At 39.2% G+C, this 115,343-nt stretch carries 102 protein-coding genes, 1 tRNA gene and 1 pseudogene (1 of these 104 only partly in view); 63 read left to right on the forward strand and 41 right to left on the reverse strand.

What is annotated here, in order from left to right; all coding sequences use genetic code 11:
• The first annotated feature begins 5 nt into the window (after positions 1-5).
• From BMY21_RS00300 to BMY21_RS00310, 3 genes are all read left to right on the forward strand, one after another.
• Positions 6-3,056, forward strand: a complete 3,051-nt coding sequence (locus BMY21_RS00300; protein WP_074639847.1) for an insulinase family protein — start codon at positions 6-8, stop codon at positions 3,054-3,056.
• A 42-nt stretch (positions 3,057-3,098) separates the two neighbouring features.
• Entirely contained in the window at positions 3,099-3,317 is a 219-nt protein-coding gene (locus BMY21_RS00305; protein ID WP_074639848.1) for a hypothetical protein, read from the forward strand.
• Positions 3,318-3,483: 166 nt separating this feature from the next.
• Positions 3,484-4,659, forward strand: a complete 1,176-nt coding sequence (locus tag BMY21_RS00310) for a hypothetical protein (protein ID WP_074639849.1) — start codon at positions 3,484-3,486, stop codon at positions 4,657-4,659.
• A 13-nt stretch (positions 4,660-4,672) separates the two neighbouring features.
• On the opposite strand, the gene clpB is transcribed toward BMY21_RS00310, so the two are convergent.
• Positions 4,673-7,261: an ATP-dependent chaperone ClpB gene (gene clpB, locus BMY21_RS00315; protein WP_074639850.1), complete on the reverse strand. Its 2,589-nt coding sequence runs from the start codon at positions 7,259-7,261 to the stop codon at positions 4,673-4,675.
• Positions 7,262-7,330: 69 nt separating this feature from the next.
• On the opposite strand from clpB, the gene BMY21_RS00320 reads away from it, so the two are divergent.
• Complete coding sequence (locus BMY21_RS00320; RefSeq protein WP_074639851.1) at positions 7,331-8,224, forward strand: 23S rRNA (adenine(2030)-N(6))-methyltransferase RlmJ; 894 nt, start codon at positions 7,331-7,333, stop codon at positions 8,222-8,224.
• On the opposite strand, the gene BMY21_RS00325 is transcribed toward BMY21_RS00320, so the two are convergent.
• From BMY21_RS00325 to fdxA, 6 genes are all read right to left on the reverse strand, one after another.
• A complete protein-coding gene (locus BMY21_RS00325; RefSeq protein ID WP_074639852.1) occupies positions 8,184-8,726 on the reverse strand; it encodes a hypothetical protein in 543 nt (180 codons plus the stop codon). The genes BMY21_RS00320 and BMY21_RS00325 overlap by 41 nt on opposite strands.
• 10 nt (positions 8,727-8,736) lie before the next feature.
• Positions 8,737-9,135: a ParB N-terminal domain-containing protein gene (locus tag BMY21_RS00330; protein ID WP_074639853.1), complete on the reverse strand. Its 399-nt coding sequence runs from the start codon at positions 9,133-9,135 to the stop codon at positions 8,737-8,739.
• Positions 9,136-9,155: 20 nt separating this feature from the next.
• Entirely contained in the window at positions 9,156-11,699 is a 2,544-nt protein-coding gene (locus tag BMY21_RS00335; RefSeq protein ID WP_074639854.1) for a penicillin-binding protein 1A, read from the reverse strand.
• A 657-nt stretch (positions 11,700-12,356) separates the two neighbouring features.
• Entirely contained in the window at positions 12,357-13,352 is a 996-nt protein-coding gene (locus BMY21_RS00345; protein WP_074639856.1) for a hypothetical protein, read from the reverse strand.
• On the reverse strand, positions 13,349-14,359 hold the full coding sequence (locus BMY21_RS00350; RefSeq protein ID WP_074639857.1) for a M23 family metallopeptidase: 1,011 nt from the start codon (positions 14,357-14,359) through the stop codon (positions 13,349-13,351). The genes BMY21_RS00345 and BMY21_RS00350 overlap by 4 nt, the downstream gene beginning before the upstream one ends.
• Position 14,360: 1 nt before the next feature.
• A complete protein-coding gene (gene fdxA / locus BMY21_RS00355) occupies positions 14,361-14,531 on the reverse strand; it encodes a 4Fe-4S ferredoxin (RefSeq protein WP_022931029.1) in 171 nt (56 codons plus the stop codon).
• Positions 14,532-14,652: 121 nt separating this feature from the next.
• Between fdxA and deoC the strand changes: the two genes are divergently transcribed.
• Complete coding sequence (gene deoC, locus BMY21_RS00360) at positions 14,653-15,390, forward strand: deoxyribose-phosphate aldolase (RefSeq protein WP_074639858.1); 738 nt, start codon at positions 14,653-14,655, stop codon at positions 15,388-15,390.
• Positions 15,391-15,487: 97 nt separating this feature from the next.
• On the opposite strand, the gene BMY21_RS00365 is transcribed toward deoC, so the two are convergent.
• The 3 genes from BMY21_RS00365 to BMY21_RS00375 are packed head-to-tail and all read right to left on the reverse strand — an operon-like array spanning position 15,488 to position 20,205.
• Positions 15,488-16,447 carry an MBL fold metallo-hydrolase gene (locus BMY21_RS00365; protein ID WP_074639859.1) on the reverse strand — a complete coding sequence of 320 codons (960 nt, stop codon included), beginning with the start codon at positions 16,445-16,447 and terminating at the stop codon, positions 15,488-15,490.
• Positions 16,448-16,492: 45 nt separating this feature from the next.
• Entirely contained in the window at positions 16,493-19,246 is a 2,754-nt protein-coding gene (gene greA, locus BMY21_RS00370) for a transcription elongation factor GreA (RefSeq protein ID WP_074639860.1), read from the reverse strand.
• Between the two features lie 26 nt (positions 19,247-19,272).
• Positions 19,273-20,205 (reverse strand): tetratricopeptide repeat protein, encoded by a 933-nt coding sequence (locus BMY21_RS00375; RefSeq protein WP_074639861.1) that lies wholly within the window; start codon positions 20,203-20,205, stop codon positions 19,273-19,275.
• A gap of 216 nt (positions 20,206-20,421) precedes the next feature.
• Here BMY21_RS00375 and rpe point away from each other — a divergent pair, with 216 nt between their 5' ends.
• The 14 genes and pseudogenes from rpe (at position 20,422) to BMY21_RS00450 (ending at position 33,844) form a co-directional block, all read left to right on the forward strand.
• Positions 20,422-21,051 (forward strand): ribulose-phosphate 3-epimerase, encoded by a 630-nt coding sequence (rpe, locus tag BMY21_RS00380; protein WP_074639862.1) that lies wholly within the window; start codon positions 20,422-20,424, stop codon positions 21,049-21,051.
• Between the two features lie 5 nt (positions 21,052-21,056).
• A complete protein-coding gene (locus tag BMY21_RS00385; protein WP_074639863.1) occupies positions 21,057-22,001 on the forward strand; it encodes a tetratricopeptide repeat protein in 945 nt (314 codons plus the stop codon).
• A complete protein-coding gene (locus BMY21_RS00390) occupies positions 21,998-23,374 on the forward strand; it encodes a hypothetical protein (protein ID WP_074639864.1) in 1,377 nt (458 codons plus the stop codon). Before BMY21_RS00385 ends, BMY21_RS00390 begins: the two co-directional genes overlap by 4 nt.
• A 6-nt stretch (positions 23,375-23,380) precedes the next feature.
• A complete protein-coding gene (locus BMY21_RS00395) occupies positions 23,381-24,472 on the forward strand; it encodes a DUF8514 domain-containing protein (RefSeq protein ID WP_074639865.1) in 1,092 nt (363 codons plus the stop codon).
• 109 nt (positions 24,473-24,581) lie between these two features.
• Complete coding sequence (recA, locus tag BMY21_RS00400) at positions 24,582-25,709, forward strand: recombinase RecA (protein WP_074639866.1); 1,128 nt, start codon at positions 24,582-24,584, stop codon at positions 25,707-25,709.
• Positions 25,710-25,727: 18 nt separating this feature from the next.
• Positions 25,728-26,282 carry a 2-amino-4-hydroxy-6-hydroxymethyldihydropteridine diphosphokinase gene (gene folK, locus BMY21_RS00405; RefSeq protein ID WP_074639868.1) on the forward strand — a complete coding sequence of 185 codons (555 nt, stop codon included), beginning with the start codon at positions 25,728-25,730 and terminating at the stop codon, positions 26,280-26,282.
• A complete protein-coding gene (locus BMY21_RS00410) occupies positions 26,260-27,081 on the forward strand; it encodes a segregation and condensation protein A (protein WP_083379613.1) in 822 nt (273 codons plus the stop codon). Before folK ends, BMY21_RS00410 begins: the two co-directional genes overlap by 23 nt.
• An 8-nt stretch (positions 27,082-27,089) precedes the next feature.
• Positions 27,090-27,629, forward strand: a complete 540-nt coding sequence (gene scpB, locus BMY21_RS00415; protein WP_074639870.1) for an SMC-Scp complex subunit ScpB — start codon at positions 27,090-27,092, stop codon at positions 27,627-27,629.
• Positions 27,619-28,365, forward strand: a complete 747-nt coding sequence (locus BMY21_RS00420) for a pseudouridine synthase (protein ID WP_074639871.1) — start codon at positions 27,619-27,621, stop codon at positions 28,363-28,365. The genes scpB and BMY21_RS00420 overlap by 11 nt, the downstream gene beginning before the upstream one ends.
• Position 28,366: 1 nt before the next feature.
• Positions 28,367-29,068, forward strand: a complete 702-nt coding sequence (locus tag BMY21_RS00425) for a phosphatase PAP2 family protein (RefSeq protein WP_074639873.1) — start codon at positions 28,367-28,369, stop codon at positions 29,066-29,068.
• 1 nt (position 29,069) lies between these two features.
• A pseudogene (rpsA, locus tag BMY21_RS00435) lies at positions 29,070-31,434 on the forward strand (30S ribosomal protein S1).
• Positions 31,435-31,464: 30 nt separating this feature from the next.
• Complete coding sequence (locus BMY21_RS00440; protein WP_074639878.1) at positions 31,465-32,367, forward strand: sigma 54-interacting transcriptional regulator; 903 nt, start codon at positions 31,465-31,467, stop codon at positions 32,365-32,367.
• A 28-nt stretch (positions 32,368-32,395) separates the two neighbouring features.
• Positions 32,396-33,070: a tetratricopeptide repeat protein gene (locus BMY21_RS00445; protein WP_074639879.1), complete on the forward strand. Its 675-nt coding sequence runs from the start codon at positions 32,396-32,398 to the stop codon at positions 33,068-33,070.
• Between the two features lie 24 nt (positions 33,071-33,094).
• Positions 33,095-33,844, forward strand: coding sequence for a hypothetical protein (locus BMY21_RS00450; protein ID WP_074639881.1), 750 nt, complete (start codon positions 33,095-33,097; stop codon positions 33,842-33,844).
• A gap of 39 nt (positions 33,845-33,883) precedes the next feature.
• Here BMY21_RS00450 and BMY21_RS00455 read toward each other — a convergent pair.
• The 3 genes from BMY21_RS00455 to BMY21_RS00465 form a co-directional block, all read right to left on the reverse strand.
• Positions 33,884-33,957: transfer RNA gene (locus BMY21_RS00455), tRNA-Arg, on the reverse strand.
• 27 nt (positions 33,958-33,984) lie between these two features.
• The gene (gene sufU, locus BMY21_RS00460; protein ID WP_143064131.1) at positions 33,985-34,425 is read right to left on the reverse strand and encodes a Fe-S cluster assembly sulfur transfer protein SufU; all 441 of its coding nucleotides are present in this window, start codon (positions 34,423-34,425) and stop codon (positions 33,985-33,987) included.
• Between the two features lie 19 nt (positions 34,426-34,444).
• Entirely contained in the window at positions 34,445-34,849 is a 405-nt protein-coding gene (locus BMY21_RS00465; protein ID WP_143064132.1) for a GNAT family N-acetyltransferase, read from the reverse strand.
• A gap of 130 nt (positions 34,850-34,979) precedes the next feature.
• On the opposite strand from BMY21_RS00465, the gene BMY21_RS00470 reads away from it, so the two are divergent.
• Positions 34,980-35,729 (forward strand): hypothetical protein, encoded by a 750-nt coding sequence (locus BMY21_RS00470; RefSeq protein ID WP_074639886.1) that lies wholly within the window; start codon positions 34,980-34,982, stop codon positions 35,727-35,729.
• 2 nt (positions 35,730-35,731) lie between these two features.
• Here BMY21_RS00470 and BMY21_RS00475 read toward each other — a convergent pair whose 3' ends face one another.
• Positions 35,732-36,973 (reverse strand): aminotransferase class V-fold PLP-dependent enzyme, encoded by a 1,242-nt coding sequence (locus BMY21_RS00475; protein ID WP_074639888.1) that lies wholly within the window; start codon positions 36,971-36,973, stop codon positions 35,732-35,734.
• Positions 36,974-36,991: 18 nt separating this feature from the next.
• Positions 36,992-38,077: a SufB/SufD family protein gene (locus tag BMY21_RS00480; RefSeq protein ID WP_074639890.1), complete on the reverse strand. Its 1,086-nt coding sequence runs from the start codon at positions 38,075-38,077 to the stop codon at positions 36,992-36,994.
• An 88-nt stretch (positions 38,078-38,165) separates the two neighbouring features.
• Between BMY21_RS00480 and BMY21_RS00485 the strand changes: the two genes are divergently transcribed.
• Positions 38,166-40,679 (forward strand): putative bifunctional diguanylate cyclase/phosphodiesterase, encoded by a 2,514-nt coding sequence (locus BMY21_RS00485; RefSeq protein ID WP_074639892.1) that lies wholly within the window; start codon positions 38,166-38,168, stop codon positions 40,677-40,679.
• Between the two features lie 53 nt (positions 40,680-40,732).
• On the opposite strand, the gene sufB is transcribed toward BMY21_RS00485, so the two are convergent.
• Both sufB and sufC read right to left on the reverse strand, forming a co-directional pair.
• Positions 40,733-42,145 (reverse strand): Fe-S cluster assembly protein SufB, encoded by a 1,413-nt coding sequence (gene sufB / locus BMY21_RS00490; RefSeq protein WP_177177689.1) that lies wholly within the window; start codon positions 42,143-42,145, stop codon positions 40,733-40,735.
• A gap of 86 nt (positions 42,146-42,231) precedes the next feature.
• The gene (gene sufC, locus BMY21_RS00495; protein ID WP_074640869.1) at positions 42,232-42,969 is read right to left on the reverse strand and encodes a Fe-S cluster assembly ATPase SufC; all 738 of its coding nucleotides are present in this window, start codon (positions 42,967-42,969) and stop codon (positions 42,232-42,234) included.
• A gap of 118 nt (positions 42,970-43,087) precedes the next feature.
• Here sufC and BMY21_RS00500 point away from each other — a divergent pair, with 118 nt between their 5' ends.
• From BMY21_RS00500 to BMY21_RS00510, 3 genes are read left to right on the forward strand one after another with little or no spacing between them, the layout of a single operon-like run.
• A complete protein-coding gene (locus BMY21_RS00500; RefSeq protein ID WP_074640870.1) occupies positions 43,088-43,507 on the forward strand; it encodes an acyl-CoA thioesterase in 420 nt (139 codons plus the stop codon).
• Between the two features lie 2 nt (positions 43,508-43,509).
• Positions 43,510-44,121, forward strand: coding sequence for a hypothetical protein (locus BMY21_RS00505; RefSeq protein WP_074639896.1), 612 nt, complete (start codon positions 43,510-43,512; stop codon positions 44,119-44,121).
• Between the two features lie 23 nt (positions 44,122-44,144).
• Positions 44,145-44,780: a thiamine diphosphokinase gene (locus BMY21_RS00510; protein ID WP_074639897.1), complete on the forward strand. Its 636-nt coding sequence runs from the start codon at positions 44,145-44,147 to the stop codon at positions 44,778-44,780.
• Here BMY21_RS00510 and BMY21_RS00515 read toward each other — a convergent pair.
• The 5 genes from BMY21_RS00515 to BMY21_RS00535 all read right to left on the reverse strand — a co-directional run bounded on the left by BMY21_RS00515 (position 44,777) and on the right by BMY21_RS00535 (position 50,306).
• The gene (locus BMY21_RS00515) at positions 44,777-45,598 is read right to left on the reverse strand and encodes a sugar phosphate isomerase/epimerase family protein (RefSeq protein WP_074639899.1); all 822 of its coding nucleotides are present in this window, start codon (positions 45,596-45,598) and stop codon (positions 44,777-44,779) included. The genes BMY21_RS00510 and BMY21_RS00515 overlap by 4 nt on opposite strands.
• 23 nt (positions 45,599-45,621) lie before the next feature.
• On the reverse strand, positions 45,622-46,506 hold the full coding sequence (locus tag BMY21_RS00520) for an alpha-hydroxy acid oxidase (protein ID WP_074639902.1): 885 nt from the start codon (positions 46,504-46,506) through the stop codon (positions 45,622-45,624).
• A gap of 41 nt (positions 46,507-46,547) precedes the next feature.
• Positions 46,548-48,074, reverse strand: a complete 1,527-nt coding sequence (locus tag BMY21_RS00525; RefSeq protein WP_074639904.1) for a GH39 family glycosyl hydrolase — start codon at positions 48,072-48,074, stop codon at positions 46,548-46,550.
• A gap of 11 nt (positions 48,075-48,085) precedes the next feature.
• The gene (locus BMY21_RS00530; RefSeq protein ID WP_074639906.1) at positions 48,086-49,132 is read right to left on the reverse strand and encodes a Gfo/Idh/MocA family protein; all 1,047 of its coding nucleotides are present in this window, start codon (positions 49,130-49,132) and stop codon (positions 48,086-48,088) included.
• Positions 49,133-49,286: 154 nt separating this feature from the next.
• Positions 49,287-50,306 carry a glycoside hydrolase family 130 protein gene (locus tag BMY21_RS00535; protein WP_074639908.1) on the reverse strand — a complete coding sequence of 340 codons (1,020 nt, stop codon included), beginning with the start codon at positions 50,304-50,306 and terminating at the stop codon, positions 49,287-49,289.
• A gap of 180 nt (positions 50,307-50,486) precedes the next feature.
• On the opposite strand from BMY21_RS00535, the gene BMY21_RS00540 reads away from it, so the two are divergent.
• Positions 50,487-51,578: an SGNH/GDSL hydrolase family protein gene (locus BMY21_RS00540; RefSeq protein ID WP_083379615.1), complete on the forward strand. Its 1,092-nt coding sequence runs from the start codon at positions 50,487-50,489 to the stop codon at positions 51,576-51,578.
• Here the strand turns inward: BMY21_RS00540 and BMY21_RS00545 are convergent.
• From BMY21_RS00545 to BMY21_RS00555, 3 genes are read right to left on the reverse strand one after another with little or no spacing between them, the layout of a single operon-like run.
• On the reverse strand, positions 51,559-52,590 hold the full coding sequence (locus BMY21_RS00545; protein WP_074639912.1) for a LacI family DNA-binding transcriptional regulator: 1,032 nt from the start codon (positions 52,588-52,590) through the stop codon (positions 51,559-51,561). The two genes, BMY21_RS00540 and BMY21_RS00545, sit on opposite strands and share 20 nt — an antisense overlap.
• A 38-nt stretch (positions 52,591-52,628) precedes the next feature.
• Positions 52,629-53,435 carry a histidine phosphatase family protein gene (locus BMY21_RS00550; protein ID WP_074640872.1) on the reverse strand — a complete coding sequence of 269 codons (807 nt, stop codon included), beginning with the start codon at positions 53,433-53,435 and terminating at the stop codon, positions 52,629-52,631.
• Positions 53,436-53,495: 60 nt separating this feature from the next.
• A complete protein-coding gene (locus BMY21_RS00555) occupies positions 53,496-55,346 on the reverse strand; it encodes a glycoside hydrolase family 35 protein (protein ID WP_074639914.1) in 1,851 nt (616 codons plus the stop codon).
• 257 nt (positions 55,347-55,603) lie between these two features.
• Here BMY21_RS00555 and hisIE point away from each other — a divergent pair, with 257 nt between their 5' ends.
• From hisIE to BMY21_RS00605, 9 genes are all read left to right on the forward strand, one after another.
• The gene (gene hisIE / locus BMY21_RS00565; protein ID WP_074639918.1) at positions 55,604-56,899 is read left to right on the forward strand and encodes a bifunctional phosphoribosyl-AMP cyclohydrolase/phosphoribosyl-ATP diphosphatase HisIE; all 1,296 of its coding nucleotides are present in this window, start codon (positions 55,604-55,606) and stop codon (positions 56,897-56,899) included.
• A gap of 116 nt (positions 56,900-57,015) precedes the next feature.
• Entirely contained in the window at positions 57,016-58,383 is a 1,368-nt protein-coding gene (gene hisD, locus BMY21_RS00570) for a histidinol dehydrogenase (RefSeq protein WP_074639920.1), read from the forward strand.
• Positions 58,380-58,955 (forward strand): peptide deformylase, encoded by a 576-nt coding sequence (gene def / locus BMY21_RS00575; RefSeq protein ID WP_074639922.1) that lies wholly within the window; start codon positions 58,380-58,382, stop codon positions 58,953-58,955. Before hisD ends, def begins: the two co-directional genes overlap by 4 nt.
• 19 nt (positions 58,956-58,974) lie before the next feature.
• On the forward strand, positions 58,975-59,922 hold the full coding sequence (fmt, locus tag BMY21_RS00580; RefSeq protein WP_177177690.1) for a methionyl-tRNA formyltransferase: 948 nt from the start codon (positions 58,975-58,977) through the stop codon (positions 59,920-59,922).
• Positions 59,923-59,937: 15 nt separating this feature from the next.
• Positions 59,938-61,017: a PASTA domain-containing protein gene (locus tag BMY21_RS00585; RefSeq protein WP_074639924.1), complete on the forward strand. Its 1,080-nt coding sequence runs from the start codon at positions 59,938-59,940 to the stop codon at positions 61,015-61,017.
• 9 nt (positions 61,018-61,026) lie between these two features.
• Entirely contained in the window at positions 61,027-62,532 is a 1,506-nt protein-coding gene (locus tag BMY21_RS00590; protein ID WP_074639926.1) for a type I 3-dehydroquinate dehydratase, read from the forward strand.
• A gap of 38 nt (positions 62,533-62,570) precedes the next feature.
• Positions 62,571-63,299 (forward strand): ribose-5-phosphate isomerase RpiA, encoded by a 729-nt coding sequence (gene rpiA / locus BMY21_RS00595; RefSeq protein ID WP_074639928.1) that lies wholly within the window; start codon positions 62,571-62,573, stop codon positions 63,297-63,299.
• Positions 63,300-63,314: 15 nt separating this feature from the next.
• Complete coding sequence (locus BMY21_RS00600; RefSeq protein WP_074639930.1) at positions 63,315-64,688, forward strand: RluA family pseudouridine synthase; 1,374 nt, start codon at positions 63,315-63,317, stop codon at positions 64,686-64,688.
• A gap of 115 nt (positions 64,689-64,803) precedes the next feature.
• Positions 64,804-65,232, forward strand: coding sequence for a hypothetical protein (locus BMY21_RS00605; protein ID WP_074639932.1), 429 nt, complete (start codon positions 64,804-64,806; stop codon positions 65,230-65,232).
• Between the two features lie 210 nt (positions 65,233-65,442).
• Here the strand turns inward: BMY21_RS00605 and BMY21_RS00610 are convergent, their stop codons facing one another.
• Both BMY21_RS00610 and BMY21_RS00615 read right to left on the reverse strand, forming a co-directional pair.
• The gene (locus BMY21_RS00610; RefSeq protein ID WP_026655762.1) at positions 65,443-66,762 is read right to left on the reverse strand and encodes an IS4 family transposase; all 1,320 of its coding nucleotides are present in this window, start codon (positions 66,760-66,762) and stop codon (positions 65,443-65,445) included.
• Between the two features lie 348 nt (positions 66,763-67,110).
• Positions 67,111-68,079 (reverse strand): alpha/beta fold hydrolase, encoded by a 969-nt coding sequence (locus BMY21_RS00615; protein WP_026512991.1) that lies wholly within the window; start codon positions 68,077-68,079, stop codon positions 67,111-67,113.
• 456 nt (positions 68,080-68,535) lie between these two features.
• Between BMY21_RS00615 and BMY21_RS15925 the strand changes: the two genes are divergently transcribed.
• Positions 68,536-69,048, forward strand: a complete 513-nt coding sequence (locus BMY21_RS15925) for a hypothetical protein (protein ID WP_051563075.1) — start codon at positions 68,536-68,538, stop codon at positions 69,046-69,048.
• A gap of 3 nt (positions 69,049-69,051) precedes the next feature.
• On the forward strand, positions 69,052-69,849 hold the full coding sequence (locus BMY21_RS15930; protein WP_218141017.1) for an IS4 family transposase: 798 nt from the start codon (positions 69,052-69,054) through the stop codon (positions 69,847-69,849).
• A 177-nt stretch (positions 69,850-70,026) separates the two neighbouring features.
• Here the strand turns inward: BMY21_RS15930 and BMY21_RS00625 are convergent, their stop codons facing one another.
• From BMY21_RS00625 to BMY21_RS00645, 5 genes are all read right to left on the reverse strand, one after another.
• Entirely contained in the window at positions 70,027-70,839 is an 813-nt protein-coding gene (locus BMY21_RS00625; protein ID WP_074639934.1) for a phosphatidylserine decarboxylase, read from the reverse strand.
• Between the two features lie 10 nt (positions 70,840-70,849).
• Positions 70,850-71,557 carry a CDP-alcohol phosphatidyltransferase family protein gene (locus BMY21_RS00630; protein ID WP_074639936.1) on the reverse strand — a complete coding sequence of 236 codons (708 nt, stop codon included), beginning with the start codon at positions 71,555-71,557 and terminating at the stop codon, positions 70,850-70,852.
• Complete coding sequence (locus tag BMY21_RS00635) at positions 71,554-72,600, reverse strand: lysylphosphatidylglycerol synthase transmembrane domain-containing protein (protein WP_074639938.1); 1,047 nt, start codon at positions 72,598-72,600, stop codon at positions 71,554-71,556. The genes BMY21_RS00630 and BMY21_RS00635 overlap by 4 nt, the downstream gene beginning before the upstream one ends.
• Before the next feature lie 135 nt (positions 72,601-72,735).
• Positions 72,736-74,235: a glycine hydroxymethyltransferase gene (locus BMY21_RS00640; protein WP_074639940.1), complete on the reverse strand. Its 1,500-nt coding sequence runs from the start codon at positions 74,233-74,235 to the stop codon at positions 72,736-72,738.
• A 96-nt stretch (positions 74,236-74,331) separates the two neighbouring features.
• Positions 74,332-75,150, reverse strand: a complete 819-nt coding sequence (locus tag BMY21_RS00645; RefSeq protein ID WP_074639942.1) for an AraC family transcriptional regulator — start codon at positions 75,148-75,150, stop codon at positions 74,332-74,334.
• Positions 75,151-75,265: 115 nt separating this feature from the next.
• On the opposite strand from BMY21_RS00645, the gene BMY21_RS00650 reads away from it, so the two are divergent.
• From BMY21_RS00650 to BMY21_RS00665, 4 genes are all read left to right on the forward strand, one after another.
• Positions 75,266-76,087: a sugar phosphate isomerase/epimerase family protein gene (locus BMY21_RS00650; RefSeq protein WP_074639944.1), complete on the forward strand. Its 822-nt coding sequence runs from the start codon at positions 75,266-75,268 to the stop codon at positions 76,085-76,087.
• Between the two features lie 10 nt (positions 76,088-76,097).
• Positions 76,098-77,207: a Gfo/Idh/MocA family protein gene (locus BMY21_RS00655; RefSeq protein ID WP_074639946.1), complete on the forward strand. Its 1,110-nt coding sequence runs from the start codon at positions 76,098-76,100 to the stop codon at positions 77,205-77,207.
• A 148-nt stretch (positions 77,208-77,355) separates the two neighbouring features.
• Positions 77,356-78,120, forward strand: a complete 765-nt coding sequence (locus tag BMY21_RS00660; protein ID WP_074639948.1) for a class I SAM-dependent methyltransferase — start codon at positions 77,356-77,358, stop codon at positions 78,118-78,120.
• 9 nt (positions 78,121-78,129) lie between these two features.
• The gene (locus tag BMY21_RS00665; protein WP_074639950.1) at positions 78,130-78,939 is read left to right on the forward strand and encodes a M28 family peptidase; all 810 of its coding nucleotides are present in this window, start codon (positions 78,130-78,132) and stop codon (positions 78,937-78,939) included.
• 51 nt (positions 78,940-78,990) lie between these two features.
• Here BMY21_RS00665 and BMY21_RS00670 read toward each other — a convergent pair whose 3' ends face one another.
• The 3 genes from BMY21_RS00670 to BMY21_RS00680 are packed head-to-tail and all read right to left on the reverse strand — an operon-like array spanning position 78,991 to position 80,748.
• On the reverse strand, positions 78,991-79,458 hold the full coding sequence (locus tag BMY21_RS00670; protein ID WP_074639952.1) for a hypothetical protein: 468 nt from the start codon (positions 79,456-79,458) through the stop codon (positions 78,991-78,993).
• 1 nt (position 79,459) lies between these two features.
• A complete protein-coding gene (locus BMY21_RS00675; RefSeq protein WP_074639954.1) occupies positions 79,460-79,900 on the reverse strand; it encodes a LytTR family DNA-binding domain-containing protein in 441 nt (146 codons plus the stop codon).
• A complete protein-coding gene (locus BMY21_RS00680; RefSeq protein ID WP_143064133.1) occupies positions 79,897-80,748 on the reverse strand; it encodes a hypothetical protein in 852 nt (283 codons plus the stop codon). The genes BMY21_RS00675 and BMY21_RS00680 overlap by 4 nt, the downstream gene beginning before the upstream one ends.
• 170 nt (positions 80,749-80,918) lie before the next feature.
• Between BMY21_RS00680 and mnmL the strand changes: the two genes are divergently transcribed.
• The 9 genes from mnmL (at position 80,919) to BMY21_RS00725 (ending at position 91,742) form a co-directional block, all read left to right on the forward strand.
• Entirely contained in the window at positions 80,919-81,848 is a 930-nt protein-coding gene (gene mnmL / locus BMY21_RS00685; protein ID WP_074639957.1) for a tRNA modification radical SAM protein MnmL/YtqA, read from the forward strand.
• Positions 81,849-81,898: 50 nt separating this feature from the next.
• Positions 81,899-83,626, forward strand: a complete 1,728-nt coding sequence (locus BMY21_RS00690) for a S1C family serine protease (protein WP_074639959.1) — start codon at positions 81,899-81,901, stop codon at positions 83,624-83,626.
• Positions 83,627-83,644: 18 nt separating this feature from the next.
• Entirely contained in the window at positions 83,645-84,193 is a 549-nt protein-coding gene (locus BMY21_RS00695) for a hypothetical protein (protein WP_074639961.1), read from the forward strand.
• Entirely contained in the window at positions 84,183-84,755 is a 573-nt protein-coding gene (locus BMY21_RS00700) for a hypothetical protein (RefSeq protein ID WP_074639963.1), read from the forward strand. The genes BMY21_RS00695 and BMY21_RS00700 overlap by 11 nt, the downstream gene beginning before the upstream one ends.
• 102 nt (positions 84,756-84,857) lie before the next feature.
• A complete protein-coding gene (locus BMY21_RS00705; RefSeq protein WP_256210220.1) occupies positions 84,858-87,119 on the forward strand; it encodes a toprim domain-containing protein in 2,262 nt (753 codons plus the stop codon).
• Between the two features lie 20 nt (positions 87,120-87,139).
• Positions 87,140-88,372, forward strand: a complete 1,233-nt coding sequence (locus BMY21_RS00710; protein WP_074639967.1) for a condensation domain-containing protein — start codon at positions 87,140-87,142, stop codon at positions 88,370-88,372.
• An 86-nt stretch (positions 88,373-88,458) separates the two neighbouring features.
• Positions 88,459-89,451, forward strand: coding sequence for an ornithine carbamoyltransferase (argF, locus tag BMY21_RS00715; RefSeq protein WP_074639969.1), 993 nt, complete (start codon positions 88,459-88,461; stop codon positions 89,449-89,451).
• Between the two features lie 22 nt (positions 89,452-89,473).
• Positions 89,474-89,743 carry an ACT domain-containing protein gene (locus tag BMY21_RS00720; RefSeq protein ID WP_074639971.1) on the forward strand — a complete coding sequence of 90 codons (270 nt, stop codon included), beginning with the start codon at positions 89,474-89,476 and terminating at the stop codon, positions 89,741-89,743.
• A 67-nt stretch (positions 89,744-89,810) separates the two neighbouring features.
• Positions 89,811-91,742: an EAL domain-containing protein gene (locus BMY21_RS00725; RefSeq protein WP_074639972.1), complete on the forward strand. Its 1,932-nt coding sequence runs from the start codon at positions 89,811-89,813 to the stop codon at positions 91,740-91,742.
• On the opposite strand, the gene BMY21_RS00730 is transcribed toward BMY21_RS00725, so the two are convergent.
• A complete protein-coding gene (locus BMY21_RS00730) occupies positions 91,739-93,025 on the reverse strand; it encodes a deoxyguanosinetriphosphate triphosphohydrolase family protein (RefSeq protein ID WP_074639974.1) in 1,287 nt (428 codons plus the stop codon). The genes BMY21_RS00725 and BMY21_RS00730 overlap by 4 nt on opposite strands.
• A 78-nt stretch (positions 93,026-93,103) precedes the next feature.
• Between BMY21_RS00730 and BMY21_RS00735 the strand changes: the two genes are divergently transcribed.
• The 3 genes from BMY21_RS00735 to BMY21_RS00745 are packed head-to-tail and all read left to right on the forward strand — an operon-like array spanning position 93,104 to position 99,421.
• Entirely contained in the window at positions 93,104-94,852 is a 1,749-nt protein-coding gene (locus BMY21_RS00735) for an ATP-binding response regulator (RefSeq protein WP_074639976.1), read from the forward strand.
• A gap of 14 nt (positions 94,853-94,866) precedes the next feature.
• Entirely contained in the window at positions 94,867-95,979 is a 1,113-nt protein-coding gene (locus tag BMY21_RS00740; RefSeq protein WP_074639978.1) for an FIST signal transduction protein, read from the forward strand.
• Between the two features lie 7 nt (positions 95,980-95,986).
• On the forward strand, positions 95,987-99,421 hold the full coding sequence (locus tag BMY21_RS00745; protein ID WP_074639979.1) for an EAL domain-containing protein: 3,435 nt from the start codon (positions 95,987-95,989) through the stop codon (positions 99,419-99,421).
• Positions 99,422-99,518: 97 nt separating this feature from the next.
• On the opposite strand, the gene BMY21_RS00750 is transcribed toward BMY21_RS00745, so the two are convergent.
• A complete protein-coding gene (locus BMY21_RS00750; RefSeq protein ID WP_074639981.1) occupies positions 99,519-100,814 on the reverse strand; it encodes an OFA family MFS transporter in 1,296 nt (431 codons plus the stop codon).
• A gap of 43 nt (positions 100,815-100,857) precedes the next feature.
• Positions 100,858-102,087: a hypothetical protein gene (locus BMY21_RS00755; protein ID WP_074639983.1), complete on the reverse strand. Its 1,230-nt coding sequence runs from the start codon at positions 102,085-102,087 to the stop codon at positions 100,858-100,860.
• Positions 102,088-102,256: 169 nt separating this feature from the next.
• Here BMY21_RS00755 and BMY21_RS00760 point away from each other — a divergent pair, with 169 nt between their 5' ends.
• Genes BMY21_RS00760 through BMY21_RS00775 form a run of 4 tightly spaced genes read left to right on the forward strand, consistent with a single transcriptional unit; the run spans position 102,257 to position 107,129 of the window.
• Positions 102,257-104,731, forward strand: a complete 2,475-nt coding sequence (locus tag BMY21_RS00760; protein ID WP_074639984.1) for a chemotaxis protein CheA — start codon at positions 102,257-102,259, stop codon at positions 104,729-104,731.
• Between the two features lie 14 nt (positions 104,732-104,745).
• Positions 104,746-106,164 (forward strand): CheR family methyltransferase, encoded by a 1,419-nt coding sequence (locus BMY21_RS00765; RefSeq protein ID WP_074639986.1) that lies wholly within the window; start codon positions 104,746-104,748, stop codon positions 106,162-106,164.
• Positions 106,165-106,189: 25 nt separating this feature from the next.
• Positions 106,190-106,672 (forward strand): chemotaxis protein CheX, encoded by a 483-nt coding sequence (locus tag BMY21_RS00770; protein WP_022930957.1) that lies wholly within the window; start codon positions 106,190-106,192, stop codon positions 106,670-106,672.
• A gap of 22 nt (positions 106,673-106,694) precedes the next feature.
• Positions 106,695-107,129 (forward strand): response regulator, encoded by a 435-nt coding sequence (locus tag BMY21_RS00775; protein ID WP_074639988.1) that lies wholly within the window; start codon positions 106,695-106,697, stop codon positions 107,127-107,129.
• Between the two features lie 85 nt (positions 107,130-107,214).
• Here the strand turns inward: BMY21_RS00775 and BMY21_RS00780 are convergent, their stop codons facing one another.
• Entirely contained in the window at positions 107,215-107,961 is a 747-nt protein-coding gene (locus BMY21_RS00780) for a hypothetical protein (RefSeq protein WP_074639990.1), read from the reverse strand.
• 18 nt (positions 107,962-107,979) lie between these two features.
• Positions 107,980-108,630: a response regulator transcription factor gene (locus tag BMY21_RS00785; protein WP_074639991.1), complete on the reverse strand. Its 651-nt coding sequence runs from the start codon at positions 108,628-108,630 to the stop codon at positions 107,980-107,982.
• A gap of 47 nt (positions 108,631-108,677) precedes the next feature.
• Between BMY21_RS00785 and BMY21_RS00790 the strand changes: the two genes are divergently transcribed.
• The 7 genes from BMY21_RS00790 (at position 108,678) to BMY21_RS00820 (ending at position 115,164) form a co-directional block, all read left to right on the forward strand.
• Entirely contained in the window at positions 108,678-110,771 is a 2,094-nt protein-coding gene (locus tag BMY21_RS00790) for a substrate-binding domain-containing protein (protein ID WP_074639993.1), read from the forward strand.
• Positions 110,761-111,345, forward strand: coding sequence for a chromate transporter (locus tag BMY21_RS00795; protein ID WP_074639995.1), 585 nt, complete (start codon positions 110,761-110,763; stop codon positions 111,343-111,345). The genes BMY21_RS00790 and BMY21_RS00795 overlap by 11 nt, the downstream gene beginning before the upstream one ends.
• Positions 111,345-111,917: a chromate transporter gene (locus BMY21_RS00800; RefSeq protein WP_074639997.1), complete on the forward strand. Its 573-nt coding sequence runs from the start codon at positions 111,345-111,347 to the stop codon at positions 111,915-111,917. Before BMY21_RS00795 ends, BMY21_RS00800 begins: the two co-directional genes overlap by 1 nt.
• Before the next feature lie 23 nt (positions 111,918-111,940).
• Positions 111,941-112,642, forward strand: a complete 702-nt coding sequence (deoD, locus tag BMY21_RS00805; protein ID WP_074639998.1) for a purine-nucleoside phosphorylase — start codon at positions 111,941-111,943, stop codon at positions 112,640-112,642.
• Between the two features lie 27 nt (positions 112,643-112,669).
• Positions 112,670-113,584, forward strand: a complete 915-nt coding sequence (locus tag BMY21_RS00810; protein WP_074640000.1) for a hypothetical protein — start codon at positions 112,670-112,672, stop codon at positions 113,582-113,584.
• Between the two features lie 80 nt (positions 113,585-113,664).
• A complete protein-coding gene (locus tag BMY21_RS00815) occupies positions 113,665-114,486 on the forward strand; it encodes a type I phosphomannose isomerase catalytic subunit (RefSeq protein WP_074640002.1) in 822 nt (273 codons plus the stop codon).
• Between the two features lie 99 nt (positions 114,487-114,585).
• Positions 114,586-115,164, forward strand: coding sequence for a hypothetical protein (locus BMY21_RS00820; RefSeq protein ID WP_074640003.1), 579 nt, complete (start codon positions 114,586-114,588; stop codon positions 115,162-115,164).
• Positions 115,165-115,245: 81 nt separating this feature from the next.
• Here BMY21_RS00820 and BMY21_RS00825 read toward each other — a convergent pair whose 3' ends face one another.
• Positions 115,246-115,343 carry the end of a class II fructose-bisphosphate aldolase gene (locus BMY21_RS00825; RefSeq protein WP_074640875.1) on the reverse strand. 901 nt of this gene lie beyond the right edge of the window, so only the last 98 of its 999 coding nucleotides appear in the window; its start codon lies beyond the right edge, outside the window; its stop codon occupies positions 115,246-115,248.

Below are 115,343 nucleotides of genomic sequence, written 5' to 3' on the forward strand. Positions count from 1 at the left end.
TATACATGTTTAATTTTACTGACCCAGCCAATATCGGCAAAGCTTACAAGGACTTTGTACTGCTTGCTATTGATGAACTTCCTGATTACAAGGCCCGCGCTGTATATCTGCGCCATAAGATTACCGGTCTGGAAGTTTATCATATAATCAAAGACGATAAAGAAAACCTTTTTGCTTATGCATTCCGTACACTCGACAAAACTTCCCGTGGTGTTGCACATATTATGGAACACTCAGTTTTGTGCGGAAGTGAAAAATATCCTTTAAAAGAGCCATTTATTACACTTGCTTCAACAAGCCTTAATACTTTCTTGAATGCCCTTACATATCCGGATAAAACTGTTTATCCGGGAGCTTCAGTAGTACGCGCTGATTATTTTAATATGATGGACGTTTACGGTGATGCAGTATTCTTTCCAAAACTGGATCACGCAACCTTTATTCAGGAAGGGCATCGTGTAGAAATGGATGAAGAGGGAAAACTCAGCATTCAGGGCGTTGTTTATAATGAAATGAAGGGAAATTACTCTTCGTTCCAGCCCATTGCTTTCAGCGATCTTATTTCTGCAATGTTCCCAAACAGTTATCCTGCATTTGATTCTGGTGGAGACCCGCTGCATATTCCTGAACTGACTTACCAGGAGTTTCTTGATTTTCATCAGAAGTTTTATAGTCCGGATAACTGTCTTTTATTTTTGTATGGTGATATTCCAACCTATCAGCAGCTGGATTTTATTGATGAACGTTTTATCGGTCGTCTCATAAAGAAATATGACTGCCGCGAGGGTGGGGCAATCTGCAATATTGATATTGATTCTAAAAAGCCTGTCATAAAGATGGATATAAAGAATCTTCAGACTTTGAATTTTCTGCAGGAATCATGCTCGCTAAAAACCTTAGCTCCAGAAACAGGTTCTACAGGAAGCTTTGTTTCTCTGAACTGGTATGCCGGTAAAGCTGATATTGAAAAACTTTTCCTATGTGAAGTGTTGTGTGGAAATGACAGTTCACCGCTTGCTCGCGCCTTAAAAGATTCAAAACTTGGTGATGATGTACAGTTTCAGAGTTTTGGCCAATTCCGTGAGGAGTTCTTCTGTGCAGGTCTATGGGGCGTAAAAAAGGGAAATGAAGAAAAGGTCTTTACCCTTGTAGAAAAAACGCTAAACGAAATTTACGAGAAAGGGGTTTTACAGGAAGATATCGATTCTGCTGTAATGGGTATTGATTTTACCTTGCGCGAAGTTAACAGATATTGGGGACCATTCTCTATTCAGCTTATGGAAAAAACTTTGAAGGGCTGGTGTAATGGAGATGTTTGTTCAAGACATCTCGCTCCAATTACAGATTTTGAAAGAGTAAAAACTGAACTTCATAAGGACCCGGATTATACAAAGAAACTTATCAAAAAATACTTTTTAGATCCGTCTGTTAAGGTACGATTTGTTTCAGAGCCTTCAGAGAACTATTTTAAGGAACGTGAGGCAGCAGAAAAACTGCTCATTGAACGCCTTGAACAGAATCTTGATAAGGTTCAGCTTAAGAAAGATCTCGATGAATTGCATGCTTACCAGCAGCATATTGAGACTTCTGAAGAAACTGCCTGCATCCCAACAACAAAAATCAGCGAACTTGAGCGTTCAATAGATATACCAGAAACAACACTGGAGTTTATTACCGGCGCAGATGATTCGGATATTCCTCTTTTTATCAGCCAGGAAGACACCAACGGTATTTTCTATGTTGATGTTCTCTTTCCGTTTGACAGGCTGCCTGCAGAATATCTTCAGCATATACCTTTCTTTGCAGATGTACTTACTAATCTCGGTTGGAATGGAAAAGGCTGGGATAAGTGTACAGCTCAATCTTCCTGCGTAATGGGAGATATCTGGGGGCGTACTCTTTCCGGTTCAATACCTGATGCTCCAGATTGTATTGCAGAAGCTGATAAATACAGAGCTTATAATTTCTGTGGCCGAAACTGGGTTGGATTAATCTGTAAAGCTTTGACAGAACGTGCAGAAGAAGCCCTGGATATGCTTGCAGAAATAATCACAAAGATGGATTTTGATGATAAAAAACATCTTGAAACTTTGATGACTGAGCTTAAAGCAGAAAAGAAAAACAGCATAATTTCTAATGGCCGTGATTACACTCAAAAACGTGCCCGTGCCGGCTGGAATGAAAATCTGGCATTGAATGAAATTATGTGGGGGGTGAGTCAGCTTCATACAGTAGAAGGCTATAAAAAGCATGATGCTAAAAAAATGCTGAAAATGTTCAGTTATATGTATAAAGAATGCTTAAAAGCAGGTGGTATAATACATATTACTTCAGATAGTGATTCACTCAAAAAACTTAAACCTTTGCTTTCTGATTTTGCTAAAAAGGCTCAGCTTACAAAACTGCTTCCAGGCCATCATTATACAATGGATGAGCTTTCTCCATATATTAGTGATTTTGAAGCTTGTAAAGAAGATAAAATACAATTCCTGAATGTTCCGGGACAAACAGGCTATGCTTCGGCAATTATACCTTCATCAAGTTATCTTACAAAAGAAGCTGCTGCAGAAAATGTTTTTGCGGCATGGCTTTCAAATCATACACTTTGGGATAAAATCCGTACAACTGGTGGTGCATACGGTGCTTCCTGCTGGGTAGACAGTATTGAAAAGCAGGTTATCATGACAACTTATCGTGATCCAACCCCGGAAAAATCAATTGAAGTTTATCTTCAGTCTTTGAAAGAATTGTGCAGTACACCAATTCCTAAGGAAGAAGTTGAAAAAACTATAGTATCTAATTATGGAAATGCTATAGTTCCTGCCAGTCCGAAGGATAGGGGAGCCAGAAGTTTTGAAGGTATGCTGTATGGTAATCCTCAGAGATTTAAGCAGGTTCGTGTTGATAATCTTCTTGAAGTTACGGAAGAGGATGTTGAAAAGGCTTGCGACAGATTTTACGAATCAGCTCAAAAACAATGTTCAAAAGCTGTATTCAGTAATAATTCTGCTAAAACAAAAAATTCTGCTGGAAATAATATAAAAATTCCTTTATAATATTTTTAAAGCATTCCATAATATGGAAAGGAGATACAGGTTATGGATAAAAAGACAAAACAATGCGTCAAAATGCTTAGAGATTTGGTTTCGGATGTTCAGGGAGCTCCTTTTCCAGGTGGAGAACTTAAGAGTGAGCTTTATGAAATCTGGTATGAGCATGCGCAGCGTGCAGCCGTAGAGTGCTTTGAGTACTTGAACGACAATTTCCCAGAAGAACAGAAGGAACTTAATAAGTCCATCGATAAACTCTTTAAGTAGTTTTGGGAAAAATCCTTCCTGATAGATAAAAGTATAATTATTTATAGAAAAAAAGCTGTCGTTGATTCCTTTTTTGGATTCAGACGGCTTTTTTTGTTTTTCAATCAAGTTCTATTTATAAATGTCGACAATATAAGAGAATAGGTTTCTTATAAAGGTTTTTAACATGAAGTCGAACACAAAACTTTCAAATGATTATAAATTCGGATTTACAGGCGCAAAGAAAAAGCTTGGGCTTAATTTCTGGCGTTTTGTTTTTAATGCCGTTAATACTTCTACTGGGGCAGAACAGATGTTCTATATTGAGTTTGAAATGCTCAATCCCTGGAATTCAAGCGATGCTGTTCAGTTAGGTTTTAAGCCACGGGTAAGTATTTCTGCAGAAGATTTGCAATATGCACTTGCCGGTACTGATTCTGCAAAAGATCTTTCAACAGAAGCTATAGTTCAGCCTTCTTACTGTGCTGTAAGAGTCGGTGCTTTTGGCAAAGAAGGAAAGCAATTCTGTTCTTATTATCCGGTTAAACAAGTTCATTTTAGTAATAAACCTTTTGAAATCATTGTAGATAACAAATACTTCAACGAAAATAAAATCGGCGGTTTTATAAATGTTCCCCAGGAAGAGCATGCAGCCCATCCAGAACTATTGTGTGATTATGGCTATGCTAAATGGGATATCAATTATACAATTACCAAAGATTATACCAACGGTTATAAATCTGATTTAATAAGATGGTTTCCTTTTGGACTTCAGACAGTATATACCGGTTCAATTCATTTTGATGGTGATGAATATGCGATTGATCCAAAGCGATGTAATGGTTATTCGGAACGTTTCTGGGGTAAGGGAATTCCTGAACCATTCTTCCATCTTTCTTCTGCAAATCTTACAAGTGTGATTTCTGGAAAAACTCTTTTTGAATCTTCATTTGCAGTAAAAGGTATTTTTGATGACCGAGTTTCATTTGTAGGAAAATTTGAAGATATTGATATTGAGCTTTGTGCTGATGGTTCTAAGCGTCAGTTCTCTGTTGTATGGGATTGTACCCAGATGCCAGAGAATGATAATCCGGAAGAAAATCTGCTTCACTGGAGTGCAAGCCTGAACAGCAAAGAATGGGTTATTGATATTGATGTTTTCTGCAAAATCCGTGAATTAAATAACCGTACTATTGAGCTGCCTGAAGGACAGAGAAAAATTCTGAACGTTCTTGAAGGTGGTTCTGGTACAGGCGAAATAAAACTCTATAAGCATATTGGCAGCACCCTCGAACAGATCGAACACGCTACACTTCAGAAAGTGTTCTGCGAGTTCGGTCATATCGAAGATGGCGAGTTCTAAGTTCTGCGGTTATTTATCTGCTGAATATCAGCTTTCCATCATCCGACTTAATCTTAATCACATCTCCGTCCCGTACATTACCTGCAAGTAATTCTCGAGCCAGAGTATTTTCAACATAAGTCTGAATTGCTCTCTTAACCGGACGTGCGCCCATTGTCGGGTCGTAGCCTTTTTCGCATAGGAAGTCCATTGCACTCTGGTCAAAGTCCAAAGTAATTTTGCGGTCTGCAAGACGGCTCTGTACTCGTTCAAGCTGCAGCTTAATGATAGAGGCAATATGCTCTTTACCTAGCTGCTGGAACATTACGATTTCGTCAATACGGTTCAGGAACTCTGGACGGAAGGTCTGGCGCAAAAGAACGTTTATTTTGTCTTTAACGCTGTCGCCTGTTTCACCTTTTTCTGCAGCTTCGAGAATAAGGTCACTTCCAAGGTTGCTTGTCATGATGATAATCGTATTCTTAAAGTCTACGACACGGCCCTGTCCGTCTGTAAGACGGCCGTCATCGAGTACCTGCAGCAATACATTGAATACATCCGGGTGAGCCTTTTCAACTTCATCAAAAAGAATAACGCTGTATGGTCGGCGGCGAACGGCTTCTGTGAGCTGACCACCTTCATCGTAGCCAACGTATCCCGGAGGTGCTCCAATAAGACGTGTCACACTGAACTTTTCCATGTACTCAGACATATCAATTCGGGTGAGAGCCTTTTCATCGTTGAACAGGAAGTCTGCAAGAGTTTTTGCAAGCTCAGTTTTGCCAACTCCTGTTGGTCCTATGAACATAAAACTTCCAAGCGGCTTGTTTGGATCATTAAGACCACTGCGGTTACGACGGATTGCGTCACTTACAACATTAACAGCCTCATCCTGTCCGACAACTCTCTTGTGGAGTACGTTTTCAAGTTCAAGATATTTCTGTTTTTCTCCTGTCATCATTTTTGCAACAGGAATACCAGTCCAGGTAGAAACAACCTTTGCAATATCTTCTTCTGTTACAGACTGGCGGAGAAGGGAATCTCTGCCGCCTTCTGCGCGTTCCTTTTCTGCAGCTAGGGCTGCATCGAGGTCCTTCTGAAGGGCTGGGATTGTACTGTATTTAAGTTCAGCCGCTTTTGCAAGATTTCCATTGCGGGTATACTTTTCTTCCTCAAAGCGGGCCTGCTCAAGTTGTTCTTTTATCTTACGTGACTTATCAATATTTTCCTTTTCATTCTGCCACTGAAGCTTCATGGTATCACGGCGGCCTGTAATTTCGGAAAGTTCCTTCTCAAGCTTTGAAAGTCTTTCTTTACTTGCTGCATCATCTTCCTTACTCAATGACTGCTTTTCAATCTGCAGCTGAAGCATCTTTCGTTCAACCTGATCGAGTTCTGTAGGCTGGCTTTCAATTTCCATCTTAAGACGGCTGGCTGCTTCATCAACAAGGTCAATTGCCTTATCCGGCATAAAGCGGGAAGTGATATAGCGGTTACTCAAGGTAGCAGCGGCAACCAGGGCTTCATCTTCAATTCTAACTCCATGATGGATTTCGTACTTTTCGCGAAGTCCACGGAGAATTGCAATTGTATCTTCTACGCTAGGTTCTGCACAGTAAACCTGCTGGAAACGGCGTTCAAGGGCTGCATCCTTTTCAATGTACTTGCGGTATTCGTCGAGGGTAGTAGCGCCTATGGCACGAAGTTCACCTCGGGCGAGGGCCGGCTTAAGAAGATTGCTGGCATCCATGCTTCCTTCTGTAGCTCCTGCTCCAACGAGGGTGTGAAGTTCATCAATAAAGAGTATAATCTGTCCTTCGCTCTTTGTTACTTCTGTTATAAGCGCTTTAAGACGCTCTTCAAACTCACCGCGGAACTTAGCACCGGCTACAAGCGCACCAAGATCGAGGGCGAGGAGTCGTTTATTTTTAAGACTTTCAGGAACATCGCCGCTTGCGATACGGCGGGCAAGACCCTCTACAATGGCTGTCTTACCAACACCCGGTTCACCGATAATTACCGGATTATTCTTTGTACGGCGGCAGAGTACCTGCATAACACGGCGGATTTCTTCATCACGGCCAATTACAGGATCAATCTTATCCTGACGGGCTGCGGCTGTAAGGTCGCGGCAGTATTTTTCAAGGCTGCGTGTTTTAGCTTCGGGATCGTTTGAGTCTACAGTCTGGTTTCCGCGTACAGATTTAAGTGCTTCAAAAACAGAATTGTGATTTATTCCGGAACGGCGGAGAAGATCTCCTGTACGGTCATCAGCTTCTGTCATGGCAAGCAGAATATGCTCTGTAGAAAGATACTGGTCGTGAAGGGCAGTCATTTCATTTTCTGCCTTTGCAAGTACTTTCTGCATTGAACCTGACAAATAAACCTGAGCGGCTCCAGACACTTTTGGATTTGAAGAAACAAGTTCCTTCACTTTTTTGATGAGTTCTATTGACGGAACTCCGACTCGTTCTACAACAGGCGCAATGAGCCCGTCCTGCTGTTCAAGCAGAGCCTGCAGAACATGTTCGGTTCCTATTTCTGAGTTATCGTTTTTGTTGGCAATTGAAGAAGCCTCCTGTAAGGCTTCCTGTGTTTTGATTGTAAAATTTTCGTAATTCATAATCATCACCTTCTTTTATAAAATAATAATGAAAGTGACTAAAGGCAAGTTTTATGTTATTATTCATCCATGCTTTCATATCAGCACATTTTTCATGCGGGAAACCATGCAGACCTTTTGAAACATACGGTTTTAATTCAGGTTTTAAAATCTCTAAATAAAAAAGAAAAGCCTTATACATTTTTTGATACTCATAGCGGAAGCGGGCTTTATGATCTTACCGATAGCCGCAGCCTGAAAACTGGAGAGGCGGAGAAGGGGATTTCTGTTTTTTCTAAAACTGATGGAGATGTTCCTTCTGCTTTTGCTGATTATCTTTCTTTTGTAAAGTCATATCTTTCTGATTCACGTTATCCGGGGTCGCCGGAGATAGAACGGCGCTATATGAGAAGGCAGGATGTTCTTATTCTTTCGGAGCTTCATCCTCAGGAAATTGAAAATCTTCGCGAAAATATGAAAAGACCGTGCGAGGGCAGTCCTACTGTTCAGGTGCATAACAGAAGTGGCTGGGAGATGCTGAAAGCGCTGACACCACCACAGACTAAGCGAGGTGCTGTCCTTATTGACCCGAGTTATGAAGAAAGTTCGGACTACGAGAATGCTGCAGATACAATATGTGCAGTTCATAAAAAATGGACTAACGGTATTATTATGCTGTGGTATCCGCTGCTTGCCCATCGCGAGGGCGAGATTGAAGCTATGCTTGACAGAATTATCGAAGGTGCGCGGGCTATAAATCAGAATATTGAAATCTGCGATTTGAGACTAGAGTTTTTTGATAAGTCAGAACATAAGGAAGTATCTCTTGAAGAATTCCGTGCTGAAAACGGAAAGAATCCACCACGCCTTTATGGCAGTGGAATGCTTGTTTTGAATTCTCCATGGAAACTCGAAGAAGATATTCAATCAGTAATTGAATATATTAAAAATGAAATCGGATTCCAGCATCAAACGGAAGGCTGAGAATAAATGCTCCCTTAAACTCTGAATCACTCAGATTTTTTACATAGCCGGGAACTACATTCTGCTGAACATAAAGTTCCATGAAATTATCCCAGAAAAGCCAGTTCATTCCGGCAAAGAATCTTGCCCCTGCTGTCATTCCCCAGTTTTTGAAATCTGTGGTAAGAAAACTTGCATCTGCACCAAAGCCTGAATAAAAGTTCCAGGTATTTTTAAGCTGAAGATCTATAGCATAATAATCTGCAAACCCATAAAATCCGTATGTAAAATCAGAATCTTCTTTTCCTGCTTCCAGACCAAAACCTGCTGCAACAGGAATACGGCTTAGTCTTATAGTGCCCGTAATACGTCCTGTAAAGTTTTCAAGTTTTGTGCGTTCTTCATTTATCAAAAGTCCTGGATTTCCGCTTATCTGAACACCGGAAGCTGTAGCAAAAATTTTTGCATGGAAAACGATTATTAGGAAAACAATTAAAAAGAGTGATTTTTTTGAGTTCTGCATTTTAGTGTCTTTATTTTTTATGGAAATAGTCTGCAATTTTCTGGAACAGATGTTTGAAGAAAAGATAAATCTTATAGAAAATATTAGGATTTCGTAATCTCTGAAGTCTCTTATAACCTTCCAGCAATTCAGCATCTGTAAATTCTTTTCGCTGATTATTTTCTTCAATCTCCATTTCAAGCTGATCTACTTCAGTGAGATTGTCGATTATATTTGCATTGATGCTTGTCCATCCGAGCTGGATAGCAGATTGAAGACGGCGTTCACCCGCAATCAGTTCATAACGACTGTTGAGGGTAATCGGATTCATAAGTCCGTAGATTCTCATACTGTCTTTCAGGTCTTCAAGATTTCCTAAATCTTTGCGAACCCTTTTTTTTATTTTGATGTCCTTAATCTGTACCAGCACTGTCTTCTCCGATAATTAGTCTAATCCATAAGATAGTTATAGTCAAATTTAGATGCAGAGTTTGAAGTATCCATTTCAGCTTCGTTCTCATCATCGTCATATGTATAATCTGAAGTAAGCGGTGCATTCAAATCAAAGGTAAGCGGAGAAGTATCAAAGTCAAAACTCATACGCTGACCAGATTTATACATTTCTTTTTCAAGACGAATAATTGAAAGAACTGAATTAGAAGTACTTGAATGAATGGGGCAGATTTCAGTAGGCTGAGTTCCTGCAAGATACCACTGTGTTGTTGAACGCTCACAGGAATCTGTAAGAATCATACCGCTGTCTGCACATACAGTACATTCGATAACTCCTTCCAGAGGCTTAATCCAGTCTTTATAAGGAAGATCTGCATGTACCTTATCAAAATATTCACCCCAGGCAAAACCGGCAAGAGTTGCACCTGTAATATTCAAACCAAGAGACTGTCCTGGTCTGTCAAAACCAAACCAGAATGCAGCTGCATAATAAGGAGTAATACCACAAGTCCATGCATCAGCCCAGTTCTGTGTTGTACCAGTTTTACCGCCGGCAGGCATTGTGTAGCGTCTTCCGTTAGCATCTTTATAATCAAAATGCCATTTCTGTGCGCCAAGGGTACCACCGTTATTTACAGTCTGTTCAAGGAGTTTAATCATAACAAACGAAGTTTGAGGTGAAATTACCTGAATCTTATCACCCTTTGCAGCCTGAGCCTTTCTTATGTCGAGTTCAGGATTTAATATTACATTTCCATTCTTGTCTTCAACAGTTCTGATTGCCATTGGTGTAATATCTTTACCACCATTAGCAAAGATTGCGTAAGCTCGTGCCATTTCAACAGGACGAACAGAACAAACACCAAGACCAAGAGGATATACAGGATCGAAACTTCTGCTTTCAAGTTCATTCTGAGGAATACCAAGAAGTTTTGATGCTCTGTCAATTGCTGCTTCAAATCCGATTCCATCAAGAATCTTAAGAGATGGAACGTTCATAGAATGGGTAAGTGCATACCAGAGAGAAACGTTACCTTCCCATTCACCACGGAAGTTTAATGGAATATATGGTTTTCCATCAGCAGTGTGGAATACAACCATACTGTCTGAAATCTGAGTTGTCGGTGTAAATTTGCGTGAGTCAATTGCTGCAGAGTAGTAAAGCGGCTTAAAGGTAGAACCCGGCTGAACAAGCCCCTGAGTTGCACGAATAAGCTGATTGTCAGAATCGAATTTACTTCCACCAACAAGAGCATCTATGTAGCCGTTAGAGTGATCAAGGGCAATCATAGTACCTTCAATTGTGGTCTTTTCTTCATTCTGCTTAGCGATTGCTGTAGCACGGTTTACGATATTAACCTTGAGCTTTTCAGAACCTGTCATAAGAGAGATTGCATCAAGCACAGGGTTAATCTTATTTACATAAGTATTATTAGCAACGATTTCTGTACGCTGCTCACTAACCTTAAGTTCAGGGATATCAAAAAGAAGGGCAAGCATTTCTGTCATTGGAACATAAACATTTGTTGCTACTCCTGTCTTAGAAGAATGCTCTTTCTTATAGCGGCGGTTAGCATCGGCAATATATTTTTCCATTACAGATTGCGCAATCTGCTGATGTGTAAGATTAAGAGTTGTATTAACTGTAAATCCTGAAGTGTAAATATCATCAGAACCGTAAATCATACCGGAAAGCTCACGGCGAACATATTCAGAGAACCATGGCGCTTTATCATCACGCATCATATAGGCTGAAGTAGAAGTTCTTGTGTAGTCAAAGTTAGCCCAGTAATTTTCAAAAGATTCATCTGCTTCTTCCTTAGAAAGGAATCCTGCATCAACCATAGATGACAGAACATATTTCTGACGATCCATTGCTCTGTTAGGATGATCAAAAGGATTATAGAAGGCAGGGTTTGAAAGCTGAATTACAAGAATAGCAGCTTCTGCAGGAGTAATTTCTGTTGCATCATGTCCAAAGTAGTATTTTGAAGCAGCGTTTACACCGTAGGTACCGCCACCAAAGTAAATTTTATTAAGATAGAGTTCAAGGATTTCGTTTTTAGAATAGCGGCGTTCCATCTGGATAGCCCACCAGAGTTCCTTAAGCTTACGGATTACAGATTTATCAGAACGGTCACAGTAAAGGGTTCCTGCAATCTGCTGGGTGAGGGTAGAACCACCACCAAGAGAACGGCCGGTAAGTATACCGGAAACACCACGCAAAATTGCTTTAAGATTAAAGCCGGCGTGAGAGAAAAATACGTTATCCTCACGAGTAATAAGTGCATCAATCATCTGCTGAGGAAGATTGTTGTAGGCGATGATTTCACGCTTTTCATCTGAAGCGAACTCGGTGATTACTTCACCATTTATATCAAGCAGCTTTGTAGGAAGAGCGGTATCAAAATCGGTTATATATTCAGAATTAATTATATTGCGGGTTTCAGAAACTGACCATCCAAGAAAAAGTCCCATGACAATAGAACCAAGAAAAAACAACGAGATGATCACAATTCCAGATTTCTTAATTTTCATCATATTTTACCTATTATAGTAGAAAATCTCAAAATAGTGAATAGTTACAACTTATAGGCTCATATCTTAAAAATACCAGATGTGCGGGTCCCAGCGACGGCAAAACCGAAAAAGTAATCCCCCAGGGTGCCCCAGACTCCTCGTTTTTGCTTCGCAAAAACTTGTCGTAACCCTGGGACCCCCTTTTTCGTTTTGCCTGCGTCCCACACATCTGGTATTTTTAAGAAATAATCCGAAATCTCATAAATAACTATTTCGAGATTTTCACTTTTTACCAATAGAGAGATCGAGACTTTTTTCTAAACGGAAATTGCCTTGAAAACATAAAAAAAGTGGGACGCAGGCAAGAAACGATAAGGGGGAACCATCAGCGGCCGTGCGGGCGAAGCAAGCACGGGTAAGCGAAAGATGGGGGATACCTTATCGTTTTTGCCGTCGCTGGGACCCGCTTTTTTTATGTTTTCAAGGATAGATGTCTGAATTTAAAATAAAAAAGGCTCGGAATAGATCCGAGCCATGCCCATCAGGCAATCGGGAACATGGGTGGGAGGGGAAAATGTTCCCGATATATTTATTATCGACCTCACCCCTCAAAATCTTTAATCGAAATATAAAAAAATATGAAAGAAAATAATAAAAGATGTTGATTAAGAAATAACTCTAGTCTTCAGTTATCTGTAAATCTAAAGCGAAATTGGCAGTATAAGTTTTGCCCTTTATGGCATTTATTGAACGGAGAATCTCATAGTCTCCGATTCTGACCTTGAGTCTATGTTCCCCCTCTGTAATTACAAATTCTTTACCGAAAGTTGTACATTTTACATCATCAAGCAGAACATCAGTTCCTTCTGGCGCAGTGATGAGAAGGGTAGGCTCAAGACTCTTCATTTCAACAGTAAGCTCTGTAGTTTTTGCACGGTCAATGCGAACTGTGCGAACTTCGTTTCTGTAAGCTTCTGAAATAATCGAAATATCATGAACACCAGTGTCCAGAAGAACCTTAGAGTGTTCATTGAGTAAAGTCATCTTATCATCAATAAAAATTGTACAAGGAGCAAGCTGTTTTTCAGATGAAACAAGCTTAAAAGACAACTGGCCCTTATTCATAAGAATAGGTTTTACTGTAATAGGCACAATTGCATTAAGAGTTTCTTCTGGAACACCTTTCATTACCGGCTGAAGTCTTACAAAAATCATGTTTTTGGAAGGCGTAATGACAGTATCTACCTTTGTAGTATAATTATTTGATTTTATGGAATTTTCGCTTTTAAGTGGAATCTGTAGTACCCATGAAAGCTTGCCGGGAAGTGTTCTTACATAAGCCCTTGTTCCGCTATAGTCAATTTGAGAAGCTTTTGGTGTAGGAGTGATATTTGAATATACCGAACAGGCTACAGAATCTGTCCACGATGCAACTGTTTCTGGAATCTCAAATTTCAATTCCAGTCCTTCAAGGAAGGTCTGGTCTGCAGGAAGTGTAATGGCAAGAGCTTCGTTGATACCAAGTTTTGCTGTTCCTTCTGATTCTGCAGTCTGTACAACTGTAAGCTCATGTACCTTGCTTACACGGAAACTTTCCGCATTTAATGCGGTAATTCCCGAAATCAGGAAGAGAGAAAACAGAGCTTTTTTTGCACAGAATATTCTATTCATCATTCTTTAATATTCAGTTTATTTCGCGGGTTTTCTGCCTTTCCACCCTGTCTTATTTCAAAGTGCAGGTGAGGGCCGGTTGCTTTTCCCGTTTGTCCTACAAGTGCTATTACATCACCTTTTTTTACATACTGATATCTGTCTACAAATATCTTTGAAAGATGTGCATAAACACTTGTCATTTTTCCCTGATCATGGCTCAGAATTAAATAATTTCCGAATTCAGAATCGTTTTCGATAACTGCATAAACAGAACCGTCTTTTATGGCATAAACAGGAGTGCCTTCAGAAGCTGCAAGATCAATACCATTATGATTCTTCATTTCACCGGAGAATGGATTTTTTCGTTTACCGAATTCTGAAGAAACCCAGAATGAATCATTATCCAGCGGAAGTCTCAGGGCTGAGTCGAGAAAATAAGCTCTTTCTGTGGGGGTGAATCGCTTGCTGCGTAAGAACAGATAATCTCTTCCATTTATTGTATAATATATGTTGCTTTTTGTTAAGGTTTGAGTGCTGTAATTTTCCTGTAAAAGTACTTCAATTGAATTAATTCCGCGTTCAATTGGGATAAAAATACCGTTAATAACAGGAATAATCAGTGTTTTGCCCTTTATATCATCCTGTGCATTTTCAATCTGATTAAGGGTAGCAAGAGTTTCCTGCCAAATGCATGTTCGTCCAGCAATTCCCTGGAAAGTAAAGCGTTCGTTGTTTGTGTATTTGAAAAACATGATTTCCGGTTCGCGGCCGGCAGCAATAAGCTTGCTGTTATTCTCTACAATACTGTTAAAATCCTTAAAAACCGTGTTCGCGCGGGAAGGTTCTATACTTTCTATTTCAGGAAGTTTATCTTTTTCTATGATGATTCTAGGAATACCGTCTTTCTGCGCCTCTGTTTGAGTCTGTGCAGAAACGGCAAATGTAAAAATGAGGAAAAATACAAAAAAGTTAAAAAAACGGGGCAGTCTTTTAAAAGATAGCCCCGTTTCGTAGTTTATAGAAATCAATCTATTCTTCTACAATTGCTTCTGCTGGACATGAAGCTGCACACGATCCGCAGCTGATGCACTTTTCAGCATCGATAGCGCGAGCGCCGTCTTTTTCAGCAATTGCTCCTACCGGGCAGTCCGGTTCACAAGCTCCGCAGTTTACACACTGGTCGGTAATCTTAAATGCCATATTTGCTCCTATAAATCACCGCATAAGCGGTTATAAATAAATATAGTAAAATAATACAACAATAGGTGAAAATTCGCAACTGATATTTGAATAAATCTCTGTTGTAAAGTATAATGCTGCTATGACTAAAGAAGAACTCGCAAAATATATCGATCATACACTTCTCGCTCCTCAGGCAGGAATCAGAGAAATAGTACTTTTGTGCCAGGAAGCAAAACGTTATGGATTTGCTTCTGTTTGTGTTAATCCAGTTTATGTATCTGCAGCTAAAGATGAACTTAAAGATTCTGGTGTTAAAATCTGTACAGTAGTTGGTTTTCCACTTGGTGCAACAACTACTAAAGCTAAAATCAGTGAATCAGTTGATGCTATTGAAAATGGTGCTGATGAAATTGATATGGTAATCAATATTGGTGCCGCTAAGGATTGTCGTTTTTCTGAAGTTGGAACTGATATTATGGGTGTTGTTGATGCCTGTAGAGAAGCCGGCAAAAAGCTTGGAAAGACTATTGTTGTAAAAACAATTCTCGAAACATGTCTTCTTGATGATAATGCAATTGTAAACTGCTGTCTCTGTGCTAAAAAGGCTGGTGCAGATTTCGTTAAGACTTCTACTGGTTTTGCAAATCCAAAAGGAATAGACGGAATGCCTCTTCCAAATGGTGCAAGTGAATCTCATGTTAAGCTTATGAGAGAAACTGTTGGTGATGATATGGGTGTAAAGGCTTCTGGAGGAATCAGAAGTGCAAGAACTCTCATTACAATGCTCGAAGCAGGAGCAAGCAGAATCGGAACATCAAGTGGTGCAAAGATTCTCGAGAACTGGGATGAAACTGTTCCGGTTGAAAATAAGTATTAGCCTGAAATCGAAAATCCGTTAAAAATTGGGCTGCGACAGCGGGCCAATTTAGGATTCTCGAAAGAATGGCTCAGAGGCAAGCTTTGCTTGCCGACTGTCACGGTAAGTAGAAATACAACTTGTTGTTATCTACTTCCATTCTGATTTCACGTGCGTCGTGCATAACTGCAATATATGATTTTATTGTAGAATGCACGAGCATATACTGACTCAGCGAAAGCTGCATATCATTTTTATCTGCAACATATTTTACAATCTCTTCCACCGTAAGTCGTTTCTTTGATTTTAAAGAATCAAGAATACAGGTTCGTGTAGAAATAATTGCAATTTTATTAAGCTCTGCAGCTTCATTTATATTGCGTTTTAAGAAATCTCCATGACTTGGAATGCACCATTCAACATTTTCAAGTGCACAAAGCTGGTCCAGAGAATCCATATATTCAACAGGATTCATAATAAGAGGAATCCAGTGATTCATTATTTCATTTCGAGGGAAAATATTATCACCTGGGAAAATTATTTTGTGACCATTTTTTGTTGTTATGATGGCACCTAAAGCTTCGTAGCTGTGGCCTTTTAATTCAATGAACGAAAGTTTGCGGCCACCTGATAATTCAATAACATCATCTTTTGAAATAAAATGTTCTACTTCAGTAGAAGAGGGCATAAAGAACAGAGTTCTCAATTCATGAGGAGGAAAACCGCCCCAGAGAACAGAACTTTGAATAATTGGAGTTTCCATAGCTCCCTGTTCATGCTTTGCAGCCCAAACCTGACAGCCTGTCTGTTCACGTAAAAAAATATGGGCACCGCAGTGATCAGCGTGCCCATGTGTGGTGATAATTGCTTTTAAAGTAAAAGTCTGTCCGAGCTGTTCAAAAAATGCCTTGAGTACATCAAAGACGTATTCTCCGTCAATTTCTGTACAGCCGGAATCTACAAGATAAACTTCAATTCCAGAGTTGCTTTCATTTGTGATTACACCTACATTTGTTGTTGCTGGAATTACATAAACACCTGACGATAATTCAATAATTCTTGCAGTAAGGTTATCCAATTGAAAACACCTCTTAAAAAAAGCCCGCTGTATGCGGGCGATATATTAGAAATTCTTAGCCTTGTTGATTGCTTTAATTGTGAAGTCATAGTTATGTTCGTTGATTACGAACTTAGCTGTGTCTCCAACCTTCTTGTCGAGAATAGCATTTCCAAATGGTGACATGTAAGAAATGATGTTGTTCTCTGGATCTGATTCCCATGGTCCAAGAATTGTATAAACTTCATCTTTATTTTCGATGTTGTTATGCAATGTAACTTCTGTAGCGAAAGAAACAATTGCAGTTGTACTTGTTGTAGGGTCAAAGATAACGGCGCGGTTAAGTTCTTCCTGAAGCTTAGAAAGTCTGAGTTCAAGCTGGTGTTTTGTTTCCTTAGCAGCCTGATATTCAGCATTTTCTTTAAGGTCTCCCTTAGCCTTAGCATCTGCAAGTTCAACCTTGTTCTTTTCAAGCTGAACATTCTTGATGTCGTCGATTTCTGCTTTCTTTTCTGCAAGCTTCTTAGAAGTTACAATCATGCCCTTAGGCTGTGTAAGTTTTTCTTCAGATACACGGAACTTGAAGTCTGGGTATTTCTCAAGAATCTTATTGCGGGCTGTTGATTTGTAAGAAGGATCCATATCAGCTATATCATCAATGAGAGTGTACATCTTCTTAACAGTGTCTTCGTCCTTAGAGAACATGTATTCAAAGATTGTATCGCTTTCAAAGAGAAGCTCAGTTGCTTTCTTGTTAATCTTCTTGTTTTCTGTTGTATTAACGTGGTTGTTGATTTCGCGGAATGTAAGCTCAATAATGTTGATGAGTGTAATGAGCTGTTTTTCGTAAGAAATATCAGCAAGTCTGAACCAGTCATAACCCTGACACTTTTCGAAGAAGAAGAGTACTGTTTCGCGGTAATCTTTGTATGCTTCGAAGCTTGTCTTAGCAAGTTTCTGAACATCTGCTGTGAATCCTGCATTGATAAGCTCGTTGATAAGCTTCATATCGAGAACTGTAGGGAAGAGGCGGATGTACTGTACGTTCCAGTCTGGAAGCATCTTGATGCATTCAAGGAAATCTGCCTTAAGGTGAGTATTCTTAGAATCTTTGAGTTCTTTGAAAAGCTCACGTGGATCTTCGATGTGGTTATAGATTTCTGCAAATGTTTCTCTAACAGGGTAGAGGAAGCGTGAATCCTGTGTGCTTACCTGGCGAACGATAAGATATGAAGCAATTACCTGCTCTGTAATCTTTGAAATATTCTTGAGGAAGCTTGTGAAGTAAGCGTACATTTCTGCAAAGTTGTCGTTTGTGCGGTCCATTTCTTCATCATTGAAGAACTTCATGAAGATATCTGCACGAGCGAAGAACTGCTTCTGAGCCTTGAACTCGTTGGCAAGCTTTTCAACAGGAGTAATATTTCCTTCACGTACTGTGTACATGTTGATGTCGTTAGGATTTACACCAAATACAGGGTTAGTTTCAAGAATCTTCTTTGCTGCTGCATTCCATGATGTCCATTCGCCGGAAGTAAGAATTCCGTATTCTTTCTTTGTTTTTCCGTCTTTTTCTGTAACTGTGCGTACAAGTTCGTTTTTGATTGTCTTAAGGTCACAGTTGTTGTCGTAGCTCTTAATGATAGTCTTAAGAGTCCATTCCTTATCTTTCTTGATTTTGTCAGCGAGTGGAACTTTCTTGTCGCCTTCTTTTACATAATTGAGGGCTTTGAGTACCCAGATATGATCTTTTGCAAGTGGTTTAAGGGCAGTTACAGCCATAGAAAGCTTAATTTCGTGGATACCAGCTGCCTTACCGAAGTTGATTGTAAGGGTATCGTTATCAAGGCTCTTGATGATACCTACGCCCCAGTTTCTGTGGAATACGAATCCGCCCTTATCAAAAGCAATGTGTTTTTCAAAGTCGCTGATTGCTTCAAATACGTTTCTGTAGCTTGCAGAAAGGTTTGAAGAACGGATGTAGTCTTCGAGGTGGCTGTGTGCAGCATATTTACCGCGGAAACAGTCTGTGATTTCCTTTCTTGCCCATGTATCTTTTGGATCTATTTCGAGATTCTGCTTAAGAATGATGATTGCAGTATCCCATTTCTTATTGTCTTTATAGTAGTTGTAAAGTTCCTGCATAAGAGCTGGAGTTTTAAGTTCGCCAATCTGCTTAGAAATCTTTCTTCTGAGATTCTGGAAGAAGTCGAACTCTTCAGGCATAAGCTGTACGAGTTTTGACCATACTTCTTTACAAGCGTTGTAGTTATTTGCATTGATGTAGCGGAGGATAGCTTTCTTGTAGTAGCTGATTGCATTGTCTTCTGCACCAGAAGCTTCGTAGTGCTCAGCGAGCTTCTTGGCAATATCAGCTTCTTCAAAGTCTATGCGTACGATTTTTTCGTAAAGGTCCCAAACTTTGCTGTCATTTTCAGTTTCGTAGCTTTCTGCAAGAGTTCTGAGGGCAAATTTATTGTTTTCGTCATCAGCAAGAATGCTTTCACAAAGGTAATTTACAATGTTTTCCTTGTGGTTCTTCTGGAAAATATCAACAAGTGTTACAAGTGCTGAGTTATCAAGTGAACCATTCTGTAAATCAAGGATTCCGCAGATATAGAGAGCAATGATACTGTCCTTAGAGTGAGAAAGGTGCTCCTGACATACTTCATGAACCTCTTTGATAATTCCTTCGCTCTTAGCCTTTTCTACGAGGTCTGCGAGTTCCTTGAGGTTATTCTGTGTGTAGTTACTGATTGTTGCACGAGTCCAAGTCTCTTCCTTGAGCATGTCCTGAATTGACTGCATTAAATCTGCCATTGTAATCTCCTTGTCTGGTCGCTGTGTTATTTTATGTACATTTCGTACACAGCAGAATCCAGAAGTTTAATTCTTAGTAACACTTCATTAATCTTGGCCTGAGTTTCATTTGCCAAATCATAATGATCCATAAGCCAGAAATAACAGTTGAGCATACGCGGTACAAGAATCTCGCTGTTGCACGATGGATCCTTGATTTCATTTTCCATTGCGTAAATGTCTTTTTTAAGTCTGGCAACTTCCTGGGAAGTCAGCTCTCTCTTTATGTTGAACACTCCGCCGAGAACTCCGTAAACCGGAATCCAGTATTGAAGTGCTTTGCCTGAATAGCCTTTGCTCTTTGTCTTTTCAATAAGGCATTTTATGAGCTCTGAATCAAGAAAATCCAGGTCGATGCTGTCCGGATCGGCAAAAAAAGCTTCTCTGTACAACACCTTTCCAACTCTGTCTTCGCCGCAAAGTGAGAAACAGTCTGCAAGCTCTGCAAGCACCGAAGAAAGATTCGGATATATATTGTTTGCTTCTGTAAGAAAAGCCCGTGCATTTTCGAAATCTCCAAGCTTCTTGTAACAGATGCCTGTTTTTTTATAGATTTCTGCTTTCTGGAGCGGGTCTTTTTCCTCCAGCATCTTTTTGTATTCTTCCAATGCGTTCTTAAAGAACCCCTGCTGAACTGCAAACAGGGCAGGTTCATAAGGAGTGCTTTCGCGTGAAATGTAATCCTGAAAGTTTTTCCATTCCAGAAGTATGTTTTCGCTGCGTTCAAAAGAATCTTCAAGACTTCTAAGACGCTTAATGGAATCAATCCAGAAGACGCAGCACTTGTTCGTATATACAAGCTCAGTGCTTTCAAGATCATGCTCGAAGAGAGAACTTATGATTTTTTGTGCCTCTAAAGGATTTCCCTGCTGCAGAAAGCCCAGGGCAACCTTAAGTTCAGCTTCTGTCTGAAAGTCCATAGTGTCTATTTTTAATTTTACACAAGAACGGGGATTTTAGTCAATAAAGTTTATGAAAAATTGCGAAAATTGGGACAAGATTTATACAGCGAAAGTTATAATCTGTCAAGTAAAAATTTTCAACCTTTATGCATTTTTTTAGTATTGTTTCAATTTTGTAATGATTATATAGAAAATATTGATGATTGTGTAATTATCTGTTAAAATAAAATTCAAATGAAAAATCAGGTTTTAGCTCCATCGCTTCTTTCTGCTGATTTTGCAGAGCTTGGAAACGAGATTAAAAAAATAGAGAATAATAATGGAGGAGCTGTTCATATTGATGTTATGGACGGTTCTTTTGTCCCGGAAATAACTTATGGTGAACCGGTAATCCGTTCTATCAGAAAGCTTACAAAACTACCTTTTGATGTTCACCTCATGATTGATAAGCCTGAGCTTCATGTAGATTCTTTTGCACAGGCTGGTGCCGACTGGATAACCTTCCACTTTGAGTCTACAGCACATGCACATCGTGTAATTCAAATGATACATGAAAAGGGTAAAAAGGCCGGTGTAGCCATCTGCCCAGGAACTCCTGTGTCTGTACTGTCGGAAATCCTTCCTTGTGCCGATATTATATTAGTGATGACTGTCAATCCCGGTTGGGGAGGACAGAAGCTTATTCCTTCCTGTGTGGAGAAAGTTGCCCAACTGAAGAAATACAGAGAGGAGCATGGATTAAACTATATGATTTCTGTGGACGGCGGTGTAAATAATGAGACTTTGGGCTCTGTAATAAATGCCGGCACTGATATAGTTGTTTCTGGTTCCTGTTTTTTCAATGGCAGCCTTAAATGGAGTTGAGAAGATTGTTAAGAAGATTTAAGAAGTATACTGCTGCTGCAGTTATTTGTGCATCTGTTTTTATGTATGCAATGGCATCGGAGTCTGCATCATCTGCTTTTGTTGAGGCCTGCAGATCTTATACCAGAGGTGACTGGTCAGATGCAAAATTTATGCTGAAAAAAGCTGTCTCATACAAAGAAAATCTGAATCCAGATACATATTTCATGCTCATAATGGCAGAAGTGTATGACGGTGATAATAAAAGCGCTCTCGATGATTGTAATTTCTTTCTGGAGAATTTCCCGGATTCAATGTACTATTCCCGTGTTTATTACCAGAAAGGCAAGCTTTTGTATTCATTGGGTGAATATGAAAAGTCTGTCGTTGTTTTGAGTGATTTCTGTCATCAGTACCCGGATGACGAATTGTATTCCTTTGCACTTTTCTATATTGGTGAATCACTTTTTGCAGGATATAAGTATGATGAGGCCGGCTCAATTTACGAGCGCATTGTAACAGAATTTCCTGAATCGCCAAAAACTCCTGCTGCTCAGTATCGTCTTGAAACAATACTTCAGCGTGGAAGGGAAGAAAAGCTTTTGTATCTTCTGAAGCAGACTGGAGAAGAGTACCTTGCTGCAAAAGAAGAGTATGAGCGCCAGCTGCGTTTGTATAATTCAGAGGCTGTTGATTCAACAAGACAAAAACTGAGCGCGGCTCAGGCAAAGAATGAAAGTCTTGAAAAACAGGTTGCTGACCTTGAATTGCAGATTGCTGCATTAAGAGACAATCAGGCTGAAGCAGACCGTATAATTCAGGAGCTGAGGGAAGCTGGTGAAAAAGATATTCCTGATCCAGAACCTTTTGATGAGAAAAAATATCAGTTGAAGCTTCTGAAACAGAAAGCATTGGAAGCTCAGAGAATACTTGATGAGAAGAATACTGCTTCTGTGATGGAGGGAAAATGAAAAAGATAATTTATTCTGCAGCAATTGTTTTTATGCTTGCCGCTGCAGTTTCCTGTAAATCTACAAAAACTCCGGCTCCGGCTGAAAATGAAGAGGCTGCTGTAGTTGATGAAACTCTTACAGATGCCGAAGCTGCTGATGAACTTGAAGCTGCTGAAGATGACGCTGAAGAGACTGAAAAAGAAGATACTCAATCGGCAAAAGATACTTATGATTTAAGTTCAGCAACACCTAAAGATTTTACCGGCTGGATTAAGTCATCAAGAAAGAATGTAAAGGAAAGTATTGGTAATATTCAGATTAAAATTAAGTCAAAAATCGGCTCGTATACTATTTCTGCTTTAAATGAAGATGGAAAGCCTGTTTCGGTTTTGTCTAAAGCAAATGAATATGTTACAAATGCCTTTTATCTGAAAACTTCTAAAAAGATTTATAATCTTGTTACAGACGGCAATGTTCATTCAGCTGCAAGACGTACTTCTGATGGTTCTTTAATTATGTATGAAATCCCTTCAGTAGCACAAATGACTGTTAATTTTTCATGTTTTGCTTCTGAAAAAGACAAAGATGCTGATATGATTAAAGTAACTGCAAGCATTAAGAATGTTGGTACCCGTACTGACGAATTTGCTTTTAAGGCAGTTATGGATACTGTGCTTGGAGAAGCAGCAGCCTATCATTTTTATACTTTTGAAGATATTCCTGTGAAAAACGAAGTTCTTTACAGAACTCTTCAGAATCAGAAATGGTTTGTTTCTAAAAATCAAAATGCTTCAATGCAGTTCTTCTTCTCAGGCGCAGATTGTACGGAACCTTTACTTGTAGCACTGGCAAATTATTCAACTCTTGAAAGAAAAACCTGGGAACCTGATATGCTCAGTTACAGAGTTTTTGACACTGTACTTTCATATAATAACTCTGCAGTATGTGCAGTTTGGAAGCCTGTAAAACTTGCTCCATCAGAATCTGAAAAGTTCATTTTCTATATTGCACTTTCTGGAACAGCAGTTCCTGCAACTGGAGATAAATTTATTTACAGTAAGGAAAATACAGAAACTCCAGAGGAAGAGGAAAAACTGATTCCTCAGGGTGTAGAAGTTATAACTGGTGTTCCTGGAGTAGAGGGAACTCCTGTTACAGAGATAACTGAAAAAGATCCGTTTGTGCCTTCACAGACAGAAAAGATGTCAGAAGATTCAGGTGTTGATTTTTATATTAAGAATATGACAAAAGAGCATCTGACTACTGAATACATACAGTCTCTGCTGGATCGTATTGCAGCGCTGGAAGAGGATTCTTCTTCTTTGAACAAGCAGGAACTTCTTCAGTTGAATGCTGAGCTTGATGCAATTTTAACTTATTTGAGGCAGTAGTTTTTTATGGCAAAGGATGCACTTACTCTTGCCTGGCTTGATATGCGCCGCAGACGTTTTGCTACTGCAATCAAGAGACTTGAGGCTAAGAAAGACATTTATGAAGAAAACTTTGAGTATTATCTTACTCTGGGAATCGCATGTCTTTATGTTGGCGACATAGGTGCAGCTTCTTCATATTTTCAGCTGGCGCGAAGAATAAAACTTACAGATACAAGACTTCTTCTTGGTCAGGCTGCAATTTTTCTGCGCCGCGGTGATACAGCCCGTGCCCTTCAGTATTATCTTGAAATCAAAGAAAATGATCCTCTGAATAAAACTGCCGACAGCGCAATGGAATTTATCCGTGTGCATGGTAATTATGATACAATCTGCCGCTGGGTAGATACCGGTCGTATTGAACAGTTCTATCCGCCGCTTGGTTCAAATCCAGACCGCATTGTAGCTTTTGGAATTACCGGCGCGGCTTTTATTCTCGGTATAATTTTTACCTTTATATTTTTCCCGAGAGGGCAGCAGTTTACAGGTCCACGTGCAGATTTAACAAAACTTGAACTGTCTTCAGAAGAAAAATCAGACGCAAAGGAAAAAGATCTTTCTACACAGTCTTATGCCTTTGTACTTTCAAATAAAGAAATAAATAAGCGCTATAATAACGCACTTCAGTATTTCCAGAATCACAGGGATAATGCTGCGCAGATAGAGGTAAATATGATTTTGAATTCAGATGCCTCTGTTGCAGTAAAGAAAAAGGCCCGCATGCTTATGGGCTATTTTGAAATCCCGGATTTTGATACAATAACAGATGTTCCTTCTTACGCAGATGTAGCAGCAAGTCCTCTTGTGTATCTTGACTGCTGGGTAAACTGGGGCGGAAAGATTTCAAATGCCATTACATATGAAGATGGCTCGTACACCTGTGACCTGCTTGTCGGTGATGAAAATCTTTCTAAATATGAAGGAACGGTGAGAGTTCGTTTTACTGCAGATCCTGGTGTGGATGCCGGAAAGCCGGTGCGCATTCTTGGAAAAATTGTTCTGGAAGACGGAACAGTTTCTCTGGCTGGCCGTGCAGTATATAAAAGTGTTTACAAATAGTAAAACATATAAAATGCAAATTTTTTGAAATTTATTTAAAAATCTTTCTAAAAAATTGCATAAAATCGTTAGGTTTAGCCCATATTATATGTGGGAGGAAGGTGGCTAAATGGCAACAAATGCAAATGCAAGTCCGATGGATCAGTCGGAAAAAATGAAGGCTCTGGAGGCGGCTCGTCTTCAGATTGAAAAGCAGTTCGGCCAGGGCGCAATTATGAAGCTCGGCGACAAGGCTAATGTGGCGGGCATTGAAGTAATTCCTTCGGGCTCAATTCTTCTGGATGAGGCTCTTGGAATCGGTGGTTATCCACGCGGCCGTGTAATCGAAATGTATGGTCCGGAAAGTTCTGGTAAAACAACACTCGCACTGCACGCAATTGCAGAGGCTCAGAAGCTTGGCGGTGTTGCAGCATTCGTAGATGCAGAACATGCTCTGGATCCTGTTTATGCAAAGAACCTTGGAGTAAATATTGATGAACTCTGGGTATCTCAGCCGGATACTGGTGAACAGGCTCTCGAAATTACAGAGAATCTTGTACGCAGTGGCGCGGTAGATGTAGTTGTTGTAGACTCTGTTGCTGCTCTTACACCTGAAAAAGAAATTGAAGGTGAAATGGGTGATGCAGTAATGGGTATGCAGGCTCGTCTTATGAGCCAGGCTCTTCGTAAGCTTACTGCTATTATTGGAAAATCAAATTGTATCGTAATCTTCATCAACCAGATTCGTATGAAGATTGGCGTTATGTTTGGAAATCCTGAAACCACTACTGGTGGACAGGCACTTAAGTTCTATTCTTCTGTTCGTCTTGAAATCCGCCGTACAGAAACTATTGATGGTAAGGGCGATGAGGATGCAATCGGAAACCGCGTACGCGTAAAGATTGTAAAGAACAAGGTTGCGCCTCCATTCAGAAAGTGTGAACTTGATATTTACTTTGGAAAGGGAATTAACGCAAGTGCTTCACTTCTTGATTCAGCTGTAAAACATGGAATCATCGATAAGCGTGGTGCATGGTATACAATGGGCGAAGAAAAAATCGGCCAGGGTAAGGAAAATGCAGTTTCGTTTATTGAACAGAATCCTGAAATTGCGGCTAACATTGAAGCTAAGGTTCGCGAGATTGTATTCCCGGGCCAGGTTATAGAGAAGAAGGACGAAAAGAAAAAGAAGTCGTCAACAAAAGCTGAAGCTGCTTCTGCTGCTGGAGAATCAAGTCTTTTCGACGAAGGAAAATAGACGGATTGTTATAGAAAGATGAAACGTGTCTTGCTTGGGCTTGGTTCCAATAAGTCATTTAATGGTCTTACTCCAATGGAGCTCCTTTCTCATGCGGGAGAGGAGCTCTCTCGTCTTATGAAAGACGTACATTTCAGTTCCGTTTACAGAACTAAGGCAATGTATGTAGAAGATCAGGAAGACTTTTATAATGCTGCAGCACTTGGCTGGGTCAGCGATGATGAAGATGCGTTTGACTTTCTGCATAAGATAAATGAAATAGAAGCAAAATATGGCCGTGACCGCAGCCGAGAGGTTCGGTTTGGCCCACGTTCCCTCGATATTGATATTGAGTTATTTGGGGACGAGCGGATTGAAACACCTGAGCTTCAGGTTCCGCACATCAGAATGGAAGAAAGAGCATTTGTTTTGATTCCTTCTGTTGAAGTTTTAAAATATTCTGCCGATGAAATAGTTAGGGAAAAATATATAAATTGTCTTGCCGCACTGGAAAGTAAGGGTGGGGCAGAAGGAATTATAAAATTGCAGGCTTTCCCTAAGGCGGTAGAAAATGGAACAGATAGAAAATGGTAATGCAGGCGGATCTGGAGAAACAACAGTTGCAGTAAAGCATAAGTATAAGGCCGGAGAGTTTGAAGGGCCTCTTGATTTGCTTTGGACACTTATCCGCGAGAGTAAAGTAAATATTTACGACATTCCTATTGCACAAATCACAGAACAGTATCTTGAATATCTTGATTACGCAGTACAGACAGATCTTGGAGACCTCTCTGAGTTCTACAGCTGGGCTGCAAAACTTATCTATATTAAAAGCCGTATGCTTCTTCCTGTAGAAGTTGCTTATGATGATGAGGATGAAGAAGATCCACGTCAGGAACTCGTAGACAAGCTTATTGAATACCAGAAATTTAAGAAGCTTTCAGCACTTATGGAAGACCAGGAAGATGATTCAGAATGGAACTTTGAACGTAAGAAGATTCAGAGAATGCTTCCTTTTGATGAGTCTGAAGAAATGTGGGAAGAAGTAGATACCTGGGAACTTCTCCAGCAGATGCAGGATATCTTCAAATCAATGATGAAACAGTATTCAAATGAAAAGATTTTGAATATGTACGAAGAGATTTCTGTAAATGAAAAAATCACTCTTATGAATGAACTTCTTGAAGATAAAAAAGAATGTCTGTTTACTGACCTGCTTACCCGCCCGGGAAATGAAATGGACGTTATCTGTGCCTTCATGGCAATTCTTGAAGCTGTAAAATTTAAAATGATTACCATCTTCCAAAATAAGCTGTTTGGTGATATAAAAATATGCGCGAGGGAAGATAATTCAGGTTATGTTCCAAGCGAAGAAGAACTTACAAGCAATTAGGTTGGATAATGGATTTTAACAAAGAGACCGCTCTGGTCGAGACTATTTTATTTTTGGAAAGCGAACCTCTTACCGCTAAGGTGCTTTCCAATAAGGCACAGCTTTCAGAGGAAGTAGTAGAAAAGTGCCTTGAAAAATTAAAAGAAAAATATGAAGCAGAGGATTCGGGCATTGAGCTTGCCATGATTACCGGCGGCTGGTGCCTTGCTCCGAAAAAAGAATATTGGGAAGTTCTTAAAGAGTTTTACGGTTCAAAACGTGAGGGCCGTCTTTCTAAATCTGCAATGGAAACTCTTGCAATTATTGCCTATTCCCAGCCAATTACCCGTGCAGAAATTGAACAGATTCGCGGTGTCGGTGTAGATAATATGATTCGTCTTTTAATAGACCGCAATCTTATTAAGGAAGTCGGAAAAAAAGAAGCTCCTGGCCGTCCTACACTTTTTGGTACAACAAAAGAATTCTTAAAACTGTTCCGTCTTAATTCTATCGCAGAACTGCCAAAGCTCGACGAAGACGAGCAGGAGAGATTCGAACTTGCCCGCTAGTGATTTTATTAAAAAAGAAAAAGAAGAAGTCAGATTACAGGCTTTTCTTGCACACTGCGGAGTTGCCAGCCGCCGTGCATCGGAACAGATTATTCTTGATGGCCGTGTAGCTGTAAATGGCGTTGTTGTTACAGAGCTTGGTACTAAGGTAAAAGAAGGTGATAAGGTTACAGTAGACGGAAAACCTGTTCATCTTGAAGCAAGAAAGTGCTATGTACTTTTGAATAAACCTGCAGGCTTTGTCTGTTCTGCCAGTGATGAAAAGGGCAGACAGGTAGCAGCAGATCTCCTTAAAGATTCCTATAAAGAACGTCTCTATAATGTCGGCCGCCTAGATATGTATTCCAAGGGCATGATTTTGTTTACTAATGACGGTGATTTTGCTGCAAAACTCAGCCATCCTTCAAGTCAGATTGAAAAAGAATATATAGTAGAAACAAGTCAGGACGTAACAGAAGAAACTGCAAAACTTCTGGAAAAAGGTGTTCGTGTAGACAACGTATTTTATAAGTGTGTTCGATGTCAGGTTCTTAAGCCTCGCAAAATCAAAATCATTTTGATTGAAGGAAAGAACCGCGAAATCCGAAAAATGCTTGAAAGTCAGAATATCGGAACCCGCTCCCTTGTTCGTGTAAGAATTGGTAATGTAAATCTTGATGATTTAAAACCTGGAGAACACCGAGACCTTACTCCAAGAGAAGTAAAAGGTTTACTCGAAATGTGCAAAGGTGAATAATATGAATAAAAAAACTCTTTTTAAATACATCGCAGTTTTTGTTTTTGGTGCTGCGTTAATGTGTACTGCTACTCTGGCAAAAAAATATAGAAAAGCAATTGAATGGGATGGAACAGCTTATAACCTCGAAAATGTAAATCCTGTGGATGCAAAGCTGGCACAGCCATATAACAAATCTCTCGACAAAACTGGAGATGCTTTTGTTGGTCTTATGGGATTGATCTGTTGTGGTGTAATTGCATTTGCTTTTTTTACTTCTGAAGATAAAAAGAAAGCTTTTAATAATGCTGTTATTGATGTGTATACCTTTATGATTTGCGGTTTTTATGCAAATGGTATTTACAGAATCTTGAAAACAATTGTTGGAAGAATTCGCCCGTATATGTATTTTGCTAATCCAAGTGCAGAAGGAATTGCAGAGGGTGATTTTTTCCGTTCATGGCCAAGTGGACATACTTCAAATGTTTTTCTTGTACTTGGTTTTCTGGTTGCATGGTTTACCTTCCGTGATGCAGAATCAAAACTGAAAAAGCCTGTTCTTACAGTTTCATTACTTGTGTGCCTTACAACAATGGTTTTGAGACTTTTGAGTGGAAATCACTTTCTGACAGATGTTCTTTCGGGAGCTGTTATCGGATTTGGAATAAGCTACGGAATGGCGTGTTTATGTAATAAGATAAATGATTATTCAGGAGAAAAATAAGATGATTATTGCAATTGATGGACCAGCAGGAACTGGTAAAAGTACTATTGCTAAAATGCTTGCAGAAAAACTAAATATTACCTTTTTGAACAGCGGCGGATTTTACCGAACTCTCACAATGGCTGTTCTTGATGCAGGAGTTGATTATAAAGATGAAAAAGCAACTCTTGAATTCTGCAAAAAACAGAAAATTGAATATACAAAAGAAGGTCATTTTATTTTGAATGGCACTGATGTTACTGCACATCTTCATGATGACAGAATTACAGCAAACACTTCGCAGGTAAGTGCAATTGTAGAAATCCGTCATCTTGTTAATGACCTTATGCGCGAGATTACAAAATCTCTCAGCATTGTCTGCGAAGGCCGCGATATGACAACAGTTGTATTCCCTAATGCAGAAGTTAAAGTTTATCTTGATGCTTCTGCTGAAGTTCGTGCACAGCGCCGTTTTGATCAGGGTGTAAGCGACATGACTTTTGAAGAGATTAAGGCTGCAATCGAAAAACGCGACGAAATGGACAAAAATAAGAAGGAAGGTTCGTTAAAGATAGCAAAAGATGCGCTTTATATAGATACTTCTAACTTGACGATAGACAATGTTTGTGCGATAATAGAAAAACAAATTTCATAAAAATAAAGGTTTTAGAATGGAAGAAATGGAAGTGGAAAAGGAAGTATCCCAGAACTCCAAGGGAGACTTTCAGACACAATTAGAGGAGTCCCTGAAAGAATTTAATGCACCACAGGCTGGTCAGATGGTAGAAGGTATCGTAGTACAGATTACCAACGACTATGTTTATGTTGACATTGGAGACAAGTCAGAGGGATTGATCCCTACAGAGGAGTTCGCAGGCGACCTGCCGAAAGAAGGGGATAAGGTTCAGGCGTTTTTGTCAGGACACAATGCAAATGGTCCTGTATTGTCAAAGAAGAAGGCTGATTCTAAGCGCTACATGAAAGAGATTCAGGCAGCCTGGAAAGACAAGACACCTGTTGACGGTGTTATTGTTAAGGTTGTTAAGAGCGGCTACGAAGTTGATCTTGGTATTGACCGTGCTGCGTTCCTGCCTATCAGTCAGGCTGATGCAGAAAAGATTGAAAAGCCTGAGTCATTGATTGGTTTAAGATCTAAGTTCTATGTTGAACGTCTTTATTCAGATAACAAGCTTAATCCTGTAGTAAATCGCCGTAAGTATCTTGAAGAAGAAATCGATGAAAAACGCGATGCATTCTTCAACTCAGTACAGATTGGTGATTCTGTAAAGGGTACAGTAAAGAGCTTCACAAGCTTCGGTGCTTTCATTGATTTGGGTGGCTTTGATGGTCTTCTCCACATCAACGATATGAGCTGGGGTCACGTAGCTCGTCCAAAGGATTTCGTAAAGAAAGGTCAGGAAATCGAACTTAAGGTTATCCGCCTTGATCCAGCTGAAAAGAGAATCAATCTTTCTCTCAAGCACTTTGCTGAAGATCCATGGATTCACTTTGAAGAGAAGTATCATGTTAATGACATCGTAAAGGGTAAGGTTACAAAGCTTACTGAATTCGGTGCATTCGTTGAACTCGAAGAAGGAATTGAAGGTCTTGTACATATTTCTGAGTTCTCTTGGACAAAGAAAGTTAACAAGCCAGGTGATATGGTTTCTGTAGGTCAGGAAGTTGAAGCAATGATTCTTGGTTATGATATCCAGGCTGGTCGTGTTTCACTTGGTTTCAAACAGGCTACAGAAAATCCTTGGGATTCAATTGCAGAAAAATATGCTGTTGGAACAAAGATTAAGGGTAAGGTTGTAAAGATTACAAACATCGGTGCATTCGTTGCTCTCGAAGATGGAATCGATGCTTTCCTCCATGCAGATGATATTTCATGGACAAAGAAAGTTCGCCATCCAGGCAGTGAACTTACTGTTGATCAGGAAATCGAAGCAGTTGTAATTGAATGTGATCCTGAGGCTCACAGAGTTAAGATTGGCGTAAAACAGCTTACAGACAATCCTTGGAAGGAATTTGCTGAAGAGTATAAGCCAGGTTCAACTCTTGAAGGTGAGATTACTTCTATTACAGATTTCGGACTCTTTGTAAAGGCTCCTAACGGAATTGAAGGTCTTGTAAACAAGGCTAACCTCAGTGACGATAAGGATGTTCCATTTGAAGAGGCTGTAACAAAATACAAGGTTGGCGACAAAATCAACGTATTCGTTGTTGACGTAAAAGTAGACAAGGAGCAGGTTGCATTCTCTGTACGCGAGTTCAAGAGAAAGCAGCAGCGCGACGAAATCTCTCAGTATATGTCAACTTCAAATGACGATGATGACGGAGCATATACACTTGGAGATATGTTGAAGTCTCAGAAAAATGACTAATGAATAATTAGTTATAAACTGCGGGTGGGAATGGAAAAGAAAGTAACTCCTTTTGCGGGGCAAAGTAGTTTTGCAAAGGAAATCAGCACGCTTGTGCAGACTCTCTCTGGTAATAATGCTTCGGTATTGTTGATTGGTGAAAAGGGAACGGGCAGGCGTCTGATAGCTCAACACATTCATTCCCATTGTGACGGTTATTTTTTTGAGATAAACTGCAGGTCGTTTACAGAAGCGCAGGTAATAGACAGCTTTGAGAATGCAGGCCGTATGATTTCGTATGGTCAGCGAATAACCTTGTTTGTCAGTTTTACAGATGCACTTTCCATGGCTATGCAGACTGCTTTTCTTGAGATGATTAAGAAAACAGCAGAAAAAAATCTCAACTTAAAAATAATCTGTGCAGCAGAACGTCCGTTAGAAGCATTAGTTTCTGCGGGTGTTTTTTTATCTGAGCTTTATGCTAGGCTTAGTACGGTGGTATTAAATGTTCCGCCGTTACGCCAGAGAAAAGAAGATATAATTCCTATAGCACAGGCTTATCTTTTACGTTTCAGCAGAAAGTCTGGTTTAGGTTTTACTGAATTTTCAGAAGGCGCAAAAGCCGCATTGCTTAACAGTTTCTGGCAGGGAAATGCAGATGAGCTTATAAACGCCGTACAGCGTGCATTTATTGTAGGTAAACCGCCTGTAATAAGTGAAAGTGATTTAGGCTTTATGCTTGGAAATCCTGCTGTGGGCGAGACTGTTGAAGCCATTGGAAAGGATGGCGGAGACAAATCTCTTAAAACTGCAATAGATGCTTTTAAGCGTGAATACATCATAAGAATTCTTTCTGAGAATGGCTGGAATCAGACAAAGGCTGCAGCAGTACTTGGAATACAAAGAACTTATGTAATAAGGCTTATGAATGAGCTGCATATTGACCGTAAATAAAAAATTAACGAATTGAGGTTTATATAAAATGGCAGATTTTGAAGAACAGACTGCAAGTAAAAAACTCGCAGGTTTTATTGAAAAACGCAAGGTAGCATTCATCGCAACACTTATTGTATTTATCTGTTTGTTGATTGGTTATGTTATTTTTGCAAATGTTGCTAATAACAATAAACTTAAGGGCTTACAGGCAATCGATGAGATTACTTTTGAAATGACAGACAAGAGTTCTGGACTTGAAGAAGCTGAAATCTCAGCAAGACTTAATACAGCTTTTGAAAAAGCATCTGCTTATACAAAGAAGGGTGGAATTGTTGGTGCTCGTGCAAACATGCTCTGTGCTGACATTACATATCAGCAGAAAAAATATGCTGAATCTGCTGACTTCTGGAAAGCTGCTGCAGAAAAAGCAAAGAAGACTTATATTGCTCCTTTGTGCTATTTTAATCTTGCTGCCTGCTATGAAGAAACAGGTAATAATGAAGATGCTGCAACTTATTACAAACTTGCTGCAGATGACAACAGCTTTGTTATAAGAACACATGCAATGTTCAGCTATGGCCGCCTGCTTGAAGCAAAAGGTGACTATGCTACAGCAGCAGCTGCTTATACAGAGCTTAATGACAATTTTTCTGATGATTCATGGGCTGATCTTGCTAAATCAAGACTTATTGCTCTTAAGAAAGACGGAAAAATCGAATAAAAACCATTCTGAAATTTGATATATATGAATAAGGTATTCTGTAAAAAAAGATTTTTAATTTCTTTTATTCTTACAGGATACCTTATTTTATTTAACACGGCCTGCGGACTTGATACTTTTTATGTAATAGATGCTCCCTATCGTGTTTATCATGCTCCTGAATATGATGAGCTTGAATATACTCCAACAGAAAACTATTTTGAATTTGAAACTGAAGATCATGAATATGATGGAATAAAATTTATTGGTACTGAGGTTTATTATAAAATTTATAAAAGTGATTCTGAACTTAATTCAGCTGTTAATGTTCTTTGTGATATCGCAAACAATGAAGAAACTTCTTATAATGCGCCTACAAAGTTAATTGATACTTATAAATATGTGCCTTTATTAGCTGCCGGTCATACAGGTGAAAATATCCTGCTTCCAGCATCCGGTTCAAATCAGAGAGTTTATATAAGACTTAGTAATATTGGTGAAGAATATCTTGCAAGAATATTAGTTAATAATAATAATATTTTTGGTGATGCAAACATAGTTATTCCAGTAAGAAATATTACCAATCATTATTCTTTTAATTTTAAGGAATTACCTTCCGATCAGCTGCCACAAGAGGACAGCACTTCTAATCCTGATTATAATTATTCCGGTTCATCAGATGGTGAATATTTATATGTTGCTATGTTTGCAGTAGCTGTTGCACAGGATAATACTTATGCACGTATATATAGTAACATTTTATATCTTGGATCTGTTGCTATTAAAATACAATAATTTAAAATAAAAAAAACTGCCGTATAAGGCAGTTTTAAGTGACGCTTGGCAGAATCGAACTGTCGACCTACTGCTTAGAAGGCAGTTGCTCTATCCAGCTGAGCTAAAGCGCCGAAGTGATATTAAATATATCAGAAATCTTATTTTGTTTCAAGGGGTGAACTGAGCATCTCTTTCATGGTTCGCCAGCCGAGCATTGCACATTTTACGCGTGCAGGCATGTGTGAAATATCCTGAAGGGCAGCGGCTTCATCAAGGCGTTCGAGATCTTCTTCTGTAACTTCGCTTTTAATCATTCTGTCAAAAATATCAGCAAGGGCAAGGGCTTCATCCTTTGTTTTACCTATTACGAGATCTGCCATCATGTCTACAGAGGCCTGGCTGATTGCACAACCGCTTCCTGTAAAAGTTGCATCTGTAATTACGTTATTCTCATCAAGTTTCATCTGAAGGGTAATCTGGTCGCCGCAGCTAGGGTTTACTCCTTCAAGACAGAAGGTAGGAGAATCCATATCTGTTTTATGAGTAGGATTTATATTATGTTCATTTAAGATTTCGCGGTAAAGTTCTTTAGTATCCATTATGATTTCCTTAATTTTTTTAGTTTTCCAGGCAGAAAGTCTGATTATCGATTTTTTTCATGCCGATATTTTTCCAGAAGATTTCTGCGTTTGCATTCTTTGCATCAAGATACACTGTTTTTGCACCAGTTTCAATCATAAGCCTTTCCATGGCATATGTACCGATTCCTAACTGTCTGTAATCTTTATTGACTTCAAACAATTCAATTGAAAGACAGTCTTCAATCATGCGATAAATGCAAACTGCTTTTAAAAGTCCATCTGAAGGCTTATAGTCAAAAATCATGAACTTACATTCTTTTAAGAGAAATGAAAATTCTCCATCTGTAGTATAGGACTTTAACAGAGGAAAACTTTCCCAGCCTTCAAGAGCCATGTATGATTCAAAAATATGACTATCAAGAATTCGATAGCTTAAATTCATATTATTATTTTAACATAAAATTTAAGATTGATGAATTTATTTTTAATTGCTCCATAGTATATACAAAATAGGGGATTGTATAAAGTGCCTGTATTTTGTATAAAGAATTATAGAAATCAAGGAGAAAATAATGAAAAAAATCCTTCCAGTTTTATTTATTTCTGTATTGGTTGCTTCATGTGCATCAACACCGGCTGCTTCTTCAAATCCTGCAGAAACGGAAACTAAGAAAGAGACTGCAGCACCAGCACCTGCAGCAAAAACAACTACAACTACTGTAGAAGAAACAGTATCTTCAGTTGCAGAAGATGAAGTAATTTTTAAATGGGGAAAGAATATTGAGAATCTCCTCATTGATGGATCTGCAGTTGGAAAAAAGGACCGCGAAGCTGTTATTAAACCTGGTTTCCACAGACTTAATTTTTCTGTAGTAAGAAAAGAATCTTTAATGCAGTATGGCGGAAGAGCAGATGGCCTTATGCTGGGCTATAACTTCATTGGTGGTTTAACATACAATTTTGATATTTTCTTTTCTGGAATGAAGTTTACTATGGCTATTCGACCAGACCTTCCTTATCTTGTAAATGCTTCTAAGTTTTATATGAAAAGCTTTGATATGCCTGCTCTAGAAAGAGAGATTGAATTTGTAGATGCAAACAGGATAACTCGTCCTTATAAGATTCTTGGTAACGTAAAGTCAACTATGCAGTGTAATGCCATATACTTTAAGAAAGTTACAGACGTAGAAAGAAATTATAAGTTGAAAGAAGCCTGTCAGACCCTTGAAGCTGATGCATTGATGAATGTATTCTCATATTCTAAATCATCAGCTACAAATGACTGGGTAACAGAGGCTATTGCAATTAAATATACAGATTAGCTTTAGTCTTTAAAGCCAGACCACTCGCGGAGCTTTGCAACTTTTTCGAGGAAGCAGTCTACTTCTTCTTCTGTATTATAGAAGTAAAGGCTTGCGCGGGCGGTTGCTGTCTGGTTTAAATACTGTCCAAGAGGTTGTGCACAGTGATGGCCTGCACGGATTGCAATATGTTCTTCAGAAAGAAGGGAAGCAATGTCGTGTGGGTGAACACCGTCGAGTGTGAAGGTAATGATACCGCATCTCTTTGAAGCATCTTTTGGACCAATTATATTGATGTGAGGAATCTGTGTGATTCCTGCCATCATTCTTTCTGCAAGCTCACGGTCGTGAGCTTCAATATTTTCAAGACCAATAGACTGAATATAACGGATTGCTGCTGCCATTCCGACTGCATCTCCCGCACTTACAGTTCCTGCTTCAAATTTATGAGGAACTTCTGCCCAGGTTGCTTTTTCGCGGGTAACGTATTCAATCATTTCGCCACCACGGAGGAACGGATCCATTTCTTCGAGAAGTGCACGTTTACCATAAAGTGCTCCAATTCCCATAGGACCACAGAGCTTGTGTCCGCTCATTGCGAAGAAGTCTGCATTGAAATCCTGAACATCTACCTTCATGTGTGGGGCAGACTGTGCACCGTCTACAATAAAGATAGCGCCAACAGCGTGTGCAGCTTCTCCAATCTTTTTTACAGGATTAGTTACACCGAGTACATTACTTACGTGTACAACTGAAACAATCTTTGTATTTGAATTGATTTTAGCAGCGATTTCTTCGTCACTGATAATTCCGGTTTCTTTGTCGCATTCCATGAATACAAGCTTTGCACCGGTTTTCTGGCAAACCATCTGCCATGGAACGATATTTGAGTGATGCTCCATGATAGAAACGCAGATTTCGTCTCCTTCGTGAAGGCGATTAAGTCCCCAGCTGTAGGCAACAAGATTTAAGCTTTCTGAAGCATTACGGGTAAATACAATTTCAGCGGCTTCCTTTGCATTGATGAACTTTGCAACTGTGTCGCGGGCATTTTCATATGCCATTGTGGCACGTTCACTAAGTGAATAAAGGCCGCGAAGCGGGTTAGCGTTCTCTGTAGCGTAAAAGTGTGTCATTGCATTGAGAACTATAAATGGGCGCTGCGCAGTTGCTGCTGTATCAAAATATATAAGATCCTTATTTTCTACGGAAGATTTTTCATCAATTGCCTTGAAAAAAGGGAAGTCTTTTCTGTATTTATTCATTTTTTATTACCTGTTAATTTAATCTTCTCCGAGTTCACGGTTGAGCCACTGGTTGATTTCTTCACGAACTGAGTCTTCAGGAATGTTTGCAGCGGTTGCTGTGATTTTTGCACGTGTAAGAAGTGCTTCTGCAGTATTCTGATCAATACCACGGCTGTTCATGTAGAAAAGCATTTCTGGAGAAAGTTTTCCAATTGTTGAACCGTGTTCTGCAGAGATGTCGTCTTCGCCGCAGAGAATAATTGGAGCGGCTTTTACAACAGCTTGCGGAGAGAGAAGGAGAGTTGTCTCCATTTCGTTTCCTGTTGAGCCTGAACAGCCTCGTCTCATATCAATTGTTCCGCGGTAAGTCTTTGTTGCACTGTCTTTTACAGTACCGTCTGTCTTCATGTTACAGTCGGTTTTCTTTCCTGTATGAACAACTGTCTGATTCATATCGATATACTGATTTTCACGGCAAAGATATGCTGTATCAGAAATAAATTTAGACTGATATCCTGCAAGTGTTGCGTGGAAACTTGCATCTGTGTGAGAGCCGCCGAGAACTACCTGAATAAGGCTGGCCTTTGCGCGTTCTCCGCAGACAACCTGTGTATCATCAATCTGATTTACAGATTTGTCGAAAAGCTGAACTTTAGTAATCTGTACGTTTGCGTCGTCTTCGGCGTAGATTTTTGTTACAACGCCGGAAAGTGCTGCTGCACCCTCGTATACGATGATAACTTTTGCATCAGCACCGGCTTTTGCATGAATAATATTATATGTAGCCGAGTTTGATTCAGCTTTAATTCGTATGATAAGAGGTTTTGTTTCTTCTTTTGATTTTTCAAAAGTGTAGATTTTACCGGCTGCAGCAGCAGTAATGAGCTGTGTAGCTTCTGCACCAATTGAAGATTCCGGTTCCGGAAGTTCAGTTTTTACAGTTTTTCCAGTGCTTACAGAAACATTTGAAGGAATCTGGATATCAGTTCCGTTGTTTTCTGTAAAAGAAAAATCATAAGAAACAGAGTCTTTGTTTATTTTAAGCCATGTCCATGTTAAATATGGAATAGGGTTTATATCTATAACTGCATTTTCAGCAGATTTTATATTTGTGTTATTCATACGGCAATAATCTACCATATTTATAGGTATTTTTCTAGTATATCTAAAATGTTTTGTATTTTCTATTATATGATTTATAATTATAGATATGGATGTGACTTTAGTAGATTATCTTACAGGCTTACCTAACATGAATTATTTCATGAGTCTTGCTTCTGCAAAAAAAGACAGCATGACAGGTGCTCAGCAAAATGCAGCCATTCTCTTTTTCGACCTTTATGGTATGAGAAAATTCAACAGCGAATATGGCTTTGACAACGGAAATATTCTTTTAAAGAGTTTTGCAAAGCTTCTTACAGATCTTTTTGGAAATACCAGCTGTTGTCGTATTGGTGGAGATGATTTTGCTGCCATAACAGAAGAACAGAGAATTGAAGATACTATACATGAGCTTATAGAAAACTGTAAAGCCCTGGTAAAAGTTGACGGGCAGGTTGTAGAAGTTACTATTCATATTGGAGTTTATCTTTTTAAATCAGAAGATGTTTCTGTAAACATGGCCTGCGACAGGGCAAAACTTGCCTGTGCACCAATCCGTCATTCAAATGAATCTGGTTTTAATTATTATGATATTACGATTTCTGAAGCAAATGAAAAACGTCAGTATATTATAGATAATCTTGATAAGGCTATTAGCGAACACTGGATTAAAGTTTATTATCAGCCTATTGTTCGTGGTGTAAATCTCCGTGTCTGTGATGAAGAAGCGCTTGCCCGCTGGATTGATCCTGTAAAAGGATTTTTATCTCCTGCGGATTTTATTCCAATTCTTGAAGAAGCAAAACTCATTTATAAGGTAGACCTTTATATTCTTGAGCAGGTTCTTGAGAAGATGAAGTATATGGCAAACCATGGATTCTTTATGGTTTCTCAATCTATCAACCTGTCACGTTCAGATTTTGATGTCTGTGATATTGTTGAAGAAATCTGTAAACGTATAGATGGTTCTGGAATTCCACGCAATAAAATCAACATTGAAATTACCGAAAGTATTCTTGGTAAAGATTTTGAATTCATGAAGCTGCAGATTGACCGCTTTAAGAAACTTGGTTTTTCTGTTTGGATGGATGATTTTGGAAGCGGTTATTCTTCTCTTGATGTTTTACAGCAGATTCAATTTGATTTATTAAAATTCGATATGAGTTTTATGCGTCAGCTGGATAAGGGAAAGAACGCTAAAATTATTTTACGTGAACTTATGCGTATGGCATCTTCTCTTGGAGTTGATACAATTTGTGAAGGTGTGGAGACTGAAGAGCAGGTAAGTTTTCTTAAAGAAATAGGCTGTTCAAAACTTCAGGGCTTTTTCTTCCAGAAGCCGATTCCAATGGAACAGATTATAGAAAAATATGAAAAAGGAATTCAGATTGGTTTTGAAAATCCGGAAGAATCGCATTATTGCGAAACTATAGGTAGGGTAAATCTTCATGATCTTTCTGTAATTTCTCAAAATGAAGATGCCTTTAATAATTTTTTCAGTACTTTACCTATGATAGTTATTGAGGTGGGAGAAGAGACTGTCCGCTTTACAAGGTACAATCAGTCATATCATGAATTTTTTGAAAGATATTATGGAATAAATCTGCATGGCGAAGAAGTTCCGATTAGTGTTGTAATGCAGGGAGAAGGGGCCGGCATTATGGTGATTTTGAAGCAGGCTGCAAAAGAAGGAAAAAGACTTTTCGTAGATGGAACTCTTCCTGATGGTTCTGTAGCCCACTATTTTATAAGTAAGCTTGCTGATAATCCTGTAACTAAAAAAATTGCAGTTGTAGTTGCTGTGCTTTCTATTAAGGATTCTGTTCAGGGGGAAGTTTATGCGAATATTGCACGTGCACTTGCAACGGACTACTTTAATCTTTTTTATATAAATCTGGAGACAGAAGATTTTATTGAATATAGATCTAATATTGGGAAAGATGAACTGGCTACAGAACGTCATGGAGATGATTTCTTTAGACGAGCGAGGGAAGATGCATTAACTCATCTTTATGAAGAAGATAGAGAAACTTTTGTAAAAGTATTTACGAAAGAAAATGTATTGAAGCAGATTGATGAAACCGGCACTTTTGTTCATATCTATCGTCTGGTGAAATTTGGACTTCCGTATTATGTAAATATGAAAGCTGTACGAATGACCAGAGATAAAAAATATCTGATTATTGGTGTTAGTCATATTGATGCTCAGGTAAAACAGAAACAAATCGTTGATAAGGCCCGCCAGGATCAGATTGTTTATTCAAGACTTATGGCGCTTTCTGAAGATTATCTTTGTATTTATGTAATAAATCCTGATGATAACAGCTATAGTGAATTTCAGGCAAATAGTGAATTTGGTTCTCTGGGTATTTTAAAAGAAGGAAAAAATTTTTTTGAAGAAACTCAAAAGAATGCAAATTTCGCAGTAGCAGAAGAAGACCGCGAAGTGTTTAAGAAACGTCACACAAAAGAGTCAATTCTGAAGAATATAGAAACTGATGGTGTATTTTCAAGTCGCCATCACATGCTGATAAATGATAAGCATGTAATGGTTTCTGTAAGATGTGTTCTTGTAAAAGAAAACGGTGAAAACCGTCTGATTATGGGAATACGAAAGGTATAATTTACATTAAGGTAGGTAAACTCTAAAAAATTGCTGCAATTTTTTAGAGTTTGCTACATTGAACCTTTCATTTCAAGTCTAATCAAATTATTCATCTCAACCGCATACTCGAGCGGCAGTTCCTTGCTTACAGGATTTGCAAATCCGCTTACAATCATACTGCGTGCTTCGTCTTCGCTGATACCACGAGACATCAGGTAGAAAATTGCGTCGTTAGAGATGCGGCCGATTTTAGCTTCGTGGCCTACATCGCATTCATCGGTTTTGATTACCATTGCAGGAATTGTATCACTGCGGCTTTCGTCGTCGAGCATAAGGCTTTCGCAGCTTACGCTTGTCTTACTGCCTTTTGCATTCTTGTCGATATATACAGCCGAGCGGTAAATACTTGCTCCGCCGCCTTTTGAAATAGACTTAGTTGAAATAAGACTTGAAGTATCTGGCGCAAGGTGTACCATCTTGGCACCTGTGTCGAGATTCTGTCCGGCACCAGCAAAGGTGATACCTGTGAACTCTGATTTTGCACCGCGTCCTACAAGGTCGCTTTCCGGGTAGAGGTAAGAAATGTGCGAACCGAACGAGCCTGAAACCCATTCAATGCTTGCGCCTTCTTCTACTCGGGCACGCTTTGTGTTGAGGTTGTACATATTCTTTGACCAGTTTTCGATGGTAGAATATCTGAGGTGTGCGCCTTTTTTTACAAAAAGTTCAACAGCACCGGCGTGCAGGTTTGCTTCGTTATATTTTGGAGCAGAACAACCTTCAATAAAGTGGAGGTCTGCGCCTTCGTCTACGATGATAAGTGTGTGCTCAAACTGTCCGGCTCCCCGTGCGTTCAAACGGAAGTAAGACTGAAGAGGGAAGGAAAGGTGAACGCCTTTTGGTACATAAACAAATGAACCACCAGACCAGACTGCACCGTGCAAAGCTGCAAACTTGTGGTCTTTTGGAGTGATGAGGGTCATAAAGTATTCTTTTACCATTGGACCCCATTCTTCAGATTTAAGGGCATCTTCAAAGCCGAGGTAAATAACTCCCTGCTTTGCAACTTCGTCCTGTACGTTATGATAAACAAGTTCTGAGTCGTACTGTGCACCTACACCGGCAAGAGACTTGCGTTCTGCTTCAGGAATACCGAGTTTTTCGAAAGTGTCTTTAATGTCCTGAGGAACGTCTTCCCATTTACCGCTCATCTGTGTTTTTGGACGAACGTAGGTTGCAATGTTTTCCATATGGAGGCCTTCAATTGAAGGACCCCACTTTGGAACTCTTAAGTAGTTATAGGTTTCAAGCGACTTGAGACGGAATTCGCGCATCCATTCAGGGTCGCCTTTTTCTTCTGAGATTTTCTTTACGATATCCGGAGTTAAACCAGATTCAAGACGGAAGGTATTTTCTTCTGTCTCTTCGTAGCGGAAGTCGTAGAACTCTCTGTTTATATCTTCAATCTTCTGTTTTTCTTCCATGATTTCCTCGGGGGCGTTGCGGGGGCGTCCCCCGCAGAAAGGGTAGCGACCAACGAAGTGGGCGCGCAGGGGAAGGCTTTCCCCTCTTATCCTATAAACTCCTCGAATCCCTTTTCGTTGATTTCGTGGAACAACTGGCCGTCACCGGTTTTTACAATGTGGCCTTTTACGAGTACGTGTGTGTGGTCTACGTTGAGGCCTTCGAGAATCTTTGTTGTATGGGTGATGATGAGGAGCGAGCCGTTTGTAAGTTTACGGTATTCTTCGATTCCTTTTGCAACTACACGGACTGCATCTACGTCGAGACCAGAGTCTGTTTCGTCGAGGATGGCGAAGTCTGGCTTGAGCATAAGGAGCTGAAGGATTTCGCTCTTTTTGCGTTCACCGCCGGAAAAACCAACGTTGAGGTCGCGCTTAGCATATTCAGGTTTCATGTCCAGAAGTTCCATGCAGCGCTGAAGTTCTTTCTGGAAATGGAATAGTTTTACGCGTTCTCCGGTTCTCTGCTGGATTGCTGAGCGGATAAATGTTTCAAGGCTGATTCCTGGAACCTCAAGAGGGCTCTGGAAAGACATGAACATTCCGGCTTTTGCGCGTTTGTCTGCTGAGAGCTCGGTGATGTCTTCGCCTTTGAAAAAGATTTTTCCGCCGGTAATCTGGTAAACCGGGTTACCCATAAGGGCATTACCGAGGGAAGATTTTCCAGCACCGTTTGGTCCCATCAGAACGTGTGTTTCGCCCTGGCCAATCTGTATATTAAGGTCATTGAGAATCTGCTTTCCGTCTTCAAGACCTGCGTTTAAGTTTTGTACGTCTAATAACATGATTATAATATAGTAAAAAAATGAGTTATAAACAACAGTTTTTGAAAGATTTTTGCCTAGTAATTTAGTGGATAAAAATGACATTGACATTTTCTTTATTTTTGTCGAAAATGTATCTATGGAAAAGTACAAGCATAAAATTAATTATTACGAAACAGACAAGATGGGAATTACCCATCATTCAAATTATATCCGCTTTATGGAAGAGGCTCGTGTTGATTTTCTGGATCAGCTGGGCTGGAGTTTCATTAAGCTTGAAGAAGAGGGAATGGCATCGCCTGTAATGTCGGTTGAGGGCGTATTCAAGAAGTCTACAACTTTCCCGCAGACTATTGAGGTAGAGGTTGGAATTGAAAAGCTTTCTGCTGCCAAACTAACTTTTTCTTATGAGTTTACCTGCGAGGGAGAAGTGGTTTTCCTTGGAAAGAGTACTCACTGCTTCCTTGATACCCGTGGGGTTCCGGTTCTGATTGAAAAGAGATATCCGGAATTTTATGCGGATTTGAAACGGATTTATTTGGCTGGGCAGAAGGCTTAGATATGGGACGTGAGATAGAGATTAAGATTCCGCTTTCGGATGAACAGTATGATAAAATTTTCTCTGTGATTTCTGGGGCTGAGACACTTGAGGGTGTTGAAGTGCTCGGACAGCCGGAACATATTCTAAAAGCTGATTCGTATTTTTCACGTTATGAGACACGTGCAGAAAGTAAGGCTGCCGGCGAGCCACAGGTAATTCGTATTCGAAGTGAACAGATTTCAGAAACTTCGTCTCTAAAATCTTATTTTTGTATAAAACGCAAATCAATCGAAAACGGACTTGAGTTTAATCGCGAGGATGAAACTTTTGTTGAAAAACCTGAAGTTGTTCGTGATCTTCTTTTGTTTTCCGGTTATCATCAGTTTTTTGAAAAGAACAAGGATGCCTATGGCGTTTACTGTCACTCGAACGTTCTGCCTGGCTGCGATTTTCATCTTGAGCTTGAAAAAGTAAACGGTCTTAAATATATCGAAGTTGAAGTAACTGATGGAAATGATTCGGCTGATGATGTACGAATGGCGCTTGAAAAGTTTATGGAACAGTTTGGACTGGATACTTCTAAGCGTGATCAGCGCAGCTGGATGGAGATTCTGCGGGACGGTGCAGTATGAGCCGGGGGGCGGTGCTGTCGGGTATGAGACGGTGTGTAGTTATTTCGGCTGGTGAAATAAGAGACTACGCGAGGGCCAGGGATTTACTGCGCGAGGGCGATTTTTTTGTTTTCTGCGATGGGGGGCTGGCGCACGCGGACGGTCTTTGTGTTAAGCCAGATCTTATTGTTGGTGACTTTGATTCGTGTAATTCTGACGTCTTATTAAACTGGCAGGATTGCTGTGAGGTTATTCAACTTCCACGCGAAAAAGATGATACTGATACTTTATATGCCGTAAAACTGGCGGTTGAACGAGGCTTTGATGATTTTCTTTTGCTTGGTTCGATGGGCGCTCGTTTTGATCATGCGTTTGCAAATGTTTCTATTCTTTTGTATCTGGATGGTCTTGGAAAAAATGCTGTATTAGCTGATGATTATTCTACCATGCAGGTTGCAGGTAAAAATCCTCTTTATATCGATGATGGCTGCTCTTATTTTTCTGTGCTTACAATTGCCGGAAATGTGAGTGGAGTTTCAATAAAAAATGCCAAGTATCCGCTTGAAAATGCCAGATTGAATTCAGATTTTCAACTTGGGGTTAGTAATGAAGTGCTGCCCGGCCACACTGCTGAGGTTAGTGTTGAGCACGGGCGGGTTCTTGTTGTAGTTGTTGCCTAACAGCCAAGTCTTTCTCTTACATATTTTACGCTTTCAAGATATTCTTCGTCGGTGGTAAGATGTTCAATAATCATTGGCATCTGAGGATCTTCTGCGCTTGCAAGACGGGCGTAGAACTCAAGATCTAGTGTTCCTTTTCCACTGGCACATTCTTCGAGCTGGAAGGTGTATTCCTGTTTTAAATTGATATCCTTTAAGTGACAGCTGCAGATTCGGCCCTTTAGTTTTGTGAAGCATTCTTCGAGGAAGCTGTCGTTGAAAAAGTATCGGTCCGGGCTGGTAATCATGTTTACTACGTCGAGGTGGGCTCCAAAGGCTGGACGGTCTACTTCTTCCATAAGACGAAGGTATTCGTCGGGGCTGCTTGGAATCATCCATGGCATGGATTCAATGCTGAACTTTGTTCTGGCTGGAGCTGCGCGGTCAATTATTTCCTGAATCATACGGACTGCCATGGTCCAAAGTTCTTCGCTGAAATTTTCTCGATAGCCGCCGTCCCAGCGGGGACCGTACGGTGTTCCCACAACATTTACGCAGCAGCGTGCTCCGATGCGGTCTGCCATTTTAAGCTGTTCTACAGCGTAGTCTATCCAGTGCTGGCGTTCTGAGAGGTCAGCAGCAAGTGTGTTGCGCCAGATTCCAACTTCGGCGATTGTGAGGCCTGCAGCATCTGCTGCATTTTTATAGGCCATGATTTTTTCTTCGCCGGCTGTACAGTCTACGGGGAAGTTTACGGTTTTAAGACCAAGGGATTTATGTTTTGCAGCCCAGTCTTCGGGGGTGGTGTGGGAGAGTGATGAGGATATGCCTAAGTACATGGTAGTCTCCTTATAATGGTGGTTTAGAATTTTCTCTGATGGATAACTGTCGGGTCGAAGCTGTTCAGGTTTCGGACGCCGGTTCTTGCCATTGTGGCTGCGAGTTCACCGGTCATTTCCTTAATGCGTTCAGCTGTTGCATCGGCTCCTTTCTTCAAAAGAGGCATGAGATGGCGGCCAACGCTTACGGCTGTTGCTCCGAGGGCGAGGCATTTGTAAACGTCCATTCCGCTTTCGATTCCACAGTCAATGAATACCGGGATTTCTCCGCGGGTTACCTGAAGAATCTCGCTCAGCATCATGAGCGGTGGAACTGCGTACTGCATTATTCCGTGATGGTGAGAAAGCTGGATTCCCTTACAGCCGGCTTTAAGGCATTTTTCTGCATCTTTTGTGCTGAGTACACCCTTTACGATAAATGGAATGCCAGCGGCCTGAACAAAGTCGTGGAGTTCTTCTGTAGACTTCGGTTTCATATCAAGGCCGAGGACATTGTCGTAGCCGCCGCTTCCGTTGAAGGCGTGGTCTATATCCATTCCTACTGCAAAACAGCCGGCCTTTTTGGCATGTTCGATTTTGCGGAAAACTTCTTTATTATCTGCATGCGGTTTTATGATTTTTATTGTGGCTGCACCGGTTGCGGTTATTTCTTCAAGTTCTTTATCTTCTCCCATGCCAACCCAGTGAACGGCGTTTGCATTTGCTGCGGCCTGGGCATATTTTACCATTCCGTTTTCTGCGGTGTTAGCGAGGTGTGAAAGGGCAGCGGTCATTATTGGTGTGTCAAAGGTGCGGTCGTATAGCTCAAGTTTTGTTGAAGGTAAGTCAGAATCGATATAGCGGGCTTCGAGCAGAAGTGAGTCAAAGTAGTCTCGGGTGATTTTGTCTGAGTTGGATGTGTATTCCATAGTTTTTCCTTAATTAAAGGGGGAGACTTCCCCCCTCCTTACTAATTTAATCTTCCGTAAGTGTATCCGCGGTCGCTCTTTATTGGGGCAGCCTTTATTTCAAAATAGCAGACTGCGTTTTCCTTGAGGTTTAGGCTTACTTTGTTTTTGCAGCGCTCTGTTTTTACAAACGGCTGTGCACTTGTACGCAGAAGTTCCAGTTCATCCTGACTTGGATTAGCAGGCTCTCCCATATCGTGCCAGACTTTAAGCGGGTTGCAGACTTCTTCATCTACCAGTTCTGTAATGAGAACATTTTCTTTTGTTTCCATAGGAAGTGTAAGATTAAGAGTGATTTCCTTACCGCTGAGCTTGTCATCAATATTCCATGCAATTCCTCTGAAACTTCCGTCTTTGCATTTTGTAACGATACATTCAGGAGTTTTCAGAACACATTTTTCATAGCTCTTTGTAAGCTTTTTATAGAATGCAAAAGTCCAGAATGTTGGTTTTGGAATAAGTCCGTTTGCAACAAGTCCAAAGCCTCCGTGGAATGGGGTGTATGGAACTCCTCCTTCTTCAAAAATATCGCCGAAGGTCCAGTATGAATATGATTTATGATTGTCGCCAAAGGTTGAAAGCATGAGGGCAATATATGCTGCATTCAGATTCATGTCGTGAAGCGGTGCATTTGGAATATATGATGTATTAAACTCTGTTACATTTATATCCATTCCTTTAAATTCCTTAAAGGAATCTACAATTCCGCGGGTTGAATCAAGCTGTTCAAAACACTTTGTTTTAGGGTGAAGTTTCGGGTAACCGTAGTGACCGTCATAGTTAGGGAATTCGGTGGTGTAGTGATGACGGCTTACAAAGTCAAGCGGGCACTTATTCTTGCGGACAAACTCGAGGAAGGCTTTTATCCATTCCTTGTCTGTTCCGCCGCAAACTGCAGGACCACCAACTTTAAAACGTTTATCAACTTCTTTTACTGCGCGTGAAGAAACATCATAAAGCTTAAAATATTCTTCCATGTTTGCGTCTTTCCAGAAGCCCGGAAGATTTGGTTCATTCCATACTTCAACCGGCCAGGTAACAACTTCTTCAGTTCCATAACGGTCCATAAGATGCTGAAGAGTAGCCTTTATAAGATTTGCCCAGCGGTCATAATTATTTGGAGGTGTTGTATTTCCCTTCCAGTAGAAGATTGTGTTATCTCCACTTGCCAGCTGTTTTGGCATAAAGCCCAGTTCAATAAACGGTTTGATGTGGAGTTCCTTATAGGAATCCATTACCATATCAAGGTAGGTCCAGTTATATTCTACCTGAACTTTTTTCTCGTCGCGTCCTTCCCAGGCGTGTGGTCCAAATTCCGGAACGCCCGGCTGGAATTCACGGTAAATTGCCATGTCGTTGTGGAAAAGTCCGTGACCGCGGATATGTTCAAAGCCGATTTTTTCCTGCACAAGTTTAAGCTGTTCATAATACTGTTTCTGGAGCGCAAGACCCATACGGCCGGTGCCGATACAGTAAAAAGCATTGTTGTTAAAGGTGATGTTTTCGTCACCGGTGATTTTGTAATTCACTTTTTTTTCTCCTAATCTTCAAAAGGATATTTAAAATTCCAGTCTTTTCTGAGTGTGTCCATCATATCAATCAAATCTTCTGATTTCTTGAAGGTGTGGACATCAGATTCAGTGCGACCGTTCAGAATAAATTCTGTTGCGTGAGCGCATTCGTACTCGTATCCATTTACGGCAAATGGCTCTCTGATTTCGCGGACAACTTCATTATCGCTTCCCCAGGTATTTTTGTAAACATGAACATCTGCCTTCTGAGTACAGAAAAAGTTTTCTACGGTAATGAAGCCCTTTGTTCCATAGATAACTGCATCATGTGTACCTGTTGTTGAAGGAACATCCATTGCATCCTGGAAACTTGTTACGATGCCGTTTTCAAAGGTGAGATTTACACTGTTCCATGCATCTACACCCTTAAGCATACGGACTGCAGAACTTTCTGCTGTAATTGGAGAGAAGTCTGCCAGCATCATAGCAAAGTAGATGTTGTAGATTCCAAGGTCGAGCAGGGCACCGCCGGCTTGTCTCGGATCGTAATTTCTATCATCCGAGTCATAAGGATTTCTGTTACAGAAACGCGAATCAATATTTATGATGTTACCGATTGTTCCGGCTGCAATTTCTTTTTTGATTTCTCTGATACATGGGTTGAAAGCGGTCCACATTGCTTCCATAAAAAAGAGATTTTTTTCGCGGGCGAGTGAAGTCATTTTATCAAGCTGATCACGGGAACAGCCGGCCGGTTTTTCGCAAAGTACATGCTTACCGCCATTCAGACAGCCAAGTACAGAGTCCAGGTGAAAGGCATGAGGATTTGCAATATAAACTGCATCAACCTCCGGATCATTGTAAAGCTCTTCGTAGCTTCCATATGCTTTTTCAAAATACCATTTATCTGCAAACTCTTTAGCGCGTTCCAGATTACGGCTTGCAACGGCATAGAGATGGATTTTATCTCCGTTGATGCCTGGTAATTTTCCGTCTTTGATTCCATTCATTGCAGTGGCCATAGAGTTTGCAATGCGGCCAGGGGCAAGAATTGCCCAATTAACGTAGTTTTTCATGTTTATTATTATAACATGACTTATTGTTTTAGGATGAATAATTCTCTATCAAAATTGTATTTAGCGGGGGTGTTACGGGGGCGGCAGCCCCCGTTAGAAGGGGTAACCCGCAACGAAGTGCGGGCGAGGGGAATGCTTTCCCCTCCTTTATGCTTTAGAAACGACCTTCGTCTTTGTCGAGACCGTTAAGCTCATTATGTTCTTTTACATATTTTACTGCTTCGTCTACTGTTGTGAAGCAGAGGCCTACAACTGTGTCGGCACAACCGTAGTAGATTGCGATGCGGCCTGTTGCCTGGTCTGTGAGGGCTGCTACCGGGAAACATACGTTGTCTACAAAACCTGTTGTTTCGTATGGAAGTTCTGGTGTGAGCATGTAATTCTTACAGCGGTATTTTACGATTGATGGCTTGTCATGATCGAGAATTGCTGCTGAGAATGAATAAACGTAACCGTTACAAGTCTGGCAAACTCCGTGGAAGAACAAAAGCCATCCTTCATCAGTTTCAATAGGAGCTGGACCTGCACCAATCTTAAGGCCTTCCCACCATGCTCCGCCGCCTTTCTGCATTACGAGTCTGTGCTCGCCCCAATACTTCATGTCCGGAGAGTAAGAAAGGAGGATATCGCCGAATGGTGTGTGTCCTGAATCTGAAGGACGTGAAAGCATTGCAAATTTGCCGTCGATTTTCTTAGGGAACAAAACAGCGTTGCGGTTGAATGGAAGGAATGGATTTTCGAGTCGTGTGAAATCCTTAAAGTCTTTTGTGCTTGCAACACCAATTGATGCACCGTCGAAATCACCGCACCACATGATGTAATAAGTATCATCAACTTTTACACAGCGTGGATCATAAGCGTAGTATGGATCATGTGGAGTTCCATCTGGATCGTGCATGTGAATTTTTTCACGCTGGAATTCCCAGTGGATACCGTCTTCTGAATCGCCGAGGTAGAGGAATGGATTTCCTGTCGGATCTTCTGAGCGGAAAACGCCCTTAAATTTTCCTTCCCATGGAATTACTGCTGAATTGAAAATACGTGCCATGCCTGGGAATGGATTTCTTCCGATAACCGGGTTTGCGTCATAACGCCAGATTGGAAGCCAGCTGTCTTTTGGTTTATCCTGCCATGGAATGTTTGGCAGATTTCCGCCACTGATGATTTTTGCCATATGAAACTCCTGTGTAAGGCCGTCTTTGCGGTCTGTTTTATGATTTTAATTTAACGCTGGAAACTTAAATTGTCAAGAAAATTAAGTAATATTAGGTAAAATATATTAGGTTAAAAATATGGTTAAATTAAGTAAAAAAATAAATTTTGAAATTATAAAAGACTGTGTTATAATCGCGGTATGAAAAACTATTTAATGAATGAAATTAAAACTATGCGTGTTCAGGGACGTAATGTTCCCGGCGGTGTTTGTGCTGATGGTTCGGTTCAGCTTTTCTGGGCTGGTTCTGCGCTTGAGCTTTGTGTAAAGGCTCGTGAAGTTTGGGCTGAGATTTCCAGTGATTATGACTTTCATGAAATCTGGCTTGCTGTTGAAGTAAACGGTTATCAGATTGCGCGTTTTGCGGCTCCAAAGGAACCTTCTCTTATTTGTCTTGCTCATAATCTGGATCCTGAAAAAGAAAATACTATTTCTATCTTAAAAGATACTCAACCTATGCCTGGGGATAATAAACACTCTTTAAAAATCAGCTCTGTTTCTCTTGATGATAATGGTGTTTTTGTTGCTCCAAAGCCTCACAGCTGCAAAATTGAATTTATTGGTGACAGTATTACTTCTGGTGAAGGGCTTGCAGGGAAGCCTGATGAAATGGACTGGATTACTCAGTGGTTCTGCGGAAGTAAAACTTATGCGGTGCAGACGGCTAAAATGCTTGATGCAGACTGGATGAGTATAAGTGAGAGTGGCTGGGGTATCTGCTGGGGCTGGGATGGAGATGTTAATTCCCGTATTCCACTTTACTACAAACAGGTTTGTGGTGTTCTTGGCGGTGATGCTCAGAAGGCTAGTGGAACTTGTAATGTTCTGGATTTTGCAGGCGGTTCTGATTATGTTGTGTTGAATCTTGGTACTAATGATAATTTAGGTTTTAAGGTTCACGATGATGGAAAGGGAACAGAAGGTGCTGCAGGAATTGCACTTGTGTCTGAAGTAAAACGCTTCCTTGGGGAAATCAGACAGAATAATCCTCGTGCGAAAATTATCTGGACCTGGGGTATGCTTTCGCTTGATATTGTTCCGGCTTTAATTTTTAAGGGTGTTGAAGAATATAAGTCTGAAAGTGGAGACAAGGCTGTTTATACTCTTGAGCTGGAAAGTATAGATGCTCTGGAAAAGTGCGATGAAGATAAAGGTTCACGCGGACATCCGGGGCCGATTACTCATAAAAAGGCTGCTCAGCGGATTGTTGATTTTATCCGCGGATTGAATTAACGGAATTTCTTATAACAAGGCTGCCGCTTACGAGATGGCGGCCTTTTATATATGGCTGTCCTGTAATTTTGCTGATTATCAGTTCGGCTGCAATTTTTGTTGAATCTTCCGGCTTTATATAAACTGTGGTAAGTTCTACGGGTGTTTTCTTTTGCGGCAGATAGTTATCAAAGCCTGTTACGGAAATATCCTGCGGAACTTTATAGCCTTTTTCTTCAAGGAGAAGAATGAGATTAGCGGCTGTTTCATCGCAGTTGCAGATAAAGGCTGTAGGCATGCTTTTAGCAGGTGGAAGATCTATTTTTATAAGAGTGCCATTTTCATCGCGGTCGTTTATGATGTCTTCTGCAGAGCAGGGTAAGTGATTTTCCAGCATTGATTTTTGAAAGCCCATGAAACGATCGGAAATTGAAGTTGTTGCTCCAAAGTTTCCTACGAATCTGATTTTTTTATGGCCCTGAGAAATTACGTAATCTGTCATCATATAAGAGCAGAAGTAATTGTCGTTTGAAATGCTGTCGAATGGCAGCTTTGTTGAGTAAAAATCAAAAAGAATAAAGTTCTGATATTCATTATTCAGAGCTTCGAGAAAACTGTCGCTGGTCTGGCCTAAAATTATAAGTCCATCAACTTTATTATCCTGAATCATTCGTGGCAGCTTCTTGGCTTGTTCATCTTCGTTTGTGAGCAGCTCCATTATACTGTAATAGCCCCGACTCAAGAGTTCTGTAGAAAGTGTATTAAAAATATGCCAGTAATAGGAAACATTTGGCGAGAAGAAACGGGAAGGAATAAGGATTCCGATGTTGCCGGTACCTGCTGCTGATGTTCTGCTTGCTGTTGCAGCGGTTTTCTTTATCTGATATCCCATTCTTTCTGCGATATCTTTGATCTGCTGTCTGAGTTCATCGCCAACACCTTCTTTATCGGCGAGAGCTTTGGAAACGGTAACGGTACTTATGTTAAGCTTTTCTGCAATGTCTGATAAACGAACTTTCTTCTTTTGTGCCATAACTTAAATTATAAAATAATTTAAGTAAAAAAGAAAGGCTATTCTCTGAAAACTTCTGCGAAATAACCGCTGGAACTTATTGGTTCTCCACCATTTGTAAGATGATTTGTATCACCAAGCCTTTCAACGCGGAACCAGGCCTGGCCGGCGAGTCTCTCTTCGCTGTTCAAGATCGTGATTGAAGTAGGGGCAACGTAAAATCCTTGCCACAACTGCATTGGAGAAAGTCCTGTAAGGTGTGCAATAATAGTAAACATTACTCCAAGATGACAGAAGAAAACGAGAGTAGGCTCTTCAGGGTAATCATCTTTTACAGAGGTTAAGTGATATCGTTCTATCGGTTCGTTCCAGTTATGGTTTGGAACAGGTTTTGCAACATCATAAAAGTTTTTATTGTTTCGGGTGTAGCCGTATTCAGCTAAAATTCCGTCTATTCCATCGCAGACTTCTTTGTAGTATTTTTCGATATTTCCGCTTTTCATGAATTTTGAATCATACCAGTGGTCTTTATCGAAAAAGTCTTTATCAGAAGTAAAAAACTCCGGAAGCAGATCCCAGCACATAACATCTTTTCCTGCCCATTTTTTATTCGGATAGTTTTCTGTCATGCGTGTTTTATATTTGAATTCCTGAAGCCATGAACAGGTCTTTGCTTTTCGTTTAAGGGCTTTAAGGCTTGGTGCGGCTGTTGCTTTTGCGCGCCCTAATGGAGACTGGTAAAAAGCTGTAATGTTTTTCCAGGAGCATACGCGTTTTGTAAGCAGTGCGACTTCGCGTTTTCCTTTTTCTGTAAGGTCATCATGTATGTAATCAGGATCGCCGTGGCGGATAAATATAAGTCTCATATCTTCAATAATTGTGCAAATATAGTTTGCCGTGTCAAGCACGGCAATAATAGCAGTGTTTTATTTCATCCATTTCATTTTATCGCAAAGGATAATTGAGTTATTTCGTTTTCCTTCTGTTTCAAAAATGATGATTTCATTTTTACCGTTTTTGAGGAGTGGGCCTGGAATATAAAGGGTTTTCTGCGGTCCGATTTCCCAAAAGCGGCCGATATTAAAACCGTTTACAAATACGCAGCCTTTTCCCCAGCCTGCAAAATCAAGATAGGTGTCTGAATAAACGCCGTCGGTGAGGGAGAGGTCAAAGTTGAAGCGGAAGAAAGCGGGATTTTCCGGGTGCTGAGCTGCGTTGCTGTCTGCGCTTGTTGTCCACTTTCCTTTATTCTTAAGCTCTGTCATCTGTGCTTCGTCTAAAGGCAGGGTAAAGATATTCCAGTTATAGTGGCAGTGTGTGTTAATCAGAATTTCTTCATAAATGCCTTTTTTCTGCTCTTCGAGTTTATGACCGAAATTTACGCGGCCCATGTTTTCTACAAGGAAGTCCAGCTGTGCGCCTGGTTCGCTGTTTATTTTCCAGTTTTTGCCTTCTTTAAAAGTCAGCGGCCAGTGTCCTTTCTGTTCACTGCAAATCTCTTTGTCAAAGGCGGTAAATACTTTATTTCCGTTTGCAAAGGCGTGAACACGGTCTGCGCACTTTTTGAAAATCAGTTCTTTTGCGGCAACATCATCCTTCATATTTGTGCGGTATAAAATATAGCCGGTAGATTGTCCTGCTTCTTCCATGGAAAGAGGGCAGATTGAGTGAAGCGGGCTGGAGATACATTCGAGGTTTTCAAATAAATTTGCTTTTTCTGTCCAGCTGATTTTACCGAAGGCGCGGCTTTCAATTTTTGTTGAGAAGTTAATATCTGGTACGGCTGCATCTCCTTTTCGGTTTTTTATGATGTTACGGAAAGTAAAATATTTTTTTGTCAGCTTTCCATCTTCGCTTAGTGGTGCATCATAATCATAAGAAGTAGTATCTGGTGTGAGTTTACCGTAATAATTTGATCCGTTCATAAAGCCGAAATTTGTGCCGCCATGGAACATGTAAATGTTTATGTTATGGCCGTTTTTCACAACGTAATCATAATCGAGTTTGTTAATTGGCAATTTTGAGGCTTTTTTCTTTTTGTTTCCCCATGCATCAAACCAGCCTGCCCAGAATTCCATATTCATAAGCGGGAGATTTTCCGGCATCATTTTTTTCATATTCTTGAACTGCCACTCACAGCCAGATCCAAAGTTTCCGGTTGGCAAGGCACCCTCAAGCTGGCCTGCGGTAAAAATATTTTTGAACCACGGACCATCAGAAGTAACAAAAGGCACTGTAATTCCAAGTTTTCTCATAAGGTCTGCAAGATACTGAAGATAAGCAGTATCATCACCATAATAACCGTATTCATTTTCAACCTGAATAAGAATGATTTGCCCGCCATTATCAATCTGATATGGAACAAGCTTTGGAATCAGCTGATTATAGTAATCTGTAATATGCTTAAGGTAAGGTTCATACGAACAGCGGAGTTTCATTCCAGGTTCAGCTAAAAGCCATGAAGGAAGGCCTCCCCATTCCCATTCTGCACAGATATAAGGGGAAGGGCGAATAATAAGATAAAGGCCGAGTTCCTGAGCAATCTCAATGAACTTACAGAAATCATGAATGCCATCCCATTCAAAAACACCTTTCTTTGGCTCATGAAAATTCCATGGGATATAAGTTTCAACTGTATTACAGCCCATATTCTTGAGTTTTTCCAGACGGTCCCGCCAGTATTCTGGTACTACGCGGAAATAATGAATTGCACCTGAAAGAATCTGGAGTGGCTCTCCATTTACATAAAATCTGTCTTTTATTTCTACCTTACTCATGATAGTAATACTATCACAACGGCGCGAAAAAACAAATAAAAAAAGAAATATTTTTATAATTCCTGTAACTTCCTTTAGGGGGAGTGGTTATATTAGTGAACACCAAAGCAATACTAATTGATGCAAATACCTCCAGAATTAAAGACTGCCGTTTTCCTCCTTTCCCGGCAGTCTTTTTTTTAGCGCCAATCTTTAACATATATCTTCTATATATTATTTGTTTGTATAAAGTCTGAAAATTTGCTAAAATGCCCAATATGGTAATAGCTTCTATTGATTTGAAAAACGGACATGTCGTTCAGCTTAAGAACGGCAAGGAACTGGTTTTGCAGCGTGATGACGCTGACGCACTTATCAGCCAGTTTGACATGTATGGCGAAGTTGCAGTTATTGATTTGGATGCAGCTTTAGGAAATGTTGATGCAAAGGGTAATACTGTTAATACCCCGCTTTTAAAATCACTTCTCCATCATGGAAACGTTCGTACCGGCGGTGGAATCCGCACAGTTAAACGCGCACGTGAGCTCATCAGTCTTGGTGCAGAAAAAGTTATTATCGGTTCAAGCGCATGGAAAACTAATCCTCAGCCTGGCGAGTCAGTTTTGAATGAAGACTTTTTGAACGAACTTGCAGCTGCAATCGGAAAAGACAGAATCATCATTTCTGTAGATGCAATAAACGGAAAAATTGCCGTAAAGGGCTGGACCGAAACTGTTGATATTCCTTTGATTGAAGGTGCAAAGCAGGCTGAAAAATTCTGTTCTGAACTTCTTTTTACCTGTGTTGAAAAAGAAGGCTGTATGCAGGGAACTAACATGGATTATGTTCGTGAACTCCGTAGCGCAGTCCATTGCCGCGTAGTAGCTGCCGGTGGAATCTCTTCTGTTGAAGAAATCAAAGAGCTTGAAAAACTTCATTGTGATGTACAGCTTGGTATGGCTCTTTATACAAATAAAGTAAATCTTACAGATTCTTTTGTTGCCTGTCTTGATTTTGAAAAGACACCTCTCATTCCTGTAATTGCACAGAGTGTAAACGGTGACGTTCTTATGCAGGCTTATGCAAATGAAGAAGCAATCCGTAAGAGTTTTGAATGCGGAAAACTCACTTTCTGGAGCCGTTCTCGTAACGAACTCTGGACTAAGGGTGACACAAGCGGAAATTTCCTTCAGTTGGTTCGCATGCGTGCTGATTGTGACCGCGACTGTATTCTTGCAACTGTACTTCCTACAGGACCTTCCTGTCATACCGGAAGCTGGACCTGTTTTACAACTGACCCTGGCGAAAAATCAAGCATGGGCAGACTTTATAATATTATTGCAGACCGTTTTGCTAATCCAAAACCTGGCAGTTACACAGCTACTCTTGATGCTAAGCGTGTACGCGAAAAGGTTGAAGAAGAAGCAGAAGAGCTTTGTGAAGCAGACGGCCGCGATGAGGTAATCTGGGAAGCCGCAGACCTCATCTATTTTGTAAATGTACTGTTGTACAAGGAAGGCGTAACCTGGAAGGACGTTTACGACGAGCTGGACAGACGTCACAAGGAGAAATAAGCCTAAAATCGAAGAACCGTTAAAAACTGGGTTGCGACAGCGGGCCAGTTTAGGTTCATCGAAAGAATGGCTCAGAGGCAAGCTGTGCTTGCCGACTTTAAAGGAGATTACTTAGTATGATACAGATACAAAAATATAACGATTTAGAGCCTGAGTTTTTTAAGGGCCGTTCCTTCGGTGAAACAAATGAAGTAGTAACCTCTGTTCTTGAAGAGGTTGTAAAACGTGGAGATGCAGCACTTCGTCTTTATGGTCAGAAGTTTGATGTTGCAGTTCCTGGTACTTTTGAAGTTCCTCAGGAGGAGCTTAAGGCTGCTGCTGAAAAACTCAGAATTGAAAAGCGCGATGTTTACGACGCTATTGTATATTCACACGACCTTGCACTTCGCTTTGCAAAGCTTCAGAAAAAATCATTCAAGGATTTTGAAGAAGAACTTGAGCCAGGTCTTTTTACAGGCCAGAAAACAATTCCTGTTGATACAGCGGGCTGTTATGTTCCTGCCGGACGTTTCCCTCTGGTTTCAACTGTAATTATGACTGTTACTCCAGCTGTTGCTGCCGGTGTTCCAAATGTAATTATGTGTACACCTCCACGCGTTCACCCGGATGACAAAGTTGCTGCCGGAAAGACAGGAAGCGGAATTCCTGGTAAAGCATATGTTGGCGGTAAGCCTTATGCTGATGAAGGAATTATGGCTGCTGCTTATATCTGTGGTGTAAATCACCTTTATGCAGTTGGTGGTTCTCAGGCTATCGGTGCAATGGCTTTTGGTACAGAAAGCATTCCTAAGGTTGATGTAATTGTTGGACCTGGTAATAAATTTGTTGCTGCTGCAAAGGCTTCTGTTTTTGGCGCAGTTGGAATTGACTTTATGGCTGGTCCTACAGAAGTTATGATTATTGCTGATAAGTCTGCTAATCCTGAATGGGTTGCAGCTGACCTTCTTGCACAGGCTGAACACGATATTGTTGCACAGCCTGTTCTTGTTACAGATGATATGGATTTTGCTTCTAAGGTAAGTGAGTCTATTGAAAATCAGCTTGAAACTCTTACAACTAAGGCAATTGCCCGCCAGAGTATTGATACTTACGGAAAAATTATAATTGTTGATAAAATAGAAGATGCTGTTGAAATTGCAAACATGAAAGCTCCAGAACACCTTGAGCTTGCAATGGATAAGGGCGCTGTTCGAGATAAGATTGAAAAGGCTGTTCATAATTACGGTTCTCTGTTTGTAGGTCACTATTCTGCAGAAGTTCTTGGTGATTATGCAGGTGGATTGAACCACACACTTCCAACTTCTGGAGCAGCTCACTACACAGGCGGACTCAGCGTAAGAATGTTCCTTAAGACTGTAACAACTCTCAGAGCTGAAAAGGGTAAGCCTGGAACTCTTAAGTCTACAGCTGCAGCTGGCTATCTTGGAGATTCTGAAGGTCTTGCAGGACACGCACGTGCTGCACGTATCAGAGGTGAAAAATGATTTTAAATATAACAAAGCTTGGTGAAGAGGTTCTTCGTCAGAAGGCAGAACCTGTTGCTGAAGTAAATGACGAAATCAGACAGCTTGCAAACGACATGCTTGAAACTATGGTTGATGCTGATGGTGTTGGACTTGCAGCTCCTCAGATTGGCAAGAGCATCAGAATGTTTGTTGCTATGGCTGATGATGATGTAAAACGTGTTTTCATAAATCCTCAGATTATCAAAACTTCTGAAGAAGTTGCAGATTATGAAGAGGGCTGTCTGAGTATTCCTCAGGTTTATGAATCAATTACACGTCCTGTTCGCGTAACTGTTCAGGCTTTGAATGAAAAGGGACGTCCGTTTACTCTTGATGCAGACGGACTTCTTGCCCGCATCATCCAGCATGAATATGATCACCTTGACGGTATTCTTTATATTGACCGTGGTGATAAGGCTTTTGCAGAAAAGACTGAAGCTCAGTTCAAAAAGCGTGCAGAACGCGCTGCTGAAAAAGCCCGCGAAAAGGAAGCTAAGGCCCGCAAGATTGCAGCAAAACTTGCTGCAAAAGAAGCAAAAAAAGTAAAATAAATAACGTAAGGCAAAACGAATGATCAGGATTTTATTTGCAGGAAGTCCGGAAGCGGCAAAGAAAACACTTGAGATTCTCAATAGCGCACAGAGCGAAAGCGGCTTTGAAATTGCAGGTGTACTTTCAAATCCACCTACAGCAAAGGGCCGTCATAAGGATTTAATTCCAACTCCGGTTGCGGCTTTTGCTGAGTCTCAGGGAATTCCTGTTCTTACTCCTGCTCATCTTGATGGAGAAGCCCGCAATGCTGTACGTCCGCTTAAGGCAGATCTTCTTGTCTGCTTTGCTTACGGACATATCTTTGGACCAAAGTTCCTGGAGCTTTTTCCGTTCGGCGGTATAAATCTTCATCCTTCTTTACTGCCTAAATATCGTGGCTGTACCCCTGTTCCTGCAGCTATATTGAATCGCGATAAACAGACTGCCGTTACAATTCAGACTCTCGGTTTGAAAATGGACGAGGGTGATATTCTTGAGCAGACTGTTGTTGAATTAAACGGAACAGAAACTGGAGAATCACTTTTGAATTACAGTGCAGAGGAAGGTGCAAAACTAATTCTTGAAGTAATCAAAAAATGTAATTCAGAAGGCAAACTCCCTGAGGGACGTCATCAGTCTGGAGAAGCTTCTTATACTGGTATTATTACAAAAGAAGATGGCCGTATAAACTGGAATGAAAGTGCGGAAGTTATTGAAGCAAAGATCCGTGCTTACTATCCTGAGCCAGGCTGCTGGTGTATGGAAAATGACTTACCTTTGAGAATTCTTGAGGCTAGTGTATTTTCCGGAACATTTGAAGGTACTGCCGGTACTGTCTTGGAATTTTCCAAGAGGGACGGTATTCTAATAAAAACAGGCGATGGAATCCTTGCTGTAAAGAAACTGCAGCGTCAGGGTAAAAACGCTATGGATTATAAAAGTTTTATGAACGGTGCTAGAAACTTTATCGGTACCGTGCTGGTTTAATATATAGAGGAAATTATGGACGACAACAAAGATTACGAAAACGAAAATGAATCTAAATCTTCTAAAATCAAGAATATATTCAAAAAGAAGCCGCATATAAGCATAAAGTTTTCTGAATCTTATGATAAATTTCAGACAAGTATTCCGGCTTTTCTTGGAATCTGTCTTTGTGCATTTGCACTTATGTGTTTTGCAGCATTTGCTATTTTCTTTGTAAATGTTAAGGGCCCGGAAAAGGTTCTTGTTCCAAATGTTGTAGGAAAGAATCTTGAAGATGCACTTTTAGAGATGCAGGTAAAGGAACTTTATTCAAAAATCAGTCTGCGTTATTCAGACCTTCCTGGAGATGAAGGAACTATTCTTGATCAGTCTCCGGATGCAGGTGCAATCGTAAAAGGCTACAGCCGTGTTTCTCTTGTTGTAAGCCGTGGTGTAATTGTTGATAAGGTTGATGAATATACCGGTATGAATATTGAAGATCTTCGCATGAAGCTTCAGACTTTGTTTGCCGGACAGACTAAACCTCTTATCGTACTTGCAGAACCAGAGTATAAACCTGATGCATCTGATGCCGGAACAATTCTCGAACAGGATCCACCTGCTGGTACAAAAATTTCTGAACCTGTTACAGTTCAGCTTGTTGTAAGCCGTGGACCTAACTACGAAAATACTAAGGCTCCTTACCTTATTGGTCAGAGCGTTAACGACCTTCTTCAGATTATTACAAGAAGCAAGCTTGTATTTGATATTACTTCACACAAGGCTTCTGATGATGAAAAGCCGGGAACTGTTGTTGATCAGCAGGCATTCGATGACGAGTTTGTTCCAAATTATACTCGTGTTGCTGTTGAAATGGCTCTTCCTTCTGGTGAATATAACGATAACATTTATGGTATCTATCAGGAAAAGGTTGCAGATTATCCATATCCAGTTCCAATGAAGATTGAAGCTTATCCTGCTGAGGGTAATTCTTATACTCTTCTCAGTTTTAATCATCCGGGTGGAATGGTTACCGTACCATATGCAGTTCCAAAGGGAACAACCCTCGAACTTACAGTTGTAAATAAAGTAGTTTCAAAAAAGACAGTTAATTAAGGAAAAGTCATGAACCAGCCGCTGATATGTATGACCCTTACCGGTAAGACTCTCGAAGAGGATCTTAAGCTTGTAAAAAAGTATGAAAAATATATTGATATGGTTGAGCTGCGGGTTGATCATCTTAATGAAGATGAACAGTTAAGCGCCCGCCGTTTTCCAGCAATGATATATCAGCCGTGTATTCTTACAATCCGCCGAGACATTGACGGCGGTCAGTTTACTGGTGGTGATTTTGCACGTACAAATCTTTTTGCACGTGCCCTTGCTTTTGCAAATCCAGATAAATCAAAAAACTTTGCCTTTGTAGATTTTGAAGAAGATTATCATATTCCAAGTATTCAGGATGCGGCTATGGCTTTTGGTGTTCGTATTATCAGAAGCTGCCATAGTATGAAAGAACCGATCCTGAATATCCGTGAACGCTGCGACATTATGCGTAAAACCGGTTATGAAATTCCAAAAATTGCCTTCATGCCTCATTCTCTTTCTGATGTATTAAATCTTTTGAAAGAAGGTGAGAGTATGACTCAGTATGAGCATATTCTCTGTGCTATGGGAGCAGAAGGTTTTCCTTCTCGTTTACTTGCAAGCAGAACTAATTCGTTCCTTACTTATGTATCTCCGGAAGAAGTTTTAGAAAATACAAAAGCTATTGGACATATTGATCCTGTGACAATCAATGAGATGTATCATTTCAAATCTATAAATCAGGATACTTCTCTTTATGGAATTGCAGGCTGGCCACTATTAAAAACTTCGAGTCCTGAAATTCATAATAAAGGTTACGAAGCTAAAAAACTAAATGCTGTTTATATTCCATATCGTTCTCAGCTGATCTCTGATACTCTTTCTTTCTGTGAGGGTATTGGAGTAAAGGGACTTTCCGTTACAATTCCTCATAAAGAATCTGTAATGTATTATATTCATGAGCAGTCACCAGAGGTTGCTCAGATTGGAGCTTGTAATACTATTGTACGAAAGAATAATAAATGGCTTGGTTACAATACTGATGCTCCTGGTTTCCGACGTGCTCTTGAAGAATTTCTTGGCCCTGTAAAAATCAAACACAAGAAAGTTGCTGTAATTGGTGCAGGTGGTGCAGCTAAGGCAATTGTTTATGTTCTTAAGCAGATGGGAGCGAGAGTTTGTATTTTTAATCGTACAGTGGAAACCGCAGCCCAGTTAGCAGAAAAGTATGGCTTTAATTACTGCCAGCTGGATCCTCATTGTATGGCAAAGCTGGATGAATATTCTACACTTATCGTGCAGACTACTTCGGTGGGTATGAATTCAGAAGGTCCAAGCAGTGCGGAAAATGATCCGATTTATTTTTATGATTTCCGCGGCAATGAACTTCTTTTTGATATTGTTTATGAGCCGTCTACAACCCCTGTAATGAAGAGAGCTGCTCTGGCAGGCTGTAGAGTATGTAATGGTTATAAGATGCTTGAATATCAGGCCTATGAACAGTTTAAGCTGTTTACTGGTCTGAACTACGAAGAAAAAAAATAAAACAATTACGGTTATTATTGTAGGAGGTTATAACCGCTATGTCTTTATCACAATCAGAACAAAAAACTTTGGTGGCTAATACAGCCGTTGATACCCTTATTGAAAAAGGTCTTATTTTCAGCGGTATGAAGATTGGTCTTGGTACAGGTTCAACAGCTATGCCTGCAGTAAAACGTCTTGCTGAACACATTGCAAGTGGAAAACTTAAAGATATAAAAGCTGTAGTTACAAGTTTTCAGACACAGAATGCCTGCCAGGATTATGGAATTCCTGTTTATTCAATGAACGACAGAGCAATTGGAGGTCAGCTTGATCTTGCAATTGATGGTGCAGATGAGGTTGATCCGGACTGTAACTGTATTAAGGGTGGCGGTGCTGCTCATGTTCGTGAAAAGATTGTTGAATATAATGCAAAGATCTTTGTTGTAATAGCTGATTCTTCAAAAGCGGTACAGACAATCGGTACTAAGTTCCCGGTTCCTGTAGAAATTATCGGTGATGCACGCGTACCTGTAATGAATGCTCTTAGTGCTCTTGGTGCTACAGCTGTTCTTCGTGAAGGTGTTCGAAAAGCTGGTCCTGTAATTACAGACAATGGAAATCAGATCCTTGACTGTACATGGAAAGAACCTATAAACGTTCCTGAGATGGAAGCAAAAATCAATTCTATTGTTGGAGTTGTAGAGACAGGTCTCTTTACTCAGAATAAGCCGATTGTTTTCATTTCAAAAGAAGACGGCTCAGTAGAAATCAGAAATCTTAAATAGGGCGTACCACTGTAAATGTTTCCACCGTTTTCGCAGGAATCTGCCCGTCATTACTGCCAGAAGCTCATTTCCTTAATAGAAAGGGGAGATGTACAGTTAAAGCAATGCGGGCGGGAAAGTGAAGAACGAAAAGGACAAGGCGTTATGATTGGCGCTCTTGTCTGCTGGAAAAAACATGAAGATGGTACAGGACATCGGGTTGTGCTTTATGCTGTGAGCGGAAATAATAAACAGCTTGAAGCTGTACGTCCTTTTAAAAATCTTTTTGTAGAAAAATCAGTCTTTGTTCCTTCTATAGTTTCTTCAGATAAAATTGATAAAGCGCTTGAAGAAAATGATTTGCAGATTCATAAATTAACGGATCAGATTAACAAATTAACGTTAGTTAATAAATCATCTCCTGAAAGAAAACAGCTTATTGAACAGCGAACCTGCCTTACTGATGCCTCTCTTAAAAATGTGTTTTCACTTTATGCTTTTACACGTTTTGATGGAAAGCCTGTAACTCTTGATGAAATAATCAAACTACATGGCGGACATCTTCCGCCGACAGGAACGGGCGACTGCTGTGCTCCAAAGCTTTTAAGTTATGCCTTTGCACATGAACTTGAACCAGTTAGTATGGATGAAGTTTATTTTGGTCGTGATACAAAAAACAAACAGAATGGGATTTCTTATCCTCCTTGTGATGAGCGCTGTGGTTATATTCTTCCTTCAATTTTAGGACTTGAAATTTTATATCGGGATAAGGATATAGTTGTTGTAAATAAACAAAGCGGACTTCTTTCTGTTCCCGGGAAGGGCGAGGACAAGCAGGATTGTGTAGAATCGCGTGTACGTAACTTGTTTCCGAAGGCACCGGTGCAGTGCGCCGTACACAGACTTGATATGGAGACTTCAGGTATTTTGATTTGTGCCCTAAATCCCGAATCACACAGAAGATTAAACGAACAGTTTGCAGCAGGACTGGTTCATAAAAAATATATTGCACTTCTTGATGGAATCTTGCGTGGAAAACCAGAAGGAAGAACAGAACTTCCTTTCCGACTGGATCCAGATAACAGACCACATCAGATTTATGATGAGGTAAACGGTAAACTTGGAATTACAGAATGGAAAAAACTGGGGATTGAAAAATTTCAAACTGGTTCCGGGGAAAAGACAGTAACTCGTATTGAGTTTTCTCCACTTACCGGCAGGACTCATCAGCTGAGACTTGCTTCGAGTTGTTCTGTAGAACGCGGTGGACTAGGTATCCCGATTGTTGGAGATAGCTTGTATGGAGAGTGCAGGGACGATGAACGGCTTATGCTTCATGCGGCTGAAATTACTTTCTGCCATCCAACAAGTGGAGAATTACTGCATATTGTTTGTGAGCCGGAATTTTAGTGAATAATCAATAATGTAACATATAATAAATTTTTATAAATTTTGATGTTGACAAAATGTTTTTATTCAGTTATTTTCTCATCTTAATATTATATTTTCATAGAAGAGGTAAAATATGAAAAAGAGATTTGGTTTAATCGCCATGGTTTTGGGAGTTGCAGTTTTATTTTCAAGTTGTGAATTTATTGCTATGGCAAAAGCAATGAAACAGGTTGGTCAGGAATTAACCGACTACGATAATATTTATGTAACAAATAATACTAACGAAACAATTACTGTCATTTTTGAAGAAGATCCAGATGATGTAGCAGAAGGAGAAACTCGCCGAACTGGTATTGTTACTCTAAAATCAGGTGCTTCAGATCAGCCGTTTTTATCAAAATCAGGAAGATTCAAATTGTTTGTAGAAAATGATAATGGAAATGTAAGAATCATTGAAAAAGGCTGGGAAAGTGATACTTATCATTATATTAATGGACATAGTTTAGTTACAATTACAAAAGAAGATGGTAAATATTTTTACTCATCTAAATCTCGTGGTTAATTATTGTTAAAAAATAAATTATTCCAGAATACATTCTGAAAAAAAACGGCACATTTTTTAATCAATGTCATTAAGTTAACATTGGGATAATGCTTTGGATGAGAGAAACGGGAATGAAGATGATAACCTTCATTCCCGTTTCTTCCTTTTTAGGCATAACAAACAGGCGGATCTAAAATCCACCTACTAATCATGTTTTATTTTGATTATTTATGCTACTCTATATAAGAAACTATGAAATACTTTTCCTGTCAGTATTCGTTTACGATGCCTATTAGGTCTAACTGGAATTATATTTCTAGCTATTATAGTTTCTAAATTAGGTGATGTCGTTTTTTCACGCAAGAATAGTCTGCAGACATGAGCAGCAACGGTAAAGTTCGCTTTGTATGTATATTTTCTTTGCTTTTTTTCAATGACTACGTGCGAGGTAATCATTTCCGCAAAGTTATACATTATCAGATGTGCGTATATTTCTTGCTGAATACACATCACCTTTTTTGAATGAAAATCTAGCATTCCAATAGTATATTTTAAATCTCTAAATGAAGTTTCTATCCCCCATCTGGCTGCATATAACTTTTTTAAATTTGTTGGCGTATATTCCTTAGCGTCCAAGTTAGTAATTACGGTTTCATATGTGTCTTCAGTAATCTTGAATCGTACGATTCTAAATTTAAGCTCATAAAAGGCTACTGAATCCTTTTTCCTTAGCTTTGTTGGGAGATAATCAAACGGATGTGAATGTGCAATCAATTTGTAGTGATTCTTGTCCTTCAAAAATAATTCCTTCATTTCCTTTGTTTGTTTACGCGTAAGTTTTAAATCAATATTTACATCAAATTCTTCTTCATCAGGTAGGTCTAATCCATTCTTAATTCCTCGTGTACCATCCTTAATCCTTATGAGATAATACCAACCTTTTTCTTGGATATGTGCCATACTGTGATAAGATTCGTATCCTCTATCAGCAATTACTAATGCTTTGGGAATAGGCGATCTATCTACCATCTCTTGCAATGCAGAGTGCTCATTTGCATCATGCTTTCCTTGAAGTACTACATCAGTATATAAATGATTTTCTAGATTATAGAGTGCATTTAAATGCAACAAATTGTAGGGCTTTTGTCCATTAACACTGGGATAATAAGATTTTTTATCTTCAGAATTAGTTGGAATTTGAATATCAGAACCATCAACTGCAAGAATAGTTAAATCAGAATGCGAATGATTTTGTAGTTTATTTGTAAACCCTTTAAAGATGTCTCTAAAAAATTCGGGCTTAATCTTTTGTCTTTGCTGAACAAAAGCCGAGGCAGATGGCAATGAACTGACATCATGGAAGATATCAATCATCTCATTGGTTATACTCTTGCTTTCCATCTCGATGATAGCTCTGACTATTTTTTCGAATGGAAGCTTACGATTCCTAGTGAAATCTACTTTGGGATTAACAACATAATCCAACATGTTTTGAGTAGTGGTAGTGATTTCAGATAATAAAAGCTTTTTAATGTGTTTTGGTTTCATATGTGACCTCCTTGCAATCAAGTTTTCCTTAATTACAAGGGCCGCTTTCGCTACCTTTAAAACATCAGTAGCGAAAGCGGCCACACATTTACGATAATCTGTCAATACCTTTTAAGAAAAAAAGACCCCTATGTCATTTCTGACATAGAGATCTTTTGGGCTGTCATCTTAACTTAATGACATTGATTTTCTATCGGCTAGCCTTTTTCATTCTTGTTTCCACTCAACTGATATAAAAAATCATACTAAAAACCGACTAAAAAGAAGTTTTTAGTATGTACACAGGCTTTAGCTTGTGCTAAGCAAAATTTACTTTTGACACTCACATCATTATATAGGGTGATTATATCAATTAATTTCCTTAATAAAATTAACCAGGATATCTGAGCATTTCTCAGGTTTATCCAGATATATTTCATGCCATCCAGGGCACTCTACCATCTGACAATTTCCTAGCTTTTCCATATATGTTGCTTTTATATCAGGATTTTCACTTTCTACTCCATATGTTGTGGCCGCAACATATACTTTAGGTATTTCATTCGTTTTTAAGGTGTCCCAAGTCTTTCTAATGTTGTCTCCAAATAGCTTTTCTTCTGAGTTACAGGCATTTGAACCCATAGTCTTAGATAATACTCTCCAGGCTATATCTCTATGCTTTTCATCCAAGATAGCAAAAGTACTGTCGTCATCATCCTCATTACAGATAGGCTTAATCAGAGCGTTGATTAGACCAAATTTACCAGCTGTATGCATCCAACCAGGGAAGAAGTCCCAAGCACTGTACTGGTCCTCTTCAATCGGATAAACTGGTACGCCATCAAAAATTGCGACACCTTCTATTTCATCAGGATATTTGCTTTCCCAATAAGTAGAATATATACCGCCTAAGGAATGGCCTATAAGAACATATGGAGGCTTCACGCCGGCATTTTTAAGAGCCTTGCGATAGTCCTCAACAACATATTCAACTGTCATATCGTTTTTAGTGTCGTCACTCAAGCCATATCCAGCCCTGTCGATGAAATACAATTCATTATTCTTTTCAATTTCTTTTGTCATTTCTCGCCAGGCTATGACAGCTTCACCATCAATAAATCCCGATAAGCAAACTATTCTATGATTACCATTTTCTTTTCCACACTGATACACATTAAGCGAATAATCACCCACTGAAACTCGATTTTCATAGCCTTCTGTTCTAAGCTGCTTAAGAGCTCCATGCATATTCAAATGCTGATAAACAGCAAATATAGTAATAAACAGGACAATCCCTGCCAAAATAACACCTGTGACACGGCCTATTATCTTCTTCATCTTTCTCTCCCCTATTAATAAAACATATTCCGATTTCTATACTCGACTGCCATAGTATGTCTGACGTAGTATGTAATATCATAGGATTTCTTCCCTGTCAAGGATTCAACAAGATAGAGTTTCGCTATGCGAAACTCCCGCAGTGCGAGCCTGCAATTGCTGAAAGCAATTAAGTACATATGCAGGCGAGACACATCTTACAAGCGCAGCTTGTTTTTTATGTAATAGGAGATTCCAGAGGAATTTCCTATTACATAAAAAAGGCTAGCCACGGCTCAATGTCATTAAGTTAAAATAACAAACATAGATTCCTATATCAGAAATGGTATAGGGGTCTTTTTTTTAACACTTGACACGAGCGACAAAATGTGCGGCCGCTTTCGCTACTGATCGAATAGAGAGGTAGCGAAAGCGGCCCTTGTAATTAGCAAGAGTTAATTGCAAGGAGGTGCTTATATGAAACCAAAACACATTAAAAAGCTATTAATGTCGGAAATTGAAACTGTTGCAAATGCTTCTGATAAGTATTGTTCAAATCCAGGGCGTGATTTTTCACGAGAACGAAAACTCTCTTTTAAAAAAGTCGTGGAAAGTATTATCGGAATGGGTAGCAAGGGACTTACAAATGAGTTGATTGACATCTTTAATAATGACCCTGAAATGCCCTCCGCCTCTGCTTTTGTCCAACAACGGAGCAAAATCAAGCCTGAAGCCTTCAGGGATATATTGGCAGGGTTCACAGAAAAGATAACCGAGCAATCTTGCCAATTAAGATTATTGGCAGTAGATGGTTCTGATATTCAAATCGCAACTAATCCAGATGATGAAGATACCTATTTTCCAGGGGCAAATGGTCAGAAGCCTTACAACCTAATTCATTTAAACGCCCTTTATGATCTTGAACAACATATTTATGTTGATTCAAGAATACAAGGGCGTATGAGTGGGAATGAACATATGGCATTGTAAGAAATGGTTGATAAATCAGACATACAGAAGGCCTTAGTCATCGCAGACAGGGGATATGAATCTTATAACAACATGGCTCATATACAGGAAAAAGGATGGTTCTTTTTGATACGTGTAAAAGATGGAAAAGCTGGCATAAAGGACGGATTGCTACTCCCTGAAGAGAATGAATTTGATGTTGATATTTGCTTGAAGCTTGTACGAAAACAAACCAATGAAATAAAGGAACTTATGAAAGATAAAAATAAATATCGATTTATCCCCCATAACGCAAGTTTCGATTATTTACCGGAGAAAACAAGAAAAGCAGATCCTGTTATATTTTATGAATTAAAGTTCAGGGTGGTCCGTTTCGAAATAGGAACTGAGAGTTACGAAACAGTACTCACGAACCTTGACAAAGACGCGTATCCAGCGACAGAGTTAAAGCGACTATACGCTGCCCGTTGGGGAATTGAAACATCTTTCCGAGATTTAAAGTATACATTAGGGATGCTTGATTTTCATTCAAAAAAGGTGATGTGCATCCATCAAGAAATCTATGCACATCTGATTATGTATAACTTTTCTGAAATGATTACCTCGCATGTAGTCATTGCTAAAAAACAAAGAAAGCATACATATAAAGCAAACTTCTCAGTTGCCGTCCATATGTGCAGACTCTTCTTCTATGAAAGAGCATCACCACCCAATCTGGAAACCATAATTGCAAGAAATCTTATACCGATACGGCCAGAACGACATCGCACTCGAAATCTGACTACAAAGATTTTTCATGGTTTCTTGTATAGAGTAGCATAATTATACTTAATTGAATACTTTTTGCGGCAGACTTTCGTCTGTCTTGTTGTGATGCTCAGAAATAAAAAAAGAACGATTGAAGATATAAATACCTCAATCGCTCTTGTTGATTCTTTGGTTAATCCCTTAATTGGTCAATGTTAACTTAATGACATTGATTTTTTAATGTGCCATTTTTTATGCCTTAATACCAATCTGTTCGCCCATTTTTACAGGGGTTTCTATACCTGCGGCAGAGTTCTTTAGAATATTTTCGTTTATAACAGCAGCATCTTTTTTCAAAAGAACAATAATTGTTGATCCGCCGTATTCAAAGAAACCTTTTTCTTTTCCACGGACAGCAGTTCCTTCTCCTTCAAGATTCACAATTCTGCCTACAAGCATTGCTCCAACTTCCATCTGAACAAGTTTTCCGAAAACAGAGTTTTCAATTACAGTGTATTCACGGCAGTTTTCAGTAAAAACAGGAGAGTCTTCAAGTGCTATTGGACGTACTGTATGAAGAACGCCAGGGATAAAAATATTCGGTCCTTTTTTTCCGCTGTCTGCATATGCATATCTGTGATAGTTATCTACGCAAAGACGGAATACAAGACAGAGTCCGTCTTTATATTCAGAAGCAAGATTTTCATCTTTTAAAAGACTTTGTATGGTATATTGAGACTGTTTTACAGGAATTACAGTGTCAGCTTTAATATTCCATACAGAAAGTAATCCGTCGCATGGTGCTGCAAGATGAGATTCTTCCATATCATATGGACGACGGTCGTTCTTTATCTTTCGTCTGAAAAACTGGTTGAAAGTTTTTATTCCGTCTGTCTGGTAATCATCGAGATTGATTCCGTTTTTCTGTACAAAACTTTTTATTAAAAATGCTGAGCAGCGGGAATCAAGAAATGCCCCGGCTGTTTTTGAAACAGCTCGGGTTGTAAGAAGTTTAAGAAAAATTCTTCCGGGAATTGTCTTATACAGGAAGGTAAGGGAATCCATAATTCAATTACTACTTCTTCATTACAATGAAAACAAATGCAAGTGCAATTGCTTCAATAAGACCTACTGCAATCATAATTAAAACACCCTTTGTAGTTGGCTTTTTAATTTCAATTCTTGATACAAAAAGAAAACCTACGATTGCAAGGAAAATAAAATATAAAAGGGTAAGATCTGCGCTGCAGAAAATATGAATTAAAAGAATAGTTGGGAAAACCAGAGCGGCACTTGTAACAGGAAGTCCAAGATAGGTTTTATTAACTCCGCCGCCTTCAGTTTTCTGTCTTTCTTCTTCAAGGACATTAAAGAAGGCAAGACGAATCATTGCAGCAAGTGCATAGAAAACAGCAATTACTGTAAGAACAATTTTTATGATAGCTGATTTATCGGCAAGATGAAGGAATTTAAAGTCAGGGAAAATTGAAAACTCAATGCTGCTTCTAAGCATTGCAATTCCGATACAGGCAGGTAAAACGCCAAAAGCAACAAGATCAGAAAGAGAATCAATTTGAATACCGAATTGCTTCATCTGTTCGGTACGATTTTTCTTTGTGCGGGCAACCTTGCCATCAAAAGCATCGCAAAGACCGCAGAACATCAAAAAGAACATTCCAAGATATGGATGTCCAATATCATTTAGACAAAGCATGATTCCGCTAGTGGCTGAAAGCATAGAAAGATAAGTAAGAACTACAGTGTAATCATAGTATCCAATCATTTTATTCCCTCTTTTTTTCGTTTATTTGATCTTAAACGAATCATTATATATCCTAATATTACAGTAAAAATACTGATAATGCTACAAGTATAGAATGATATACCTCTACTAAGAATTGCAAGGGTATATGCGCCTTCTTCACTTAAAAGCATTGAATAACCTAAATACATAAGGAATTCTGAAATTCCAACGGCACCCGGGACTGGAATAAAGTTAGATCCCATTACAATATAAGTCTGAATTACAAAAATCTTGAGACCGTTGGCAAGATTTCCGTGCATAGCATAATAACAGAAAACTGTAACAAGAATCTGTGCAGTTCTCTGCATAAGATTAAGAAGATATGTTTTTACCAGCAGTCTTTTTTTACCTGCAAGAGTTATAACACATTCGTTATAGTTTTCGATCATTGTATCGAGTTTAAGCTTAAATCTTTCTGCTGTATTTTTGAAATGAAGCTTATGAATGATTTTGATAATCAGATTACCGAACTTCAAAAGAATACTCTGTTTTTTCAACAGAATAATAAAGAATGCTGTAAGTAATCCCATTGCAAGAATACCGATTAAAATCATTATTTTGCAGGGAAGGGGAAAATCAATAAAAATTCTAGGGAAGAAAATCAGAGAAATTAAACCGAGTGTGATGATTGCGAGAGTGTACATTGTAAGGTTTAAAATCAGAGAAACTGTAACTTCAACTGCAGTAACACCATCTTTATGCATAAAGTAAGCACTGGCCGGCTGTCCTCCAGTTGCTGAAGGTGTAATTGATGAAAAGTAAATGTCAGCTGAAGCATATAAGAAGCCACGTCGTTTTTTTGCAGGATATCCAAGGGTTCGTAAAATTAAAACAAGTGAACGTCCTTCAAAAAAGATAAATCCCAGCATACAAAGGGCAGCAGGTACAAGCCATAAAGGAGAGGCTTCTTTAATATCCTGCCATAGCTCGGTAAGAGAAAGTCCGCTGTTGTAAAAGAGGGTGTAAATAGTCAGTACAGAAAGAATGGTTGTAATGACGGCCCACAAAACCTTTTTTTTCATAATGATGAGTTATTCTACCATATTATCAGATTGGTGGGAATAGACCTGAAAAAGTTGATATTCGTTAAAAAAAATACGGGGATAGAAATGAAACAAAAGTTCCTTTTTCTGTCCCCGTAGATTTATAAAAGTTGTTTATTTTACAAATTCTTTCTTCAAGAACTCAAGGTCAAGTTCTGGGTAGAGAACGTGTGCACCGAGGAGCTTGTTTACGCGCTCGCGGGCTGCAGCAACTGTATCGTCGCTGATTTCGATTTTACCCTTAGCTGGCTTTCCTTCTTTTGTAACTCCTGGCTTTGTGTTCTTGAGAACGAAGTCGATGATGTCTGCAACTTCCTTCATATCAGCTTCATTCATGCCAAGTGTTGTAAGACCTGGAGTTCCGATACGGATACCAGATGTCCACCATGCACCGTTCTTGTCGTATGGAAGAGCGTTTGCGTTAGCAGTTACACCGCACTTGAAGAGGGCTGCTTCTGCCTGTTTTCCTGTAAGACCGTAAACAGTTACATCACAAAGCATAAGGTGGTTGTCTGTTCCACCAGTCTGGAGAGGGATGTTGTGTGACTTACAGCCTTCAGCAAGAGCCTGTGCGTTCTTTACAACCTGCTGTGCCCAAGCCTGATAAGCTGGTGTGCGTGCCTCTTTGAAAGCGATTGCCTTTGCAGCCATTACGTGTCCGAGAGGTCCACCGAGTACCATAGGACATCCCTTGTTTACGTAGTCTGCAAATTCTTTCTTACAAAGAATCATAGCACCACGAGGTCCACGAAGAGTTTTATGAGTTGTAGTTGTTACGATGTCAGCCCATTTTACTGGATCGTAGTCACCAGTGAATACTTTTCCGGCAACGAGACCTGCGAAGTGAGCCATATCTACCATGAGAACTGCTCCGCACTTATCTGCAATTTCGCGGAAGCGCTTGAAGTTGATTTTGCGTGGGTAAGCAGAGAAACCAGTCAAAAGAATGAGAGGTTTTACTTCCATAGCCTGCTTTTCGATTGCGTCGTAGTCAAGCAATCCTGTTTCCTTATCAACTCCGTATGGGTGTGATTCAAACATACGAGCCGATACGTTCATTTTATATCCGTGAGTAAGGTGTCCACCACAAGAGTAGTCCAGACCCATAAGCTTCTGATTTCCGAACTTCTTGCGGAGAGCGTCGAACTGCTCGTCTGTAAGGTCGTTCAAAGATTTTACACCAAGTTCTTCGAGAGTAGGTGTTTCAACCTTTGCACTCAAGATTGCCCAGTAAGCTACGAGGTTAGTATCAGCACCAGAGTGAGGCTGAACATAAGCGTAGTCAGCACCAAAAAGAGCCTCAGCTTCGCGGGCAGCAGTATTTTCAACAGCGTCAATATTTACACAGCCGCCGTAGTAGCGGTGCTCAGGATATCCTTCAGCGTATTTATCAGTAAGAAGGTTTCCCATAGCAGCCTGAACGTTGAGCGAACAATAGTTTTCGCTGGCAACCAGTTTAAGGTGGCTTCTCTGATTTTCAAGTTCGTTTACAATGCTTGCAGCGATATCTGGACCAACTGCAGCAACCTGCTGAAGATTTGCAACATAGGCACACATAGCGGCATTTGGCTTACCGTTTGTGGCAGCAAGATAGTTTTCCAATGGTGTTGACATATTATAACCTCATATTTGTGATTTTAATTATATTGAAGTATTTTAGCGAAAATTAAGGCCTTAGGGAATAGGGAATAGTTTTCCACTTTGCTACTTTTATTTTTTATTCCGGCTTTTCCCGGGAGCTTCATTAAAATATTTTACATAAGAGCGGTAGAAGGATGAATAATCTGAAAAGCCACATTCCTCACTTGCCTGCTGAGTTGAAATACCTTTATGCAAAAGACTTCTTGCAGCTGTCAGGCGTTTTCTTAAAATATAGTCCCAGGGAGCTGAGCCTACATTTTTTTTGAAAAGTCGGGTGAATTGAGAAGTACTGTAATTAAAATGCTCCGAAAGATCAGGAATTGTTATTTCTTCAAAAAGATGCTGATTGATGTAAGGTACAACTTTTTCTGCAAACCCTGGTGAATTTTTTTCTGATTGTTTTCTGTCTACAAATGCCTGATTTATCATATATAAAAGAAGAGGAAGGTTTGTTTTTAAGGCAAGATAGCGATCGTAATCATTTTTTGCATTCACCATATTAGTAAAAAGAGTTCGGACAAGCTTTACATCCAGCTGCTCTTCTGTAAAAAGATTATCTTTTCCAAGTTCACGATCCAGAAAAGCTCTGGCTAAATGCATGTCTGGATCTGCTTCTTTCATAAAATCCAGGGGAAAGTTGATTGCAAAACGTTCATAGCGTTCTTCGTTTACAATTCTTGCAATGTGAAGTTCAGAGGGACGCATAATTAAAAGAGAATCTGGCTTTAGCGGATAACGAGAACCTTCTACCAGATAATCAACCCTGCCGGAAATAAAAAAGTAAATCTCGCAGCGGCTGTGAATGTGCATGTCATCATTTACAAGCCTTGGCTTTTCATCAATGGCATGGCGGATATAAATGTTATGATTGTCATATTCGTTCAGCATAAAATCAGAATAATTCAATATGCTTGAAAATACAATATAAAACGCTTTTATTAGCAATGTTAATGTAAAATAAGTCGTGTTAGGATAATTATATCGCAAGGAAAAGGAGCTGTATATGAAATTTAAACTTGCTGCATTTGCAGATGAAGCAGATTCAAGTATTGACGGTCAGATATTGGCGATGAAAGAAAATTCTGTTTCGCTTCTGGAGATTCGGGGAGTGGATGGTCAGAATATCGCAGATATTTCAAAGGATAAGGCAAATGAAGTTCGCATAAAGCTTGATGATGCTGGACTTGGAGTCTGGTCGCTGGGCTCGCCCTTTGGAAAAATAGATATAAATGATGATTTTGCTTCTCATCTTGATAAGTTTAAGCATATTCTGGAAATTGGAAAAATTCTTGGTGCTAAAAAGCTCCGTCTTTTTAGTTTTTACGGAACTACAGAAGAGCCTCAAAAATATTTTGACAAGGTAATTCAAAATCTGCAGGCCTTTCTGAATGCGGCAAGGGGCAGCGGAATAATGCTTTGTCATGAAAATGAAAAAGGAATTTATGGAGATATCGCTTCTCGCTGTCTGGAGATTCATAAGGCACTTCCTGAACTAAAAGCGATTTTTGACCCCGCAAATTTTATTCAATGCGGGCAAGATACAAAGGAAGCCTGGGGACTTCTTGCTCCTTATGTTGAATACATGCATATAAAAGATGCAAAGGCTGATGGTTCGGTTGTTCCGGCAGGTAAGGGAGAAGGAAATCTTCCATATATTATAAATCATTACAAGGGACAAGTTTTAACAATAGAACCACATCTAAAAGTTTTTTCTGGTTTTGAAAATCTGGAGAGCGGACAAAAAACACAAATGCAGGAATACAGCTATCCTTCATCACGAGCTGCTTTTGATGCTGCAGTTAATGCATTGAAGGAATTAATATAGGAGGATGAAAATGGAAAAAATCAAACTAGGAATTATCGGAATGGGTAATATGGGAAGCGGGCATTTTAGAAATGTGGAAGCTGGAAAATGTCCGAGCGTTGAAGTTACTGCAGTTTGTGATATAAATCCACAACGCCTTGAAACTCTTGGAGAAGTTGCAGCCTTTACAGATGCAGACAAAATGCTTGAAAGCGGGCTTGTAGATTCAGTTTTGATTGCAGTTCCGCATTATCTGCATCCTCTTATGGCAATTAAGGCCTTTGAACATAAAGTCAATGTTCTTACAGAAAAACCTGCAGGTGTTTATGCCCGTCAGGTTCGGGAAATGAATGAAGCCGCAGTAAAGACCGGTGTTAAATTTGGAATTATGTTTAATCAAAGAACCAATCCTCTTTATGCAAGGGCCAGGGAAATAGTACAAAGCGGGCAGTTAGGAAAGCCGAAACGCTTGGTATGGATTATTACAAACTGGTATCGTACTCAGGCTTATTATGATTCTGGCAGCTGGCGGGCGACTTGGGATGGAGAGGGTGGAGGTGTACTTTTGAATCAGGCACCTCACAATCTTGATCTCTGGCAGTGGATTTTTGGAATGCCAAAAAGGGTCAGGGCTTTCTGTGATTTTGGAAAATACCATAAAATTGATGTTGAAGATGATGTTACAATTTTTGCTGAATACGAAAACGGAGCTAGAGCAAGTTTTATTACAACAACTGGTGAAGCACCTGGTACAAATCGCCTTGAGATTTCAGGTGACAGAGGCAAGATTATAATAGAAGATGGAAAACTTAAATGGTGGAAGCTTGATGAGGCCGAAAGAGAATTCTGTTTTTCAGCCAGAGAAGGTTTTATTTGTCCGGCTTCAAAATATCAAGAGTTTTCTGAGCCTGCACCAGAAGGGCACCCGGAAGTTCTGGAAGCTTTTGCAAAATCAATTCTTACTGGTTCAGAGCTGATTGCCCGAGGGGAAGAAGGCTTAAATTCACTTTCAATTTCTAATGCAGCTTATCTTTCCACCTGGACAGATGACTGGGCAGAACTTCCTGTTGATGAAGAGCTTTTTGAAAAGAAGCTGGCCCAATTAAGGGAAAAAGAAAAAGGAAAGCCTCAAAAAAAATAATTTCCGCTCACCTGGAATCACTGGAAGTTCTGCGTGAGCGGTGGAAAGTTCACTGGTGAAATAGCTGGAGACTAAGTGTTTAGATAAGCCCTCGAAATAACAGCACCTTTTTGTTATAGTAAATGAAAGATAAAAGGAGAATTAAAAAATGGAATTCAGGAAAATTTTTGACACAATCCCGGAGCAGTTTGATAAGTTCAGACCACGCTACAGTAAGGAGCTTTTTGACAGTCTGATTGATTTTACAAAAATTGGGCCTGGGAAAAAAGTGCTGGAAATAGGACCTGGTACCGGGCAGGCAACAGAGCCGATTTTGGACACTGGCTGCGACTACAATGCAATTGAGTTGGGAGAACATCTTTATGCAAAGATGAAGGAAAAATTCGGTAACCGACCTAATTTTCATATTGTAAATGATGATTTTATTACGCATGATTTTGAAGGGAAAAAGTTTGACCTCATTTATTCTGCCGCAACAATTCAGTGGATTCCCGAAGACATTGCCTTTTCAAAAACTTATGAGCTGCTTGCTCCCGGCGGCACCCTTGCAATGCTGCTTACAAAGTCTGAATATAAGAGTACAAATCCGTCTCTTCATGATGATATCCAGAAAATATATGATGCATACTTTAAACCGGAAACTCCCTATCAGCAAAGAGGCTTTCATTACCAGAACGCCACAAACTACGGCTATGTAGATTTTGAAGAACGGGACTTTTACGGCAAACGTGAAATGACTGCCGACGAATACGTTGCCTTTAGCGGTACCCACTGCGACCACATGGTAATTGCAGAACCTTACAAGACAAAGTTTTTTGAAGGTTTGCACAAGGCAGTATTAGCACATGGAAACAAAATTATTTTTAATGATACTTATGTTATGTATCTGACAAAAAAGCCAAATAAAAGGTAATATACAAATATGTATACAATTCCTTCTGAGTTTAATGATTTTATTGCAGCTGATTGCGACAGGGCTGCTTTTATTCAGAATTATCTGAATAGGGCAGGACTTGAAGCTCCTGTTTTACAGATGGAAGGAAAAAATCATATCTATGTAAAATTTCCCCAGAATCAGTATAACTCAATGTTTCGTATAAAAACGGTAATTGCTCATTATGACAGATTTCCTGGTAGCCCCGGGGCAAATGATAATTCGGCGGCAGTTTTCTGTCTGTTGGAGTGGGCAATAAAACTTGCGAGACTTGCGCAACCTTTATTCCACAACATCCGCCTTATTTTCACCGACGGCGAAGAACTTGGTGCGGCGGGCGGCGTCGCAGAACAAGGCGCCTTCCCCCTAGCTCAAGTGTTCCGCCGCCTCGGCATCACGAACGACGACATCTTCGTATTCGACTGCATGGGACGCGGCGACGTTCCGATTCTCACTCAGACAATTCTTCCGCCTAAGATACCTGCCAGTTTTGTAAAAGAATTCAGCGCTCTCGAGCAGCGCGCCGCAACTTTCCTGCAGACCTCGGCAAATGGCCGCTGGTTTTGTCTGCCCTGTAACTATTCCGACAACGCTAGCTTTATCGCAAATGGTATTCCAGCCGTGGCCATCACAATGCTGCCTTCGCTGGAAGTCAATGCCGCCACTCAGGGCCAGCAACCTCAGACCTGGCAGCTCCTTCACACTCCGGGCGACAACCTTGCTTCTCTTACACCAAAGAGCTTTGAAATCTTCCATAATATTTTGAATAATCTTGCCGCGCTAAAAACTTTGTGTTAGTTTAGTCTACCGCGGTACCCCGACATTTTTAAGGACTTCCATAATCAAAGCTTATTCTTTACTTCTTTCCTGAATCTTCGCCAGCGCATCATTGAGTTTTTCATCTTCTTTTTTAGTAAAGAAATGTGTAATCAGAATGCTTATTACAGTGCTCAGCGAGTAAGATGCGAGAACAAGAATCCAGATAAGAAGTCTGTCTGGAATCCAATGGCAGATTAATGCAATAATCACAAAAACTACGATGGTCAAAACAAAAAAGAATATATTCCTGAGTATCAGATTTGTTTTTTTAAGAAATACATCTGTGAAAAAAACAAGTCTCAATACACATATAAAAAAAGAAAATGCAAAAAGCTGAAAGAAAGTTGTTATTGCAATTCCTTTATTTTCAGTCATAAAAAGATTTGGAAATGATTCTGCTTCTTTTCCTATAAGTACTGTCGCAATTGCAAACATCAAAATAATTACGGCAAAGATTTTTAATAAGCTTTCTATAAATGATACCAGGCGTTTTTTCATATTAACGAACTCCTATCTTTGATTTAAACTCTTCAGAATAAGCGCGCGAAATTATCAGCTGATATCCATTTTTGAGTCTTACACGAATTTTGCGGTCAATATCAGATTTAAGACTTTCTATTTTATTCAGATTCAAAAGGGTAGACTTATTGATGCGGAAAAAATTATGTTCTGCAAGCATAGCTTCTAGCTCATACAATCGAAGTGAAGTTTCAAAAACTCCATCCTCTGTATAAATAAAGGTGCAGCGCTCAACAGTTTCCACATATAAGATTGCTTTTAAATCAATCAGATGAATTTCGCCGTTGACCTTTACAGAAAGCTTTTTATCTGTAACGCGTAAAGCTTCAATAAGACGCTCCAGTTCAGGAGTTATTTCCCTGCAGGTAATGTTCAGTGTAGTTTCCTGAACAGAAGCATCTGTCTGAATAGTTATTTTCATGTTTCTATTGTATCAGACTTTTCAGATTTCAGGTAAGATTTTTCCCGCATCAAACCAACCCAATAAAAGAGCATAGCCGGCAGTATCGGCGCTGCAAAATCATAAATCAGATTCATGTCTTCCAGCACAAGCCCCTGATAAAGAGCAAAAATCAGCACAGAGCCGGCATAAAAAATAAGTGTTCTGAAAATCAGCTTTGGCTTTGAAATCAATGACAGCACAAAAGTAAGAATCATCGGCAGATAGAATTGCAGCATGTTTTTGATGTCTGTGTGTTCTGTGTTTATTTCAACCTTTTGAATTAATGCAAAAATGATTGAAACAATTGTATAGACAAAAAACACTCCGACAGCAAGAATTATCGCCATTAGAACTGTGTTTTGCAAAATCGATTTCTTGTCTTCAGACTGATTGATGTATTTGCATACCAAAACGCTGAAAAGCAGAGTCTGAGTCATTACTTCTGGCAGACCGATAAAATGAAAGGCAAGCGGCAGCTTAGAATAGATAACGCCTTCGATTGAAGAAGGTGCTGAAGACATAGGTCCGATAATTCCAATTCCTACAAACAAAAGCCAGAGAAAAAGCCAGCCGTTTTTCTTTGCTTTGAAAAATTCCCTGAATGGAAGAAGAATAAAGGCAAATAAAAGCCCTCTTATAATCTGTACAAAAGGTCCGAGAGCATTTGCCGTTCCACCATAATCTCTAAAGTAATCACTGACGCCTGGTTGCTGCCACCAATAGTCGTAGCGCAGTAAATTTGAAAAAATTACACCGCAGAGAAAATAAGTCAGACTGTGAACCAGAGTAACATACATTACATACTTAAAAGTTTTGTTGCTTTTCATAACAACCTCCGAGGCAGAATATATAATAGAAAAATACAGAAAAGAAGGGGCTTTTTCGCAACTTGCCGGAATAAAAGGCCGAGTTGCCGGATTTCCGTCATAAACTAGGGCCATATGGAACAGGGGCCAGCATCTATTTATTATATAAATCTTTCAATATAATTAGATTTATGCAGACTCTTTCTAGCTTTTACGAATCAATCTTCGGCTGCAAAACTTATAAGATTTCTCTGGATGCAGGCTGTACCTGTCCGAACCGGGACTGTACTAAGGGCAGAGGCGGCTGTATTTTCTGCTCAGAAAATGGAAGCGGTGATTTTGCTGCGTCGAGAAATCTTTCAATCCGTGAGCAGCTGGAACAGGGCCGCACTCTTGTTGAAGCAAAGCTCCGCGGACGGAGTGGGGGGAGACAAGGAAAATATATTGCATACTTTCAGAATTTCTCTTCGACCTATGGCGATGCTGAAGTGCTGCTTGGAAAATACCGTGAAGCTTTGTCATGTGAAGGTGTAGCAGGGCTTGCCGTTGCAACCCGACCGGATTGTCTTAATGAGCAGATCCTTCTGGGACTCGCCGACATCTCAAAGAATCATTTTGTTCAGATTGAACTGGGGCTTCAGACAAGTAACGAACAGACCGGCCAGCTCATAAACCGCTGTTACACAAATCAGGATTATACAGATGCTGTGGCGTGGATTCACGAGGCATCGCCGCAGATTCACATAGTAACACACCTGATATTCGGACTGCCCGGTGAATCAGAAGAAGATATGCTGAACTCCGTGAAGTTCGTCGTACAGACAAATGAAAATACACGCCATGCTGAATATGTTTCAGCATCTCCTTTCGGTATAAAAATCACCAGCCTCTACGTCCTTAAAAACACTCCTCTTGCGCAAATGTTCGAATTCGGTGAGTATGAACCGTTATCAAAAGAACTGTACTTCGAACTTCTGAAAAAAGCTCTGCTACTCATTCCACAAAACTGCGTAGTTCACCGTCTCACAGGCGATCCTCCGAAAAAACTGCTGCTTGCACCAGACTGGACTACAGATAAAAAGCGGATCTTAAATGAAATCAATCAGATAACTCTATGTTGACACAGGTATTTATAAAAGTGTATTTTTATTTAAAAAGGAGACTTAAACAGATGAAGAATCTGAAACGAAAACTTTTTTGCCTTGCAGCAATGGCAATACTTTCCTGTTCGGTATGGGCACAATCAATTCGTGAATATGTGTGTGTTGTCCATGGTAATCTTTCCAGTGAAAATAAGACCTTCCTTACAGACTTAAAGGATTCGTTGGAACGTAATGGTTATACTTATTATTCAAAATATATCGGGTCTTTTCTCGAGGGAACTTTTGGTTCTGGATTTATATGGTATGCTTCTGACGGTACACCTTATGTTGTAACAAACAGACATGTTGCCGGAAATTATGAAACAGTAAATCTTTCTTTTGAAAATGAGGATGGCTCAGTTTCTGAATTTAAGGAGATGAAGGTTGTCTTCTCTGATGATGATATTGATATAGCACTTATTTCTTTACCATCAACTTTTAAGAGACCTGGACTCCAGTTTACTTCTGCAAAGATTAATGATGGTGATGATGTTTTTTCTGCCGGTTTCCCGGGACTTGCCGGAAAGCCTAGCTGGCAGCTTGGAAAAGGTGTTGTATCCAATTCGTCTGCAAGAATCAAAGAACTTATTGATCCAGAGATTTCTTCAGTAATTCAGCATACAGCACAGATTGATGGTGGAAACTCTGGTGGTCCTCTACTTATAAAGGATTCTTCAAGCAAAGCAGGTTATAAGGTTTGCGGTGTAAATACCTGGTCTGCAGCTGCTCGCCAGAATACAAACTTTTCAATTCCTGCAGCTGCAGTAGAGAAGACTGTAAAATCAAAAATTATCCAGAAGAAAACTGTTACTTTTGATGAACATTCTGTTGCCTTCATAAAAGCCTGCTCGGAAAACGATGAATTTACTTCCCTTATGCCATACATTTCAAATTCAATGGTTTCTTCTTATGGAGAAAAAGCATTGAAAGATGTTCTTGCAAAGGCTCCAACTGACGTTCGTTCTTATGTTTCATATGTTTTTGAAAGTAATCCTCTTATTGGACTCCGCTGTTCACTTGCATATGTGGTATGGTCAAAGATTCATTCAGATTCAGAGAGAATTGATTTAAAAGAAACTTCAGATGAAGCAACCGGTAAAAAGGTTATATTCAATCGCGGTGATTCTACATTTGAATCATTCTGGATTGAAGATCAGGGAAGCTGGAGACTTTCGGATTTTGAAGGTGTAACAAAAGATAAAAAACTTTCAAACAAAGAAAAAGCCCGAAATCAATCAGATTCAATCTTTTCGATTGAAGAGCCATATTTTATGTCTGTATCCGGTGGATACTTCAGAAATATTACTGAGAGTTCAAATAGTTTTATGTTTGATTTCAAGTACAGATTCAATTTTGTATCGGTTGGTTTTACAGTAATGAAGGATACTCTTACAATGGAGAAAGAATATAATCTATATCCAGAATCTGATAAAAACAGCATTTATGATTTAGGTCTTGTGGCTGGTCTTCAACTTCCATTAAAAATTGACAGAGTTATAATTATGCCTCTTGTAGAAGGACAGGCCGGTATGATATACAAATCAGGAAGCTCACAATATAATTTAGCTCCTTTCTTCTATGGAATTGGTGGAGGAATCGAATTTGCTTATTGTACGGATTTTGGATTTTCTCCATTCCTTGGTGCAAAATATATGGCTAATACATATTTTAAAAGAACATCGGGATATGATGACAATATCAAATATTCTACTGGAAACTTTGCAATTTATGCAGGCGTTAAATTTTTTGAGCGCTAATAAATAGGAGTAAAAAATATGAAGAAAAAACTTTGTTTTTCATTGATTCTGGGTGTCGCAATCCTTTTCTTAACAGGATGTGTGAGTACAAAAGGGCTTTCTTCTTCTAAGATTAAGAAAGCATGTGCAAATGGTGACTGGCTTAGTCCAAAAGAAGGAACTCTTGTATTTGGTTATTGTGAAGACTGGAATGACTTTTTACAACAGAAGCCTGAATTTGGTTATAAATTCTATAATATAAACAGACGAACAGAGTCTACACGTATTCTGCTGATCGAAATCCAGAGTAATGTAACTTTCATTGAGCCACTCCCTGTTGGTTCAGAATTGAAGCTTTTCAGTAAAACATCACAGAGTGGAAATACAATAACCACAACCTATTATGGTATTGCAGGTGTTGATTTAGTTTGTAATAAACCAGGCCTTTTATATTATAGTACTACCGGTTATAAGGCTAAAGATGAATTGAGCGCTCTTAAGATGCTTTATAAATATTTTAAGAAGTCTGGCTCTGAATGGGAGCTTGCTATTCTTGACCGCATGGAGGAACTTAAAAATGAACAATAAAATTACTGCATTATTTCTGGTAATGATTTTGTGTGTAGGCTCTGCCTTCGCAGCAGATGCTTCAAAGCCTGTAGAGCCTAAAAAAGGTAGAGTTCTCGTAGTCGGTCAGCTTAAATATAAACATCCGATAGATTTGGAAGCTAGAAAAGAAGCTTTTACAGCTAAGAAAAACTTACAGGTTGGAAGTTTTATGGATAACTGGTTCCAGCCAGATTTTTCTGAAAAACTTATGGACGCTGGACTCCCATATCTGGAAGGTTATTTCTATACTGAATTGAAGCCTTCAAAGAAAGGAACTGTACATCTTAATAACTTTACTGCAGGTATATATGGAAAAGTTAATACCTGGTTCCGATATGAACTTCCGGGTGGAGTAACAATTAATGTTCCAGATGATGCAGTTTATCTTTATATAGGAACTTTCGAATATGATTTGGATTATGCTTTAAGAGTAGTTGGATTCCAGCATCTTGATAATTACGACAATGCTAAAAAAGAATTGTGTCGTCAATTAGGCAAAGATGTTGAACTCTATCGTGGTGTAATCACTTTCGACAAATAGTTTTTTATACGGTGATTAGCCTTGGTTAATCACCGTATACCACTTGACTTTAGTCCATTCTCATAATAAAATTTAATAATAACATTTTTGGGTGGGATCAAAATGTCAGAGAAAAAGACTGGACTTTCGGCACGTATTGCCGCAATGCAAGCTGCAGAAGAAGCTGCTGCTAAAAAATCTTCAACTTCTAAGAAAACAACAACTACAAAATCTGTTGCAAAAACAACCTCAAAAACAACTGCTGCAAAAACTTCGGCTAAAACAACTGCGAAGACGACAGCCACAAAGACCTCTGCTAAGACTGCTTCAGCATCTGCCAAAAAAACAACAGCAACTGCAAAAGCAACTTCTACTGCTGCAGTAAAGAAAACTCCATCCAAAACGATAACGGCTGTAAAGTCTGCATCAGCAACAAAGGCTTCTGCTGCAAAGACGACCGTTGCTGCAAAAACAACAACATCAGCTCCTGCAAAGACTACTGCTGCCGCAGCTAAATCAAAGACAGCAAAAGCTCCTGCTTCACCAGCTGTATATGACGAAGACTCAATTCAACACCTTGAAGGTCTTGAGCATATCCGCCTCAGACCAGGTATGTATATCGGTTCCCTCGGTGATGGTTCAAACGAAAATGACGGTATCTACATTCTTCTTAAGGAAGGAATCGATAACTCTGTCGACGAGTTCTCACAGGGCTTCGGTAAAAAGATTGATATTGAAATTAAAGACGGCCGTGTAAAAATCCGAGACTACGGACGCGGTATTCCACTTGGAAAACTTGAAGACTGTGTTTCTAACGTAAACACAGGTGCAAAATATAACAACAACGTATTCAAACAGGCCATCGGTATGAATGGTGTCGGAATCAAAGCAACAAATGCGCTTTCTTCTTACTTCCGTGCAGCTTCAATTCGTGATGGAAAAATGGCTGTAGTTGAATTCCAGAAGGGTGAAAAAATCAGCGGTAAAACAGGCGCTGCAAAGCCTGGTGTTCCAAACGGAACTTACCTTGAGTTTGAACCGGATACAGAACTTTTTGGAAAATACAACTTCAATATGGAGTATGTAGAAAAGAGACTCTGGAATTACGCTTATCTTAATCCTGGACTCCTGCTCAAATGTAATGGTCAGGAATATATCAGTCAGAATGGTATTCAGGATCTTCTTGTAAACGAGATGGACGGTGAGGGTAAAGCTCTCTATAAAATCTTCAGTTACAAAGGTGAAAACTTAGAGTTTGTTCTTACACATACAAACTCTCTCGATAAATTTGTTTATTCTTTCGTAAATGGTCAGAGTACAGAAGACGGTGGTACTCATGTTACTTCTTTCCTCGATGGTGTTACAAAAGGTGTAAACTCATTTTTCAAAAAAGAATATGATGAAAAGGATGTCTGTGGTGGACTTATCTGTGCTCTCAAAATTGGACTCGATAATCCTATGTTCACAAGCCAGACAAAAAATAAACTTGGAAACGTAGAAATCCGGGCTCCAATTATCAAGGAAGTTCAGGCTGCCGTTGATGACTGGCTCCGTCACAATCCTGATGTTGCCGGTGCTCTCGAAGAAAAAATCATCAAAAATCAAAAGGCCCGTAATGAAATCAACAGCGTAACAGAAAAGCAGATTCGTGAAGCAGAGAAATCTGTTATGCTCAAGATTCAGAAACTTAAGGATTGTCGTTATCATCTTCAGGATGGAGAGAAGGGCGCTAACTCTATGATTTTCATTACTGAGGGAGATTCTGCGACTGGTTCAATGGTCGGCAGCCGCGATGTTTCTTATCAGGCAATTTTCTCTCTACGCGGTAAGCCGGAAAATATGTATGGCCGTAAGAAATCTGCGCTCTTTGAAAATGAGGAATTGAAAAACCTTACCTTCAGTCTTGGTGTTCAGAAAGATATTGAAGGTCTCCGTTACGATAAAATCATCATCGCAACCGATGCCGATAACGACGGTTTCCATATCAGAAATCTTGTTATGACTTATCTGCTGCTTTTCTTTGAAGAACTTGTTTTGACAGGACATGTTTATATTTTGGAAACTCCGCTTTTCCGCGTTCGAAATAAAACAAAAACCGTTTATTGTTACAGTGAAGAGAGCCGTGATAAAGAACTTGCCAAAATGGGAAAATCTGCCGAGGTAACCCGATTCAAGGGACTTGGTGAAATTAACCCTAGTGAGTTCGGCCAGTTTATTTTCCCTCGTAAAGAAGGTGAAAGTGAAGACAAGGGAATGCATTTGACTCAGGTTACAATACAGTCTCTTAAGAATGTTCCTCAGGTTCTTAAGTTCTATATGGGTAACAATACTCCGGAACGCCGTGATTTTATTGTACATAATCTTGCAAAAGAAATTGATGCATAAAATATTAGGGAGATTTAAAAATGTCAGAAATTGAAAAAAAATTTAAGGGTGAACAAAAATTTAAGTTGCATGTTGAAATGTCGATAAAAAATCCTGATACAACTGGGGATAATTTGCCAATAATTTTTTCATGCGAAAATTTAGACATTGACAAGCTGGAATATGCAATAAATAGAATTGTAGAACGTCATGAAAGTTTACGAAGTAATTATGTTATAGAGAACGATGTTCTTTTTCAGATTGTAAGAAAATACACTCCTGTAAAAATAAAACGTCTAAGTGAGCCTTATAAAGGAAATTTTTCTAAACCTTTTGATATAGAAAAAGATTCTCCATTACGATTTGCCGTTTTTGAAAATACAGTATATGCAGATTTTAATCATTCTTTCATTGATGGATTTGGATTGGGAATTTTTTTTCATGAATTAAATGATTTTTACATAGGAAAGGACGTAAAATCAAGAATATCCAGAACAGAAGATTTGATTGTTCCCGATGAACTTTATAAAGTAAACGCTGAATTTTATAAATCATATTTTCCAAAAAACTTAAATAAGACTGTAGTTAAATATGATTTTGAAAATGTAAATCGTCCAGATATTGGTCCTGCAGAAAATATTTTTTATAATATAGATGATCAGTTTATGAATAAAATTAAAGAGGCTGCCAAATTAAATGGGGTTACTCCAAATAATTTCACAGGTGCGGCTTTTCATCTGTTGATTGCAATGATGACAAGACAGAATGTTGTATATGTTCAAACAAATGTTTCTTCAAGAAATATGAAGAATTTTAGAAATATAGGTTTGTATCTTTCTAGTCTTTTTATGAGATTAATTGTTAATCAGAATGAAACATTAAAGGATTTCTTGAATCAGGAACTAAATGAAACAAAAGATATTTTAAAACATCAAGATGTAAAAATATATGATTTGCTTTCCGAGCTTGGCTACAAATGGAATGAAATAACTGATATAGCCTTTGTATATCAGAATAAGATGATTTCTGATATACGTTTGGGAAATCAGATTTGTAAAATTACTCCGATAAATCATACTGATGATTCCTATGGTATTGTCTTATCATTCTTCGCACGTAGCGATGGTGCAGTTCTACAATTAAATTACCGTTCAGATTTATTCAAGAGGGATACAATGAATCGATTTATCGAGGAATATATAAAGCTCTTAAAAATACAACTTGATAATACAGATTTACTAATTTCAGATGTCTTTAAACTTATGAATTATTAGATTAATGTGACTTAAGAATTTTACTCTAGTTTAATTTTTTTCTTTCTGTTATAATAATGCTTTCATAATTGTTTGTGAGGTGTCTTATGGATTTAAAAGGACGCAATTTTCTTACATTAAAAGATTTCTCACCGGCGGAAATTATCGGACTTCTTGACCTTGCCGCAGATTTGAAGGAAAAGAAAAAGAAAGGGATTCCTGTGGATATTCACCGCGGAAAAAATATTGCCCTCATCTTTGAAAAGACAAGTACACGAACCCGCTGTGCTTTTGAGGTTGCTGCACATGATCTTGGGATCTGTACAACTTATCTTGCAGAAGGCAGTCAGATTGGTAAAAAGGAAAGTATTGCAGATACAGCTCGTGTACTCGGCCGTATGTTTGATGGAATCGAATACCGTGGTTTCGAGCAGACACTTGTAGAAGATCTTGCTAAATATTCTGGCGTAGTTGTATGGAACGGACTTACAAACGAATATCATCCGACACAGATGCTTGCCGATATGCTTACAATTCGTGAACACTTTGGTAAACTTAAGGGACTTAAACTCGTATACTTTGGTGATGCACGTTACAATATTGGAAACTCACTCTGTATTGTATGTTCAAAACTTGGTTTGAATCTTACTCTCTGTGCACCAGAAAAATATTTTCCAAATAAGGCTCTCGTAGATGAGTGTGAAAAATGGAATCAGGAGAGTGGTGGTTCAATCACTCTTGAAAGTGATGTAGATAAGGCTGCAAAAGATGCAGATATTATTTATACTGATGTCTGGGTAAGCATGGGTGAACCAGATGAAATCTGGGCTGAACGAATTAACGACCTTAAGCCTTATCAGGTAAATGCAGAAGTTATGAAGAAGGCAAAGCCAACTGCAATCTTTATGCATGACCTTCCTTCTTTCCATGATTTGAATACAAAGATTGGAAAAGAGATCGGAGAAAAATTCGGTCTTACTGCTATGGAAGTTACAGATGAGGTTTTTGAAAGCAAACAGTCGGTAGTTTTCGATGAAGCTGAAAACCGTATGCATACAATCAAGGCAGTAATTGCTGCAACTCTCGGTAACAATTTCTAGCCGAAAAAATAAGGAGACTAAAATGAATGCAATTATTACTGTAGTAGGTTCAGATAAAGTTGGAATTATCGCTAAGGTTTCTCAGTATCTTTCTGAGCATAAAATCAACATTGCAGATATTACACAGACTATTCTTTCTGGCAATTTTGTAATGATGATGATGGTAGATCTTACAGCTGCAGATATTGATATTGAAACTCTTCGCTCAAATATGAATTCTCTTGCAACCGATATGGGTGTAGAAATCAACATTATGAACGAGAAAGTATTCTCTGCAATGCATCGCGTATAAACTACTGAATATAACAGTTTATTTATTTATTTTGCGCCCTGTGCTTTTGTGTGCTATCATATAGTAAATGGAATTTGGAGTTTCAGATTACTATGTTATTGGTGAGCTCATAACCTGCTGGGGCGCTTTTCTTATCGGTGTTAATACAATCCTCTCGTATGCACTGTATGATAAAAGACAGAGATTCTTTCTTTACGCAGCCCTTGCAACCTTTTTTTGTGCTGCTGTTAATATGGTTTCTGTATATTGTATAGCTCATTATACAGAACTTTCTCATTCTTTCTGCACACTTATTACATCACTTTATTTTTTTACGCTTCTTATAAGTCCTTTTATAATGATCAGTTATGTTTGTGATATGGCATTTCAAAATAAAAGAAAAAAGAAAGTGTTTAATTCTGTGCTTGGGGCTGTTCAGACACTTTATTTTCTGCTTGTTATAATCAACGTAAAAACAGGATGGATTTTCCATTATGATGATGTTGAAGGTTATATACGTGGACCAATAAAAAATATTACTTATCTGCTGGCTTGTGGTTATGGAGTGATTCTTGCAGTTACAGTCATCATACTTAGAAAGAATATTGCGCGGCGTATATTCTGGGTATTTATCTTCTATCCATTTATTTCAATATATTTTGTTATTATTCAATATTTGTTCCCCAAAATTTTATTAACCGGGGTTGCTTCTTTTACTTCTCTTCTGTTTGCATATGTAACAATTCAGTCTTACACAATGGAAATAAATATAAGGACCGGCCTTATGACAGAAAGCCGCCTTCGTAAGCGCATTCATATTCAGCATAAGGGTGGAGTTTTATATGTAATGACAATAGACAATATCAATATGATACAGTCTTGTCTGGATGCATCTGAATTAAATCAGCTCTATCTTCAGCTTGGTGAAATATTTATGACGTATTTCCAGCGCAATTCATATATACTTTCAATGAACAGATTTGCTGCAATAGGACATTCTGTAGATGAAGTTCATCAGAAGAGTCAGAGAATAATGGAAGATATTAAAAAACTTTCTTCAGATATAAATTCTGTAATTCCGATTCCAATTGAGTCTTATTCTGCCGCATTGGAATTTGGAAAAGATGATAATGATTATGATTCAATGATGGATCTGATAAATAATCTGCTGGTGCGTACTAAAGCTGCTCAGCTCAAATCACTTCAAATTTGTGATGAATCTGTTTTTGCAGACCGTGAAAGAAAACGCTGTATTTATAAAATTCTCAAACGTGAACTTACACTTGAATCGGAACAGTTTCAGGTCTGGTTTCAACCGATTTATTCTATTGATAATAAGAAGTTCGAATACATGGAAGCTCTTTCACGACTGCGTAATACAGAACTTGGAGATATACCTCCGCAGGAATTTGTTCAGGTTGCAGAAAACCGAGGTCTTATAGAAATGCTTGGTTTTGTTGCTTTTGAAAAAGTCTGTAAATTTATTTCTGACAATAGGGATACTGTAAATGCAGTTTCAATTAACTTTTCTGTTTATCAGATGATGAATCCAAATGTTGTTGAAAATGTTTTGAATACCATAAGCCGTTTTAGTCTACTTCCGTCAAATATTATTATGGAAATCACAGAAAGTATTTTCATTGATAACTATGAGCTGGTTATGCATAATATGCTGGCACTGGCGCGTGCAGGTGTAAAATTCTATCTTGATGATTTTGGAACAGGTTATTCAAATCTTACAAACGTCATTTCTCTGCCATTTTCTACTATTAAAATGGACCGCTCTCTTGTGCTTGCAATGGAAGAGGGGCAGAAAGGTGTCAGTCTTTTCTTTGATCTTGTAAGTACCTTTAAGGGTGTAGGCTTTAAGATTCTGGTTGAAGGTGTTGAGACAAACAATCAGAATTATCTTGTTGAACGTGCCGGTGTTGATTATATTCAGGGCTTTTTATACAGCAGACCGCTTCCTGCAGTTGAATGTATTGAACTGTTGAAACGAACTGCTGCTTCTGTTAATTAGAATGTAATTATTTCTTCGTAAACCTGAATTGCAAACTGATCTGTCATTCCTGAAATAAATTCTATTATACATTTAGTGTAAGATTCATTATCGTGAAGATCGAATACAGGCTGGGTATTATATTTTAAAACCTGCTTGCGGTCTGCAAAACTGTGGCGTTCTGCTATAAATGGTTTGTAAGTAGTGTATTTTATGAGCCAGTCTTCAAAGGTAGCACAGAGTTTCGGATAAAAGCGCAGTGCCTGGGCAACACGTCCGGTTTCTGCATAAATCATAGTTTTCTGCAGAGTTCGGAAAAGAGTTCCTATGATGTTCTCGGCGTAGATGGCAAATTCTCCAAGACGCCAGTGCTTATAAATATGTGCAAAATTAAATTTTTTGAGCTCGATGATGAAGCGGAAATATTCTTCAGAAAAGCACAGACCTTTTTCAGGACTGCTCTGTTCACAGAGGTCTACAATAAGGTCGTTTATGAGAGTTGTGGTGTTTACTGCTTTACCGCTCCGTAATGCCCGCGCTCCCTTTCTCTCAAAACCGAGCGTGCTGCCGACAATTTCCCGGAGCTCTCTATAAGCCGACATGTCCAGAATGTGATAAGCGCGGGCATCCTCGATGTCTCTACCAAGGTACGCAATTTTATCAGCAATCTTTACTACACAGCCTTCCCATGTGTACGGCTGAATAATTCCCGGCCGTTTAATAGAGTACAGGTCAATAGCTTCTTCACGGGGTTTAATAGCCTGCTGGTCAATTTCTCCGCAGTGACAGATAAGGCCGTCTCGTACAGCGTAAGTCAGATTTAAAGGTTGTTCAAAGCCATTAGGATCTGGAAGCGTCTCAATAAAATCAGCAAAAAAAAGACTGTTGCGTTCGTGCCAGAATTTCTTTGGAGCATTATGTCCTTCTTTCTGTTCAAGCAGTTTGTTCAGACAGTCTTCTCCATGATGACCGAAAGGTGCATGCCCAATATCGTGTCCCATTGCAATTGCACCTGCGAGCTGTTCATTTAATCCAAGGTATTTTGCGATGGTTGTTGCAACAGAAGCAACGTGCATAACGTGTTCCATTCTTGTACAGATATGGTCATTATGAGGTGCAAAGAATACCTGAGTTTTGTGCTTAAGACGGCGGTATGCCTGAGAGTGCAGAATTCTTGTATAATCGCGTTCAAATTCCGAGCGGATTTCATTGTTTCGTCCGTAAATAGGAATTTCCCGTTTATTTGCCTGTTCCCATTTAGAATTTTCTGGTCCGGTACGTACGTCAACAAATGAATTCTGCATTTTTTCACCTCAGATTCATAGTATAAGGTAAAAAATTGATTTTGTAAAACTTGCTGACTAGTGATATAATAAAACGATATGCTGAAAAATAACAGGCTTCTCAGGCGTCTCTTTGGTGAACAGTATGACATTCAACACAGACTTCTCAATATTATCCTTCTTGTAGGAATCCTTGGAGTTGCATTTGCCTGTTTTATTGCAGTTGTCATGCATCAGAATCCTATGACACAGATTCTTTCATTTACATGTCTGATTCTGTTTTTTCTGATCTTCTGGATTGCAAATACCCTTAAACGTTCACAGCTTGCAATTATAGTCTTTTCAATTCTTTTTAATAATTTTATTTTACCGAGTCTTTTTATCTCTTCTGGTGGAATTGAAGGCGGTATGCCGCTCTGGTGTCTTCTCGGTTTTGTATTCCCGTTCCTTCTGATTAAGGGAAGAAGTTGTATCGTTGTTTTCATTATAAGTATTACCGAGTTTATAGTTTTAGTTATTTATTCTTATTACCATCCGGAAATAATAATGAAAATGGAAAGCGTAAAAATGGTCCTGATGGACATGGTAATAACAATGATAGCAGTTGTTATTATTATTGCTTCTATTTTCAGATATCAGACTCATATTTATCAGAAACAGCAGAGAACCATCATCAAGACTGTACGTGAAGCTAATGAAGCTATTAAGCAGAAGCAGGACTTTATTTCCAATATTTCTCATGATATCCGTACTCCAATGGATTCTATTATTGGTTTTACTGAGCTAGCAAAAAAGAATATGGATAATCCTGAAAAGCTTGCAGACAGTCTGGAAAAGATTTCACGTGCATCAGACCATCTTATGAATCTTGTAAATGAGGTTCTTGATATTTCTAAAATCGCCAGCGGAAAATCTGTTGTTGAAGAAGAAATGTGCAGTATTCATGAAATCATAGATAATGTCTGCCAGATTCTTCAGAATGAAATTGATAATAAAAAACTTACAGTTGATCTTGATTTCAGCATGCTTGATGAAGATGTGCTTTCCTGCGACAGTTTACGCTTAAATCAGATTCTGCTTAATCTTATAAGCAATGCGGTAAAATATTCTTATGAAGGCGGTAGAATTCAGATTTCTGTAATTCAGCTTTCTACAGAAGATGAAAGTAGAATCGTAAATGAATTCCATATTCGTGATGAAGGCTGTGGTATGACTCCTGAATTTATGGAGCATGTTTTTGAACCTTTTGCGCGGGATAAATCTTCTCCTGTTTCTGCTGAAGGAACAGGACTTGGACTTACCATTGCAAAGTCTCTTGTAGAAATTATGGGTGGTACAATAGAAGTTGTAAGTGAGCTTGGAAAAGGTTCTGAGTTTACGGCAATTATCCCACTTTCAATTCCTCAGCTTACAGAAATTGAAGAAGAACAGGATATTGTTATTTACGACTTCAAGGGACGCCGTGTGCTTGTTGTTGATGATAATCAGCTTAACCGTGAAATCCTTGTTGAAGCAATGCGAGAAGAAGGCTTTGTTGTTGATGAAGCTATTGATGGTTCGTTTGCAATTGAAAAACTCCGTGACAGTGAACCGGGCACTTATGAGCTTGTTATTCTTGATTTGCAGATGCCTGTTATGGATGGATATGAAACTACACGAATCATCAGAAACTTTCAGAATCCTAAAGTATCAGAAATTCCTATTGTTGCCCTTACGGCAGATGCCCTTCCAGAAGAAAAAAGCCGCGCATTTAATTGCGGTGTAAATGCATATCTCGTAAAACCTGTAGATATGCCTTCACTCTTAAAGGTTCTTATGTTATTCTTCAGAGAAAATAAACGTTCATAGAAAGGAGGTGCTTTGTGGATAGATGTGTTGTTGCCCTTACATCAAGTTCTGTAAACGAAGAAGCTTATTCAGAAATCCAGACTCAGTTAGATGCCCATGAAGTAACTCCCCAATTGATTATTTTCTTTAGTGAAATAGACATGCTCTGGTTCTTTTCGCAGAAACTGAAAGTGCGTTATCCGGACGCTGTTGTTATTGGTTCATCTACATATGTAAATTATACGTCTGAGGGCTACAGTCATTGCGGTGCATCTGTAATGGTTATCAATTCTGGTGTTGAAGTTTCTGCCGGCCTGCTTTTTGATATTGACCGTCATCCTAATATGTACAAGGCTCATATCAAAGCTGCAATGGATAAACTGTCTTCTTTAGAAAATACCTGCTGCCTTGAATTTATGACAGCTTTTGGAAAAGGTGAGGAACTGGTTCTAGATACATTTGAAGAAGTTCTTGCTGAAACTGGAATTACAGTGGCTGGTGGTTCTGCCGGAACAATGCCGGAGCGTAGTGAGACTTATGTAGCTTTAAATGGTGATATATTCAAACAGACCTGTGCCTTTGTTTTTATTCATAATCTGAATGGAAAAATAGGTTTTTACCGTGAAAATATTTTCAAACCAACTTCATACCGTTTTTCTGCAACTTATGCCGATTGTGAAGAACGAACTGTAATGGAGTATGATAATGAACCGGCTGCAGAAATTATTTCCCGAGCCCTTAATGTTCCTGTAGAACAGCTTAGCCAGGAATTATCTTCTCATCCTATGGGACGTATTGTTGATGGTTCCATCAATATTACTGAAGCAGATAAAGTTTTTCCAGACGGTTCAATTTCATATTTTTCAACAATTTATAATCATACAAAACTGCTGCTGCTTGAAACAGATAATATCAGGCGTGTCTGGAATGAAACTGTTCAGCGTGTAAAAAATGATTTTGAAAAGCCGTCATTTACAATTTCAATTAACTGTCTTTCACGTTCAAAACTTTTTGAAAAGGAATCTTCTTTTGGAGAGTTTGTGAATGTACTCCGTAATTACGGAAAATATATAGGTGTTTCAGGGTATGGGGAACAGCTCAATTTTATACATCTGAATCAGACAATGATTCTTATTGTGTTCGAATGAGGCGTTTATGAGCAGATTCAATAACGGTATTATTTTTACAAATGAAAACTGTATAGGTTGTAATAAATGTATAAATAACTGTTCTCTTATGGGTGCTAATGTTTCCATTGTGAAAAATGGAAAATCCCATATGGAAATTGACCCAAAAAAATGTAATAACTGCGGCCGCTGTATAAATATTTGTGTTCACCATGCCCGCGATTTCCGTGATGATGTTGACAAGTTTTTAGCAGATCTGAAAAAGGGCGAAAAAATATCTTTAATTATTGAGCCTGCTTTTTTTGCGATTTACGGTGAGCGTGCACCTCTAATCATCAAAAGCCTTCGTAAGCTTGGCGTTCAGAAAATTTATGACGGTTCATTCGGACGCGAAATCGGTGCTTATCTGACTGTAAAATATCTAAAAGAAGCACAGAAACTTCCTGTTGATCAGCGCTGCTTTATTAGTAATGCCTGTCCTGCTATGGTAACTGTTGTTCAGAAATATCATCCGTTCCTTTTGAACAAAATGATTCCTGTTCAACCGCCGGTTATCTGTGCTTCAATTTATATTCATAAGTATCTTGGGGATGATAATAAGCTTGCCTGTCTTGGTGCCTGTATTGCAAATAAAGATGAAGCAATCAGTGAAAATACAAAAAATGTACTTTCTTATAATTTAACCTTTGCCCATTTAATGGAACATCTGCCTGAAGTTACAGAAGAGGACAGTAAATATTCCAGCGAACTTGATTTAAAAGGAAAAGGCTTTGGTTCAATCGTTTCTATTGGCGGGGAATTTTCAGATATTGTTTCTTATTTCTTCTCTCATAAAGAAACTATTCTGGCATTAAAAGGATTTTCATCTGATCATCTGAGTTCTCTGTATATGTCTCTGAATGATAACTTTAAAAATAATCAGCCGCTTTTTGCAGAAATTACAGCCTGTAAAAACGGTTGTGTCGGCGGACCAGGTGTCTATCATAAAGATTATAACCCGGAAACCGTTTATTCAAATGCAATTACAATCCGAAGGTCGACCTACGAAAATTATACAGATATAGATAATCCTGAAAAATTCTGGAAACAGATTTGTGCTCAGTTCAAGTATATCCGCTCTGAAGATTTTACCCGCGGCTACACTGATTATTCACGACAGCAGTTTAAAATTCCAAAGAGTGCTTTTGATGAAATCTTTACGGATATGCTTAAAGACACTCCTCATAAACAGTCTATTAACTGCGGTTCCTGCGGATATAATTCGTGTAAAGATATGGCACGGGCTATTGCCTATGGTTACAGTAGAAAAGAAAACTGTATTCAGTATATGAAAGAGCTTCTGGTACAACGTATTTTTACAGATCCTGAAACAGGTGTTATGACCAGAACGGCTTTCATTCAGGCAGGAAATAAACTCTTTTCTGACAATCCAAAGAAAACCTATATAGTTGCTATTGGAGATGTAAATAAACTTAAGATTATAAATGATTTATATGGATTTACTGCAGGAAATGATGCATTAAAGCAGATTGCCGCAACCTTAAAACAGATTGTCGGAGAACAGGGCCTCATTGCAAGACTGGAAGGTGGTTCTTTTGCAGTTTGTATGGAAAACTCAGTGGACAATCTCCAAAAACTGCAGGCCTGCAAGGTTTTTGATAACGGTTCAGTTCATATGTCTTTTCCAATTACAATGCATTTTGGAATCCGTATTGCAAATTCTTCTCTGGGTATTACTACAGCCATGGACCAGGCTTCTTTGTGTATGGATAAAAATATTTCTTCTGTACAGAATACGTTTACTGCCTTTACAGAAAAAAATATGGAAGATACCCATCTCGAAGCTGAAATCACATCTCAGATGCAGCAGGCTCTTGCCGACGGTGAATTTAAAATATGGTTTCAGCCGCAATATTCAGCCGCTACAGGAGAAATGGTCGGGGCGGAGGTTTTATGCCGCTGGATAAGGGAAGATGGTACAATTATATCACCGGCTGTATTTATTCCGATTGCAGAAAAGAATGGCTTTATCCGTATGCTGGATGAAGAAATCTGGACAAATGTATTTGTTGCCGTTCGTTCCTGGCTGGATGTTGGAATTGACCCTGTTCCGATTTCAATAAATATTTCCAGAATCAGCCTTGAAACAGACAAGCTTTATTATGTAATTAAGCGTCTTAAAGAAAGATATAATATTCCAGAAAAATACATTCACTTTGAAATAACAGAAAGCGCTTCTATAAATGCAGATAAAGAACTGAATGACAGAATCCAAAAGCTCCGCGATTTAGGTTTCAGAATTGCAATGGATGATTTTGGAAGCGGTTATTCTTCTTTGAATGCCCTTAAGGATATGCCTATCAATATTCTTAAGCTTGATATGGGCTTTATGCGCGGTGAAGATAACTTGAACCGTGGCGGCACAATTATAAACTATGTAGTGCGAATGGCACAGGGACTTGAATATATAACTGTTGCTGAAGGTGTAGAAACCCAGGAGCAGGCAGACTTCCTTCGTAGTATTGGAGTTAATGTTATTCAAGGCTTCTTATATGCAAAACCTATGCCTGAAGATCAGTTTGTTGAACTTCTGAAATCTCATAAAGGAGCTGCCTCTATTATCCGTCCAAGAACTTTTGGACAGATTGATATCAGAAAGTTCCTTTCACCAGATTCTTCCGAAAGCCTTATGTTTGAAGAACTTTCAGGACCTGCAGCAATTTATGAATTTGATGATCAGGCAAAATCTTTAATTCTGATTCGTGCAAATAAGAAATTTTTAAAACTATTTGAACTTGATGATCTTGTTTTTCCTGAAATTCGAAAAAATCTGAAAAAACTTATGGGTAAGGAAAGTTTTAAATGGCTTGTTGAACAGTCAGAACTTTCTCTTTCAGAACGTAAGGAAATCTGCTGTTATATAGAAATGCGTACCTTTATGAAGCATAATCCGCTTTATGTAAAAAATTACATCAAAGAAATCAGTTGTAATGAACATAAGCATTCTTTCTATATTTTGACAGAAGATATTACAAATGAAAAATTAACAGAAAATACCCTTGAAATTGCTAATCATCAGCTAGGGTTAATGACTGAAAATACGCAGATTGGTTTACTTCTGATGCATGTTGATTTTGATATTAAGAGAATAGTTTCCGGTATGAAAATTCATGTTCTTCGTGTAAATCAGAACTTCCTGGATATTTCCGGATATTCAAAAGAAACTGTATTAAACTGGACTGCAAAAGAAGCTTTTGATATTATTCATCCGAACGACAGATTAGGATTTAAGGTTGCAATGGTAAAAGCTTTTCTTTCTAATTTCAAAAAGCCTGCAACTTATGTTTATAGGGCTCGTCATTGTAATGGAAATTATTTCTATGTAAAATTTGTTTCAACAGGTGTGCAGCAGCCGGATAAGTCTTATTTGTTTATAACGAATTATATTGTTCTGGATTTATAAGCTAGCAAAATCGCTCGCATAGCTCGCTCTGAGGCGTTTTTTCGATGAACCAAAATAGACTTACTGCCGTAAGTCTATTTTTAACGGTTCTTCGATTTTAGCCTTTCTTGCTCATAGGGCGAACAAGGAAACAGCTCAAGCACATTGCAACTGCATAGAGAATTGTTGTTACGATGAGTACATTCTGGTAACCAGTTGGGTTAGCCTGAACTCCGTGAACATCAATAAATGCACCTGTGTGCTTTACAATGTAAGAAGCCATCTGGTTTCCTGTAAGACCTGCAAATGCCCATGCAGAAAGTGTAATTCCGTGAATAGCAGAAATATTACCCATTCCGTAGTGGTCAGAGAGGAGAGTAGGAACGTTAGAGAATCCTCCACCATATCCTGCGTTTACAATGAAAATCAAAGCAAGTACGAAGATGATAAGAAGAGTGTTTCCTGCACCATTAGCAATACCCTTTGTACAGAGAACGATTACAGTTGAAACAATTGAAAGTGTGAAAATCAACTTATAGATTGTGTTGCGGTCCTTAAGTTTGTCTGCCCATGCAGAGAAGCCAAGGCGTCCGCCTGCGTTGAACAGAGCAGAAACTGTAGAAATTATTCCTGCAAAAGCTCCAAGTCCTACACACTTTACAATCATCTTTTCCTGAGAAATGATTGCAAGACCACATGTGATGTTGATATAGAACATAAGCCAGATACCAATGTAAGAAGCAATAGGTTCTGTCTTAAGAGTTGCGATAATTCCTTCGTCCTTAGACTTAGTCTGTGGTTCAACCCATCCTTCTGGTTTAGCAAGAATAAGGTGACCAATGAACATCATTACAAAGTAAACACATGCAAGAATGTAGAACATCTTGTATACACCGCCTTCTCCAAGGCTTGTAAGCATTCGGCTCATGATAGGAGAAGCGATAGCTTTAGCAGCACCGAAACCTGCTACAGCGAGACCAGTTGCAAGACCTTTCTTGTCCTTGAACCAGAGCATCAAAGTCTTTACAGGAGAAAGATAACCTGTTCCAAGACCAATACCCATAATAAAGCCGTAGCTGATGTAGATTCCTACAAGAGAAAGAACGCTGTGTGGATTATTTCCACCGTACCAGATAAAGAAACCTGTTCCAGCCATTCCCAAAGCAAAAGTGATTGAAGCAATCAAAGAAGACTTGTGGATATTTTTTTCTACAAGGCCACCAAGGAAGGCAGCTGACATACCGAGGAAGAAGATTGCAAAGCTGAAAGCCCATTCTACAGCGCCTTTTGAAAAGCCGATGTAGTCTGCAATTTCCTGGCTGAAAATTGACCAGCAGTATACAGTACCGATACTGCAATGGAGAAGAAGAGCCGGGATAGCACCACGGATCCACTTATTCTGAATGTTTTTCATTTTTGTTATTCCTTAGAATATAAAATCTTATTTTAATATTTTATCAGAATTTTGTACGATAGCCAATATCAAATGAGAATGCATGTCCCGGGCGCTTTCTGACAAATTCCATCAAACGTAAAGTTGACTGAATGTGAAGCTGACCTGAAAGGAACTGAGATTCAACATAAGGTGTTACAGACAGATTATATCCATTTGAGAGAATATTCTTGATATCCTTCAAATCTGTAAGGCTCTTGTCAATAAATGAGAAAGAAATGTGTGAACCGTAACTAACTGAGTTAGAAGAACCGACAGATGATTCTCCGTAAAAGTTCACATCAACACCAAGTGTGTCATCAACAAAAAGAAGCTTGTTTACAGTGTTTTTTGGTAAAGAATATACTGAAATATTCATGTGCGCATTCTGAACGAGAAAACGTGGTTCTACGAGAAGATATAAATCATCTGGAGAAATGACTGCACTGTCATCTTTTGCTTTAAAGCTTGCGTTATAAATTCCTGCCTGAAGGAAAAGAGAAGTTGTGTAATTGTTTCCCAGAAGAATTGTTGTTCCTGCGTGCCAGTAAACTTTTTCTACAACAAGAAGGGCTTCTTCTCCGTGATATTCATTTGCAATAGGAATACCAAGACCACATGCAAAATCAAAAGTAAGATAACTTAAAACTGTAGCAAAACGAAGGTCTGCATTGAGGACGTATGAATCAGCAGTATCATTAATTAAATCTTTTTCGTGATTAACGTAGATGTAGCCGCCGAAAGCAATAGGACTGTTATAAAATCTTACAATATCGGAAATTCCAAGACCAAAGTGAGGGTAGAGGATAGAACCTGCAATTCCAAGATAGCTTTCTGTAAGTTTTGAATCTATAGGTTTAATATTGAAATATCTCTGAAGGAAAATATCTGAACCAATCGGATCGTAAGTTCCCATAAAGATACTGAAATAATTTGCACTGGTGTATAAGTTAGCTCTGCAGATTAAAGAGATTTCATCAATCTGAAAGTCTGCATCAGTTGCATGGAAAATACTGTTTGATAATAAGTCACCGGTATTGATTGAAAACTCCAGGTGGCTCCATACATTCTGTGTAAAATTAAACTGTCCGGCAAAAAATGCCTGAAGTTTCAAATCTGGATCGTAATCTTCCTGTTCTGGATTAGCGGCATAATTAAGCTTTCCGCCTGCATAACCGCTGAAGGAGGTTGCAGCAAAGAGTGCTGAAGAGATATAAAAAATTGCTGCCAGTATAATAATGTGCTTTCTATTCATATATAAAACTCCTTATTCTTTATCGGCAGAAAACGAGTCTGCCTTGAGGGAAAACTATAGAATCCCTTTGATTATAGAAGAAAATCGCAAAAAAGTGCAAAAATAAAATTTATCATACAAAATAAGTTTTAACTTGAAATATGTGATTTTCGGGGTATAATATTTCTATATGAGTGATTATCTTGACCCAAATAACGAAGAACTGTTGAAGGACTTCTTCGCAGAAGCAGAACAACAGGTAGAACAGTTGGAGAGTAATATTCTCGTTATTGAAAATGATCCTTCTAATCACGAAGCGATCGATGAGATATTCCGTGCCGCACATACCCTTAAAGGCGGTTCTGCAACAGTAGAGATGATGGAGCTTTCTCACTTTACACATACTGTAGAAGATGTGCTTGATGAGATTCGTTCCGATAGAATTAAGGTAGATGAAGATGTAGTTGATCTTCTTCTTACTTCTATAGACGTAATCAAGGCAATGCTTGAAGCACGCCAGAATGGAAGCGTTTACGAAGAAAATATCGATTCAATTATTGAAAAACTTCAGGGACTTATTCCTTCTAAAGATGGAAAGGCACCTGCTAAGGCAAAGGCCACTGCACCAAAAACTGCAGCTCCAAAGCCAAAGCCAGCTTCTGCACCGGTTGCAGCAGCACCTGCAGCTTCTTCATCAGATATACTTATTCTTCCGGATATTACAGAAGAAGATTTTATGGAACTCAAGCAGACCTGCGAAGGTAAGCAGAAGCTCTGGTGTATTGCAGTTAAGTTTGATGAAAGTAATCCAATGAATACAGTTGGTGGTATTCAGGTATTTGCTGCACTTAAGAATGTTGGAAACGTACTTAAGACTGTTCCTGATTTTGATGCCCTTTACGAAGATCAGTTCTATGAAAATGTATTCTATTATGTGGCTACAGAAGCAGAGGGAGCAGAAATTGAAGACTGTGCATTCCTTAGTGATGTAACACTTATAACAGATGCTCATCTTCTGGAAGATTATACTACAGGTACTCTTGCAGATCCTGCAGTAGCAAAGGCAGCCGCAGCTGCACCAAAACCTGCAGCTCCAAAGCCGGTTGCTTCAGCTCCAATCACTCCTTCAGACGATGTTCCTGCTGGAAATATGACGGCAGCTCAGTCAGAACTTTTGGGTGATATTCTCAACGACAATGTACTTAAGCCTGAGCCTAAGAAAGAGGAAAAGAAAGCAGAACCTAAGAAAGAAGCTGCAGCAGCTCATGCACAGCAGAGCTCAATCCTCCGTGTAGACTCACGCCGTATCGATAACCTTTTGAACCTTGTATCTGAAGCAGTAATCAACAAGGCTTCATTCAACCAGCTTGCAATGCAGAATGCAGCAGAGCTTACTCATTTCCAGTCAATCGAAGCAGAATATAAAGAACGCCTTCATAATCTCTTTGATAAGCTTCCGGATTATATGGAGCAGATAAAAGAAGGTGTTGCTGCTGTAGATATCAGAAAGAATATTCTTAAAGAATACGGTTCACTCAGTAATATTTTTGATGAGTACGAATCAGAAGCAAAGAGTATTTCCGGTAAGTTCCGTTCTTATACACAGAACCTTGGTACAATTGCAGGCGACCTCCAGGAAGGCGTAATGAAAATCCGAATGGTTCCAATCAACCAGATTTTCAGCCGTTTCCCTCGTGTAGTTCGCGATCTCCAGCGCGATCTTAATAAAAAGATTGACCTGGTAATTGAAGGTGAGGATACAGAACTTGATAAGTCAGTAGTAGAAGATCTTCTCGATCCTATCATGCACTGTGTTCGTAACTCAGTAGACCATGGTATTGAAACTCCAGAAGTTCGTGCTGCTGCAGGAAAGCCTGAAACAGGAACAATCCTTCTCAAGGCTTCTAACGAAGGTAACCAGATTGTAATTGAAATTAAAGATGATGGTGCCGGAATTGATGTTGAAAAAATCAGAAAGAAGGCTGTAGAACGCGGTCTTATTCATCCGGATAAAGCAGTTACAGAACAGGATGCATTCAATTTGATTATGCAGCCGGGCTTCTCAACTGCAGAAAAGATTTCTAATATTTCAGGACGCGGAGTTGGACTTGATGTTGTTAAGACAATGATTAATAACCTTAAGGGAACAATTTCCATCAACTCTGCAAAAGGTAAGGGAACTTCATTTATTATCAAGCTTCCACTTACTCTTGCTATTATTCAGGGTCTTCTTGTTCGCGTTGGAAGAGAAGTTTACTCAATTCCAATTGCAAACGTTATTGAAAGTCAGTGCATTAATATTTCAGAAATCAATCATATTGATAATTATGAAATTTTGAATGTACGTAACGAGGTTATCAGTGTACTTCGTCTGTCACGTCTGTTTGGTATAACAGAGTCTGTTCAGACGGATGAATGCTACATTGTAATCGTAGGTACACAGGAAAAGAAGATTGGTGTAATGGTCGATGCTCTTATCGGAGAAGAGGATGTCGTTATTAAACCTCTGAAGGATCAATTCACTAATTCACCGGGAATCGCTGGTGCATCAATCCTTGGTGATGGTTCTGTATCACTGATTATTGATGTTGGTCAGCTTCTTGAGCTTGGTGTTAAGCAGGAGCTTCTTGCTCAGGCTCAGGAACAGGCTCAGTATGTACAGTAATAGAGGTGTTTTTTATGAGTGCAGAAAATGAGACTTTAGTTGCAACACAACTTCAGCAGCTTGAAGAAAAGAAAGAAAATGCCACTATTGTTGATTTTAAGATGGTAACTTTTTCACTTGCAGACAAGGATTATTCAATCGATATCATGCATGTGAAGGAAATTGCAAAGGCTGGACGCTTTACGTTCGTTCCTAACACTCTTCCTTTTGTGCTTGGTGTTTATAATCTTCGTGGTGAAATCATTCCTATTCTTGATTTAAGAATCTTCTTCAATATCGAAGTTCCTCCTCGCGAAGAAAATAAGCTTGAAAATATGCTTATTCTTCAGGTAGAAGATCAGAAATTTGGTGTTGTAGTAGATAAAATCGACAAGGTAATTGGTGTTCAAAAGAGTACAATTCAGCCACCACATCCATTGTTTGGTGATATCAATATCAAATACATTGATGGTGTTGTAGAAAGCAATAACAGACTTTATGTCCTGCTTGATATAACACGTATCTTCTCTTCTAAGGAATCTGCAGAAGCTGTTGCTCCAGGAGCAAACTATGAGAAACCTCAGAAAATAATGAAACAGCCTCAATCGGTTGCAGATGTTCCTAAAAATCAGGCTGCAGCTGTAGTACAGGGCGGAATGGTAAAATCACCATCGGATATTGCAAGAGGAATTTCTGGTGGTGCAGCAGAAGAGGAAGACTCTTCTGTTGATATTAAGTTCATAAGCGAAAGCCTTCTTACCTATAAGAATTTCACTGTATCATCAGTAAATTCGACTTGGGTAAAGCACAGATATTTGGAATGGTCTAAGGAAACAAAAAAGACTCAGCTTCAGAATTCTGATGATGCTGATGATTTCCTCAAGACTTTCTGGTCTCCATTTACAAACAACTGGTGGTCATCTGAATATGCTGATGCTGTTGCCAAGGTTCTTCCTGATAATGCTGCGAAGCAGATAGTTGTATGGAATCCGGGCTGTGGAAAAGGTACGGAAACATATTCTCTGGCATGCGTACTTAAGAAACGCTATCCTGATGCAAAAATCAGAATCTATGCACAGGATATAGACCTTCTTAATGTATCTAATGCAGGGCTTATGTCAGTTCCAGCAAATCTGGCTTCAGACTGGTATGCTCCTTATTTGACAAAAAAAGCAAATGGCGAGTATACTTTTAGTCAGGAAATAAAAGACAGTATTATGTTTGAGTATCATGACTGTAAACACACTAATGCTCTGCCAACAGTAGACATTATTTTTGCACGTGATATTCTTTCCCTGCTGGATGAAAAGTCTCAGGAATCTGTAGTTTCCGACTTTATTGAAAAGATGAAGGGAAATGCGATTGCTGTAATCGGAGAAAACGAGGACATGCCTGATTCCTTTAGTTTTGGTGAGAATGCTGTTGGTACGCTTGTGGCGTATACAAAGGATTAATTAAGCAAATAAATAGGAGATTAAGATGCGAGTAGAGTATATTAACCCGTTTGTTGAAACTTCATTCCGTGTACTACAGGAAGTGCTCGGAGGCGCAGAGGTAAAACGCGGTGATTTGTATTTGAAATCAACTGCTATGCCTGTTATGGGTGTTGCTGCATTGGTTGGTCTTGCTGGAGATGTAGAAGGTCGTGTTCTTTTTGATATGACTATGGAAACTGCATTGAATATTGCGTCTGCAATGAACGGTGAGACTCTGCCGGAATTTGATGATTTGGCTAAGGCTACAATCAGTGAGCTTGCTAACCTTATTACTGCTCAGGCTGTAACAAAGCTTCATGAACTTGGATTCAGATTTGACCTTACACCACCAGCTCTCTTTGTTGGACAGAAGATGGAAATTGCAGCTCTTGGTGGTACTACAGACAGTGTAGAGGCACTTATCGTTCCTCTTATTTCTGATTGTGGTAAGATTGAAGTAAACGTTTCTATCAGGGAACGTGCATAAAATATTCTAAAGGAGTAAGAAAATGAAAACTACAAACGATTTTCCAAACATTAACGAGCGTCCGCCTGAGGGTAGAAAAGACGACGGTACATCCTTCAGAGTATTAGTTGTTGACGACTCTATGTTCGTTGCAAAGCAGCTCGGACAGATTCTTTCAAGTGAAGGATATGAGATTGTTGCAACTGCTGCAGATGGAAAAGAAGGCGTTGATAAGTACAAGGAACTTTGTCCTAATGTTGACCTTGTAACAATGGATATTACAATGCCTAAGATGGACGGTATTACAGCTCTTGAACAGATTATGGCTTTTGATAAGAATGCAAAAGTTGTAATGGTTTCTGCTCTCGGAAAAGAGGAACTTGTAAAGAAGTCTCTCATGACTGGTGCAAAGAGCTATATCATTAAACCTCTTGATCGCAAGAAGGTTCTTGAACGTATTGCTAAGGTTCTTCAGTAGAAGTTTAATATAAAAGCGGTGAGTATTCTTGAAGTGCACCCCTAAAGTTGGACAAATAAAGTTCAAGTTTAGGAGGTGCATTTTTTTATTCTACAATCCTTATTAAGCGATAGGTTCCCTTATCCTGATCAATTATAAACTCATGTTTCTCATCATTTCGGATAATACTTTTTAAATTTGAAATATGAACTCTAAGTGAACGTTCCGAAATCTTCTTACCATCTTTTTTATAGAAATCAATAATTTTACTCAGTTCCATAGGATGATCTTTGTTTTCTTCAAAAATATTAAGCAGATAGAATAGATTATTCGGCAGGTTATTTCTTAATTTGAAGGATGTAATGTAATCAAGGTTATCGTTGTTGATTAGCTTAAGAAGATTGTTTTCATTCAGAAAGTTCTTGGGAAATAATTTAGGGGGCTGCAGTAAAGGAATGTAAGGAGCTAGAGCTTCTGATTCAACAAGTTTTTCCAGGGTAGTAAAGATTTCTGAATAATTGCATAAGCCTTGTGTCAGATATTTTGTTTGAGTCATCTCTAAGATTGCTTTCCAGTGTGCAGCTCTGGTACTTCTTGTAAGACAGGGATCATTAAAAAATATAACAGGGATTTGTTTGTTAAGTTTATTCAGATAGGTATAAATATTGAACAGGTCATGATTGAAAGAAAGGTAGTCTAAAATTATCAGGTCTGGACCTTTCTTCAGATTTCTGATCAACGAAGAAAGGTCCTCCAAATATTCAAAGATAACACACTTGTGACCCTGACAAGTCAACTGTTTAGAAATGATGTGACTTATTTCCTTTACAGGAGAATAAATAATTACTTTCATAAATTAAAAAATCAGTTGTTACATAGCTTTGTTTGTCCATTCAATGGCCATCTGACGTAATTCGGCAGATGAAGCACAATGAAGCTTTCCTTTTATGTTTTCCTTGTGAGTATCAATTGTTTTAATGCTGAGGTTCAGTTTCTTTGCGATTTCTACAGTTCCAAGACCTTTTCCTACAAGAGTGAAAATCTGGAGCTGGCGGTCAGAAAGTGCACTGATAAGGTCTGAAAGTTCACCTGATTCAGGTTTACCCTGAGACAATTCCTTAATGCGGTTCTTCTCATTTTCGCTCAGATAAATTTCGCCGCTGGTAACAGTTTTAATGGCGTTGATAACCTGAGATTCGGCTTCTTCCTTCATGATATAGCCTTTTGCACCAGCCTTAATGGCACGTTCTGCATAAAAGCGTTCATCATGCATTGAAAGCACGAGAATCTTGGTCTGAGGATGAATTATGATGATGTCTTTAATCAGTTCAAGTCCATCTTCCTGTCCAAGGTTTAAGTCTACTATGGCAAGATCCGGAGTAGTAGTATCAAGAAGTGAAAGTGCTTCATTCCTGTCTTTTGCCATTCCAATAACTTTGTAGTCCTTCTGTGTTTCAATAAGCTGCGCAAGTCCGCGGCTGAAAAGAGGATGGTCATCAATAATAATTACATTACAACTCATACCTATATAATATCATATTTTTTAAAATAAGGGTATAATATATTTCTATGAGAATTGGAGTTGTTTTAAACATTCTTGATGAAGAATATCAGATTTCTGTATACAAAGGTATTGAACAGAAAGCACAAAGTCTTGGAATTGAACTGGTTTGTTTTCAGCAGGAAAATGCAAAAATTACAGAAGACGAACCGGTTTCGCGCTTTCCTAGAAAAGAGTATTTTGACCTTGATGGAATTATTCTTGTTACATCAGTTATTACAGGAAACGCTGATTTTACAACTAAGAATGATGTAGAAAGAATCTGGGGAAAGATTCCCGTTGTTTCTGTCGGACAGAAAATTGAAGGTATTCCTTCGGTTTTGATTGAAACAGAAGATTCCATGAAGCAGCTTGTTGAACACCTGATTCTTACACACAATTACCGGAAGTTTCTTTTTATCAGCGGTGCAGAAGATCATCCGGATGCAGAAGAACGAGAACAGATTTTTACTAAAACTATGGAAGCCTATAAACCATGGTTTTCTGATTTGCAGTATAAATTAAAACGAGGTTATTTTACCGAAGTGGCTGCTATTCGTGCTATGGGCGAATACATGGATGAAGAAAGTAAATTTCCAGATGTCGTTGTCTGTGCAAACGATAATATGGCAATTGGTGTTTATAAGTATTTTAAGATTCATTGTAACAAGCCGGGCTTTAAGGAATGCGCCGTTACAGGTTTCGATGATATTCCACAGGCACGCTTTGAAATCCCTTCACTTACAACAGTACATCAGCCTTTGAATGAAATTGGTGCAAAATCTCTTGAACTTATGAAAGAGGTTCTTGAAGGGAAAAATGTTCCGCAGGAAGTTTTTATTGAATCGCGCGTTGTATACAGAAAGTCGTGTGGTTGTAAAGGCAGTAAGGATGATTTTGCAACTGATGAAGATCAGTTCCGTGCAATGCAGGCAAATTACGTTCAGTCAGAAACCCTGCTTAGAATGGTAAGCCATATCGGACAGGATTTGAATTACGGTGAAACCTTTGGAGCTCTTAAATATGTAGTAAGGCAGAATCTTAATGAACTTGGAATGAATAACTTTGCAATTCTCCGTTTTTCAAATGGTGATTTAAAGAGCAGTCATCTTAAGAATATGCCGGTTGATCCTCTGTTTGTCCGCCGCAGCGGTAATGAGTGTTATGAATTTGACCGTGAAATGAAAATGCCTTTAGGTCAGTTTTACCGAAGGTTTTATGATATTGATCCGCATACTAAGCCTGCAATGATTTTGAAATTCCTTATTGTAGGTAACGAAATAATTGGCTGTATCTTTTATGAGGCAGATGAAAATGTACTTCCATACCTCAGTTCTATTGCAATCAATCTTGCACATGGTTTGAACCGAATGACAATGGCCGAAGAACGCCGAAAACATTCTGAGTTCCTTGAGCGTGAAGTAAATGAGCGTACAAAAGAACTGGTAGAAGCAAATAACCGCCGAATGGAAGTTGAGGCTGAGGTTCTCCGAATCAGTGAATTGGAGCGTCAGCGCTTTAGTAACGACCTTCATGATGATATCTGTCAGCGTCTGGCCGGTATTTCAATGCTGTGCCGAAGCTATTCAAATCAGGATACTCCGGTTGAAAAAAGTCAGATGCTTGAACTTGCACAGCTGATTGGAGAAACTCTTCAGACAACCCGTCAGTATGCGCATAACTCATATCCTGTTGAACTTGAAAGCCTTGGTATGAACCATAGTTTAAGCAATCTGTGTAATTCCTTTGCTGCACAGTCTGGAATTAACTGCCAGTATGAATGGGGGATGCCAAAAGGTGTTCATTTTGATAAGATTCAGAAACTTAATATATTCAGAATCATTCAGGAAGCCCTGCATAATATTCTTAAGCATTCAAAAGCAAAGAATGTATGGGTGAGTGTAATGCCCGAAACAAGAAAAACTGTTATTAAGGTAATTGATGATGGCGTTGGCTTTGTGAATGAAGAAAGCGGAAATAGTAAGGGACTCGGTTTAAACTCCATGCAGTATAGAGCCAATCAGATTGGTGCAAGCTTTGTGATTAAGAGTAATAAACCTCATGGAACCTGTGTTCAGCTTTCTCTGAGTAATAAACTTCTTGAGGATAAAAATGAAAAGTAAATTCAGGGAACTTGTGGAGCTGTATCTGGCATTTTTGAAAATCGGTGCCTTTACCTTTGGTGGTGGACTTGCCATGATGCCGATTATGCAGAGGGAACTTATAGAGAAACGAGGCTGGATTACAGAAGAAGAACTTATTGATTATTTTGCAATAGGTCAGAGTACTCCGGGAATTATTGCTGTAAATGTAGCGACCTTTGTAGGTTATAAAAAACTCGGCTGGTTCGGCGGAATTATAGGAACTCTTGGTGTTGTAACTCCATCCTGGGTAATCATAATGCTTCTGGCCGGTGCCATCAGTTCTATTGATAAATACCCGATGGCTCAGAAAGCACTGCATGGAATAAATGTTGCAGTTGCGGCCCTTCTTACAAGTGTAATTGTAAAGTTTTCTAAAAAGACAATTAAAAGCGTATGGAATGCAGTGTTTATGCTTCTTGCTTTTGGTTTGATTTATTTTCTTAAAGTACAGTCTGTGTGGATAATTGTTTCCGCCCTGATAATCGGAAGTCTGCTTACGCTTTACCGTCAGAAGAAACAGAAATCATCTGCTGAAGCAAAGGAGGGTGAATAATGACTCTCTTACAGCTGGCTTTAACATTCTTTTCTATCGGACTGTTTACAATTGGCGGCGGTCAGGTAGCCATTACACTTATGCAGCAGTCTCTGGTTTCTACCGGAATTATTTCTCAGGCACAGTTTTATAATATGGTAGCAATTTCTGAGAGTACTCCTGGTCCAATCGGAATCAATATGGCAACCTATATCGGTTATGAGTTATATGGTGTTCCAGGTGCCCTTATTGTAACTGGTGCTCAGGTTCTTCCATCAATTATAATCATCCTGATTATTGCCCGTTTTCTAAAAAACTTTAATGATAACCTGTATGTAAAAGGATCTCTTGCCTTTTTACGTCCGGTAACTACAGGTCTTATTCTTGTGCCGGTTATCCAGGTTATTATGTTTACACTTATAAATGTTCCCGAATCAATAAGTGTACTTACAACAATTGAAGGCTGGAAAGGGCTTTTTAACTGGATCTGTCTTGCTGCGTATGGAGTATTTGTTTTCCTTTTGTTTAAGGTTAAACTTCATCCGATTGCAGTAATTCTGCTTGGCGCGGTGTTTGGAATTGTTTTCTTATAGGAATTGAATTATAATACATAGTTATGAGTACACATATTAACGCTCCCGAAGGAGCAATCGCAGATAAAATTCTGCTTCCAGGTGACCCTCTGAGGGCTAAGTTTATTGCCGAGAATTTCCTTGAAAATCCGGTATGTTATAACGAAGTGCGCGGTATGTTAGGTTTTACAGGAACCTACAAAGGCGTAAAGGTTTCTGTTCAGGGAACCGGTATGGGACAGCCGTCTCTTTCAATTTATGTACACGAGCTTTTTGACTGCTATGGAGTTCAGAAAGCTATCCGCGTTGGAACTTGTGGCGCGGTAAGCGAAGATGTAGAACTTCGCGATGTAATTCTTGCAAACGGTGCATGTACAGACTCATCTCTTCAGAATCAGAGATTCGGTGGACTTCATTATGCACCTGTTCCAGATTTTGAACTTTTGTATACAGCTTTCAATAAAGCAAAAGAAATGAACCTTAAAACTGTTGTAGGACAGTGTGTTTCAAGTGACCGTTTCTATGATGATAATGAAAACTGGAAGCTTTGGAAAAAATATGGAGCAAAGGGAATTGAAATGGAGTCTGCTGAACTGTATACTTTGGCAGCTGAATTTAACAGAAAAGCTCTTACAATTCTTACAGTAAGTGATCATATTCTTAAGGGAACTGCTACTACAGCAGAAGAACGTCAGACAACCTTTAAGGACATGATGAAACTTGCTCTTGAAACAATAATTGCTTAATTATTTAAATTTCTTAGAGGTAGTATAATGAAACCAACATTGTTAGTTCTCGCAGCCGGTATGGGCAGCCGTTATGGTGGAGTAAAACAGATAGACGGAGTAGGACTTCATGACGAATGTCTTCTCGATTTTGCAACTTATGATGCTATGAAAAGCGGCTTTGGAAAGGTTGTATTTATTATTCGTAAGGATATTGAACAGGCTTTCCGTGAGCGCCTTTTTGACCGCGTTGCACGTAATTTTGATGCTGAATATGTTTTCCAGCAGCACGAAAGCCTTCTTACACCACAGCAGCTTAAAGACAGCGAAGGCCGTGAAAAGCCATGGGGAACAACTCACGCTGTACTTTGTGCAGAAAAAGCAATAAATGCCCCTTTTGCCGTTATCAATTCTGATGACTATTATGGACGTCAGGCTTTTGATGTACTTGGTAAATATCTTTCATCAATTGATAACGATTGTACAGATCATGCAATGGTTGGATATATTCTTGGTAATACAATGAGTCGTTCTGGTTCTGTAAGCCGTGGTGTTTGTACAGTTGCAGATGAAAAACTTGTAAATATCGTTGAAAATCTCAAGATCTATTATGATGAAAAAGATCAGATTATCAGCGAGATGCCAGATGGAGAGAAAAAGTTCTTTACTGGAAAAGAATGGGTTAGTATGAATTTGTTCGGCTTTAGCCCAAAGGCATTTGAAGAATTCCATGTTTACTGGGAAAACTTTATTGCCAATAATTCAAAGGCTCCTAAGGCTGAGGCTCTTCTTCCTGTTGCTGCAAGTGATATTATTGCTCACAATAAGGGAATTATTAAGTTCTTTAATTCTACAGAAACCTGGTTCGGTATGACATATCCTGAAGACCGCCAGCTTGTAAAGGACGAAATCGCCAAGAAAATTAAAGACGGCTACTATCCAGAGAAATTATGGGAGAAATAACGTCATTGCGAGCGAAGCGAAGCAATCTATAAAAAGATTGCCACGTCGCTATCGCTCCTCGCAATGACGGATGGTCTACTATGTTAAAACTGAATTCAATAAAATCAGATAAAATCTGGGGCTATGAGCTCTGGATTGCATCTACACATCCTAATGGCTGCCAGCAGGAGTTTAAAAACTTCTGCGGCGGTGAATATCCGCTTCTCATAAAAGTTATTCAGGCAAATGATACTCTTTCCATTCAGGTACACCCGGATGATGACTGGGCTGTAAAACTTGAAGGCGAGGGTAACCGCGGTAAAACTGAGTGCTGGTATGTACTCGATGCCGCTCCTGATGCAAAACTTGTTTACGGAATTAAAGAAGGCTACTCAAACGAAGTGCTTGCAAAAGCAATTACAGAAAACAATCTTGAACAGTATCTTGAGTTTGTAAATGTAAAACCCGGTGACTTTGTTTATATTCCTGCCGGTACAGTTCATGCAATCGGCGGCGGTTTGAGACTTATGGAAACCCAGCAGTCCTGCGATCTTACTTACCGTCTTTATGACTGGGGGCGCGGCCGTGAAGTTCATATTGAAAAAGGTCTTGCAGTAATTAAACGCGAGGAAATGCAGCCTGTAGCTCCATTCCCTGGTGATTTTGACTGTAAGTATTTTTCTCTTGAACGGATTGATGTAAAAGGCGGCTGGAGCATGTATTGTTCCGGAGATGCAGGGGAGCCTTCAGATGTACAGCTTTTGTATGTGCTTTCTGAAGATAAGGCTGTAATACGTACATCAGAAGAAAAAATCGGGCAGAAGATTCTTGCAGAAGAAATTTATGCAGTAAAGCCTGGTGAAAAAATAACAGTGGAGGGCAGGGCAAGCATAATGCGCATCCGCGCTAAAAAGGTTGATTAAACCGGTGCTAAACTGTATTTTTTAAGCATGTATCTTTTTATGTTATTATTACTGCCATTGATTCTTGCATCCTGGTGTTTTTATAAAAGAAACCCGCATATGATTCCTGTTATTTTTACCGGACTCATTTCTGCCGTGCTTGTATGTGGCTTCAGGGCTTTCTTTTTATATTCACACAGAGTAATTCCATATTCATTTGAACTGAATATGTGGTATCTGCTGCTTCGACAGTCTCTGCTTCCTGTAATTGTTCTTTACGGAGTGTTTTTTCTTATTTCTAAGGATACAATTTCTTATAAAATAGAAGCTCTTTTTCCACTTTTGATTTCTTTTTATTTGATTTATCTGCCATACACAATTCTGTCTGGCTCAGAAAAAATCATTACAACATTTCCATTGTTTATTAAACCAACTCTGTTTACGGTTATGATTTTTTCTTTGGGACTTAGTGCCAAGCATATTGAAAAAACAATAACTGCTAAAAAACATTTCTTTGCTGCTATCTGGATTATTACGGCGGTTGTAAGTATTGTTTTTCCATCTGTTGTGGAAACTATGTATATTCTTGATATGAGTTACTTTTTGATTCTGGTGCTCAGCGGAATATTCTGTGCAACACTGCCGATACTGTTTATTCTAAGCAGACTTGGCGTGTTTACGGTTCGGGATAAAGAATAAGGTTAAATAAAAAAGACTTCGTTATTCAACGAAGTCTTTTTTTATGGTGGTTTAGAAAAGTTTAACCACCATTATAGAGAACTAGTCGAGTGCATGACCAGCTGAACCGAATACGTTGCGGTTCTTGTCTGCATACATCTTTACGAGTTCTGCACGAGCGTCTGTGAGGTACTGACGTG

The sequence above is a fragment of the Treponema bryantii genome (genome assembly GCF_900111035.1).
Classification (GTDB): Bacteria; Spirochaetota; Spirochaetia; order Treponematales; family Treponemataceae; genus Treponema_D; species Treponema_D bryantii_C.

Bases quoted from the DNA above. Each gene is read 5' to 3' on its own strand.
- BMY21_RS00545 (WP_074639912.1), bottom strand. From the start codon at position 52,590: ATGGCACAAAAGAAGAAAGTTCGTTTATCAGACATTGCAGAAAAGCTT.
- BMY21_RS00690 (WP_074639959.1), top strand. From the start codon at position 81,899: ATGAAGAATCTGAAACGAAAACTTTTTTGCCTTGCAGCAATGGCAATA.
- BMY21_RS00345 (WP_074639856.1), bottom strand. From the start codon at position 13,352: ATGATGAATAGAATATTCTGTGCAAAAAAAGCTCTGTTTTCTCTCTTC.
- deoC (WP_074639858.1), top strand. From the start codon at position 14,653: ATGACTAAAGAAGAACTCGCAAAATATATCGATCATACACTTCTCGCT.
- BMY21_RS00645 (WP_074639942.1), bottom strand. From the start codon at position 75,150: ATGCTGAACGAATATGACAATCATAACATTTATATCCGCCATGCCATT.
- BMY21_RS00305 (WP_074639848.1), top strand. From the start codon at position 3,099: ATGGATAAAAAGACAAAACAATGCGTCAAAATGCTTAGAGATTTGGTT.
- BMY21_RS00780 (WP_074639990.1), bottom strand. From the start codon at position 107,961: ATGAAAGTAATTATTTATTCTCCTGTAAAGGAAATAAGTCACATCATT.
- BMY21_RS00465 (WP_143064132.1), bottom strand. From the start codon at position 34,849: ATGAATTTAAGCTATCGAATTCTTGATAGTCATATTTTTGAATCATAC.
- BMY21_RS00680 (WP_143064133.1), bottom strand. From the start codon at position 80,748: ATGAAAAGCAACAAAACTTTTAAGTATGTAATGTATGTTACTCTGGTT.
- BMY21_RS00785 (WP_074639991.1), bottom strand. From the start codon at position 108,630: ATGAGTTGTAATGTAATTATTATTGATGACCATCCTCTTTTCAGCCGC.
- BMY21_RS00670 (WP_074639952.1), bottom strand. From the start codon at position 79,458: ATGAAAAAACGCCTGGTATCATTTATAGAAAGCTTATTAAAAATCTTT.
- BMY21_RS00410 (WP_083379613.1), top strand. From the start codon at position 26,260: ATGGAACAGATAGAAAATGGTAATGCAGGCGGATCTGGAGAAACAACA.
- BMY21_RS00485 (WP_074639892.1), top strand. From the start codon at position 38,166: ATGGATGTGACTTTAGTAGATTATCTTACAGGCTTACCTAACATGAAT.
- BMY21_RS00730 (WP_074639974.1), bottom strand. From the start codon at position 93,025: ATGCAGAATTCATTTGTTGACGTACGTACCGGACCAGAAAATTCTAAA.
- BMY21_RS00530 (WP_074639906.1), bottom strand. From the start codon at position 49,132: ATGAAAAACTACGTTAATTGGGCAATTCTTGCCCCTGGCCGCATTGCA.
- BMY21_RS00395 (WP_074639865.1), top strand. From the start codon at position 23,381: ATGGCAAAGGATGCACTTACTCTTGCCTGGCTTGATATGCGCCGCAGA.
- BMY21_RS00770 (WP_022930957.1), top strand. From the start codon at position 106,190: ATGCGAGTAGAGTATATTAACCCGTTTGTTGAAACTTCATTCCGTGTA.
- BMY21_RS00745 (WP_074639979.1), top strand. From the start codon at position 95,987: ATGAGCAGATTCAATAACGGTATTATTTTTACAAATGAAAACTGTATA.
- BMY21_RS00800 (WP_074639997.1), top strand. From the start codon at position 111,345: ATGACTCTCTTACAGCTGGCTTTAACATTCTTTTCTATCGGACTGTTT.
- BMY21_RS00750 (WP_074639981.1), bottom strand. From the start codon at position 100,814: ATGAAAAACATTCAGAATAAGTGGATCCGTGGTGCTATCCCGGCTCTT.
- BMY21_RS00470 (WP_074639886.1), top strand. From the start codon at position 34,980: ATGAAAAAAATCCTTCCAGTTTTATTTATTTCTGTATTGGTTGCTTCA.
- BMY21_RS00445 (WP_074639879.1), top strand. From the start codon at position 32,396: ATGGCAGATTTTGAAGAACAGACTGCAAGTAAAAAACTCGCAGGTTTT.
- BMY21_RS00500 (WP_074640870.1), top strand. From the start codon at position 43,088: ATGGAAAAGTACAAGCATAAAATTAATTATTACGAAACAGACAAGATG.
- BMY21_RS00480 (WP_074639890.1), bottom strand. From the start codon at position 38,077: ATGAATAACACAAATATAAAATCTGCTGAAAATGCAGTTATAGATATA.
- BMY21_RS00585 (WP_074639924.1), top strand. From the start codon at position 59,938: ATGGACGACAACAAAGATTACGAAAACGAAAATGAATCTAAATCTTCT.
- BMY21_RS00475 (WP_074639888.1), bottom strand. From the start codon at position 36,973: ATGAATAAATACAGAAAAGACTTCCCTTTTTTCAAGGCAATTGATGAA.
- sufU (WP_143064131.1), bottom strand. From the start codon at position 34,425: ATGGATACTAAAGAACTTTACCGCGAAATCTTAAATGAACATAATATA.
- BMY21_RS00600 (WP_074639930.1), top strand. From the start codon at position 63,315: ATGTTTCCACCGTTTTCGCAGGAATCTGCCCGTCATTACTGCCAGAAG.
- BMY21_RS00605 (WP_074639932.1), top strand. From the start codon at position 64,804: ATGAAAAAGAGATTTGGTTTAATCGCCATGGTTTTGGGAGTTGCAGTT.
- BMY21_RS00755 (WP_074639983.1), bottom strand. From the start codon at position 102,087: ATGAATAGAAAGCACATTATTATACTGGCAGCAATTTTTTATATCTCT.
- BMY21_RS00325 (WP_074639852.1), bottom strand. From the start codon at position 8,726: ATGCAGAACTCAAAAAAATCACTCTTTTTAATTGTTTTCCTAATAATC.
- BMY21_RS00760 (WP_074639984.1), top strand. From the start codon at position 102,257: ATGAGTGATTATCTTGACCCAAATAACGAAGAACTGTTGAAGGACTTC.
- BMY21_RS15930 (WP_218141017.1), top strand. From the start codon at position 69,052: ATGGTTGATAAATCAGACATACAGAAGGCCTTAGTCATCGCAGACAGG.
- argF (WP_074639969.1), top strand. From the start codon at position 88,459: ATGGATTTAAAAGGACGCAATTTTCTTACATTAAAAGATTTCTCACCG.
- BMY21_RS15925 (WP_051563075.1), top strand. From the start codon at position 68,536: ATGAAACCAAAACACATTAAAAAGCTATTAATGTCGGAAATTGAAACT.
- hisD (WP_074639920.1), top strand. From the start codon at position 57,016: ATGATACAGATACAAAAATATAACGATTTAGAGCCTGAGTTTTTTAAG.
- BMY21_RS00505 (WP_074639896.1), top strand. From the start codon at position 43,510: ATGGGACGTGAGATAGAGATTAAGATTCCGCTTTCGGATGAACAGTAT.
- BMY21_RS00615 (WP_026512991.1), bottom strand. From the start codon at position 68,079: ATGAAGAAGATAATAGGCCGTGTCACAGGTGTTATTTTGGCAGGGATT.
- fdxA (WP_022931029.1), bottom strand. From the start codon at position 14,531: ATGGCATTTAAGATTACCGACCAGTGTGTAAACTGCGGAGCTTGTGAA.
- rpe (WP_074639862.1), top strand. From the start codon at position 20,422: ATGAAAAATCAGGTTTTAGCTCCATCGCTTCTTTCTGCTGATTTTGCA.
- BMY21_RS00765 (WP_074639986.1), top strand. From the start codon at position 104,746: ATGAGTGCAGAAAATGAGACTTTAGTTGCAACACAACTTCAGCAGCTT.
- folK (WP_074639868.1), top strand. From the start codon at position 25,728: ATGAAACGTGTCTTGCTTGGGCTTGGTTCCAATAAGTCATTTAATGGT.
- BMY21_RS00660 (WP_074639948.1), top strand. From the start codon at position 77,356: ATGGAATTCAGGAAAATTTTTGACACAATCCCGGAGCAGTTTGATAAG.
- BMY21_RS00695 (WP_074639961.1), top strand. From the start codon at position 83,645: ATGAAGAAAAAACTTTGTTTTTCATTGATTCTGGGTGTCGCAATCCTT.
- BMY21_RS00790 (WP_074639993.1), top strand. From the start codon at position 108,678: ATGAGAATTGGAGTTGTTTTAAACATTCTTGATGAAGAATATCAGATT.
- BMY21_RS00710 (WP_074639967.1), top strand. From the start codon at position 87,140: ATGTCAGAAATTGAAAAAAAATTTAAGGGTGAACAAAAATTTAAGTTG.
- BMY21_RS00540 (WP_083379615.1), top strand. From the start codon at position 50,487: ATGAAAAACTATTTAATGAATGAAATTAAAACTATGCGTGTTCAGGGA.
- deoD (WP_074639998.1), top strand. From the start codon at position 111,941: ATGAGTACACATATTAACGCTCCCGAAGGAGCAATCGCAGATAAAATT.
- BMY21_RS00590 (WP_074639926.1), top strand. From the start codon at position 61,027: ATGAACCAGCCGCTGATATGTATGACCCTTACCGGTAAGACTCTCGAA.
- BMY21_RS00650 (WP_074639944.1), top strand. From the start codon at position 75,266: ATGAAATTTAAACTTGCTGCATTTGCAGATGAAGCAGATTCAAGTATT.
- BMY21_RS00390 (WP_074639864.1), top strand. From the start codon at position 21,998: ATGAAAAAGATAATTTATTCTGCAGCAATTGTTTTTATGCTTGCCGCT.
- BMY21_RS00820 (WP_074640003.1), top strand. From the start codon at position 114,586: ATGATTCCTGTTATTTTTACCGGACTCATTTCTGCCGTGCTTGTATGT.
- BMY21_RS00310 (WP_074639849.1), top strand. From the start codon at position 3,484: ATGAAGTCGAACACAAAACTTTCAAATGATTATAAATTCGGATTTACA.
- rpiA (WP_074639928.1), top strand. From the start codon at position 62,571: ATGTCTTTATCACAATCAGAACAAAAAACTTTGGTGGCTAATACAGCC.
- BMY21_RS00640 (WP_074639940.1), bottom strand. From the start codon at position 74,235: ATGTCAACACCATTGGAAAACTATCTTGCTGCCACAAACGGTAAGCCA.
- BMY21_RS00300 (WP_074639847.1), top strand. From the start codon at position 6: ATGTTTAATTTTACTGACCCAGCCAATATCGGCAAAGCTTACAAGGAC.
- mnmL (WP_074639957.1), top strand. From the start codon at position 80,919: ATGCAGACTCTTTCTAGCTTTTACGAATCAATCTTCGGCTGCAAAACT.
- BMY21_RS00725 (WP_074639972.1), top strand. From the start codon at position 89,811: ATGGAATTTGGAGTTTCAGATTACTATGTTATTGGTGAGCTCATAACC.
- BMY21_RS00335 (WP_074639854.1), bottom strand. From the start codon at position 11,699: ATGATGAAAATTAAGAAATCTGGAATTGTGATCATCTCGTTGTTTTTT.
- BMY21_RS00425 (WP_074639873.1), top strand. From the start codon at position 28,367: ATGAATAAAAAAACTCTTTTTAAATACATCGCAGTTTTTGTTTTTGGT.
- BMY21_RS00665 (WP_074639950.1), top strand. From the start codon at position 78,130: ATGTATACAATTCCTTCTGAGTTTAATGATTTTATTGCAGCTGATTGC.
- BMY21_RS00555 (WP_074639914.1), bottom strand. From the start codon at position 55,346: ATGAGTAAGGTAGAAATAAAAGACAGATTTTATGTAAATGGAGAGCCA.
- clpB (WP_074639850.1), bottom strand. From the start codon at position 7,261: ATGAATTACGAAAATTTTACAATCAAAACACAGGAAGCCTTACAGGAG.
- BMY21_RS00320 (WP_074639851.1), top strand. From the start codon at position 7,331: ATGCTTTCATATCAGCACATTTTTCATGCGGGAAACCATGCAGACCTT.
- BMY21_RS00675 (WP_074639954.1), bottom strand. From the start codon at position 79,900: ATGAAAATAACTATTCAGACAGATGCTTCTGTTCAGGAAACTACACTG.
- BMY21_RS00625 (WP_074639934.1), bottom strand. From the start codon at position 70,839: ATGGATTCCCTTACCTTCCTGTATAAGACAATTCCCGGAAGAATTTTT.
- BMY21_RS00720 (WP_074639971.1), top strand. From the start codon at position 89,474: ATGAATGCAATTATTACTGTAGTAGGTTCAGATAAAGTTGGAATTATC.
- BMY21_RS00705 (WP_256210220.1), top strand. From the start codon at position 84,858: ATGTCAGAGAAAAAGACTGGACTTTCGGCACGTATTGCCGCAATGCAA.
- hisIE (WP_074639918.1), top strand. From the start codon at position 55,604: ATGGTAATAGCTTCTATTGATTTGAAAAACGGACATGTCGTTCAGCTT.
- BMY21_RS00815 (WP_074640002.1), top strand. From the start codon at position 113,665: ATGTTAAAACTGAATTCAATAAAATCAGATAAAATCTGGGGCTATGAG.
- BMY21_RS00735 (WP_074639976.1), top strand. From the start codon at position 93,104: ATGCTGAAAAATAACAGGCTTCTCAGGCGTCTCTTTGGTGAACAGTAT.
- BMY21_RS00520 (WP_074639902.1), bottom strand. From the start codon at position 46,506: ATGGAATACACATCCAACTCAGACAAAATCACCCGAGACTACTTTGAC.
- BMY21_RS00630 (WP_074639936.1), bottom strand. From the start codon at position 71,557: ATGATTGGATACTATGATTACACTGTAGTTCTTACTTATCTTTCTATG.
- greA (WP_074639860.1), bottom strand. From the start codon at position 19,246: ATGGCAGATTTAATGCAGTCAATTCAGGACATGCTCAAGGAAGAGACT.
- fmt (WP_177177690.1), top strand. From the start codon at position 58,975: ATGATCAGGATTTTATTTGCAGGAAGTCCGGAAGCGGCAAAGAAAACA.
- BMY21_RS00550 (WP_074640872.1), bottom strand. From the start codon at position 53,435: ATGAGACTTATATTTATCCGCCACGGCGATCCTGATTACATACATGAT.
- BMY21_RS00510 (WP_074639897.1), top strand. From the start codon at position 44,145: ATGAGACGGTGTGTAGTTATTTCGGCTGGTGAAATAAGAGACTACGCG.
- BMY21_RS00440 (WP_074639878.1), top strand. From the start codon at position 31,465: ATGGAAAAGAAAGTAACTCCTTTTGCGGGGCAAAGTAGTTTTGCAAAG.
- BMY21_RS00635 (WP_074639938.1), bottom strand. From the start codon at position 72,600: ATGAAAAAAAAGGTTTTGTGGGCCGTCATTACAACCATTCTTTCTGTA.
- def (WP_074639922.1), top strand. From the start codon at position 58,380: ATGATTTTAAATATAACAAAGCTTGGTGAAGAGGTTCTTCGTCAGAAG.
- BMY21_RS00535 (WP_074639908.1), bottom strand. From the start codon at position 50,306: ATGGCAAAAATCATCAGTGGCGGAAATCTGCCAAACATTCCATGGCAG.
- BMY21_RS00610 (WP_026655762.1), bottom strand. From the start codon at position 66,762: ATGAAACCAAAACACATTAAAAAGCTTTTATTATCTGAAATCACTACC.
- BMY21_RS00810 (WP_074640000.1), top strand. From the start codon at position 112,670: ATGAAACCAACATTGTTAGTTCTCGCAGCCGGTATGGGCAGCCGTTAT.
- sufC (WP_074640869.1), bottom strand. From the start codon at position 42,969: ATGTTATTAGACGTACAAAACTTAAACGCAGGTCTTGAAGACGGAAAG.
- BMY21_RS00700 (WP_074639963.1), top strand. From the start codon at position 84,183: ATGAACAATAAAATTACTGCATTATTTCTGGTAATGATTTTGTGTGTA.
- BMY21_RS00450 (WP_074639881.1), top strand. From the start codon at position 33,095: ATGAATAAGGTATTCTGTAAAAAAAGATTTTTAATTTCTTTTATTCTT.
- BMY21_RS00375 (WP_074639861.1), bottom strand. From the start codon at position 20,205: ATGGACTTTCAGACAGAAGCTGAACTTAAGGTTGCCCTGGGCTTTCTG.
- BMY21_RS00655 (WP_074639946.1), top strand. From the start codon at position 76,098: ATGGAAAAAATCAAACTAGGAATTATCGGAATGGGTAATATGGGAAGC.
- sufB (WP_177177689.1), bottom strand. From the start codon at position 42,145: ATGGAAGAAAAACAGAAGATTGAAGATATAAACAGAGAGTTCTACGAC.
- BMY21_RS00795 (WP_074639995.1), top strand. From the start codon at position 110,761: ATGAAAAGTAAATTCAGGGAACTTGTGGAGCTGTATCTGGCATTTTTG.
- BMY21_RS00775 (WP_074639988.1), top strand. From the start codon at position 106,695: ATGAAAACTACAAACGATTTTCCAAACATTAACGAGCGTCCGCCTGAG.
- scpB (WP_074639870.1), top strand. From the start codon at position 27,090: ATGGATTTTAACAAAGAGACCGCTCTGGTCGAGACTATTTTATTTTTG.
- BMY21_RS00515 (WP_074639899.1), bottom strand. From the start codon at position 45,598: ATGTACTTAGGCATATCCTCATCACTCTCCCACACCACCCCCGAAGAC.
- recA (WP_074639866.1), top strand. From the start codon at position 24,582: ATGGCAACAAATGCAAATGCAAGTCCGATGGATCAGTCGGAAAAAATG.